This is a genomic window from Ruegeria sp. AL3, from assembly GCF_056536065.1.
Genome location: NZ_JBQFJG010000001.1, coordinates 2965365 through 3077251, shown reverse-complemented (window position 1 = coordinate 3077251; position 111887 = coordinate 2965365). Strand labels below are relative to the sequence as shown.

The following is a 111887-nucleotide window of genomic DNA, read 5'->3' as shown; positions in this document are numbered from 1 at the left end:
GGATTTCGTCGGGCCCTTTGACGGCGCGGGTCTTCTCGGTCAGCTCTTCGCCTTCCATGATGTCGAACCCCTGCGCCTCGAGCGCGCGCAATCCGTGCAGCATGATCTTGTCGACGGCCAGGCGCATGTTGCCGCCGCCGTGTTCTTCGATCAGTACGCGTACTTCGTTCGAGAACACATCTGCGGCCACGTCAACCTTGTCGCCCCGGTCGAAGTAGAACAGGTCAGCGCCCGAGCGCTGCTCGCGCACAAGCGGGTTGAAGGTGCTGAGGAAGGGGGAGTTCTTGTAATCCCAGATCACCATATAGCCATCCGCACACAGCAGAACCGCCCGAAACGGATTGTGGGTGTTCCACAGCTGCATATTCGTGCTGTCGGTGGCATAGCGGATATTCAGCGGGTCAAAAATCAGCAAGCCGCCATAGCCGCGGTCCACAATGGCCTGTGTCAGCCTCTTCCAGCGGTGTTCCCGCATCCGTGCCAGATTGGGAAGTTCCAGCCCCGCAGCGGCCCACTCGTCAAACGCAAGCTGCGTCGGCCCAATCTCGATCCGGTCATTTTCGTTCGGCGTACCATCGCCCAATGTCGTGCCGCGGCTGGGGTCAATCTTGCGCGTGTCTCGATAGTGCTGGTTCATGGCTGGCCTCATTGCTTGTTCCAATTACAATTCATCCGCCACAACCAATCGTCTGAGAAAAATGCGACGGCGAGGTTGTCGTTTTCGACCGACAAGAAAAGTTGCGCATGCTAAGCCTCCAGCATGACTCGTATTCTGCAAAACAAGATTCCGTATGATGTCGAAAGCCCACGCGCTTTGCCGGGTATTCAACCGGCAACCATGGAAAGCTGGCTAGATCAGGATGAGGCTTTTGCCGACCAGATGCGGCGCCGCGAAGAAATTCTGGCTGAGCGGCGCGACGATGTTCTTGCGCTTGATCCTGGGGCCAAACCTGCCGCGCAAGAGTTGCTGGATCTGGTGTTGACACAGACATATCCCACGGCCGGGGCAGAGGCCGCAAGGCCGGATGGCGTATCCGTCGCGATCGATCGGGATTGTCCGCTTGATACGCTGTGCAGGCTGGTACAAGAGGACTTCTGCATCCTTCAGAAACGGGGAAATGAGCATGTTCTGACGGGTGCCATCCTGTGTTTCCCTGCCAGTTGGCGCCTGTCCGAGAAATTCATGCGACCGTTGATTGATATCCACGTGCCCGTGGAAAGCTATGACGCCAATGTCGCGAAACGGGTGCAGAGGCTATTTGACGGTATTCAACCCGGTCGCCCGCTGTGGCGCTTCAACGCCCTGTGGTACGAAGACCCGGAGCTGTTCCAGCCTCGCAGTGCAAGTGAGCCGCGCAAAATACGGGACCGGCGTCAAGCGTCTTATCTGCGAAGCGAGCGGCAGACGCTATTGCGTTTGCCGAAAACCAACGCGGTCGTGTTTTCCATCCACACATACGTTCTGGCCGCAAACGCGATCCCAAAAACGGAAAACCCCGCCTGATGGCGGGGCCTCCTAGGAGGGTCTTCGATAATTCCTTTACATGCCCAAGGCGCCCGCTACATCGGCCAACGCGTTGCTGGCGTTCAGTGCGACAATGGCAAATGTGAATACAAGCACCTGTGTGTTCAGGCGGAAATCTTCGCCCCGGATCAGATTGACTGCGGCCATCGATACGGCAATTGGCGCTGAAATGCTGGCCAGAACTCCGGTCAAGCACCAACTGCTGAGCCGCAGGATGTCGCTTGGCTTGTCATCATCCGCGATGGAAGCGCCTGCGTCCTTCTGGGTGGGCAGGTCTGCCTCGTCGCTTCGGAACGCGATGCTGAGCAATTGTTCGTCCGTCAGTTGAATTGGACGCGCGGCAGGAGTGTGTAAGGCAGTGATGGTGTCATCCTGTTCAGACTGCCGCATCCCGGCAAACTGTCCGGTCAGTGATTGAAAGATCTGCTTCCGATCCCGGCTTGTTCGGCTTGGTGTCAGGGTGTCAAAGGCGCTCATGAAGTGCTCGACAGTAAGAACCGTGTGTGGCGACAACCATTCAACCCGCCGGGTCGAACAGATATCGACCATGCGATACAGAGTGACCACCAGCATCAGTTCCGAAATCTCGGCGTCGTCCAAAAGTGGCGAGACTGGCGTTATTGTCAGTACCAACCTGTTTTGTGGATGTGACACGCGGGGCTTTGTTATGGTTTTCAACCCCGCAGCGCGATCCATGCGCTCGTATCGGTCCTGCTGTCCGGAGGTGCCTGTATCCAGAGTCATCCGCACAAGATACTGGCTCGAGACGATGCTGGCCTCGGTCGCGCTGAGCAGGGCCTTGCGCTCGACCAGATGACCGTAGTCTTCCAGCGTCGTGGCGACGATCGTTCCAAAGCGCTCTATCGCGCCAGTTGCGTCGCCATCAAATTGCAGGCCGCCATGGTAGCTGTGCTTCCGAGCCACTGCCCTGTCCTTTTTTACATTCTGTCAGCCAAAGGTTAGCACCCCTTCTTGCAGAGAATTTGGCAAAAAATGCAAAAAAGTGAAATTTTCCGGCGATTGGTTACGCTTTGGAAACCAAGCAGCCAAAGGCTTTTGTTTGTCACTGTGGCGGAAATGTGGCGAAATTGGGCGCAGTGCGTGTTGTCGGTGCGGCGGGGCTAATTGTCGATTCGGGCAGCCATTATTGCGATGGATTGCTGATAGACAGAGGCTGCATTCCACTGCTGCAAGACGCGAAAATTTGGTTCTCCGGGTTGATAGCCGCGTCCCGGTTTCCACCCTTTCTGGCGAAGGAAATTGGCGGTTGAGGCCAATGCATCCGTCATGTTGTAGAAGTCCACGCGCCGGTCGCCCGTAGCATCGACACCATAGGTCAGGGCGTTGCCTGGCAGGAATTGCGTGTGGCCCAGTTCGCCATGTTTTGCCCCTTTTGTCGACATTGTGATACTGCCCATGTCGACCAGTTTCAGTGCCCCAATTGCGTGGGGAATAAAGAACTCTGACCGGCGACAATCATAGGCCAATGTTGTGATTGCGGAAACAACCTGACTGTCGCCCATGAAATTGCCAAAGCCGGTTTCCATGCCGTGAATGGCGATCAAAACGCCCGCAGGAACACCATATTGCCGCTCAAAGGCGGCATAATAGTTCGGATTGGCGGCTTTGCGTTTGCGCCCCTGTGCGACAATAGTATCGGCGCCTCGGACACGCATGAATTTGTCCAGCGAGTATTTGAAGCTTTTTTGATTGCGGTCTGCGGCGATGGTGCGCGTGGCATATTGTGTCTGGGACAGCGCTTGCAGACCTTTCTTTTTCACCCCCGCCTTGCGTGCCTGTTTGGCAAAATCGGCCTTCCATGCCTCAAATCCAGCGCTGGTGTTGCCACAGGGTGCGGCCAGAACCGGGGACGTCAGGGAAAGGGCAAGAATGGTGGCAAGTCGAAACATGGGCGTAATCCGATGGAATTGAAATCTGCGGTTAGCCTAGCGTGGGCTGCGTCTTGGGCAAAGCGGTTAATAAAGGTCCAGCTCGCCCTTTTTTCTGAGCGTTTCGAACCATTCCTCTGGAGTGGCATTGATGCGGGCGTGTTTCACCATCATCGCATTCATATTTGGCAGATGGGTCGAATCCGGCCAGTCTTTGGGTTGCCACAGATGTGCGCGGATTACACATTTGGGACAGTGTGCAAATGCTGTCGCGACATGGATGAGCAGCGCCAGTTTGGGCGGGTGCCCGTCAATGGCCATGGTTTCAAGCAAACGGGTGTCAGCACAGATACGGGCTGTGCCGCGAATGCGGAGCGTTTCCATCTTGCCCGGAACAAAGAACAGGACGCTGACGCGCGGATCCTTGAGAACATTGTGAAACGTATCCACGCGTTTGTTTCCCGGCCGATCCGGGACTGCGATCAGGGTATCGGACAGCACCTGAACAAAGCCGGGCGGGTCGCCACGGGGTGACACATCAAGATGCCCGTCGGTGTTGGCCGAAGCGATCAGGCAAAATGGCGAGGTCGCAATGAAATCGCGACACATCTGATCGAGAGAGGACACCTCCTTGGCGGTGATCTGCGGCAGCGGATGGCCAGAGATCCTCCTCAGCTCCTGTTCGGATGTCACAAGGTTTGAGAATTTCGAGAAAGGTGAGGTATCGCAAGGCATACTGTCGTCTCCGGTCGGGAGTGTTCTCACCAGTCTGTTGGATCAACGGCGGCGCGTCAAACCGTGTGGGCAGACATGACGAGGGCGCCCGAAGGGGCGCCCTGCGAAATCGTTTCCGTACTCAGCTTAGCAGCTGTAGTACATGCCGTACTCCACCGGGTGCGGCGTGTGCTCGTAGGTTTCCACCTCTTCCATCTTGAGCGCGATGTAGCCGTCAATCTGGTCTTTGGTGAACACATCGCCCTGAAGCAGGAAGTCGTGATCGGATGCCAGAGCCTCCAGAGCCTCACGCAGGCTGCCGCAGACGGTCGGGATGTCGGCCAGTTCCTCGGCGGGCAAGTCGTACAGGTTCTTGTCCATCGCCTCGCCGGGGTTGATCTTGTTCTTGATGCCATCAAGACCAGCCATGAGCAGGGCGGCAAACGCCAGATAGGGGTTGGCGGCCGGATCGGGGAAGCGCGCCTCGACACGTTTGGCTTTGGGGCTTTCAGTCCATGGGATACGCACACAACCCGAACGGTTACGTGCGGAATAGGCCCGCAGAACGGGGGCTTCGAAACCTGGGATCAGACGCTTGTAGCTGTTGGTTGCCGGGTTGGTGAAGGCGTTCAGGGTCTTGGCGTGTTTCAGAATGCCGCCGATGAAGTACAGCGCCTCGTCCGACAGGTCGGCATACTTGTCGCCGGCGAACAGCGGCTTGCCATCTTTCCAGATCGACATGTTCACATGCATGCCGGTGCCGTTGTCACCCGCGATCGGCTTGGGCATGAAAGTGGCCGACTTGCCGTAGGCGTGTGCCACGTTGTGGATGACGTACTTGTATTTTTGCAGCTCGTCGGCCTGCTTGGTCAGGCTGTCGAAGATCAGGCCCAGCTCGTGCTGACAGGATGCAACCTCGTGGTGGTGCTTGTCGACCTTCATGCCCAGACGTTTCATGGTCGACAGCATTTCCGAGCGCAGGTCCTGGGCTTCGTCGATGGGGTTGACCGGGAAGTAACCGCCCTTGACGCCCGGGCGATGGCCCATGTTGCCCATCTCATATTCGGTGTCGGTGTTCCACGACGCATCCGTTGCATCAACTTCGAAGGATACCTTGTTGATGCTGTTGGAAAAACGAACGTCATCGAACAGGAAGAATTCAGCTTCGGGACCCATATAGGCAACGTCACCGATACCGCTGGACTTCAGGTAGGCTTCGGCTTTCTGCGCGGTTCCGCGCGGGTCGCGGCCATAGGCTTCACCGGTGTCGGGCTCAACGATCGAGCAGTGCAGACACAGTGTCTTCTCGGCATAGAACGGGTCGATGTAAGCCGAGGTCGTGTCGGCGATCAGTTTCATGTCCGAGTTTTCGATCGACTTCCAGCCTGCAATGGACGAGCCGTCAAACATGAAGCCTTCTTCCAGGAAGTCTTCGTCGACCAGATCGACGTCCACCGTGACGTGTTGCAGCTTGCCGCGCACGTCGGTGAAGCGGATGTCGACATAGGCGACGTCTTCTTCGCGGATTGTATTGAGAACTGCGTCTACGCTCATTCCCTTTGTCCTTTTGATAGATGTGTCAGTAATCGTGTGAGTTAGAGCGCTTCCGAGCCGGTCTCACCGGTCCGGATGCGAATGGCCTGGTCGACGGGCGAGACGAAAATCTTGCCGTCTCCGATCTTGTCGGTTTTGGCGGCCGACACGATGGCTTCGATCGCGGCGTCGACCTGGTCGTCGTCCAATACGACCTCGACTTTAACCTTGGGCAGAAAATCGACGACATACTCGGCGCCGCGATACAGTTCGGTATGGCCTTTCTGGCGACCGAAGCCTTTGACCTCGATGACGCTGAGGCCCTGGACGCCCACATCCTGCAAGGCCTCTTTTACTTCGTCCAGTTTGAACGGCTTGATGATCGCTTCGATCTTTTTCATCCCGGTTCACCTTGAATGGTTGTCTCAGGGGCAGTGATCACGTCTAAGATCGGGCGGCAATGTGATTGCGATATCGTGCAGGTCGGGATGCTTGGAAAAACGGTTGGGTGCTAATTTTTGAGCGACTTGCACAAAAAGTAATCAAAACTGAATCAGGCGCGGGGTGAAAGGATGGAATTGCTGACAGCGGCACAGATGCGGGCCATTGAGCAGGCCGCCATCAAGTCTGGTGACGTGACCGGTCTGGAACTGATGGAGCGGGCCGGCCAGGGTGTTGTTGACGCGATTTTCGAAGAATGGCCCATGTTGGACAGGCGAGGGGCCAGCCCCTCGCGCTCCCCGGGATATTTAGGGCCAGATGAAGAGGATCCGCTGCGCGCAGTGGTGCTGTGCGGACCGGGCAACAATGGGGGTGACGGGTTTGTCGTGGCGCGGCTTTTGCAGAAGCAGGGGTGGGCGGTTGAGGTGTTCCTGTATGGAGACCCGCAAAAGCTGCCACCGGATGCGCGGGTGAATTATGAGAGATGGCGGGCAAAGAACGAGGTTCGCGTCTTCGCTGTCGACTCCGCCCCGTTGGCGGACGATTTTCTTGGGTTTCCAAAGAGCATTGATCTGGTTGTCGACGGGGCTTTTGGCACGGGTCTCACCCGGCCATTTGACGGGGCGTTTTCCATGTTGGCCAATGCGCCGGTCAGAGACCTGCTGCGAGATCTAGGCGTAAAGGTCGTTTCAATTGACGCGCCAAGCGGCTTGTGCGCCGACAGTGGTCGCATTCTTGGTCAGGCGATAGTTGCAGACATGACGGTGACGTTTCACAGTAAAAAGCTTGGGCATGTTCTGGGCGATGGTCCGGTGACCTGCGGGACGGTCCGAACCAAGTCGATCGGGCTTGAACCACTGGAAGACGGTCAGATCGTTCACACGACCGAGGCTGACAGGGTGAAGCTTTCGAAAGTTTCGGTTGGCCACAAATACTCACACGGTCATGCTTTGATCCTGTCCGGGGGGGCGGGCAAAACAGGGGCCGCGCGTTTGGCGGCGCGGGGGGCTTTGCGGGTTGGAGCGGGGTTGGTGACGCTGGGTGTGCCGCCGTCTGCGCAGATGGAGGTTGCCAGCCAGATCACGGCCCTTATGTTGCAGCGGGTTGATGGGGCTGATGGATTGTCTGAAATACTTGAGGATACGCGCCTGAATGCGCTCTGCCTGGGGCCTGCGCTGGGATTCGAGCGGGCGCGGGCGCTCGTGTCGATTGTCCTAGCTGCACGGCGGGCGACCGTGTTGGATGCGGATGCTTTGTCAGCTTTTGCCGAGGATCCCGGCGCCCTGATCGCGCGATTGCACGACAAATGCGTACTGACACCGCATGGCGGGGAATTTGCACGGGTATTCCCGGACATTGCCGCGCAGATGAACGCGCAACCGGCCAAAGGCCCGGCGTTTTCCAAGGTGGACGCAACGCGTGCTGCTGCAAAACGGGCTGGGTGCGTAGTTCTGTTCAAGGGCCCGGACACGGTGATCGCTGTGCCGGATGGCCGGTGCGTGGTCAACTTGGCCGTATACGAAAGAGCGGCCCCATGGTTGGCGACGGCCGGGTCCGGTGATGTGCTGGCAGGGTTCATCGCAGGTTTGTTGGCGCGAGGTTTGCCACCAATGCGGTCGGCGGAAACTGCGGCGTGGCTGCATGTGGAATGTGCGCGCCAGTTCGGGCCGGGTTTGATCGCGGAAGATTTGCCGGAACAGGTGCCGGAGGTTTTCAGAAAGTTGAATATTTGAGTTTGTTGGGCGTGGAACGGCTCAATTCACGGCGAGTCGGCGGAAATCCGCCGTCAAGGTTCACATCAATGCAGACCGAATGTTTGCCAGATGCATAGCTGGACGTCACAATTTATTTGCACACTGTGCTTTGGATCTTCGAATGGATTCGTAACCGTATGAAATAAAATGAAAAATAACCAATTTTTCGATATGCCATGTTGCGAATTTGCAATGCTTGCGAGGGAGTGAATGCGGGCCACTGGAACGCCCGCATTTCGTAAACAATTGGACAGTACCTGAAACCCGAACCTTTCATGGTGAGTGAAATGACCCTTAACATCAAACCGATATCAATAGCCGCTGTTCTGACTGCGACGACCGCCATCCCGGCTGTGGCGGAAATGAAGTACGAAAACAATAGTGGCGGATATGTACTGTTGTATGGACAGCTGCACCCCGCCTTGATCTCGGTGGATGACGGACAGGATACCGAGACCCGTGTTCTCGACAACGATCTGTCAAACAGCCGTGTTGGCCTGCGTCTTGTGCAGCCATATGGAAGCAACGAATTCCAGTTTTGGTTCGAAACAGGCCTTGGCCTGCCGGGTTCGGCGTCTGCCGATCAATTCGGAACCAACGCAGATGGATGGAATCGCGAAGACATTCGCCATGTGGACTTCTCGTTGAAAGGTGGCTACGGCAAGTTTTCGGCAGGTCAGGGCAGCATGGTCGCCGATGGCGCCGCAGAGGTTGATCTGTCATATGTCGGAACCGCGCTGTATTCGTTTACCAACGATGAAAATGCAGGGTTCTTCTATCGCGACACGACCGGAATGCTGAGCGGTATTACGGTGGGTGACAGTTCCAGCAACTTTGACGGCGCGCGGCGTGGTCGTGTGCGGTATGATACGCCGTCGTTCAATGGGTTCTCCGCCGGATTCGCTTACGGTCAGAACATTTTGTCCAGCAGCGACGACGACGACTATTATGACGTCGGTCTGTTTTACGAAAACACTTTTGCCGGTGGTGTGGAGTTCGCTGCAGCCGTTGCCTATTCGGTAAGAGACCGGGATAACAATTCGGGGGATCGCAAAGATACGATCGGTTCTGCTTCTGTCCTGCTTCCCAGTGGCCTGGGCTTTACGATTGCGGGCGGTACGCGCGACGATGATCAGGCCGGTGCCACGGATCCGAACTATTGGTACGGTAAGATCTCGTACGAAGGCAACTGGGTGTCCTGGGGCAAGACTGGCGTCGGTATCGATTACTATGATGGCTCGGATTTCCAGAGCAACGGTTCTGACACCAAAGCCTGGGGTATCGCGGTCGTGCAGAAAGTCGAACCGATCAACACGGATGTCTATCTGAAATACCGCAACCACGATTTCGATGACGGCACATCCTTTGACAACAACGAGGCATGGGTTCTGGGCGCACGCTGGAAGTTCTGATTGCCCGGCTGGAACAAGCGCGAACGCCCCGGTTTCCAGGGCGTTCTTTTTTGCGGTTTTGGCGATCAAATACCACTGGATTCAGCCTTTGCCCCTTGCACGTGGGCGGCTGGGCAAATAGAAGGCTTCAAATTTGCCCGGCGCGCCCTTTTTGCGCGCCCCGAATCCTATGGGGACTACCAAAATGCAGGTTACCGAGACGCTGAACGAAGGTCTGAAACGTGGCTACAACATCGTTGTGTCAGCAGCCGAGCTGGACGAGAAGGTCAATGAAAAGCTGACCGAGGCGCAGCCGGAAATCGAAATGAAAGGTTTCCGCAAAGGCAAGGTGCCAATGGCGCTGCTGAAAAAGCAGTTTGGCCAGCGCCTGTTGGGCGAGGCGATGCAGGAAACTATCGACGGCGCCATGAACAAGCATTTCGAAGACAGCGGTGATCGCCCCGCGCTTCAGCCCGAGGTCAAGATGACCAATGAGGACTGGAAAGAAGGCGATGACGTGGAAGTCGCCATGTCCTACGAGGCGCTACCAGCGATCCCGGAAGTTGACCTGAAATCGGTCGAGTTGGAAAAGCTGATCGTCAAGGCCGATGACGCCGCCGTCGAAGAGGCGCTAAACAATCTGGCGGAAACCGCTCAGGACTTCAAAGCGCGCCGCAAGGGGTCAAAAGCCAAGGACGGCGACCAGATCGTGTTCGATTTCGTTGGCAAGGTTGACGGCGAAGAATTTGAAGGTGGTTCGGCAGAGGATTACCCGCTGGTTCTGGGCTCGAACAGCTTCATCCCCGGCTTCGAAGATCAACTGATTGGCGTGAAAGCCGAAGAAGTAAAGGACGTCAACGTTACGTTCCCTGAAGAGTACGGCGCTGAGCATCTGGCCGGAAAAGACGCCGTGTTCACCTGTACAATCAAGGAAGTCAAAGAACCGGTTGCTGCGGAAGTGAACGACGAACTGGCCAAAAAATTCGGCGCCGAAGATCTTGAAGCCCTGAAAAGCCAGATCGCAGAGCGCCTGGAAGCTGAATATGCAGGTGCATCTCGCGCCGTGATCAAGCGCGCTTTGCTGGATGCGCTGGACGAGAAGGTGTCGTTCGATCTGCCGCCGTCGCTGGTTGAAGCCGAGGCCAAGCAGATTGCGCATCAACTGTGGCACGAAGAAAACCCAGAAGTCGAAGGCCACGATCATGACCCGATCGAGCCCACGGACGAGCACACCAAGCTGGCCGAGCGCCGCGTGCGCCTGGGCCTGTTGCTGGCTGAACTGGGCCAGAAGGCCGAGGTTGAAGTCACCGACGCTGAGATGACACAGGCAATCATGAACCAGGCACGTCAGTACCCGGGTCAGGAACGTCAGTTCTTTGAGTTCGTTCAGCAGAACGCACAGATGCAACAACAGCTGCGTGCGCCGATCTTTGAAGACAAGGTTGTGGACTACGTTTTGGAGCTGGCTCGGGTCACTGACAAGGAAGTCAGCAAAGACGACCTTAAGAAAGCCGTTGAGGCACTGGAAGAGGAGTAATCCTCTTCCTTCCCTTCATCGGAAGAAGGGACAAAAAAACGGAGCCGCCTGCAATCAGACGGCTCCGCATGGGTGGCTTTTGTATCTATGAGGTGAGGGGGTCAGGCCTCATGAGCAAAAGCACGGGGGGTTTCCAAAAGAGCGGTTTTTTGTTCTGGCGTGAAGGTATCCGTAAGCGCTTCGATCAGCTTGAGGACATCTTTCCGTTCAGCTTCGGTTTTTGCGGCGCTCATCTGTTCCACAAAGTACTTCTCTAGATCGGTGAGTGGTTTGTGATCCTGATTCGCAGGATTCTTGGCTGCGGCTTTCTTCGCGGCAAACAGGGCCAGCGCTTCTTCGTCGTCCATGAAGACGTCATTGTGAATGTCCGCAAATTCACGCAGACCGGCGATACGTTCTTCGGTGCAGTCCAACAAAGCAGCCAATGCGTGAACCTTGCCCATTGGAACCGTCTTGCCGACATAGTCATAAGGCGCGCAATTCGAACGCTTCAGCACCCGATCCATGACCGGATCGATCACAGTGATGATGTCCTGAATACCTGCGTTTTTCGCATATTCCAAAGAACCGATCATCAACTCGCAAGTCGCGTAGGAGACTGAGTTCTTTTCCTTGCCACGCGTGAGGCGTTGGGTGTCTACGCAGAAACGGGTGGATTCCCACATGGTTGCGCTGCGAAGAGGTGCTTCGCCGCAAAGGATCGCCGAGAAGACATCCGACAACATGTGTGGTCCGGTGGTCTGGAGGGCACGCACGGCTGCGACGACATTCCCCTCATCGTCGAGTCCGATTACATATGCCGGGTCCAGTTGATCGAACTCGTCGATTTCTTTTCCGTCTTGAATGTTGACGTCCCATCCCAGGCGCCCACCAAAAACACGTGCTCTCAGCTCGAACATTTCGTCAAGAACTTCGCTGAACATATGTCTGTTCAGGCCATCTACCACGATGATCATTTCTTCCCCCTTCGAGTGGTTGTTCGGTAATTTAGAAGTTACCGGGCCCGGGGAGATTTTCTATTGGGGGTTTCCCGTATTTTGGCGAAATTTGGCGATTTTTTTGTTTAACTTGGGGTAATAAGCCCAATTGCAATCGCGCGGCCAACGGCCTGAGGGGTGGTCAGCGCACTAAGCTTTTCTCGGCTGGAACGCAAGTGCACTTCTACGGTTCGGTGCGAAATGGACAGAATATCGCCGATATCCTGTTGCGATTTCCCCGCTGCAACCCACTGCAATATCTCTGTCTCACGTCTGGAGAGCGTTGGATGATACAGCGCGCTGGTCAATTCGTCTGATGAAACCACGTTGTCATGGATGTGTACTGCCATCGACTGCAAGTCACTGATGACATGCGTATAAAGCTTGCGCCATTCCTCTTTGCTGCAATTGCGCGTTGCGCTCAGCAGGCCGATATCCCCATAGGGGCCGCGCACGGGAATCGTAACGCCTTGGTTCGGCAATCCAAAATCATGGGCATCCCGGAATACACGTTGGAAATCGGGGCTGCGCTCGAGGCGGCTCCAATCCACGGGCGCGATGCTGCGGCGGGCCATGTGGATGGTCGGGTCAATCATGATCAGACCCTGGTTCTGGTAGTGCTTGTTCCAGGCGTCGTCATAGGTCACAAAGCCTGCCACCGTACCGGCAGCCGGGTTCATGCCAGCATATGCAGCATGATCCATATCATGCTTCTCACAGATTTGCCTTAGAAATTCGGTGTATCGAACTTCTGAATCCGGCAGAGTGCTCAGATCGACAATTTCCATGTGGTGCCTACCAGCTGCGGCCCATCTTACAGCCCGATGGTGTCGTCGAGCATGCATATAACACAGAGTGGAACCCGTTTACCTCACCGAGCCAGAACACCATAATTTCCTAAACATGACAAGGCGAGGTACTAATTGTCTGCGCAATTCCAAATAATGAGACACTCAATAGAACATTTTTGTCACTATTCGGCAAAAAGTGCTAATTTCACGCAGCTTTCTGACGCTAATCACCGTCAGTTGGCGGGTTTTAGCCCAGTTTCCACCAGCAATCCGCGCGCTTTGGCTTCGGGGTAAAAGCCCTTGGCATAAAGAAATATCGCCCGATCCTGGTTGCCATCAGACAGAAGCCAGGCACCGCGAAGGTATTTCCCTGCAAATTCAAGGTTGGTGTCCGCGTCCAACAAGCCTTTGGCGTTTCCGGTGTACCCCATGGAACGCGCGGTGGCTGGAAGGATTTGCAGCAGTCCATAATAGGGTCGGTTGACCGCCCAGGGGCGATGCGTGCTTTCACGAATGGCAAGCTTGTGAACAAGCTCTCGCGGAAGCTCGTAATGGTCCGCCCATTTGTTGATCGACGCGCGAAGTTCCGGCGTTTCGTTTGGATAGAGCATAGGGTTGAACTGTGATGTTTCGGCCTTGGAGACTTCTCCTGCACCGCAGGCAACCAACGGGGCTGTCAGTAAGAGTGCCAAGAGATTGCGACGGGTGAACGGGGGCATGAGTTTCTCCGGGGTTTCGAGTGGTAATGATATGGCCTGAGTATTTGGCTGCAAGATTATGGATGGAGTTGGGCTGAAATTTGCTGGTTTGTCTCGTAGACAAGAAAAAAGGCCGCGCTGAAGCACGGCCTTTGTTGTGTTCGAAACCTTGCCGGATCAGGCTTTGGCTTCGTCTTCCTCGGCAGGAGAGGCTTCCGGAGCCAGCTCTTCGTCCTCGGATGCGGCCGAGCCGATGTCGTCGAACAGTTCGGCGATCTCGAATTCAGCGGCTGCTTCTTCTTCGGCGGCCAGTTCTTGGATCGATTTGCCCGAGGCCTGAAGCTCGGCTTCTTCTTCCGAACGCGCCACGTTCATCTTGATTTCAACTTCGACTTCGGGGTGCAGCTTGACTGCAACCGAGTGCAGGCCCAGTTCCTTGATCGGATTGACCAGAACAACCTGCTTTTTGTCGACAGTGAAACCAGCTTCGGTTGCGGCGTCAGCGGCGTCACGCGGGGTGACCGAGCCGTACAGAGCGCCAGCATCCGATGCCGAGCGAATCACGATGAACTGCTGTCCGTCCAGCTTTTCAGCCAGTGCTTCAGCTTCTTTCTTGGTTTCCAGGTTGCGGGCCTCAAGCTGCGCTTTCTGGGCTTCGAACGACGCGATGTTGGCATCGGACGCGCTCAGGGCTTTGCCCTGGGGCAGCAGGAAGTTGCGGGCGTAGCCGGGCTTGACGTCAACGACGTCGCCCATCTGACCCAGTTTCGCAACGCGTTCCAGAAGGATAACTTGCATGTCAGTCTCTCCTTACTTCACGGCGTAGGGCAGCAGGGCGAGGAAGCGGGCGCGCTTGATAGCACGGGCCAGTTCACGCTGCTTTTTCGCCGAAACGGCGGTGATGCGCGAAGGTACGATCTTGCCACGCTCAGAGATGTAGCGCTGCAGCAGACGGGTGTCTTTGTAGTCGATTTTCGGCGCGTTCTCACCCGAGAACGGGCAGACCTTGCGGCGGCGGAAAAATGGTTTTGCGGCCATGGTTTAGTGTCCTTTCCTCAGGCGGTGATCAACGACGCTCGCGGCGGTCGCCACGTTCGTCACGCTTCTGCATCTGAACCGACGGGCCGTCTTCGTGACCGTCAACCTTGATGGTCAGAACGCGCATGACGTCATCATGCAGGCGCATCAGGCGTTCCATTTCCTGCACCGCGCCCGAGGGGGCATCGGTTTTCAGAAAGGCATAGTGGCCCTTGCGGTTCTTGTTGATCTTGTAGGCCATCGTCTTGACGCCCCAGTACTCGCTATCAACCAGCTTGCCGCCGTTGTCAGCCAGAACGGTGCCGAAATGTTCGACGAGGCTTTCCGCCTGCGCGTTGGACAGATCCTGACGCGCGATCATTACATGCTCATACAGTGGCATGTGCACTCCTGTTTATGTCAAGGCGCATTTCATAGGCGGGGCCATCCGGTCCTTCGCGACCCTGCCACGAGAGGCTGCGCGATTCATCTGATTGCGAAGGATGGCCCCGTATACACGTTTGAACCGCAGGAGCAAGCCCCGCCACATATGCCTTTGAGACGCCGCCCAATTTCCTTTGGGCCGCCCAAATGCTGACGCTTTTCGGCTCAAAGTTGTTTTGCATACCGGACGTTACCCGGACCAAACAGAAAATCGACAGTAACCTGATAAAAGGTGAAGTGTTATGACCGCGACCAATACAAACACATACCGGGAAGAGGCGGCAGGCTCGCGCTTTGAGCATTCGGTGCCGGTAATGATTGCCTTCGCGCCAAACTGGAAGGCCCGTTTGATCCTGGCGCGGTTGGTCGGAGCGTTCCTGATCTTTTCGGCGTTTTCGATGTGGCTGATGCCGGGTTCGATCGTGGGTGCAGATGTCTGGCCGATCAAGATGGTGGCATCCATGCTGTTTCTGATCGTCGGTGTCAGTTTGCTGACGATCGAAGTACTTGATCAGCGCCCGGATGCCTATTTCGATCCGATCCGCCGCGAAGTCCGTGTTCTGCAAAAGAACGAAGACGGACGCCCTCAGACGGTGCTGCGCCGCAGCTATGAATCGCTGGGTGGTGCGCGTTTTGAAGAAAACGAAGTCCACTTGTTTGATGTGGATGGGAGCCTTTTGATGAAGCTGCCCCTTGAATCGGCGGATGTCAGCCGAGCGTTGAAAGGGCAACTGAGCAAGAGCGTAACAATTTTCGGCTGAACTTTATTCTGTTCAAAAAGGAACAGATGTTGTGACTCGAAAAAGGTTGTGTGCCGCCGACAGGCGGCACATTTTGTTTGTGAGCAACCCAGACGGTTTGCATTCACAAAAACGCGGAGATTGTTATGAAATCCACCCTTCTTGCTGCTGCACTGGCCGTATCGGCGACCACGGCATTCGCCAGCGCCGAGAAATACGTGCTGGACCCGAGCCACAGCCAGGTTGTCTTCAGCTATGACCACCTGGGCTTTTCAACCACAACCGGCATGTTCTCGGGCTTTGAGGGCGAGATCATGTTCGATCAGGAAAATCCCGCCGCCTCCAGCGTGAGCGTGTCGATGCCGGTATTGGAGATGCTCACCGGTTGGAAGCCACGTGAAGATCACTTCATGACCGAGGATTTCTTTGGTGCGACCGAGGGCGATCTGATCACCTTTACCTCGACGGGTATCGAAGTGACCGGTGAAGACACGGCCAAGATCACCGGCGACCTCACCATGAACGGCGTGACCAAATCCGTTGTTCTGGATGCCAAACTGAACAAGGTTGACACCCACCCGATGGCAAACAAGCCATGGGCCGGTTTCAACGCCACCACGACCCTTGTCCGCAGTGAATTTGATCTGGGCCAGTTCGCACCGTTTGTAAGTGACGAAGTGCAGGTGCAGATCTCGGTCGAAGCGCAAAAAGCCGAATAAGCGCAAGACAACGAACACGAAAACCGCCGGTGATCCTGTCACCGGCGGTATTTTTTGGCATTACTGACTGCGGGACGCGGCGAGTTCCACAGCGACGGTGACGATGAAGCCGAGCGAGTCTTCGGTGGGCTGCGATGCGCCGATGCCGAAATCCAACCTGTTCAGATCAACCGAGCCCGTCATGGTCGCGGTGTCGTCCTGAAGGTCCAGTGAAAACGGGAGTATGATATCGATCGTCTTGTCGCGGATTGTCAGTGGTCCGCGTGCCTCATATCCGCTTTCGGTTTTGAAAATGTCAGCCGTGAACCGGGCCGTCGGAAACTGGGCGTTGTTGAAGAAATCCGCACCCATGGCCTGTTCGGTTACGGTTCCGAGGCTGAGAGACCCTATTGCGATCGTGACCTCGACGGACCCGGCCGGGCCAGGCTCGGCAGGGTCGTCAAAAGCAATTGCGGCTGTCCAGTCGGAAAACGAGCCGGTGACCGGGCTGCCCAATTGGGAAATCGTGATGGACAGGGTGCCGTTCTGAACCTGCCAGTCTGATTGCACCTCGGCCAGTTGGACGTCGGCGTCATCATCGTCGGCCTCACGCGCAAATTCGCCAGAGACCCAGCCGCCGGTGAGGACAAGCGCCCAAACGGCCACCGCGGCGACGGCGGGCACAAGGGAATGATGCTGGTGCGGAGGCTCCGGTGCATCTGACCCACCCGGCAACATCCTGCGCAACGTGCTGTCTTTGTCTATGATGTGATGCTTCAACGCTCCGGCAACATGCAGGACCAGCGCGCCGACGAGCGTCCACATGAACAGCCAATGCAGAACGCCTGTCACCTCGGCCACAATGGTTGATTTCGCTACAAAAGGCAGATTTTGGCCGAAGGGCCAGAGGATTGGAGCAAACCCTTCGGTTGCGGCGTGGTGCACCCAACCGGTCAGTGGCACAAGCATCAGTGACCCATAAAGAAGCCAGTGGACGGTTTCGGCGGCAAAAGCCTCGGGCTTGTTGTCGGCATTCAGCAGGCCGGGCTTGGTTTGCGTGAAGGCCCACACTATCCGAGCCAAAGCAACGAAGAACACGGTGATGCCTACGGTTTTGTGCAATGAAAACATGCGCGCCGCGCGTGCGATTTCGGCCTCGCTTGGGGCTGTGGAGGCATGCAATACAGCATGGGCCAGGTTGTCCGCGATCCAGCCGAGCGGCAGGGCCGTGAAGATCAGCAACGCGGTGAGCCAGTGAAACGTCTTTGCGACACTTCCGTAGCTTGAGAAGGAATTGGTCGAGGCCATGGGTGCAACGCTCCGAGATTCTGTGCTGCGCCCAAGTTAAGGTTATCGGAAGTCGGCACAAGTAAGCGCTTGTGCACAGCCAAGGTGCCAGAATGCAGAACACAGGCAGTGCTTGTGCCAGACGATCAGTCAGTTTACACCCCGCCGCAACCTGACATCATCCATGAGGTTGCAATGACACTCGCGTTCGTTTTTCCGGGGCAGGGCGCCCAGACCATCGGTATGGGCAAAGCACTGGCCGATGCTTATCCGGCGGCGCAGGCCGTCTTCGATGAGGTGGACGAGGCACTGGGAGAGAAGCTGAGCAGATTGATCTGGGAAGGCGACATCGCCGATTTGACGCTGACTCAGAACGCCCAGCCTGCTCTTATGGCGACATCCATGGCGGCAATGCGTGCGCTGGAAGCCGAAGGCGTTTCGGTTGGTCAGGCGGCTTTCGTGGCGGGTCATTCCTTGGGTGAATACTCGGCCCTTGCGGCAGCGGGGGCTCTGTCGGTTGCGGACACCGCGCGCTTGCTGCGCACCCGCGGTCTTGCGATGCAAAGTGCCGTACCGGTGGGCGAGGGCGCAATGGCGGCCATTCTTGGATTGGACCTGGAGGCGGTGCGCGCCGTTGCAGAAGAAGCCGCGCAGGGACAGGTCTGTCAGGCTGCCAATGACAACGATCCAACCCAGGTCGTTGTGTCCGGTTCCAAGGCCGCTGTCGAGCGTGCCGCCGAGATTGCCAAGGAAAAAGGCGCAAAACGTGCTGTTATGTTGCCTGTAAGTGCTCCATTTCACTGTGCGCTGATGCAGCCTGCGGCAGATGTCATGGCGGAAGCGCTTGCTGCCGTCGAGATAAAGGCGCCTTCCGTGCCTTTGGTGGCCAATGTGCGCGCCGAAGCCGTCAGTGATCCGGATCTGATACGTCAGTTGCTGGTGGAACAGGTGACCGGTTCGGTTCGCTGGCGGGAAAGCGTTCAGTTCATGGCCGCGAAGGGCGTGACTGAAACGTGGGAAATCGGTGCTGGCAAAGCGTTGTCCGGCATGATCCGCAAGATCGATCGTGCCATTGCAGGCAAGGCAGTGGGCACACCGGAAGATGTACAAAAGGCCATTCAGGCCGAATCGTAAGCTCAAAAAGCGTCGTGGCCGACGCACCAAGAGGAAAACCGAATGTTTGATTTGACAGGTAAGAATGCGCTGATCACCGGTGCTTCGGGCGGTATCGGAGGCGACATTGCACGTGCGTTGCACGGTGCTGGCGCAGCGGTCGGATTGTCCGGTACACGTGTCGAGCCATTGCAGGCTCTGGCAGACGAACTGGGCGAACGCGCGCATGTGTTGCCTTGCAATCTGAGCGATCCGGAGGCCGTCGAAGCGTTGCCAAAGCAAGCGGCCGAGGCGATGGGATCGGTGGATATCCTGGTGAACAATGCGGGTATCACGCGCGACAACCTGTTCATGCGCATGTCCGATGAGGAATGGCAGAGCGTTATTGACGTGAACATGACCTCGACGATGAAACTGTGCAAAGGTGTGATCCGCGGCATGATGAAGTCACGCTGGGGCCGGATCGTGAATGTCTCGTCCGTGGTTGCCGCGATTGGCAACCCGGGGCAGGCCAACTATGCTGCGTCAAAAGCCGGGATGATAGGGTTTTCCAAGGCTTTGGCTCACGAAGTGGCAACGCGCGGAATTACAGTGAATGCCGTGGCGCCGGGTTTTATCACCACGGCAATGACCGAGAAGTTGACCGAGGAACAGAAAAAGGGTCTGTTGCTCAAGGTTCCGGCGGGTCGCATGGGTGAACCCGAAGAAATTGCAGCGGCTGTACTGTATCTTGCCAGCCCCGAAGCGGGTTATGTTACCGGAAGCACCTTGCATGTGAACGGCGGCATGGCCATGTTGTGATCGCCACAGGGGCAGCGCGAAAGCGTTTGCCTCTTGCGTCGACTATGCTATAGGCGGCGCATCTATGCGGGGCCGGTTGTTCAGGTCGGCCTTCGACTTCCCGGTTCGCCGGGACCCAAACCGCCCGAAACGGGCAAATCAAAGCCAACCCGTGCGGGCAAGGGCAGAATCGGGCAGACCGCCCTGTAAAGGAATGAGGAATAGACATGAGCGACGTCGCAGATCGCGTAAAGAAGATCGTTGTTGAGCACCTGGGTGTTGAAGAAGATAAAGTCGCGGAAAACGCGTCCTTCATCGATGATCTGGGCGCAGACAGCCTGGACACCGTTGAACTCGTCATGGCCTTCGAAGAAGAGTTCGGCATCGAAATCCCCGATGACGCAGCCGAGACCATCCAGACCTTCGGCGACGCCGTAAAGTTCATCAGCGAAGCGTCCTAAGCGTTTCCCTCTGAACAAATGCGGCGCTTCCGGGCAACGGAGGCGCCGTTTTTTTATGCCTGTTCAAAATTCAGGCTTGCGCGGTCATTTTTGGATGCGCACTGTTTCCATTGAGGCAAAATTCAAAGTGGACAGGGCATGATAAGATCCACTCCCATGATAAATACCGCGCGTTTGACGCTGTGTGCCATGCGCCCGGAGGACTTTGACCGGTTCGCCGAGATTTGGAGAGATCCGTGCGTCGTTCAGCATATTGGCGGCTCACCCCGATCGCGCGGAGAAGCATGGGATTCCTTTTTGCGCAATGCCGGGCATTGGCACATGGCCGGGTTTGGACAATGGGGTGTGCTGCAACAATCGGATCGAAAGCTGATCGGACAGGCCGGTTTCTTTTACGGAAACCGCCGGATGGGCGAGGATTTCGACGGGTTTCCCGAGGCGGGTTGGGTTCTGGCGCCCGAGGCGCAGGGGCAGGGCCTGGGGTATGAGGCGGCCAAGGCAGCGCATGACTGGTTTGACCGGGTGATTCCCGGGCCTTTGGTTGCGATGGTGAATGCGTCCAACGCCTCGTCGCAGAAGCTTGCCAAAAAGCTGGGCTATGTATTGATGCGGGAAGGGGTGTATAATGAAACCCCGGTGCATTTGCTTCGGCGCAACGGGCCACCTGCGCTCGCGTAAATCCGCCACTTCGACACTATGCCGCAAAATGGCCAAACTGTGCCGATCCCGGTGATATTGGGAGGGCGTTCCAGGTGTATGCTGCCGGGGATTTTCAGAGCGATTGAGCGGAGGACCGAGCTCATGAGGATATACCCCACTATGGAGTTGCAGAACGGCCGGTGTGTCACGTTAGACAAAGGTCGTTTGGACAACGCTATGATTTGGCACGTAAACCCGGTTGAAACGGCGCGAAGCTGGGCCGAAGCGGGTGCCGAATGGATGCACCTGACTGATTTCGATGCGATAGAGGGCAAAGATACCAACGTCGAATTGATTGAAGAGATTATCCGCGCGGCCGAAATCCCGGTTCAGTTGGCAGGTGGCATGCGGACCCGCGAACAGGTCGAGCGCTGGATCGACAAGGGCGTCGGTCGCGTCGTGATAGGGACGCTGGCAGCGCGCGAGCCGAAGCTGGTTAAGGAATTGGCCACGCTCTACCCGGATCAAATCGTGCTGTCGGTCGATGTCTGGCAAGGTTTTGTAATGACGGATGGCTGGCGCAGCCAAAGCGTATTCACGCCCGAAGCGTTTATCGACGCGTTCGAGGGGGCGCCGTTTGCTGCTATCGTGGTGACCGATATCGACAGCGATATGGAGGACGTCGAAGCTCAACTTGGTTTGATCTCGGGGATCGCCAGTCAGTCGCGCACCCCGGTGATAGCAAGCGGGGTTGTACGTACCGCGGATGACATCTCGCGGCTGGCGTATATTCCCAATATCTCGGGTGCGATCGTGGGGCGTGCATTGTTTCGCAAGACACTTGACCTGACGGATGCTCTGGAAATGGCAAAATCGGCGCATGAGCCGGTGGCACAGTTCCAATAAATACGCTTCGCCCTTTCAACCGGAATCGTGAAAGGGCGGCGCCGATTTCCGTAACCCAAAGCGGTACTGCTTCGGTTACCCGGCGGTGGGAAGCCCGCATGAAATCGCCGTTGCTCTTGCCCCCGGACCCCGGGCCGGGGTAAGAGCGGTTCTCATAACAGGAAGCAGGCAAGAGGCACTTCATGCGCAGAGTCGTTGTAACCGGTCTTGGATTGGTCACTCCTTTGGCCAGCGGGGTCGAGGAAACCTGGTCGCGGCTGCTGGACGGAGAGTCCGGCGCTGGTCCCATTACGCATTTTGATGCGGAAGGCAGTGGTGTCACCACGACCTACGCCTGTGAGGTGCCCCGCGGGGACGGAACCAACGGGACCTTCAACCCCGATGACTGGATGCCGCCGAAAGAGCAGCGCAAGATCGAGGACTTTATCCTGTATTCCATCGCAGCCGCTGAAATGGCGTGCAAGGATGCGAACTGGTTGCCGGAAGATGAGGAGGACCGCCTGCGAACAGGTGTTCTGATCGGTTCTGGCATCGGGGGGTTGGGTTCGATCGCGAATACCGCCAATCTGATCCGCGACAAAGGCCCGCGCCGGGTTTCACCGTTCTTTATTCCGGGTGCTCTGATCAACCTGGCATCAGGTCAGGTGTCGATCCGGCATGGCTTCAAGGGGCCGAACCATTCGGTCGTGACGGCGTGTTCCACCGGTGCCCATGCAATCGGTGACGCCAGCCGTATCATTCGGGCAGGGGACGCAGACGTCATGGTCGCTGGTGGCGGCGAAGGCTGCATCTGCGAGATCGGCATCGCCGGGTTCAACGCATGCAAGGCGTTGTCGACCAAATATGCGGATAATCCAAAGGCGGCCAGCCGCCCCTATGACGTTGACCGCGACGGATTCGTCATGGGCGAAGGTGCGGGCATCGTCATCCTGGAAGAGTATGAACACGCGAAGGCCCGCGGTGCGAAGATTTACGCCGAGGTGCTGGGCTATGGCATGTCGGGCGACGCATATCACATCACGGCACCGTCCGAGGACGGTGACGGGGCAGAACGTTCGATGAAAGCCGCGTTGCGCAGCGCGGGGCTGGAGCCGAAGGACCTGGACTACATCAACGCCCATGGCACCTCGACCATGGCGGATACGATCGAACTGGGTGCGGTCGAACGTCTGCTGGGAGACCACGCCGCGAACGCCACCATGACGTCGACCAAATCGGCAACCGGTCACCTTTTGGGTGCAGCGGGGGCGATCGAGGCAATCTTCTCGATTCTGGCGATCCGCGATCAGGTCGCACCTCCGACGATCAACCTGGACAACCCCGCGGTGGAGACACCGATTGATCTGGCCCCGAACGCCAAGCGTGAGCGCGAGATCAACGTGGCCCTGTCGAACTCGTTCGGGTTTGGCGGCACCAATGCCAGCGTGATCTTCGGAAAGGTCAACTAAATGTGGCGGGCCATTGCTTCGAACGCGCTGACCATTCTGGTGGTCGGCCTGTTTCTGATGGGAGGACTGATCCTTTGGGGTCAGACCCAGTACAAGGCCGAAGGCCCGCTTGAAACCGCAATCTGTCTTCAGGTCAGAAGCGGATCGAACATGACACGTGTCAGTCAGGAACTGGAAGAGCAGGGCGCGATCCGCAGTGCCACGATCTTTCGGATGGCCGCCGATTACACGGATCGGGCGCAGCAGTTGAAAGCCGGCAGCTTTCTTGTGCGGGAAGGCGCGTCGATGGAGCAGATCATCGACAAAATTACCAGCAGCGGTGCCAGCACCTGTGGATCCGAGATTGAGTATCGTATCGGTGTGACGCGTGCTCAGACCCGTGTGCGCGAGTTGAACCCTGCGACCCTGGATTTCGTCGAAATCGCCTCGTTTGATCCGTCGGAAGAAGAGGTGCCTGAGGCCTATACCGAGAAACGCAACGAGGCGGACACCCGTTACCGCGTGTCGCTGGCCGAAGGTGTGACCTCGTGGCAGGTGGTCCAGGCGTTGAAGGCGTTCGACGCATTGACAGGTGAGGTGACCGAGATCCCGGCCGAAGGGATGCTGGCGCCTGACAGTTACGATGTTGTGGCGGGCCAGGACCGTAACGACATTTTGCAGGCGATGCAGGACAAGCAACAATTGCGGATCAACGCCGTTTGGGAAAGCCGTCAGGACGGGTTACCGCTGCAAAGTCCCGAAGAAATGCTGATCCTTGCGTCGATCATCGAAAAGGAAACCGGAGTTCCGGAAGAGCGCGGGCAAGTGGCCAGTGTTTTTGTGAACCGGCTGAAACAGGGGATGCGGTTGCAGACGGACCCGACCGTCATCTATGGCGTCACCAAAGGGCAAGGCACGTTGGGGCGCGGGCTGCGCCGCAGCGAGCTGAACCGACCAACGCCGTGGAACACCTATCAGATAGACGGTTTGCCGCCGACGCCGATTGCCAATCCGGGCTTGGCCAGCCTTGAAGCTGCTGTTGCGCCGGATGACACGGATTTCGTGTTCTTCGTTGCCGATGGCACGGGTGGCCATGCATTTGCCGAAACTTTGCAGGAGCACAATCGCAATGTCGCCAAATGGCGCGAGATTGAGGCAGAGCAGAATTCGGGGAATTGATCTGAACGAAAAATGGTTTCGTTCATCGTGTTGCGCCAACGCCGGTCATTGAACCGGCGTTGGCTTTTTTGTGTTCCGATCTTAGGCCGCCGGACGTTTGCTGCGTGGACGACGCCGTTTGTTTGCTGCGGGTTTTCCTTCCCCGTTGGCGGGCTTGGGTTTGAACCCCCGGCGACGGTTGTTCGGGCGGCGCGCCGGTTTTTCAGGTTGCACGGCTTCGGGCATCGCGCCACTGGCAACTGGAATCTCGATCTTCATCAGCTTTTGAATCTGGCGCAGCAGATCAACTTCTTCCGGTGAACAGAAGGCGATGGTTTCGCCCTCGCGCCCTGCGCGGGCGGTGCGCCCGATACGGTGGACGTAGTTGTCAGGCACCTCGGGCAAGTCGAAGTTGATCACGTAGGCGACGCCCGGGATGTCGATGCCCCGGGCGGCAACGTCGGTGGCGACCAGTATGTTGATTTCGCCCGCGCGAAACGCCTTGATGGCACGATCGCGCTGACCCTGGCTTTTGTTGCCGTGGATGGAAGCGGCGTTGTAGCCATCGGCCACAAGCCCTTTCATCAGCCGTTCCGCGCCATGTTTGGTGCGGGTAAAGACCAGTGTCAGAGCGTCCACATCTTTTGACAGGATTTCACGCAGCTTGGCTGGTTTCCCGGGCTTGGAAACGAAGTGCAGAGACTGCGTAATCTTGTCGGCGGCTTTGCCCGGAGGCGAGACCTGCACCCGCTGCGGGTTGGTCAGGTAAGCACGGCTGAGCTCTTCCATCTGCTTCGGCATGGTGGCCGAAAACAACATGGTTTGGCGTGGGGTGCCCAGTGCCGGAGCGATTTTTCGCAGTGCATGGATAAAGCCCAGGTCAAGCATCTGGTCTGCTTCGTCCAGCACCAGATGGCGTACCGCTCCGAGGTTTACCGCGCCCCGCTCCATCAGATCTATCAGGCGGCCCGGTGTGGCGACCAGAATATCGGTGCCACGGGAAAGGAACATTATCTGCTTGTTGATCGATTGGCCGCCGACGACGGTGGCCACACGCAGCTTGGTGCCTTTCGTCAAGGTGCGGAGGCTGTCGGCGATTTGATTCACAAGTTCCCGGGTGGGCGCCAGGATCAGCGATTTAGCGGTTTTCGGGTCGGGCTTGCCGGGTTGGGCCAGAAGGTGATCGATCAGAGGCAGGCCAAAAGCCAAGGTCTTTCCGGTGCCGGTTTGCGCCAGTCCCAGAATGTCGTGACCATTCAGAGCAAGCGGAATCGCCTGGTTCTGGATCGGGGTGGGTTGAGTGAAATTGGCACGTTTGAGTGCCTCGTTCAGTGCCGGGGCAAGGCCCAGCATATCAAAGTCGAACAATTAACTATCCTTTTGCAGCCCGGAGCGTTTGCCCGCGGACAGGTCATGAAGGGTCGCGCGTTGGCGACCGGCAGGGGTTGTGCGAGACCTCGGGACGAGCAGGCGTATCCTGCGCCATCCGGCCGTCGCGTCAAGAACCCTGCGTGATGGGGAACTGGAATGATGAGTTGGCGCTGTGGGGCGGACGAGGTCCGCTTGGGCTCACGCATCAGCGCTGTGATGTGGGGCACATGAGGGTTCCGCCATGGAATGTCAAGCGCTGGCAAGCCTTCTGGTGGTCTTCTGAGTCGGATAAGGCACTGTTCGCGGCACCAGACTGCCATTGAATTACAGTGTTAAACCAACGGCCCTGTTGATCGCCATTCCAGTATTCACGGCCTGATAGGTTGGAAATGGCATCCTCTCGGCGGTATGAATGTCGCGTCGGATCCAGTTTTGTGCTTCCAACTGGTGAAGGGATGAGGACAACGCCCGATCTGTAATGACCGAAAGACCTGATTTGATGGCCGAGAAACGATGAGGGGTGCTTGCCAACGCCAGAACTGGCACAGTCCAGGATTTTCGCAGAAGTCTGATTTCATCCTCAGAGCGGGCGGTGGTAATTATCTTGCTGGCGATCGTGGCAGCCTCGGTCCCGCATGGCGTTAGTCGAAATTCTGGACGTAGAGGGTGCCCATGGCCGGGATTTCTTTCGATCATTCCAAGTTCAATAAGATGAGCAAGGCTGGCTGCAAAGGCGGTTCGGCTTGCGTCGGTCGCTGCCAGAAGCGGGGCTTGTCGGCCCGGAACTTTGGCGTGCAGCAGCGCAAGAATTTTCAGGGACCAAGCCCGCGACGTCAGCTTGACAAGTGTATCTATGTCCATAAAGTATAGTAAATATATTTTTCAAAAAGGAAAAGCCTTATGTCGCTCGTTTCATTGAAGAACACCATCACACTTGCGATGTCCGTTCGGGATCGACATGCCAGTGCGGAATGGTACGCCGCCAAGCTGGGATTCGAGCTTATCCACCACATTGATGAAGCAGGATGGAGCGAATTGCGAACCAATGTCGACCGAGTCACTTTGGGACTGGGCGAACAGGCCGAAGCCTCTCCGGGGAATTGCGTGCCTGTCTTCGAAGTCGCGGATATCGCGGAGGCGCGTGGAAAGTTGGAACTTGCAGGCGTGGAATTTGACGGTGAAACGGACACGATTGAGGGGATGGTCAGCACGGCAACGTTTTTTGATCCGGATAGGAATGCGCTGATGCTGGCGCAGGATTTGACAGGCCAGAGCTGAGAGTAAGAGGTAAAGAAAAACTCAAAACAGCGACCGCTGCGTGTTGCCTCGGCGTTGCGTAACGCATTGACTTTGCGGACTTAATCCTTTATATCTTGTGATATGCTAGAAGAAGTGGGCAGCGGCCCCGGGGCGACCCGGTGGCCGTTTTTTTGCTTCTCTCGTGCGGAGAAAACTCACGCATGAGGTCACAGGCAAACATGACTTTGATTACCCCGGAAGAGCGGATTTCCCAGACGGCTGAATTGTTGCAGTCGCTTGAGAGGTCCATTCGCGATCTGCGGCAAGCGGCGGAAGAACTGCGCAAACAGATCGGAGCCGGGGAGGATGCAGATCTTGCTGGTTCAGCCAAGCAACTCGGGCAGTTAGAGGGGCTGATCCGAAGTTGTCAGAAAGTGGAGACAAGCTTTGTCGAACAACATCACAGACAAGCCGGAATTGCCCAAGGAGGGTACGCGCTCGATCTTGACCGAGCTCGGTTTGAAGTCGGGTGCAGGCTGGCTCGCCTCCGCGCCTGTTGCGGTGCAGGACAGATTTCTGAGTGAGATCGGGGAGGGAGGGCTGTGTGCCCTCCCTTTCCTGTTCGAATTCTGGGCGATGCCGCATCAGTTGCCACCCGAGGGTGATTGGCGGTCCTGGGTGATCATGGGCGGGCGCGGTGCGGGCAAGACGCGCGCCGGGGCCGAGTGGGTACGGTCGATGGTCGAGGGGTCTTTGCCATTGGATAAGGGCCAGGCCTGTCGGGTGGCTTTGGTTGGTGAGACCTTCGATCAGGTACGCGATGTGATGATCTTTGGCGACAGCGGGATATTGCAATGTTCGCCCCAGGATCGGCGACCCACGTGGAAGGCATCTGAGCGCAAGCTGATCTGGCCCAACGGGGCCGAGGCTCAGGCGTTTTCGGCACATGATCCCGAAGGGCTGCGCGGGCCGCAGTTCGATGCGGCCTGGGTGGATGAGCTGGCCAAGTGGAAGAAAGCGGGCGATACCTGGGACATGCTGCAATTTGCGCTGCGTTTGGGCGAGAGGCCCCGGGTCTGCGTGACCACGACGCCGCGCAATGTGAAGGTGCTGAAGGATCTGCTGGCGTCGCCCTCCACGGTGCAGACCCATGCACCGACCGAGGCGAACAGAGCCAATCTGGCGGCGTCGTTTCTGGAGGAAGTGCGCGCGCGCTATGCCGGCACGCGGCTGGGGCGGCAGGAGCTGGACGGGGTGTTGCTGTCGGATGCGGACGGCGCGCTGTGGACGGGTTCGATGCTTGAGGCGGCGCGCTGCGCACAAGTGCCCGAATTGGATCGCATCGTGGTGGCGCTGGACCCGGCGGTGACGTCCGGGTCAGGCGCGGATGCCTGCGGGATCGTGGTGGTTGGCGCGCAAGTGCAAGGCCCGCCCGAGGCGTGGCGCGCCTATGTGCTGGCTGACCGGACGGTGCAGGGCGTTGGCCCGGCGGGCTGGGCGCAGGCGGCGATTGACGCGATGGATGAGTTCGAGGCCGAGCGGCTGGTGGCCGAGGTCAATCAGGGTGGGCAGTTGGTGGAAGAGGTCGTGCGGCAGGTGGACCCTCTGGTCCCGTTCCGGCCGGTGCGTGCGTCACGTGGCAAGGTCGCGCGGGCAGAGCCTGTGGCGGCCCTGTATGAGCAGGGACGGGTGTCGCATGTTGCCGGGTTGGACGCGCTGGAGGAGCAGATGTGCCAGATGACCGCGAGGGGGTTCGAAGGGCAGGGCTCACCCGACCGGGTCGATGCTCTGGTCTGGGCGTTGCATGAGTTGGTTGTGGGGCCTGCGGGGGGGTATCGGCGGCCCAGGGTGCGGGCGTTGTGAACTTAGCGATCGGGAAGGAATGACGACAACAAAGCTCTAACCAAGCTTTACTATTAACTGTTTGCGGCTGGTTTCTGGAGATTTGACAGTGTAAAGGCTGAGCTATGCAAAAGGTCATAATAACTAGTACCAACAGATTTGATCTAAAAGATATTCTCGCCCCCAACGAAAAGCTACTTTGGTCGGGTGAACCGGGATATGGCCGCAAGTTCTTTCAGGCTGTAGGTGATGAGCGGAAGATCCATGTTTTCCTGTTGATCGCTTCGGTCGTCATGTGGGCTACTATTCCATTCATCGATGCCGATGCCGAGTTTGGCCGCTTTGATGCGTGTTGGATATACGGCGCAATGACGTTCGCTTTCGTTGTCTTTTCGTTTAGCATCGCGAGTCAACGGCACTACGTCCTGTATAACTTGGCCTATTTTGTTACGGACAGCCGGGTAATTGTTTGCCGGCGAGGTAGAAACTGGAGGCTTGGTGTCCGGCTCTATCTCATTTCGTGTGAACATTCAGCGACGTTTCCGTATTCAATAGTCGATAGCCGCCCTTATCCATCACTTGAATTTGGCATTCTTCTTTCGGAACAGCAGGTGCAACCATTCGGGCTTGGACTATCCCATCCCGGCCATCCGATGCTCTTAGGCAGGACATACTATCCTATACTGTTGGACTATGTTCCGGAGGCTGAGAAACTTCTCATAATGATCCGATCTTGCCTGCATGAAGTTGCGGATTCGACAGGAGTGTCATCAGCATAGGACTTGAAATCGTTTCGGCTGCGTAGCCCCATGTCAATGCAGCTACATCTGTCCCGTTGCCCACCCCCCGTACGCCCCATTCCCAAGCCTTAAACTTCTTTCCGTCATAACTCCTTTCAACAAGCCGGGCAGAGCGGCGGCAGAAAGGAGCACAGATGGTATTCGATTTCTTGCGTCGTGGATCGGCTGAAGCGGCGCCCGAGGCAAAAGCAAGCGCGGCTGGGCCGGTGGTGGCGTGGCAGACGGGCGGGCGCGTGGCCTGGAGCCCCAGGGACGCGGTGTCGCTGACGCGGACGGGGTTTTTGGGGAACCCAGTGGGGTTTCGATCCGTCAAGCTGATTGCCGAGGCGGCAGCGGCGCTGCCTTTGGTGTTGCAGGATCAGGCGCAGCGCTTTGATGCGCATCCGATCCTGTCCCTGATGCGCCGTCCGAATGCGGCGCAGGGGCAAGCGGAGTTGATGGAGGCCTTGTTCGGGCAGTTGCTGTTGTCGGGCAATGCCTATGTCGAGGCGGTTCAGGCCGAAGAAGGGCTTCCGGTTGAGCTGCATGTGCTGCGATCCGACAGGATGAGCGTGGTGCCGGGGGCGGATGGATGGCCCAAGGCGTATGACTATGCGGTTGGCGGCAAGAAGCATCGGTTTGCGGCGGAAGCCATCAGCCATATCAAATCGTTTCACCCTCAGGATGATCACTACGGGTTCTCGCCGATGCAGGCGGCGGCGATGGCGATTGATGTGCATAACAGCGCGTCGCGCTGGTCGAAATCGCTGCTGGACAACGCGGCGCGGCCTTCGGGGGCGCTGGTGTGGAAAGGCGATGGCCACGGGGTGATGGCCGAAGATCAGTTCCGGCGTCTGTCAGACGAGATCGAGGCGAACTATCGCGGGGCCCGCAATGCAGGCCGTCCGATGGTTCTGGAAGGGGGGCTGGATTGGAAGCCGATGGGGTTCTCTCCGTCCGATATGGAGTTTCAAAAGACCAAGGAAGCCGCCGCCCGCGAGATCGCGCTGGCCTTCGGTGTCCCGCCAATGCTGCTGGGGATCCAGGGTGACGCGACCTATTCGAACTATCAGGAGGCCAACCGGGCGTTTTATCGCCTGACCGTGCTGCCCCTGGTGACGCGGGTGGCGGCGGCGGTGTCGGACTGGCTGGCGGGCTTTACCGGCGAGGAACTGGTGTTGAAGCCTGACCTGGATCAGGTGCCCGCGCTGTCGGCAGAACGTGATGCGCAATGGGCGCGGGTCAACGGGGCCGATTTTCTGACGGATGCGGAAAAGCGCGCGTTGCTGGGGCTGCCGGAGCGTGCAGATGGGTGAGGGGTATCCCTCGTTCGAGTGCGCGCCAGGTCTGCGTCTGGCCGCGCATGAACGGGTGGCCGAGATCCAGCATGCACATCTGTGTCGGCGTCTGGATCAGATCGAAGAGATGATGGAGCGGCTGGAGCGCCGGCTGTGGCTGACGGTCTATGGCGTGGCGGCGGTGATCCTGGCGCAGGCGTTTCAATCCCTCTTGGTGGTCGCGCCATGAGTTCAATGGGTTACATGGAGAAGTTCATGGATTTAGAGCATAAATTCGCACGGTTCGGCGACGGTTTGTCGGTTACGGATGACGCGGCAATCGAGGGCTATGCCAGCCTGTTTGGGCAGGTCGATCAGGGCAGTGACGTGGTGCAGCGTGGCGCCTATCGCGGCTCGCTTGACAGGCTGGCCAGAGCGGGTCAGCGCGTCAAGATGCTGTGGCAGCATGATCCGGCCCAGCCCATCGGCGTGTGGGACGAAGTGCGCGAGGACGACAAGGGCCTGTGGGTCAAGGGGCGTTTGCTGGAGAGCACGCAGAAGGGCCGCGAGGCGGCAGAATTGATCCGGGCAGGTGCAATGGATGGTCTGTCGATCGGCTACCGCACCAAACGGGCCGTGAAGAATGACAAGGGCCAGCGGGTCCTGACCGAACTGGAGCTGTGGGAGGTGTCATTGGTGACCTTCCCGATGCTGCCCAGTGCGCGGGTGGCGGCGAAGGGAAGGACACCTGAAGCCGAGGAAGCCCTGCGCTGTATTGCCGACGTATTCAACGATGCCCGGCAGGAGCTGGCGCGGACCTAGCGCGCCTCAAAACCACTCAGAACAGGACATGCTGATGAGCAAGACCGAAACCCCGGCCTTGACCGGAGAGGGTGCGCCCCTGGTTCAGGAGGTGAAGCGGGCGATGGCTGGCTTCGTGAATGAATTCAAGGGCCTGAAAGCCGAAGTTAATACAAAACTGCAACAGACAGAAGAGCGACTGACCATGCTGGATCGTAAATCAACAATCGCGGCACGCCCGCATCTTGCCGCTTCGATCGAAGACGGAGCCCCGCATCAGAAGGCATTTGACGCCTATGTGCGGTCCGGCGAAGATGACGGGCTGCGTGGCCTCGAGATTGAGGGCAAGTCCCTGTCAACAGCGGTCAACAGCGACGGTGGCTATCTGGTTGATCCGCAGACTGCCGAGACGATCAAGTCGGTTTTGAACTCGACCGCCTCGATCCGTTCGATTGCATCGGTCGTGAATGTCGAGGCAAATTCGTTCGACGTGCTGATCGATCACACCGATGTAGGTGCGGGCTGGGCTGACGAAAACTCGGCCACAGCGGAGACCGGAACACCGTCGATCGATCGCATCTCGATCCCGCTGCACGAGCTGAGCGCGCTGCCCAAAGCGTCGCAGCGCCTGCTGGATGACAGCGCCTTCGACGTCGAGGGCTGGCTGGCCGGGCGCATTGCCGACAAGTTTGCACGCGCCGAGGCGGCGGCATTCATCAACGGCGATGGCGTCGACAAGCCCAAGGGGTTGATGATCCACCGAGCGGTGCCGAATGATGGCTGGTCGTGGGGCAGCCTTGGCTATGTCGCGACCGGTATTGATGCGGGTATTGATGCGGATGCGATCGTCGATGTGGTTTATGCGCTGGGCGCGCAGTACCGGGTCAACGGGACCTTCGTGATGAATTCGAAGACCGCAGGTGTGATCCGCAAGCTGAAGGACAGCGATGGCCGTTTCTTGTGGTCCGATGGTTTGGCCGCAGGTGAGCCGGCGCGTCTGATGGGGTATCCGGTTCTGATCGCCGAGGACATGCCGGATGTGGCAACCGACAGTTTCTCGATAGCCTTTGGTGACTTCCAGGCTGGTTACACCATTGCCGAACGTCCTGATCTGCGCGTGCTGCGCGACCCGTTCAGCGCCAAGCCACATGTCCTGTTCTATGCGACCAAGCGCGTCGGCGGCGATGTCAGCGATTTTGCTGCGATCAAGCTGGTGAAATTCGGCACCGCTTAACGCGGGCTGAATCCGGGGGGCCCTGGCCCCTCGGACGGCGGGCGCGGGCCGGAGTGAGATCCTCTGCGTTGTCTAGCTGTTCCCCTCCGTCCGAGCAACGTGGGGCGGCGCGTGCCCGCCATTTTCCAAGGATGGGGCCCTGGAGGGGTCCGAGATTGCGGAGTGAGTGGATGATGTTGATCGAAGAGACCGCCATCGCGGATGCGGCGCTGCCGGTGCAACAATTCAAGGCGCATCTGAGGTTGGGCACGGGCTTTGCCGAGGATGATGTGCAGAATGAAGTGTTGAAGGGGTTCCTGCGGGCCGCCATCGCGGCGATCGAGGCGCGTACTGGCACGGTTCTGATCACACGGGATTTCTCGTGGAGTTTGCACAGGTGGCGCGACCCGTCGGGCGAAGTGCTGCCTGTGGCCCCGGTGGTTTCAGTGCAGGCCGTGACGCTGACTGACAAACAAGGAGCTGAAACAGTTGAGGACGCCGCGACCTATCGGCTGGAGCATGATAGTCAGCGGCCCCGGATCCGCCCATTGGGTTTCAGCCTGCCTGCCATCGAAACGGGTGGTTCCGTAAAGATCTCGTTTGTCGCGGGGATGGCGCAGGATTGGGGCGGGTTACCTGCCGATCTTGGGCAAGCCGTGCTGCTGCTGGCGGCGCATTACTATGAATACCGGGATGAAACCTCATTGGGCGCTGGATGTATGCCCTTTGGTGTCACCAGCCTGATCCAGCGCTATCGCGTGGTGCGTTTCGGGGCGGGGGTATCGCAATGAATACGCCGCATCTGAACCGTAAGTTGGTGCTGGAGGCGCCAATGCGAAGTGCTGATGGGGCGGGAGGCTATACCGAAACATGGGCTGCGATGGGGACACTGTGGGCCGAGGTGACGGCGCGCAGTGGCGCGGAACGGCAGATCGCCGGAGCGTCTGTGTCGCGTGTCGGGTACCGCATCGTGGTACGCGGAGCGCCCATGGGATCTTCGATGCGCCCCGCGCCAGATCAGCGGTTTCGCGAGGGAAATCGCTGTTTCGTAATCCGGGCCGTGGCCGAGCATGACCCGCGCGGCAAGTTCCTGACCTGTTTCGCAGATGATGAGGTGGCGGCATGAGCTATGGCGTTTCCGCTGCTTTGCAGGCGGCCGTGTATCAACAGCTTTCAGCGGACGCGGCAGTCAGCAGCCAATCGGGGGGCGCGATCTATGATGCCGTACCCGCAGGAACCGTGCCGCAGACCTATGTGACGCTGGGCTCCGAAGAGGTGCGGGACGCGTCGGACCGAACAGGCGCGGGCGCGATACACCGCTTCACCGTTTCGGTGGTGTCCCAGGAGGCAGGGTTCGGTGCTGCCAAAACACTGGCTGGCGCGGTGTGTGACGCGCTGGAAAACGCGCCACTCAACCTGGGTCGCGGGCGTTTGGTGGGGCTGTGGTTCGAGCGGGCCTCGGCCCGGCGCACCGGGACCGGCGGCACCATCCGCCAGATCGACCTGAAATTCCGCGCCCGCGTGGAAGATGACTAAGCAATCAACGGAGAGAGCACATGGCTGCCCAGAACGGAAAAGACCTGTTGGTCAAAATGGATATGAACGGTACCGGCCTGTTCCAGACCATCGCGGGGCTGCGGGCCACGCGCATAAGTTTCAATGCTGAAAGTGTGGATGTCACCAGTCTGGAAAGCCAGGGTGGATGGCGCGAGCTTTTGTCCGGGGCGGGGGTCAAATCGGCTTCGATCTCTGGCTCGGGCGTGTTCAAGGATGCTGGCACGGATGAACGCGCGCGGCAGTTGTTCTTTGATGGCGAAACTCCAGCCTTTCAGGTCATCATCCCTGATTTCGGGATTGTAGAAGGCCCGTTCCAGGTGACCAGCATCGAGTACGCGGGCTCGCACAACGGTGAGGCGACCTATGAGATGAGCATGGCCAGTGCCGGTGCTCTGACCTTCACGGCGCTTTGATCCGATGGCCAATCCGTGGACAGGCGAGGTGGCGCTGACCATCGATGGCGAGCAGCGGGTGCTCAAACTGACGCTTGGTGCTTTGGCGGAGCTGGAGCAGGAGCTGAATGCTGGGTCGCTGGTTGAGCTGGTGCAGCGGTTTGAGGGCGGTGCGTATTCCAGTGCGGATGTTCTGGCGCTGATCGTTGCCGGTTTGCGGGGCGGTGGCTGCCACATTGCCCGGACCGACCTTATGCATGCCGAGATCGAAGGCGGCCCCATGGCTGCCGCCAGAACCGCAGCCGAATTGTTGGCGCGCGCCTTCATGGTGCCGGAGGGCGCATGAGCGGGTTCGACTGGCCTGTCCTGATGCGGGCCGGATTTCTGGGGCTGCGACTGACGCCGGATCAATTCTGGCGTCTGACCCCGGCAGAGCTGCGGCTGATGCTTGGGCAGGGTTCCGGAGCGCCCGCAATGAACCGGGCGGGGTTGGACGCTTTGCAGGCGGCCTATCCGGACAAGACACAAGGAGAGCGTGATGACAGATCGTGACGGGTTTGATGACCTGCAAGAACGAGGCGAAGCGTTGGGCGATTCCCTCGGCGATGCTGCGACTATGGCGGCGGCGTTTGACAGCCAGATGAAGCGCATCAGCGCCGCATTTGAAGAAACCGGCAAGGATGTCGCCACGCTGGAGCGCGGCATGTCCAGCGGATTGCGCAAGGCCTTCGATGGTGTCGTTCTGGATGGGATGAGCCTTTCCGGTGCGTTGGATATCCTGAAGAACTCTTTGATCCAAACGGCTTATGCGGCTGCGATCAAGCCGGTGACGGACCACTTTGGCGGCATGCTGGCCAACACGGTCGGCGGGTTGGTGAAGGGAATTCTGCCCTTTGCCGATGGCGGAAGCTTCAGCCAGGGCCGGGTGATGCCCTTCGCCAATGGCGGTGTGGTCAGCGGCCCGACCATGTTTCCCATGCGCGGCGGCACCGGGCTGATGGGAGAAGCCGGGCCAGAGGCGATCATGCCGCTTGCGCGCGGGGCCGATGGCAAGCTGGGCGTGCGGACGCAAGGCGCCGGGCGTGCCGTGAATGTGGTGATGAACATTTCGACACCTGACGTGCAGGGGTTCCGCCGCTCTCAGGGGCAGATTGCGGCCCAGATGAGCCGCGCGCTGGGGCGCGGCAATCGCAACAGGTAAATCAGGGAGCAGCTGATGAATTTCCACGAGGTGAGATTTCCCGCCAGCCTGAGCTTTGGCTCGGTCGGGGGGCCGGAACGGCGCACGGACATCGTGACGCTGGCCAATGGTTTTGAAGAGCGCAACACCCCCTGGGCCCATTCGCGTCGCCGATATGATGCGGGGCTGGGGATGCGGTCGCTGGACGATATCGAGACACTGATTTCGTTCTTCGAAGCGCGGCAGGGCCAGATGTTCGGCTTTCGCTGGAAAGACTGGTCGGATTTCAAATCCGGCAAGGCCACGGCGGACATCAATTTCGGAGATCAGGTGATCGCGAAAGGCGACGGAACACGCACCGAATTCCAGTTGATCAAGACCTACCAATCGGGCGGGGTAAGCTATGAGCGCCCCATCGTGAAACCGGTATTGGGGACGGTGCGTCTGGGGCTGGATCAGGATGAGGTCCGCGAGGGCGTGGATTTTGACGTTGATCTGACGACGGGCAGGGTCACGTTTGCGGACCCGCCGCCGGAAGAGGTCGATATCACCGCGGGTTATGAATTTGACGTGCCGGTGCGCTTTGACACCGACAAAATCCAGACCAGCGTTGCCAGTTTTCAGGCCGGCGACGTACCGAACGTTCCAGTGGTCGAGGTGCGCATCTGATGGCTGAAGATATCAAGGGCCTGCACGCGCATCTGCAAAGCGGGTTGACAACGGTCTGCCGCTGTTGGGCGATCAAGCGCACGGACGGTCAGGAATACGGTTTCACCGACCACGACAGGGAGCTGAGTTTTGACGGGTTGACCTTCAAGGCAAGTACCGGCCTGACGGCCGCCGCCATCGAGCAGGCCACGGGCCTGTCCATCGACAACACAGAAGCGATGGGCGCACTGTCTGACGCGGCCATTCGCGACGAGGATATCGAAGCGGGGCGTTTTGACGGGGCCGAAGTGCGCGCCTGGCTGGTCAATTGGGCAGATCTGGATCAGCGCATCCTTCAGTTCCGTGGTTCAATCGGTGAGTTGCGCCGCTCTGGCGGCGCGTTCCATGCGGAATTGCGTGGCCTGACCGACTTGCTGAACCGCCCTTTGGGGCGTGTTTACCAAAAGCCGTGCACGGCTGTGTTGGGGGATCGGGCCTGCCGGTTCAACACCGACACGCCGGGGTATTGGTTCAACGGTGTGATCTCGGGTTTCGATGGCGGCACCCTTTTGCATGTTGCAGCAGGTCAGACCATTGAAGAAGGCTGGTTCGAACGGGGGCGCGTGGACGTTTTGTCCGGTTCTGCCAAGGGGTTGTGGTCTTCGATCAAGAACGACAGGCAGACGGCAACCGGGCGGGAAATCACGCTTTGGTCCGGTTTCGGGGCAAGCTTGGCGATCGGCGACAGCGTGAAACTGCGGGCAGGATGCGACAAGCGCATGGAAACCTGCCAGTTCAAGTTCAACAACTTTCTGAATTTTCAGGGGTTTCCAGATCTTCCAGGCGAAGACTGGGTCATGGCTGTTCCCAAGAAAAGCAATACCAATAGCGGAGGCAGCTTACGGTGACGATACGTAGAGAGGATATTGTGACAGAGGCGCGCAATTGGCTTGGAACGCCTTATGTGCATCAGGCCTCGGTCAAAGGTGCCGGTGCGGATTGTCTGGGCCTGTTGCGCGGCGTTTGGCGCGCCGTGATCGGGCGGGAACCTGAATCTGTTCCGGCCTACAGCATGGACTGGTCCGAACCGCAGGGCGAGGAACGGATGTGGGTGGCTGCCAGGCGGCATCTGGTCGAAAAACCAATAGGCAAGATGGCATCGGGGGATGTTCTGCTGTTTCGGATGCGCGACGCAAGCGTCGCCAAGCATCTGGGCATCGTCAGTACTACGCACCCCGAACCCCGCTTTATTCACGCGTATTCCGGCCACGGCGTGGTGGAAAACGCACTGAGCAGGCCTTGGTGCCGCCGTATCGTTTCCTGTTTCGAATTCCCGATGGAGATGCATTGATGGCCACTATTCTTCTTTCTGCAGCCGGGGCCGCGCTGGGCGGTTCGATCGGGGGCACGGTTGCGGGCCTTTCAACCGCAATTATCGGTCGGGCCGTTGGTGCGACGGTCGGGCGGATCCTTGATCAGAAGTTCTTTAACCAGTCCGTTATGGGCAGTGGCAGTGAAGTCGTCGAAACCGGTCGCATGGATCGGTTTCGGTTGACGGAAACCGGCGAAGGTGCGCCGGTGACCACCGTGTTTGGCCGTATGCGTGTGGGCGGTCAGGTCATTTGGGCTTCGGATTTTCTGGAGACCCAGACAACGACCACAGAGGGTGGCGGCGGCGGGGGCAAGGGGAAACCCAAGACCCCTGAGGTGACTACCGTCACGTACAGTTACTCGATTTCGCTGGCGATTGCGGTTGGCGCCGGTGAGATCGCCGATGTCGCGCGCATTTGGGCGGATGGAGAAGAACAAGATCGATCCGGCCTCAATATGCGGGTTTACCATGGCACGTGGGATCAGTTGCCGGACCCGCTGATCGAGGCGATTGAAGGCGCCGGAACGGTTCCGGCTTATCGCGGAACCGCCTATGTCGTGATCGAGGACTTCCCGCTCGGCGCTTTTGGCAATCGGGTGCCGCAGTTTTCATTTGAAGTTGTGCGCCCCACGCAGCGGGACATGCCCGATCACGACAGTGCATTGCCTCAGATCGTGCGCGGGGTTGCCATGATACCGGGGACCGGGGAATACGCTCTGGCCAGCTCTCAGGTGAATTATTCACAATCTGGCAAGAGCTGGTCTGCCAACGCACATTCCGCGTCCGGCACCTCGGATCTTGTCTCCTCGACCCGAGCGCTGGAAAGCGAGTTGCCCAATTGCGATGCCGCATCTTTGGTGGTGTCGTGGTTCGGCGATGACCTGAGATGCGGACACTGCAAGATCCGGCCAAAGATCGAACAGCGTGAGATCGACAGCAGCGACATGCCCTGGATCGTATCTGATCAGGCCCGAAGCGACGCCGGGCTTGTGGTGCGACAGAACGGCCGCCCGGTCTATGGGGGGACACCGGCCGATGTGGCCGTGGTCGAGGCGATCCGCCATCTGAACCAATCCGGCAAGCGGGTAATGTTTTACCCCTTTATCCTGATGGAGCAATTGACGGGGAACGGGCTGCCTGATCCCTGGTCGGATGCGTCAAGTCAGCCTCACCTGCCATGGCGTGGGCGGATCACCCTGGATGTGGCGCCGGGGCGTCCCGGTTCCGCGGACCAGACGGCATCGGCCGATGCACAGGTCGCCGCGTTCTTCGGAACAGCACGTGCGCAGGATTTTGCGATCAACCAGGATACGAACGGATCGGGCGGCACCGGCGGTGGCTCGGGTGGTCAGGTCAGGCCCAGACCGGGTGGTCGGCCTGACGACAGAGGGGATACCGGTTTAACTTGGGTCTCCGGGGGCGGTACCTTTGGCGGGCTGCTGGGGGACAGCGGCGTCACGGCCAAAGAAATCATCCAATATTCCGGCCCTCAGGAATGGAGCCTGCGGCGTTTCATTCTGCACTATGCCATGCTGTGCAAGGCTGCCGGCGGCGTTTCGTCATTCTGCATCTCGTCGGAGATGCGTGGCCTGACCCAGATCAGGGGGGCTTCGGGCTTTCCGGCCGTTGCGCAGCTTCGCGCCTTGGCGACCGAGGTGCGTCAGATTCTGGGGCCGGACACGAAAATCGGCTATGCAGCGGATTGGAGCGAGTATTTCGGATACCAGCCAAAAGGCACCAGCGACAGGTATTTTCACCTCGACCCTCTTTGGGCGGACGACAACATCGATTTCATCGGCATCGACAACTACATGCCGTTGTCCGATTGGCGTGACGGTGAACACCATCTGGACGCCGAGGCCGGCGCGCCTTCGATTTACGACCTGGGGTACCTTCGCAGCAATATCGAAGGCGGTGAAGGGTATGACTGGTACTACGCCTCTCCGGAAGAGGCGGAAGCGCAGATCAGGACTCCGATCGAAGATCAGGGGCATGACGAGCCGTGGATCTGGAGATACAAGGACCTGCGCAACTGGTGGTCGAATCCGCATCACGAACGGATCGGAGGTGTGCGTCAATCCAATCCGACCGATTGGGTGCCCGCATCGAAACCGATCTGGTTCACCGAGTTGGGGTGTGCGGCAATCGACAAGGGCACGAACCAGCCGAACAAATTCCTGGACCCGAAGTCATCGGAATCGCTGTTGCCCGCGTATTCAAACGGGCTGCGCGACGACTTCATTCAGGTTCAGTATCTGACGGCGATGCTTGGCTATTGGAGCGATCCGAAGGTCAATCCGATCTCGGACATCTACGGCGCGCCGATGCTGGACATGGCAAACGTGTATGTCTGGGCATGGGATACCCGTCCGTTTCCGACCTTTCCGAACCTGAAAAGCCAGTGGGACGATGGCGAGAACTATCCCAGAGGGCACTGGCTGAACGGTCGGTCCGGGTCTCGTACGTTGGCCTCCGTGGTGACCGAAATCTGCCACGGTGCAGGTGTCACGGATATAGACGTCTCTGGTCTGTACGGTGTGGTTCGCGGGTATGTCATCGAAGACGTGACGAACGCCCGTTCCGCCTTGCAGCCGCTGATGCTGCGCTATGGGTTTGATGCGATCGAAAGGGATGGAGTGTTGAAGTTCCAGATGCGCGACGGGTACGGCGCAGTTGCCTTGAACCCCGACCATCTGGCGATCAGCAGCGATCTTGAGGGCACGGTCGAACACCGGCGCGAGGCCGAGGCCGAAATGACCGGGCGCGTTCGTCTGCGCTTTGTTCAGTCGGACGCGGATCATGACGTCGTCGCGGAGGAGGCGGTTTTGCCCGATGATCGCACCCATTCCGTATCGGTGAATGAGATGCCTCTGTCCATGACCCGCACCGAAGGGCGGCAAACGGCCGAACGCTGGTTGAGCGAAGCCAGAGTTTCCCGCGATACGGTTCGGTTTGCGCTTCCGCCGTCTCAAATGCACCTGGGGGCAGGGGATCTGGTTCGTTTGACAGACGCTGAAACCGGGCCGGTGTACCGGATCGACCAATTGGAATCCGCCGACCTGCAACTGGTTGAAGCGGTCCGGATCGAACAGGGCGTGTACAAGGCGTCCGAATTGAATGACGACCCGGCAACGGTCAAACCGTATACGGCGCCGGTCCCCGTGCTGCCGGTTTTTCTGGATCTGCCCTTGATCACGGGCGCCGAGGCCCCTCATGCGCCCTATCTGGCCGTTACCGGGGATCCATGGCCCGGGGCGGCAACGGTCTATTCCTCGTCCAGTGATGATGGCTATCGCCTGAGCGATGTCATTGCCCAGCGGGCAGTGGTCGGCGTGACCGAAACACCGCTGAGGCGCGCCAGTGTCGGTGTCTGGGATGAGGGCCCTGCCTTGAAGGTCAAACTGCTTACGGGTCAGTTGGAATCCCGTCCGCGCAGCTCGGTGATGAATGGCGTCAATCTGGCTGCAATCGGTGACGGAACACCCGGTAACTGGGAGGTTTTTCAGTTCGCTGACGCGGCGCTCGAGGCCCCGGATGTATACGCGTTGTTCGGGCGGCTCAGGGGTCAACTGGGAACAGACGCTTTGATGCCTGATGTCTGGCCGGATGGATCAGTATTCGTGCTGCTGAATGACAGGGTGCAACAGATCAGCCTGCTGCGAAACGAAAGGCGTCTTGCCAAACATTATCGCATTGGGCCTGCGACCCGCGGCTATGATGATCCGTCCTATCAACACCTGATTGCCTCGTTTGCAGGCAACGGATTGCGCCCCTATGCGCCTGTGCACATGCGGGTTCGGTCTGGTACCGCCGGGGATGAGCTTACGTGGATCCGACGTGCCCGAACGGATGCGGATGACTGGTCGGGGCTGGAGATTCCCTTGGGCGAAGAAAGCGAATCCTACCTGGTCCGTGTCATTGCGAGTGGAACCGTTCTGCGCGAAGAACTGACATCCGAACCAAGGTGGACCTATTCGACGGCCATGAAAGCGGCGGATGGTCTGTCCGGGGGCTATGAGGTCGAAGTGGCCCAGGTATCTGCTGTATTCGGACCGGGTGCCTGGTCGCGTCTTGCGGTTGGGCACGCTGCCTGATGCGGCCGGTTCTGCATGGGGATGTCAGTGCTGCGGCGCGCGCCTTGCTGGCCGTGCCGCAGCCGGACAGGGGGTCTTTGTGTGTGCGGATGATCCACGAGGCGGAATTGGCCGACAGGCATTTGGAGCGCACGGGCAAGCTCCACCCGGTTTACAGCAATGGTTCTCTCATGGCCGTTGCACGAAACAGGGCCCTGGCCGATGAACCCGGGTTTGACGATCTGCAATATTGCCAGTGTTTTGAGATGGTTCTGCACCAGCTTGCCAGATTTCAGGCTAGCCGGACGCGCAGCTGACGCATTTGCTGGCGGCCAGATCCAGATTCAGACGCCCATCCGGAATGCGCTCGCCGCAGTCTTCGCAATATCCGAACTCGCCGTCGTCAAGCCGGTCCAACGCTGCCAGAAGCCGGCGTGTTTCCACATCGCGATTGGCCTGCTGTGCCTTGGCCATGGCCTGATTTTGCAGCGCATCCATGCGGCTCAGCCGTCCAACGGCCTGTTGATCCAGTTCGACAACGGCCTGAGCCTGCTGCCCCGACGCTGACATCTGCTGCAATTCCACCAATCGCACGCGAATTCGTGTTTCGAAATGGGTGCGCTCTGACTCATTCATTTTCGTTACATGACCGATCATGGGTTTGCGTTTGGTCTTTTTGCCACTAAATGGCATTCTAGGCGCAGCAAAGGATCAAAGCCATGTTCGAAAAGCGCAGCCATGTGACACCGGTTGATCCGGTCTGGACCCGTATCACATCCGAAGCCCATGCGGCCGTCGAGAAAGAGCCCCTCATGGGGGGGCTCGTGCACGCCTGTATCCTGCATCACCGCAGCCTTGAACGCGCGCTTTCATATCGGGTGGCGGCCAAGCTGTGTTCGAACGAAATGTCGATGATGGTTCTGCGTGAAATCGTGGATGAGGCATATGCCGACGATCCGGGTTTGCTCGAAGCTGCTCGGGCGGACCTTATGGCCGTTTACGAACGTGACCCGGCCTGCCATCGGCTGTTGCAGCCGATCCTGTATTTCAAAGGGTATCAGGCAATGCAGGCATATCGCGTGGCCCATTGGTTGTGGCGCAAGGGGCGCTATGATTTGGCCTATTTCTTCCAGATGCGTTCGTCCGAGATTTTCGGGATCGACATTCACCCGGCAGCCAAAATCGGAAAGGGCATCATGATCGACCATGCCCATTCCATCGTGATTGGCGAGACGGCAGTGGTGGGCGACAACGTATCGATGCTGCACTCGGTGACACTGGGCGGAACGGGCAAGGAAGAAGAAGACCGTCATCCAAAAATCGGAGACGGTGTTCTGATCGGGGCCGGGGCCAAGGTGCTGGGCAACATCACCATTGGGCATTGCAGCCGCATCGCTGCCGGTTCGGTGGTGTTGCAAGAGGTGCCGCCCTGCAAGACCGTCGCCGGTATCCCCGCCAAGATCGTGGGGGAAGCCGGGTGCGACCAGCCTTCGATCTCGATGGATCATATGCTGGGCAAGGATCAGTAGCAGCTCAGCGAGAGCGGTTGGCGCGTTTGTCCAACCGCTTGCGCCGCCGTTCTTCCCGTTTTTGTTTGCGAAGCTCTTGCCGTGTGTCCTGTGCGGCTTTCTGCCGGGCAATCGCGGCCGGATCGTTTGGCTTGAACTTTGAATGCTCACCCGGATAGCCGTTGGGCTTTGCCAAGGCAAAGTCAGGTGACATGGCTGCCGGAAACGCCGAAACAGTCAGGCTGAGAATGAGATTTTTTGAGAGCATCGCGCACCTGCCTTCCGTCTGCTTCCAATGGAAGGAAGTGGGGCGTCTTGATGCATCGGGCAATCGATGCCCCGATCACGCAAGTTCAACTCAGTGAAAACACTTGAGGCTGCCCGCGCTCCGGCTGTCCGGGGCACGGGCATTATTCGGGTCGTCAAGCCAGCATGACCATCGGGTTTTCCAGGTTGTCGACAATAGCCTTGAGCAGTTCTGCCCCCAGCGCGCCGTCGATGACGCGGTGATCGACGGACATGGTAACGGACATTACGGTCGCCACCGTCAGTTCTCCATCATCCCCGACAACGGGCTTTTTCACGCCGGTACCCACCGCCAGAATGCCGGCATGAGGCGGGTTCACGATGGCGTCGAAATTGTCGATGCCGAACATGCCGAGGTTCGAGATGGCGAACGTGCCACCCTGATACTCGTGCGGTGCCAGCTTGCGCTCGCGGGCACGGGCGGCGAGATCCTTCATCTCGGTCGAAAGCGCCGACAGAGATTTCATGTCGGCGTCCTGAAGAACCGGGGTGAACAACCCGCCCTCGATCGCGACCGCTACGGCCACGTCCGACGGCTTGAGTTGCAACACGCGGTCGCCCGCCCAGACGGCGTTGCAGGCTGGAACCTGCTGAAGCGCGTTGGCGACGGCCTTGATGATGAAGTCGTTGACGCTCAGCTTCACGCCACGGCCTTCCAACTGCTTGTTCAACTGGCTGCGGAACTTCAGCAGCGCATCCAGCTTGATGTCGCGGCGCAGGTAGAAATGCGGGATGGTCTGTTTGGCCTCGCCTAGGCGTGCGGCAATGGTTTTGCGCATACCGTCGAGCTTGATTTCCTCGTACGGGCGGCCTTCGTACATCCGCGCGACCATATCCGCCGATGGACCAGACGGAGCTGCAGGGGCAGCTGCGGGCGCGGCGGTGGGAGCTGTGGCAGGAGCTGCTGCCGGAGCCGTGGCAGTTGCGCCTTCGACATCGACCTTGACGATGCGACCGTGCGGGCCGGAACCGGCAATCTGCGTCAGGTCGAGACCTTTTTGTGCAGCAATCCGGCGGGCCAGCGGCGAGGCAAAAATCCGACCACCATCCGCCTTGGCCGGAGCGGCCGGGGCAGGGGCAGGCGCCTCGGGTGCCGCTGGCGCGGCAGCCTCGTTGCCCGCGGCGGCTGGTGCCGCCTCCGGGGCTTTGGCCGGGGTCGCGGCGATGTCATCGGCGCTTTCGCCATCTTCCAGCAAAATCGCGATAGCGGTGTTGACCTTGACCCCTTCGGTGCCTTCGGGGATCAGAATCTTGCCGATGGTGCCTTCGTCAACGGCCTCGAACTCCATCGTGGCCTTGTCGGTTTCGATCTCGGCCAGCAGATCACCGGAGGAGACGGTATCGCCTTCCTTAACCAGCCATTTTGCAAGCGTACCTTCCTCCATCGTCGGGGACAGGGCGGGCATCAGAATTTCTGTAGGCATCTGTCTGTCGCTCCTTACCGGTAGGTCACTTGTTTGACGGCGGCGATCACCTCATCGGTGGTGATCAGGGCCAGCTTTTCGAGATTGGCGGCATAGGGCATCGGCACGTCCTTGCCAGTGCAATTGATGACCGGCGCGTCAAGGTAATCAAACGCCTCCTGCATCACGACCGAGCTGATATAGCTGCCCACCGAACCTTGCGGCCAGCCTTCTTCCACAGTCACCAGACGGTTGGTCTTCATCACCGAGTTTATGATCGCACCGGTATCCATCGGACGGATGGTGCGCAGATCGATGACCTCGGCGCTGATGCCGTCTTCGGCCAGCTTGTCTGCGGCTTCCAGTGCGTATTGCATGCCGATGCCGAAGCTGACGATGGTCACGTCCGAGCCTTCGCGCCAGATGCGCGCCTTGCCCAGCGGCACGGTCAGGTCATCGACCTGCGGCATGTCGAAAGTGCGACCATAGAGGATTTCGTTTTCCAGGAAGATCACCGGGTTGGGGTCGCGGATGGCCGATTTCAGCAGACCTTTGGCGTCGGCTGCCGAATAGGGCATGACGACCTTCAGGCCGGGGATCTGCATGTACCAGGCGGCATAGTCCTGGCTGTGCTGGGCAGCCACGCGCGCGGCGGCGCCGTTGGGGCCGCGGAACACGATCGGACAACCCATCTGACCGCCGGACATGTACAGCGTCTTGGCGGCCGAGTTGATGATCTGGTCGATCGCCTGCATCGCGAAGTTGAACGTCATGAACTCGACGATCGGCTTCAGACCGCCAAAGGCCGAACCCACGGCGATGCCGGCAAAGCCGTGCTCGGTGATCGGTGTGTCGATCACGCGCTTGGGGCCGAATTCGTCCAGCAGACCCTGGGAAATCTTGTATGCGCCCTGATATTCCGCGACTTCCTCGCCCATCAGATAGACGTCTTCGTCGTTGCGCATTTCTTCGGCCATCGCGTCACGCAGAGCTTCGCGAACGGTTTCGGATTTCATCTCGGCATCTGCCGGCCAGTCGGGCGACAGGTCGACCACCGGCGCAGCGGGGGCCGCAGCGGCAGGAGCGGGGGCCTCGACCGCTGCCGGGGCGGCTTCGGTCACCGCTGCGGCTGCCGGTGCAGCCGCGGTCACGGCCGAGGCGTCTTCGCCTTCCTCGACCAGAACCGCAATCGGGGTGTTCACTTTGACCCCTTCACTGCCTTCGGCGATCAGGATCTTGCCGACGATGCCCTCGTCGACAGCTTCAAATTCCATTGTCGCCTTGTCGGTCTCGATTTCGGCCAGGATGTCACCGCTGGATACGGTGTCGCCTTCCTTGACCAGCCATTTGGCCAGCGTGCCCTCTTCCATCGTGGGCGAAAGGGCGGGCATGAGAATTTCGGTTGCCATGTCTTATTCGTCCTCTCAGGCGTAAATGTCGGTCCAGAGCTCTTCAACGGCGGGCTCGGGGCTTTCTTTCGAGAATTCGGCGGCTTGGTTCACGATCTCTTTGATTTCCTTGTCGATCGCCTTCAGGTCATCCTCGGTCGCGTGTTTGCCGGTCAGCAGCAGCTCGCGCACATGTTCGATCGGGTCGCTTTGTTCGCGGACTTTCTGAACCTCTTCGCGGGTGCGGTACTTGGCCGGGTCGGACATCGAGTGGCCGCGATATCGGTAGGTCTTTACCTCAAGAATGTATGGGCCCTTGCCGGCGCGGCAGTGGGCAACGGCCTTTTCACCAGCGGCTTTGACGGCCAGCACATCCATTCCGTTGACGATCTCGCCGGGGATGCCGAAGGCTTCGCCGCGTACATAAATATCGGGTGACGAGGTCGAACGCGCCTGCGCTGTGCCCATGGCGTATTGGTTGTTCTCGATCACGAAAACCACGGGAAGATCCCACAGGGCGGCCATGTTGAACGTCTCATAGACCTGACCCTGGTTTGCGGCACCGTCGCCGAAATAGGTAAAGGTCACGCCGCCGGTTTCCTTGTACTTGTCGGCGAAGGCCAGACCGGCACCCAGCGGAACCTGCGCGCCAACGATGCCATGGCCACCATAGAAATGCTTCTCTTTCGAGAACATGTGCATCGAACCGCCCTTGCCCTTGGACAGGCCGCCTTCGCGCCCGGTCAGTTCGGCCATCACGCCGCCCGGGTCCATGCCACAGGCCAGCATATGGCCGTGGTCCCGATAAGAGGTGATCCGCTTGTCGCCGTCCTGAGCTGCCGCTTCGAGCCCAACAACAACCGCCTCTTGTCCGATGTAAAGGTGGCAGAACCCGCCGATCAGACCCATGCCATAAAGCTGACCCGCCTTTTCTTCGAATCGACGGATCAGAAGCATCTCGCGGTAGTATGTCTTGAGTTCTTCCGCAGAAACATTTGGTTTCTTTGTGGTTTTTCGCGCAGCCATAGTGGCGATCTCCCCCTTTCGGCAAGATAGTTTAGCGTTAAACTATCTCATAAAGCATTTGGAGCTTTCTGGCGAGGGGAAATGTGACGCAGCGTCCGCGCGGGCGTGGCGCAGCCGACGGGCAAAGCGGTGCGACGATGGTCCGACAATATCCGGCGGCCCAAACAGGATCAGCGGATCACGATTTCATCCGCTCGGATCATACCAAGAACAGAACGTGCCTGCTGATCGAGCAGGTCAAGATCTAGATAGGTGTCGGACAGGCGCCGGGTCAGGTTCTCCAATTCGGCGATTTGGGCGTTCAGCTTTTCCAGGTCCTGTGACAGGGCGTCCCGTTCCGCAGCAATTTCGACCCGCCGAAACAGGCCATAGTCACCTTGTACGGCGGCAAAGGTGAAATACACACCAAGCATGAAAGCCACCGAGAAAAAGATGATTGAGCCCAAACCGGGCCGATGGGAACGGGACACTCTGTTTACCGCCGTATGAAAACTAGCCTCAAAAACGTGCCCTTTGCGAGCATCTGAACACACTATGTCACAGGTGATTCGGGTTGTGAATCCCCTGTTTCGATTTTTTCATCAGTAATTTAAGCGCGTCCTGATCCTCGTCAGCGCCAGGATTCCAGCGCCTGATTTCGCGCGACGGTCTGTTCTTTCATGCAGGTCCAGTAGAACATCGGCGCAGCGCTGCCGCCGCCTGACAATTCCTTGTCGCAGGTTGCGTCTCGGACCTTCAGCCAGACGCGTTGTTCGGCCAGAAGAGCATCGCCGTTGCCGCGCGCATCGGCTGCGGGTTTGATCTGTGCCCACAGCCGGTTGAGTTCGCGATCTGCGGCCTCCCATTGTTCCTTGGCGCAGAAATTGGCGTCAAGCTGGGTTTGGCCGCCGCAACTGGATTGAGCGGCGGCAGAGCAGGGCAGCATCATTAGGACAAGAAAATAAATTGGCTTCACGGTAATATCCCCCGTTCAAAAGGGGATAATACCATGGACCATGTCAGGCGATCAAAGGCGGCAAGCAGTGCTTACTGATCCAGCGCTGCGACACCGGGCAGCGTTTTGCCTTCCATCCATTCCAGAAACGCGCCACCCGCGGTTGAGATATAGGTGAAGTCCTTGGCGGCACCCGAGGCGTTCAGGGCTGCGACCGTGTCTCCACCCCCGGCGACCGAGATCAGCTGGCCCGAACGGCTGAGCGCGGCCGCCTTCAAGGCGCCGGCATTGGTGGCGGCGTCGAACGGTTCCAGTTCGAATGCGCCCAGCGGACCGTTCCAGATCAGGGTTTTGCTTTTGTCGAATATCTCGATGATTGCGGCCACGCTTTCGGGGCCAGCATCCAGGATCATGCCATCCTCGGGGCATTGATCCGCGGGCAAAACCTGATGAGGGGCATTGGCTTCAAACTTTTTGGCAACCACGACGTCACGTGGCAGAACGATCTGGCAGCCGGTGCTTTCGGCCTTGGCCAGAATTTCGGCAGCGGTGTCTTTCATCGCAGTTTCGGCCAGCGATTTTCCGACACTGACACCTTGCGCGACGAGGAACGTATTGGCCATGCCGCCACCGATCACCAGATAATCGACCTTGTCGATCAGATTGCCCAGCAGTTCCAGCTTGGTCGAGACCTTGGCCCCGCCCACAACCGCTGTTACCGGGCGTTTGGGCGCGCCCAACGCGCTTTCCAGTGCCTGCAACTCGGCCTGCATCAAACGGCCCGCACAGGCAGGCAGCAGGCGCGCGATGGCCTCGGTCGAGCTGTGGGCCCGATGCGCCGCTGAAAACGCGTCGTTGCAGTACACGTCACCCAGCCTGGCCATACCTGCGGCCAGATCGGCATCGTTCTTGGTTTCCTCCGCGTGAAAACGCGTGTTCTCGAGCAACAGCACCTGGCCGGGCTGCAAGGCACCGGCGGCCAGTTCCGCCTCGGCCCCGACGCAATCGGCAGCAAACAGCACCTTTGCGCCAAAAGCGCTTTCCAATGTCGGGACCAGTTGTTTCAGCGACAGGCTTTCACGCCGTTCGCCACCGGGACGGCCAAAATGAGCCAGAAGGATCGGTTTTCCACCAGCGGCCAGAATATCGCGCACCGAGGGGACGATCCTTTGAATGCGGGTGGCGTCGGTCACAACACCGTCAACCACGGGCACGTTGATATCCACACGCACCAGCACGCGTTTGCCGTTCAGGTCCATATCGTCCAGTGTTTTCCAGCCCATTGTGCGATCCTTGTCATTGGCAAATGATTTAGGCGGTTCTTTTCCTGCAATTTGCCCTCAGGTCAATGCGTCACTTGGCATTCGTACGCGTGCGTCATAGGTATTTGCGCAAGATAAACGACAGGAGGGCCTCATGGCCGAGATCAAGGATCCCGAAAACACGATCATCATCGAGCTGAAAGACGGCAATGTCGTCATCGAGCTGCTGCCGGATGTAGCGCCTTTGCACAGCGCGCGGATGAAAGAACTGGCCCGCAGCGGAGAATACGACAACGTGGCCTTTCACCGAGTGATCGACGGCTTCATGGCCCAAACCGGTGACGTGCAGCACGGCGACATGGAAGATGGGTTCAACCTGCGTATGGCGGGGACCGGCGGTTCGTCGCTGCCGAACGTGCCGGCAGAGTTTTCCAAGCTGCCCCATGATCGCGGTACGCTGGGCGCGGCCCGGTCGCAGAACCCGGATTCGGCCAACTCTCAATTCTTCATCAACTTCAAGGACAACCACTTCCTGAACGGTCAGTACACCGTTTATGGCCGCGTCATCGAAGGCATGGAGCATGTGGACGCAATCGTACGTGGTGAGCCGCCTGCGAACCCCGACCGCATGATCAGCGTCAAGGTGGCCGCAGATGTATAAGCTTGCCGCCGCCTTTGCCCTGCTGGCAAGCCCGGCGCTGGCCAGCGGTTTGCAGATCGAGGTCGAAGGGGAAGGGGCCAATGGCACGATCTCCATCGATCTGTTCGAAGATGTCGCGCCGAAGCACGTGGAACAGATCACGGCATTGGCTGCGGACGGCACGTACGATGGTGTGGTGTTCCACCGCGTGATCGAAGGTTTCATGGCCCAGACCGGCGATGTTCAATACGGCAATTCCACCGCGAACGGCTTTGACATGCGGTATGCCGGGCGTGGCGGGTCAGACCGCCCGGATCTGCCGGCTGAGTTTTCTGATCTGACCTTTGATCGTGGCGTGGTCGGCATGGCCCGATCGCAGAACCCGGATTCGGCCAATTCGCAGTTCTTTATCATGTTCGAACCCGGCCCGTTTCTGGATGGCCAATACACCGTGGTCGGTCAGGTGACCGATGGTATGGACGTTGTGGATGCGATCAAACGGGGGCATTCCCAGACCGGAGCGGTTACGGGACAGCCCGACATGATGAAAAAAGTCACCGTCACCGAATGAACCGAAACAGCCCGGCGTTCCAAAAAGCGCCGGGCTGTTTCTTACGGTCGATTGAACGAAACTCAATCGTCTTGTGACATCGCTTTCCAGATGACCGCACCGATCGCGCCGCCGATCAGCGGGGCCACCCAGAACAGCCACAGCTGTGACAGGGCAGGGCCGTCGGCAAACAGGGCGACGCCTGTGGACCGGGCCGGGTTGACCGAAGTGTTGGTGACCGGAATTGACACCAGGTGGATCAGGGTCAAGGCCAGACCAATTGCGATGGGGGCGAAACCGGCCGGCGCCTTGTCCGAGGTTGCACCCAGGATGATCAGGATGAAGAAAGCGGTCATCACGATCTCGATCACCAGAGCGGACATCAGAGAGTATCCGCCGGGTGAGGCCTCACCATATCCGTTGGACGCAAATCCCCCGACGCCGGCGAAGTCGGGCGCACCGCTGACGATCAGATACAGAACCACTGCGGCGGCTATGGCGCCGATGACCTGAGCGATCCAGTAGGGCAGCAGATCCTTTGCCGGAAACCGCCCGCCGATCATCAGACCAAGGCTGACCGCCGGATTGAAGTGCCCGCCCGAGATATGGCCAACCGTGTAAGCCATTGTCAGAACCGTCAGGCCGAAGGCGAAGGAAACGCCAAGCCACCCAATGCCGACATCTGCAACGCCCGCTGCCAATACGGCACTGCCGCAACCTCCGAGAACCAGCCAGAAGGTGCCGAAGAACTCGGCCAGTAGTTTTGATGACATGAAATTTCCTCCACAATGCAATGAGCTTAAGTGTAATTCATAAATTAACTTTTGTTAAATTGAGCCGAACGGGGAATTTTCCCGGCACCCGCGCACCAGGGGTCGCAAAGCCTTAGTGCCATTGAGAAGGATCCAGGTGAAACAGCTTGGACAGTTGCTTGTAAACCTCCGGGTCCGACCTGCGCAGGGCCTTTGGCCGCTCAAAGAACACTTCAACCGAAACGGCGAAAAACTCCTCGTGCCCTTCCGCGCCATAAGGGTCGATTACGGTTGGCTGCCCGGATTCAACGGCGCGTACATGCGCGTCATAGGCTGTCAGGAATGCGGATTCCCATTCTGAAAAGCTTTGGTCGTCGCTAAGTACGGGCACTCCGTTGGCCGACCCTGTCAGATCGTCGATCTGGTGTGCAAATTCGTGAAACACAACGTTTTGGCCGTCATGATCGTTCATGGCCCCGCGCTGGCTATGCGCCCAGGACAGGATCACCGGGCCGCGGTTCCAGCTTTCCCCTGTGCGCACGATTTCCCTCTCGGTGACGACATAGCCGCTGTGCCGGCTCTGTCTGGATTTGAATGCGCTGGGATAGATCAGGATGGTGGTCAGATTGTCATACCAGAGATCGGTATTCACAACCAGCAGACAGGCTTGCGCGGCGATGGACAGTTGCATGTCTTCGGAAACGTCCAGACCGTCACACCCGATGAATTCAACCTGATCCAGGAACAGGTTGATCTTGCCCTCCAGCTTTGCGCGCAGGCCTTGCGGCAGTTTCCGCAAGATCGGGACCTGAGCGTCGACAAGCTGCCGTTGCTTGTCAGTCAACGGCGCGGCCAACAGGGCGTGGCGCGCCTGTCGTTTGGACCAGAAGTAAAAGGCCAGACCTGCGGCGATCACCGCAGCAAGTGTCAGAAAAATCAACATGGCCCGACCCTAACGTGATCCCGGCGGGATCAAAACAGGTTTCCCGGATTCAGGCTGCGGTGCAAAAAAGAAACGCCTCGGGTCTCCCCGCGACGTTTCCGATCTGACCTGATGGGTCGAATTACTGCTTGACGTCTGCTGCCGGGTTCGATCCGGCTTTGGCGCTGCGGCCCGGATTCAGCGGATCGTCCTGCCGTTGTACGGATCCTTCGAAATGCGCTCCGCTTTCGATGGCGATGGTCTTGTGGATGATGTCGCCTTCGACACGTGCGGTCGATGTCAGACGCACCTTGAGACCACGTACGCGACCCACGATACGTCCGTTGATCACGACGTCATCTGCGGTGACTTCACCTTTGATCGTTGCCGACTCACCAATGGTCAGAAGGTGAGCGCGGATGTCGCCTTCGACTGTGCCTTCCACCTGTATGTCACCAGAGGTTTTGATATTGCCAGTGATGTGCAGATCCGAAGACAAAACCGACGCAGGCGGTTTGGGCTTGGGTGCAGTGGCAGGTTTCGACTCGGTCGGTGCAGGGGCCGCTGGGGTCGCCGGAGCGGCTGGTTTGGCCGCCTCGGGTGCCTTGGATGCGGGCTCGTTGATTTTGCTTTTAGAAAACATTTCTCGCAGCCTTGATGTAAGTCATTGGGTTTACGGGTTTTCCGTTCACGCGCACCTCATAGTGCAGATGCGTGCCGGTCGACCGTCCGGTGCTACCCATATCAGCAATATGATCCCCGCGCGAGACCCTTTGACCAACCTTCACGTTGATCTTGGTGTTATGAGCGTAAAGTGTCTCAATTCCGAATGCGTGCTTGATTTTCACAAGCCGTCCGAAACCGGATTGCCAGCCTGCGTGGGTAACGACGCCGTCTGCGGTCGCAAAGATATCCGTGCCTTGCGGCCCGGCAAAATCGACCCCGTTATGCATCCGGCGACCACCGGTTTTGGGGTCGCGCCGGCTGCCATAGCCGCTGGTAAAACGCACGGCCGAATGTACGGGATTGGCAAAGGGGGCCTTTTCCGCAGCAAGTCGGTAAAGGTTCAGCTGATCCATCTGTTTCAGCAATGTATTCGCGCGGGCTTCCTCGGCGGACAACTCGTCCACCTCACCGCGCGTGCTAAGGGATAAAGGGGTCAGCGGACCGCCCATACCGCTATATCCGCGCCGGACCTCTTCGATGATGCGGTCTGTTGGCATTCCCGCCTGACGGAACATCTTGTCCAGCGGCTCGACCGAGATCACCATGGCCTCTTCCAGCTGTCGGAAAATCTCGTCGCTGCGTTCCTGCATAAGGCGGATTTCCAGCTCAAGATCATCGCGCTGGTCCAGTGCCTCTCGGGCGTCGGCGGCGATCTGATCGCGTTCCTCGGCCGTGCGCGCCAGAGCATCCGTCATGAAGGCCATCTGTACCGGCGCGCTGGAGGCCGTTACGTACATGTCAGCCTTGCTGTTTTCCTGCTTCAGCGCCGCCAGTTCCTTCCGCGCATCTTCCCGCTGTTTCATGGTGGTGCGCAGCGTGGTCTGAATGACTTCGATCCCCGTCTCAAGTTCGCGACGGCGGTTTTCCGAAGCCAGCAGTTCGGACTGCATGGCGGATATCTGTTCCAGCGCGGCATTGAAACGATCCTGAGCGGCGAGCGCTTCCTGCGCACGGGCGTCGCGTTCTGCGGACAGGACATTCAATCGTTCCTGATAGGTTGCCTGGTCGCGTTTCGCCTGTTCCCGGAAGTTGCCCGAACCGATGCTGTCCATCAGCAGAATGGCAGTTGCTACCGCGGTCCATCCGACCATGACGGCAACACCGGCCACCGCGACCACCTGCGTTTCCGAGCTGAGACGGATAAAACGTGTATCTTTGTCAGACTTCAGAAAAACCCGGCGTTCCGGAAAGTACCGTTCAAATGCGGAGTGTATTTTTATTGCCAGACGTGTTCGCACGCGTCCTACCTCTCATCCCCAAGATCGGGACCGGTTGTGGGTGCCGGCCGCTCCTTGGGCCGACTGCATAAAGGGCAGGCAGCGTTCGGGCAAGTTTGTTGATCAGTCCGGCGCCAACTGCGTAGGAATCCCCCCAAAGATCGGCGGGAAATTGCCGAAAACAATCTTGAGGCGTCAGTTTGGGATTCCGCCGGGCGTGGGCAGGTCTTCGGTCAGCGGCCAGTAGAAATCGGGCGGCAACCCGGCCTCGGCCCGTTTTTCCTCGTTGAAGGGTGGTTTGAGGACGCCGTGGAAATACCGGCGTACCAATGCGTGAAACACATCCTTGGGGTCCGTGTTTTCACGGCCGCACAGGAAGTGAAACCACTTGGACCCATAAGCGACATGGCCGACTTCTTCGGCATAGATCACCTCAAGCGCCGCGATGGCCTGTTCAGACTTGGCCTTGCGAAAAATCTCGATCATGCCGGGGGTCACATCCAGACCACGCGCTTCGAGCACCATCGGCACGACCGCAAGCCGTCCCATCAGGTCGTCTGCGGTGTCCTCGGCCGCGCGCCACATTCCCGCATGGGCGGGCAAGGCGCCATAGTGGCTGCCCATCTGTTCCAGGCAATCGCAGACCATCTCGAAATGGCGCGATTCCTCTTCGGCGCATTTTACCCAATCGTCATAAAACCCGATCGGCATCGGCACATGGCCAAAGCGGGCAATGATATCCCAATGCAGATCGACGGCGTTCAGTTCGATATGCGCCACGGCGTGCAAAAGGGCGATGCGGCCCGCCTCGGTGCCCGGTTTGCGCTTTGGCACCTCGCGCGGAGACAGGAGTTCGGGCCGTTCCGGGCGCGCGGGTCGCAATGGGGGAGATGCCGTACCGATCTCGATCGGGGGCGCGTCGCCCTTGCGCGAGGCAAACCACGCTACGGCGTGCTGTTTGGACAGGGCGGTCTTTTCCCGACCTTCCGCCGTTGCAAGAACTTCGGTCGCCATCTGAGTCAGCGATTTGGACACCATTATTCTCCGCCTTGTTGATCCTGTGGCTCTTAAACCGGATGGCGACCGTGGTCGAGGACGTTACAGCGCGCGCACGGCTTCCAGCACCTCGTCCACGTGGCCGGGAACTTTGACCTTGCGCCAAACGCGGGCAATTTTGCCTTCGGGGTCGATGACAAAAGTCGAACGCTCGATCCCCATCGATTTGCGCCCGTACATGTTTTTTTCGACCCACACGCCGTAGTCTTCACAGACGGTCGAGCTCTCATCCGACAACAGCGGTGTGGTCAGCCCATGCTTGGCGACGAATTTGTCATGTTTGGCGACGCTGTCGCGCGAGATGCCGAAAACTTGTGCGCCCGCATCGGCAAAGGCCTGAAGTTGTTCCGAGAAACCGATGGATTCCTTGGTGCAGCCCGGCGTATCATCGCGGGGGTAGAAAAACAGAACCACGGTGCTACCGCGCAACGCCGAAAGCGTCACCTCGCCGCCGCCGTCGCGCGGCAAAGTGAAGTCAGGGGCGATGTCTGAAACGTCGGGCATTGGAAACTCCGCTAAAGGTTTTTAAAGGCTGCCTGATATCATAGGGCAACGCGTGCGGGTTGGAAGGCGTGGATAGCAATTTGAAGCAGCACGAAGACGGTGACGGAGCACGGCCCGTTAAGCCCGCGCGCCGTCGGTCTCGCCGTCGGGCCGCTGGTCTGTGGGCCATGCGCGGCACTTTCGTGCTGGTGTTGCTGGCGCTGTTCACCGGTTTCATGGTTGTCGGGCAAAGAATGCACGCACCCGTCTGGCTGCGGGACAGGGTCGAGGCGCGGCTTGAACAGGCATTGGGCGGGCTGCAAATCCGGTTTGGCGACGTGAGTTTCATCATTCACGAGGGATGGCGACCCCGTCTGCGTCTGACCGATGTGGCCATCAGCGACGCTGAGGGTCGGCAAATTGCGCAGGTGTCCGACATGCGCGCCAGTCTGGCGATGCGCCCCTTGTTGCGGGGGCACGTTCGTCCCAAAAGGATAATTCTAAGGGGTGCGCAGGTCGCCGTGACCCGAGACAAGGACGGGGCGCTGAGCCTTACGGTCGGGTCCGGCAGCGCACCGGTGCAGGAGGCCCCGAACCTGGCACAGCTTATCGAGGCTTCGGATCATGTCTTCCTGTCTCCGGCCCTGTCGGCGCTGACCTCGGTCGAGCTTGATGCGATCACACTGGATTATCGTGATCTTCGGCAGGAGCGGTCCTGGATTCTGGACGGTGGGCATATTCAAGCCAACCGAGCCGGCAACGAAGTGCGCTTGGCAACCGGGTTTTCGGTTCTGGCGGGGCGTGACTATGTCAGTGCCATCGAGGCCAATTATACAAGCGTTCTGGGCACACCTGCCGCACATTTCGGAATCTCGGTCACCGATCTTCCGGCCGAGGACATCGCGGGCCAAACGCCCGCACTTGCCTGGTTGCAGGTTCTGCGGGCCCCGATCTCGGGTGCCTTGCGCGGTGGTGTCGATGAAAACGGCGCGATAGGAACCTTGTACGCCACGCTGAATCTGGGGGCGGGGGCGGTGCAGCCAAACCCGGAAACACGCCCGGTTCCTTTCGAAGCAGCGCGCACCTATTTCACCTATGATCCCGAAGGCCAGATCCTGAATTTCAACGAAGTTTCGGTGGTCTCGGCCTGGGGTGAAGTACAGGCTGACGGAAAGGCGTTTCTGGAAGGTGTGGAAGATGGCGTGCTGGACAGCCTGTCTGCACAGTTGCGGCTGTCCGGTATCAACGTAAACCCGGCAAACCTGTTCCCGCAGCCTATTCAGCTTTCGCGGGCCAGCCTGGATTTCAAGATGGCCCTCAATCCGTTCCAGCTGAATCTGGGTCAGATGACCATAGAAGATCCGGGTCACACGGTGCGTGCCTTTGGTGTCCTGACCGGGCGGCCGGATGGTTGGGCCGTCAAGCTGGATGCCCATTTGGATCAGATGACCTCAGACAAGGTGCTCAGTTACTGGCCCGAACGTCTGGCCCCGAAACCGCGAGAGTGGGTGACCGAAAACCTGTACGAAGGGGTTCTGTCGGATATGGATTTTGCCCTGCGCCTGCTGCCCGGATCCAAACCCGATCTCTATCTGGATTTCGGGTTTGAAAAGGCGAAGGTCCGATTTGTCAAAACCCTGCCGCCGATCGAAAACGCTCAGGGTCAGGCCAGCTTGCTCAATCAACGCTTTACCGTCACTGCGCAGCAGGGCGTTGTGATTGCGGATGACGGCGGTGCTGTTGATGCGTCGGGGACGTCCTTCATCATACCCGATACGGATATCAAGAAATCCGCGCCGGCGATTGCGCGCATTCAGGCCAAAGGCAGCGTGACGGCCGCGTTGTCTTTGTTGGACCGGCCTCCGCTGGAATTGCTCAGCAAGGCGGGGTTACCCGTTGATGTGGCAAAAGGAACGGTGTCGCTTGCGGGAACCCTTTCCCTGCCCTTGAAAAAGGGTCTCAAGTTTGACGAGACCGAGTTCCATTTCGACGGAAGGTTGGCGAACCTGTTCAGTGACCGCTTGGTGCCCGGATTTGACATCAGTGCTGATCTTCTGGCCCTTTCTGGTGATCAGTCCGGCGTTCAGATTCAGGGGCAGGGGCAGTTCGGGGACGTACCGCTGACGGCGCTCTGGCGGCAGCCGATAGACGGCAAGTCTGAACAGCGAAGCACCCTGACCGGTCAGATCGAGCTGTCGCCGCGATTGATGGATGAGATCGGCGCCGGTCTGCCTCCGGGGATGCTGACCGGCAAAGGGATTGCAGATATCACGTTGGGGCTCGGCGCCGGGGTTGCCCCGAAATTGTCCGTCACGTCCGATTTGCAGGGTGTCGCGCTGGCCATACCCGAACTTGGTTGGAGAAAGGGGGCCAATTCGACCGGCTCTCTGACGGCCGAAGCGACTTTGGGGTCGCAGTTGAAGGTGGATAGCCTGCGCATAAATGCAGCGGGTTTGCGTACAACAGCCTCCATCACGTTTCGTGAAAACGGCGAATATGACCGGGTTCGCTTCACCTCTTTTGATCTGGGCGATTGGCTGGCGGTCCCGGCAGAGCTGATCGGGCGCGGAAACGCCATGCCGGATATCCGTGTGCTTGGCGGCGTCCTTGATATGGGCCGCGCGAATTTTGGCGAAAGCGGCGGATCGGGCGGCGGGGGCGGTGCCGGGCCGAAACTGGACGTGACGCTGGATCGCCTTCAGGTTACGGAAACCGTCGCGCTGACCGGGTTCCAGGGTGCCTTTCAGACGACCGGCGGAATACAAGGGAACTTCACCGCGCAGGTCAATGGTGGCGCGCCGGTCAGGGGGCAGGTCAGCCCCAGAGGGAACCGAAGTGCCGTTGACCTGACGTCGCAAGATGCGGGGTCCGTGCTGCGATCCGCCGGAGTACTGACACAGGCGCGGGGCGGAGAAATGACCCTCAAGCTCGAACCTGTGGCCGCAGCCGGCAGCTATGACGTGATACTGAGAATCACCAACACACGGATCACCGACGCCCCGGCCATGGCGGCCTTGCTGAATGCCATCAGTCTTGTGGGCCTGTTGGATGAAATGGCGGGGCAGGGTATCTTTTTTGCAGCAATCGATAGCCGGATGCGTGTCACCCCCACAGACATCAAAGTGCTCAGCGGCAGTGCCGTCGGCCCGTCGATGGGCCTGTCTTTTGATGGCACCATCGACACGGTGAACGGATTGCTGAACCTGCGCGGTGCGATCTCGCCCATATACCTGCTCAACGCAGTTGGCAGCGTGTTTACGCGCAAGGGTGAAGGCGTTTTTGGCTTCAACTACACTCTGACCGGCCCGCTTGCCTCGCCCAAAGTGTCGGTAAATCCGTTGTCCGGTCTCGCACCTCTGTTCCTGCGCGACCTGATGCGCGCCCCGGCCCCCAAAGTTCAGGATGGTCCGAACGCAGTGCCGCAGAAGCCGGATGAACCCAAACGCACATTCGGCTCATCCCCAAGTGACCGCTGACAGGATATGGCCGAATCTGATGCAGGGTTGTAAGGCGCGGGCATGAAACTCAGCGATTTTGATTTCCATCTGCCCGAAGACCTGATCGCCACGCGGCCGGCCAGCCCGCGTTCCTCTGCACGTCTGCTTGTGGCGCAGGGGGATGCAATCACGGACAACCATGTTTTCGACCTGCCCGATTTCCTGCGGCCCGGCGACCGGCTGGTGTTGAATGACACACGGGTTATTCCGGCGCGACTGAACGGCCGGCGTCACCGAGACAGCGCGCAGGGGCCGGTTTCCGCAGGGATCGAGGCCACTTTGCTGGATCCACAGGCCGATGGCACGTGGTCTGCGTTGATCAAGCCGCTCAAGAAGGTGAAGCTTGGGGAAGAGATTGTCTTCTCGGACGATCTCAGCGCCACGCTGGACAGGGTTGCGGATGGCCAGGCGCATCTGCGCTTCAATCTCAGCGGCGAGGATTTCGACGCGGCGCTGGATCAGGCCGGAGCAATGCCTTTGCCGCCCTACATCGCAGCCAAACGTCCGGCTGATGAACGGGACAAGACGGACTATCAGACCATCTGGGCAAATCATTCAGGCGCCGTGGCCGCCCCGACCGCATCGTTGCATTTCGATGAGGCGCTGATGCGGGCGCTGGCAAAACGGGGGGTAAGCTTCACGCATGTGACGCTTCATGTGGGGGCAGGGACTTTTCTTCCGGTCAAGGTTGAGGATGTCACAACACACAAGATGCATGCTGAATGGGGGCAGGTAAGCCCCGGCGCCGCCGCCGAGATACAGGCAACCAAGGTCGCCGGCGGGCGGGTGATCCCGGTAGGGACAACGGCTTTGCGCCTGATCGAAAGTGCGGCAAGGTCAGGAAAGATTGAACCCTGGGAAGGCGAAACGGATATCTTCATCTATCCCGGTTTTGAATTCCATGTCACTGACGCATTGATGACCAATTTTCATCTGCCGAAATCCACGTTGCTCATGCTGGTTTCGGCACTGATGGGACAGGATCGGATGCGCGATGTCTACGCGCATGCCATCGCCCGGAAATACCGGTTCTTTTCCTATGGCGACGCGTCGCTTTTGTTCCCTTGAGAGGCGCGGAAACAGTATCACGGATCGGGAATGTCGTAGACAAGCGCGACGCAGGCGGTCTTTGATCGCAGAACGACATTAAAAACAGGTTGGCATTAGTCGGAGGCCCCAATGATTCAGGTCCTTTCCAGCGCATGGGCGCTGCTGCTCGGCATGGGGTTGCTGATGGTCGGAAACGGCCTTCAGGGCACGATTCTGGGTGTGCGGGGTGAGATCGAAGGCTTTTCGACCTTCGAGATGTCTTTTGTCATGTCGGCTTATTTCCTGGGCTTTCTGGGCGGCTCACGCCTTGCGCCCGAGATGATCCGGCGTGTTGGCCACGTGCGGGTCTTTGCGGCCCTTGCGTCGTTCATTTCAGCCGTGATGATTATGTATCCCATGCTGACAAACCCGATCGCATGGATTCTGGGCCGGGTGGTGATCGGGTTCTGTTTTTCGGGCGTCTATGTCACCGCCGAAAGCTGGCTCAACAATGCGGCCAGCAACGAAAATCGCGGGCAGGCGCTGTCGCTCTATATGATCGTCCAGATGACGGGGATCATCAGTGCGCAGGCGCTTGTTCTTGTTGGTGACCCGGCCGGTTACGAGACTTTTGTGATCGCCTCAATCCTGGTTTCAGTGTCCTTCGCACCGATTTTGCTGTCAATCTCGCCCACACCGGCCTTTGATACCACCAAACCGATGACCCTGAAGAAACTACTGGAAACCTCGCCTCTGGGCTGCGTGGGCATGTTTCTTCTGGGGGGCGTGTTTTCGGCGCAGTTCGGCATGGCGGCGGTGTATGGCGCCCGGGCGGGGTTGTCGCTAGTTGAAATTTCGACCTTCGTTGCAGCATTTTATGTTGGTGCGGTGGTCTTGCAATACCCTTTGGGCTGGTTTTCTGATCGTATGGATCGCCGCTTTCTGATCCTGCTTGTAGCGCTCGCCGGCGCCGGTGGCGCAACGATCGCTATGATGATGGGCGGATCGTTTCCAATTCTGCTTGCTTCGGCTTTCCTGATCGGCGGTATGTCCAACCCGCTTTACTCCTTGCTGATTGCGCATGCGAATGACTTTCTGGATCACGAGGATATGGCGGCCGCATCCGGTGGGCTGGTATTCATCAACGGTCTGGGCGCGATTGCCGGGCCGGTGATCACCGGATGGCTGATGGGGGATGCCGTATTCGGGCCACCGGGCTTTTTTCTCTTTATTGCGGCACTGTTACTCGCAATGGCACTTTACGCCCTGTATCGGACGACGCAGCGGGCATCGATACCCGTGGACGAAACCGGCACAATGTCGACGCTGTATCCAACAGCTTCGCCAGTTGCGTTTGAAGTGGCACAGGAAGTCGCCATCGAAGCCGCCGAGGCCGAACAGGCTGAGCAGGAAGATGCCTAGGACACAGGATTATGTCGCAAGTGTTGCAATATGTTACTGTAACAGTTCTGCAAAACGGCCTTAAATGACGTTACGTCCAGACTACGGGCACAAGACGGAGTTTAAGGCAATGGTAACGCCTGAAGAAGTATTGAGTTTTTGGTTAGATGAGGTGGGTCCAAAGGGCTGGTACAGTGAGGATGAAGCGCTGGATTCAGAAATCCGCGCACGTTTTCAATCAACGTGGGAGGCTGCGGCCGAGGGCAAGTTTTCGCTCTGGCTGACCTATCCCAGCGGGTCACTGGCTTACATAATTTTGACGGACCAATTTCCACGCAACATGTTCCGCGGGCAAGCGCGTGCTTTCGCGACGGACCGAGCGGCCCTGGCGGCTGCCAAATGCGCGGTGGACAGAGGTTGGGACAAGAAGATCGATGAACCGGCCCGGCAGTTCTTTTACCTGCCGATGATGCATTCGGAAAATCTGTGTGATCAGGAACGCTGCGTGCGTCTGATCTGTCAGAACCTAAGCGGCGATACAAGCAATCTGCTGCACGCCCGTGCGCATCGTGAAGTGATCCGCAAGTTCGGTCGTTTCCCTTACCGGAACAAAGCACTGTCGCGCAGCTCAACCCCCCATGAAGTGGCTTACGTCGACATGGGCGGCTATGGCAGCACCGTACGACAACTGCAAGCGATGGCCTGAGATCGCAGATACATGTTGTGCGCCTCGGTTGTTCGCGCGGGGCGCTTCAGGATCCCGGCTCACATCCTTTGAACGCCAGGACGCGTTCGGATGCGATGTCTGCTCCGGTCTGTATGGCTTGGGCGATCAGAACCTCTGGTGTCTCTGCAAGTTCTGTGAATCGCTCCTGGGCAGATTGCAGCTTTTGTTCAACCGCGTTCAGGCGGCGCAATGTTGCCTGGATATTTTGAGCGGTTTGACTGTCCGTAACCTGGTTTTCCCTCATCAGCGTCGCCAAATCGTCACGCAACGCGGAAAGTTCGCCCCGAATGCCCTTCGCCTCATCCCGAAAAGGGGCAAGAACCTGTACGGCCGCTGAGAATTCTGCCGAGACGCTTTCGACTTTCGATGCCAGCTTCCAGCCTAAAAACAAGCAAAGCGCCACAAGTATCAAAGTTGCGTTAAGCAGAGCAAGCGCCAGATCTTTCAGTGTTTTGGCCATGGTAAACCCCTTGAATTCAATGTCTTCACGAATGTCCGAGCGGCGTCGGCAGTTCCGTTCTAGCCATAGCGCGGGCCGGGGTATAGGCTGAAATCCGCACATTCAGGCATGGTTTACCTTGCGTCTCATTTGTCGCGGGAAGGCGTGTTGATGCGTTTCTGGAAATAGTTTAATGGTAAACTAAATTTTCACCACCTGCGCCGAGAGGAACACATGGCTGCACAATCCTATGATCTGATCGTAATCGGAGCTGGCCCCGGTGGCTATGTCGCCGCCATCCGTGCGGCCCAGCTTGGTCTGAAAACCGTCGTGGTCGAGCGCGAGCACCTTGGTGGCATCTGCCTGAACTGGGGGTGCATTCCCACCAAGGCATTGCTGCGGTCCTCCGAAGTGTTCCATCTGATGGAACGCGCCAAGGATTTCGGATTGAAGGCCGACAAGATCGGTTACGATCTGGACGCGGTCGTCAAGAGGTCCCGTGGTGTTGCCGGGCAGCTTTCGGGCGGCATCGGCCATCTGCTGAAAAAGAACAAAGTCGCCGTGGTGATGGGTGAGGCAACAATCCCCGCAAAAGGCAAAGTCAGCGTCAAGACCGACAAGGGCACCGAAGAACTGACGGCCAAGAACATCATTCTTGCAACCGGCGCACGGGCCCGCGAACTGCCCGGTCTCGAGGCTGACGGCGATCTGGTCTGGACGTACAAGCACGCGCTGCAACCGCCCCGGATGCCAAAGAAACTGCTGGTCATCGGCTCCGGCGCGATCGGCATCGAATTTGCAAGTTTCTACAACACGCTGGGGGCCGACACGACGGTGGTCGAGGTGATGGACCGCGTGTTGCCCGTGGAGGATGCGGAAATCAGTGCCTTGGCCAAGAAAGCCTTCATCAAGCAAGGCATGACCATCATGGAAAAAGCCATGGTCAAGCAGTTGGATCGCGGCAAGGGCAAGGTCACCGCTCATATCGAGGTCAAGGGCAAGGTTGAAAAGCACGAGTTCGACACCGTTATCTCGGCTGTCGGGATTGTTGGGAATGTCGAAAACCTCGGGCTCGAGGCACTGGGCGTCAAGATCGACCGCACGCATGTGGTGACGGATGAATATTGCCGCACCGGCGTCGATGGCCTTTATGCGATCGGTGACATCGCGGGCGCGCCCTGGCTTGCACATAAAGCCAGCCACGAAGGTGTCATGGTTGCCGATCTGATCGCGGGCCAGCATGCGCATCCGGTCAAGCCCGAAAGCATCGCCGGATGTACCTATTGTCAGCCGCAGGTGGCCTCGGTGGGATATACCGAAGCCAAGGCCAAAGAGCTGGGTTACGACATCAAAGTCGGTCGCTTCCCCTTCATCGGCAACGGTAAGGCCATTGCTCTGGGCGAACCGGAAGGTCTGATCAAAACCGTGTTCGACGCCAAGACAGGCGAATTGCTGGGGGCCCATATGATCGGCGCGGAAGTCACGGAACTGATTCAGGGCTATGTGGTTGGGCGGCAGCTGGAGACCACCGAAGAAGACCTGATGAACACGGTCTTCCCGCACCCGACTCTGTCAGAAATGATGCATGAAAGCGTGTTGGATGCGTATGGTCGCGTGATCCATATGTAACGTCATACGCGTGTTGCGGTCGGGCAGGGGGCTCTGCCCCCGCCTTGCTGCGCGCGGCTCCCCCGGGATATTTTGTGCCAGATGAACAAGGGATCCTTTATTCATCTGGCGGCAAATATCCCGGAGCGCGAGGCAGAGCCTCGCTGAAATCCGTTACTGGTTCAAAGCATCCAGAATGCGGGCCCACGAACGGATGCCCTTGTGAAAGCTCTTGACGTCGTATTTCTCATTCGGCGAATGGATGGCGTCGTCCTCGTTGGCATAGCCGACCAGCATCGAATCCAGCCCCAGAACGGTATTGAAGTACCCGACGACGGGGATCGAGCCGCCCATGCCGGTAAACACCGCTTCGCGGTCCCACTCGTCCGACAGTGCTTTGCGCGCGGCTTCGAATTCCGGGCGATCGATATTCATGACCGAAGCGGGCGAACCTTCCAGATCGTTGTCCCAGACAACTTTTGCATCCGGGGACAGGCGATCCTCGACATGTTTGCGGATATTGCTGCGCAGCGCGTCGGGGTCCATGTCGCCGACCAGTCGGCACGTGATTTTACAATGCGCTTCCGAAGGGATAACGGTTTTCGAGCCTGCGCCATTGTATCCGCCCCAGAGCCCGTTCACCTCAAGTGTTGGGCGCGCCCATTGCTGTTCGAGCGTCGAATAGGCTTTTTCGCCGTGCGGCTGGGTGTAGCCGACCGAATTCAGATAATCCGCTTCATCGAAGCCGCAATTCTGCCACTGGAGCAGCTGGTCCTGGGGCACTTCATGAACGCCTTCATAGAAACCATCGACCGCGACACGCCCGGTTTCGTCATCATAGAATGAGGCAACGATTTTCGACAGCTCGCGCAGCGGGTTCAGCCCCGGGCCACCGTAATGGCCGGAGTGCAGATCGATGCGGGGCCCGATGATGGTGAACTCGTCCTTCAGCATGCCGCGCAGCTGCGCGGCAATCGACGGAACACCTCGCGATACCATGGATGTATCGCAAACCAGCGCCAGATCCGCTTTGAGTTCGGCCGCGTTTTCTTCGAGGAAGGGGACCAGAGAGGGTGAGCCGGATTCCTCTTCGCCTTCAAAGAAGAAGGTGATGCGGCAGGGCAGGGATCCGTGCACCGCTTTCCAGGCGCGGCAGGCTTCGACGAATGTCATCAACTGACCTTTGTCGTCCGATGCGCCGCGCCCGCGGATAACGGGGCCGTGCTCGGTATCTTCGATGGCGGGGTCGAACGGGTCGCGCGTCCAAAGGTTCAACGGATCGACAGGTTGCACATCATAATGGCCATAAAACAGGATATGGGGTGCATCCGAGTCCTCGCCCACATGGCCTACGACCATCGGGTGCCCCGGAGTTTCCCGTTTTTCTGCTGCAATTCCGATACTGTTGAGGTCGGCAACCAGCCAGTCGGCTGCACGGCTGACGTCGGCCTTGTACGCGGGATCGGTTGAGATCGAAGGGATGCGCAGCAGCTCCATCAGGCGGTCGATCGAGGTTTGCAGATCTTCGTCAATCCGGTTCAGCACGGTGTCTAGCGACATGGGGATCTCCTGCTTGTCAGTGTTCGGGCGAACCCTAGCAGCGTTGACAGCGCCGTCCAGAGCGGTTGATCTGAATTGTTCATGCAATCACGAGCCCGCGAATGACGTTGCGCGGGCTGCGTCGTTTCCACGCGTCCGATAGCCGGAACTCTACTTGCCGTGAGCATTGCAAACTTATATTTGATGCAAATCAAAGTTGGGTTCACCTGTTCGGCTGTAACCAGCTGAATAAAGTAACACAAAGCTGCTGATACAGGTTAAGCTGTGGGATGTGGCAGACTAATTGCCCAAGGGAAACCGGAAACGGGCATTCAAGGAGGGTCCGTTGGACTATACTGCTCAGCTCGATTCAGCGATTGCCAGGCTGCATGACGAAGGACGTTACCGGACCTTTATCGATATCGAACGTCGCAACGGTCATTTTCCGCACGCGGTGCGCACGCGCCCGGACGGCTCGCAGCAGAACATCACCGTATGGTGCGGCAATGACTATCTGGGCATGGGCCAGCACCCTGTTGTTCTGAACGCAATGCACGAGGCGGTCGAAGCCGCAGGTGCCGGGTCGGGCGGTACGCGCAACATCTCGGGGACAACGGTCTATCACAAACGGCTCGAGGCCGAGCTGGCAGATCTGCATGGCAAGGAAGCCGCGCTTTTGTTCACCAGCGCGTATATCGCCAACGACGCCACGCTCAGCACGCTGCCCAAGCTGTTTCCGGGGCTGATCATCTATTCTGACGCGCTGAACCATGCTTCGATGATAGAAGGGGTGCGCCGAAACGGCGGGGCCAAGCGCATCTTCCGTCATAACGACGTGGCGCATCTGCGCGAATTGCTTGAGGCGGACGATCCCGCCGCACCCAAGCTGATCGCCTTTGAATCTGTCTATTCGATGGACGGTGATTTTGGTCCGATCGAAGAAATCTGCGATCTGGCAGATGAGTTCGGCGCGCTGACCTATATCGACGAAGTGCACGCGGTGGGCATGTATGGCCCGCGCGGTGGCGGCGTGACCGAGCGTGACCGGCTGGCACATCGGATCGACATCATTAATGGCACTCTGGCCAAGGCCTATGGCGTCATGGGGGGCTATATCGCCGCCAGCGCAAAGATGTGCGATGCCGTGCGGTCTTATGCGCCGGGCTTTATCTTTACGACATCGTTGCCGCCGGCGGTTGCCGCAGGGGCTGCTGCATCCGTTGCGCACCTGAAGACCGCGTCTGAGCTGCGCGAGCAGCACCAGACTCAGGCGAAGATCCTCAAGCTGCGGCTGAAGGGAATGGGCCTTCCGCTGATCGACCACGGCAGCCATATCGTGCCTGTGATCGTCGGCAATCCGGTGCACACCAAGAAACTCAGCGATATGCTGCTGGACGATTATGGCATTTACGTGCAACCGATCAATTTCCCGACCGTCCCGCGCGGAACCGAGCGTCTGCGTTTTACCCCGTCTCCGGTGCATGGACCCGACGAAATGAACCGTCTGGTGCAGGCGATGGACGAACTTTGGTCACATTGTGCGCTAAATCGCGCCGAACTTGCCGGATAACCTAACGCCAAAGTGTGCAACGAGTTTGCCGCGTGTTAAGCTTACGCTAACAAAACGAGTAGACGAATCATTCTGGGAATGATTCGCCACTTACGCGAAATACGCGACAGGCAGAATGGGGCAGCAGGGATGATTGGGCGCAGATCTCAGCGCGAATCCGAAGAGGACGTAGATGTCAGACCAAAAGGGTTTGACGACTACGAAGTTCGCCTAGGCGACAAGATGCGCGGTGAACGCGCAACGATGGGCAAATCTCTTCTGGATGTTCAGCGCGAGCTGCGGATTAAAGCCAACTATATCGCTGCAATTGAGAACGCTGACCCTGATGCGTTTGATACACCCGGCTTTATCGCCGGGTATGTGCGTTCCTATGCGCGCTATCTGGGTATGAACCCTGATGAGACCTTCGCGTCTTTCTGCAAGGAAAGCGGATTTGAGGTTGCGCATGGCATGTCCGCAGAGGCCTCGGTGGTGCGGAAACCTTCGGGGGCTCTGCCTGCGCGCGGCCCGATGGGGCGGGATCCGTTCATTTCGCCCAATACGCCCTATATTCCGGGCAAGGAGTCTCTGGTCAGCCAGATTGAACCTCGCGCAATCGGCTCGTCGCTGGTTTTGATCGCGGTGATCGGTGGCATCGGCTATGGCGGTTGGTCTGTTTTGAACAAGATTCAGCAAGTTCAGGTCAGCCCGGTTGAACAGGCACCGGTGGTTCTGTCTGATCTGGATCCGCTGGATGCGGCGCGCAGCAACGTGTCAGATCATGTTGCGGAAGTGGCAAGCGCCGAAGCATTGGACCGTCTCTATCGTCCGCAGGCGCTGGATGTTCCGGTGCTGGTTGCGCGGGATGCTCCGATCTCCACGCTTGATCCGCGCGAGGTTGGAACCTTCCGCCCGCCCGAATTGCCGCAGTTCGAAGTGGCTGAACTGCACACGGTCGAAAAACCGGCCTTGCCGCAAGTGGTCGAACAGATCGATACCACGCTAAAGATCGTGGCGGTTGATCCGGCATGGATGCGCGTGACGGCTGCGGATGGCAGCGTCATTTTCGAAGGTACACTGGGAACCGTCGAGCAGGGCAGTGTATTCGAAGTGCCCCTGACGGAAGAACCGCCGACATTGCGTGCGGGCGCGTCGGGATCGGTATATTTCGCGATGAACGGTGAACATTACGGCCCGGCGGGTGCTCCGGGAACGGTCGCCAAGGGTGTCGTTCTGTCGAAAGACGCCGTGTCCGAGGCCTATGCCGTCGCCGATCTGGAGGCGGAACAGAACAGTGCGCTCAAGCAACTGGTGGCGGAACTGCAAACCGAGGCGACAGAAACGCCCGCCGAGTGATCTAGCCATTGCGATAACCCTGTTGCCGAACTATCTACAGTCGCAACTCAGGCAGACGCGGATCCGTCCTTATGTCCCTCAATCACGTGCGCCCATGGCGCGACATCTATCGTCGTAAATCCCGTCAAATCATGGTCGGCAACGTCCCCGTCGGTGGCGATGCACCCATTGCCGTTCAAACCATGACCAACACGCTGACCACCGATGTGGCGGCGACCGTGGCGCAGGTACAGGCGGCGGCCGAGGCTGGCGCTGACATCGTTCGCGTTTCGGTTCCTGATGAGGCGTCGTCCAAGGCATTGAAAGAGATCGTGCGCGAAAGCCCGGTGCCCATCGTTGCGGATATTCATTTCCACTATCGGCGCGGGATCGAGGCCGCCGAAGCAGGCGCTGCCTGTCTGCGCATCAATCCCGGCAATATCGGAGACGAAACCCGTGTAAAAGAAGTCATCCAGGCGGCGCGCGACCACAACTGCTCGATCCGCATCGGCGTGAACGCGGGCAGCCTGGAAAAGCACCTGCTTGAGAAATATGGCGAGCCGTGCCCCGAAGCGATGGTCGAAAGCGGGCTGGAACATATCCGCATCCTACAGGACAATGATTTTCACGAGTTCAAGATCAGCGTAAAGGCCAGCGACGTGTTCCTGTCGGCCGCGGCCTATCAGGGCATTGCCGAGGCGACGGATGCCCCCATCCATCTGGGCATTACCGAGGCCGGAGGGCTGGTCAGCGGCACGATCAAATCGGCCATCGGGCTAGGCAACCTGCTGTGGATGGGGATTGGCGACACGATCCGCGTCAGCCTGTCTGCTGACCCGGTGGAGGAGGTCAAGGTCGGGTTTGAAATCCTCAAATCCCTTGGCCTGCGTCATCGGGGTGTCAATATCATCTCGTGCCCATCCTGCGCGCGACAGGGTTTTGATGTCATCAAAACCGTCGAGGCGCTGGAACATCGCCTTGAACACATCAAGACGCCGATGTCCCTGTCGATCATCGGCTGCGTGGTCAACGGCCCGGGCGAAGCGCTGATGACCGATGTTGGTTTCACCGGCGGCGGTGCAGGGTCCGGCATGGTCTATCTGGCCGGCAAAGCCAGTCACAAAATGTCGAACGACCAGATGATCGATCACATCGTGGAAGAGGTCGAGAAAAAGGCGGCTGAACTGGATGCGGCGGCTGAAGCGGCCGAATAGCCTGTTTCTTCACGACATTTAAAAACCGGGCATCTGTTGTGTAGCGCAATGGATGCCGCCACCCAACTCTCCCAGCACATCCACGTCAAGCGTCACGACTTCACGCCCGGGGTGGTGTTTTGCAAGCGTTTCCGACGCGATCCTGTCTGTTTCCGAGTCTCCGAACCGGGCCGCAATCACACCGCCATTGCAGACGTAGTAATTGGCATAAGAGTCCACGAAATCCAGGTTTTCGACCCGGCGGATATGCGGCTCGGGTATCACGTCCATGTCGATGCCCGCGGCAATGAGACGATCATGGGTGTCCAACGCGGCCATGTGGAAAGGATCATCTTTGTGCGGTTCATCCGGCAAGTTGATGATGCCGCGACCGGGGCCGGTAAACCGGGCCAGACTGTCAATGTGATAGTCGGTGATGTCTTCGCCCCAGACACCTTCGGACCAGATCATGCGTTTGGCCCCAAAGGCCGCCAACAACCGGGCTTCGATCTCGTCCCGGGTGAGGCCGGGATTGCGGTTGTCATTCACCCACGAGCTTTCATGCGCCATAAGTGTCCCATGCCCATCCTGCTCGACGCCACCGGCTTCGCCGATCAGCCCGGTCGGCAACAGGGGCAGACCCAGCCTTTCGGCCACTCTGCCGGCAATTTTCGCATCATGTGCGTGAACCTGTTTTCCTCCCCACCCATTGAACTGGATCTGCTGGACCGCAAGCGCGCCACGGTCGTTGATCGCAAAGACCGGGCCTGCGTCCCGGCACCACAGATCTTCGGTCGGGACATCCCAGATCTCGACCGCCGCAGAAAGTCGTTTGCTGATATCTGCGTGATGTTCCGATCCGGCGAGCATTATGACGAGTTCAAAAGCAGAGATCGTGTTTGCGATTTCCGCAATGGTCCCCTGTACCATTTCCAGAAAAACGGGGTCGGGATAGACGGTTCGGCTGACCGGCCATTGCATGAACGTGCGATGATGCCGGGCGTCTTCGGCCGGCACGTGGAAGCCGGTCGCGGGCTGCGCAATAGACTGGCCAGAGAAACCCGTCATTCCCAAGGCTCCTCCGGCCACCAGAAATTCCCGCCGCTTCATGGCACGTTGCCGACAGATCCGGCCTTAGCCGCGTTCGGCACGTATACCGTTAACGATCTGCTGCATCTGATCGGCTGGCAAATAGCCACGCAGCATCTCTGTGCCCAACACAAACGAAGGTGTGCCCGAGATCTGCATCCGCTGGGCCAGAGCACGGGTGCGCGCAATCTCATCCGTGACGCGATCGCTGTCCATCGCCGCGATGATCTCGTCGCTGTTCAGCCCCAACCCGTCCGAGATGCGGCGTAGGGCAACTTCGCTTGGCTCGCCGGTGAATTCCAGCAGGGCATCATGGACCTGCTTATATGCGCCGTCGCCCGCCACGTGTTTGGTGGCCACGGCAAAACGTGAGGACAGCACAGACGCATCACCCAGGATGGGGAATTCCTTGATCACAAGGCGGATGTTGCCGTCTTCTGCCAGCAGGCTGGTAACTTCGGGAACGGCCCGGCGGCAATAGCCACACCGGTAGTCCATGAACTCGACCAGCGTGATGTCACCATCCGGGTTGCCGCCAACCCAGCTGTACCCGTCATCAAACAGTTCATCCGCATTGGCGGCGACCAGTTCTTTGTCCGCCGCGGCTTCGGCGACGGCATTGCGCTCTTCCAGAATGTTGATGGCTTCGATGATCACTTCGGGGTTTTCCAGCAGGTATTCGCGTACCTGGGCACCAAATTCCGCCTTCTCGGCATCGTTCATCGCGTTCAAGTCCAGCGCCTGCGCCGAGGTCGCCGCCAAGGAAAGCCCCAGAAGGGCGGGTGCAGCATGTCTGAGGATCATTTCCGTTTCCTTTTGTCTTTGTCGAGTCGTTCCGATGCAATCAACACGTCTTGTGCCCTTTGCCAACCCGGTGAGCCTTCGGGCAGACGTGCCACGGCGCGTTTTGCGTGAATTCCGGCATCTTTCAACCGCCCTTGCAGCGCATAACGCTCTGCCGTCACGGTCGACGCCATACCATCATTGCCGACCTGAGCATAGGCAACACCCAGATCCTGCAACAGCCTGGCGTTCCGGTAGTCCCGGGCGCGGGCTTTTTCCAGCACGCTCAGGGCCTGTTTGGTTTGGCCCTGCGCCAGCAACGCCCGCCCGTAGCCAGCCAGGATCAGCGCATCGTTCGGAGCCATTTCAACAGCGTTCCCATACGCTTCAACAGCCGCGCCTATTTGCCTGTTTTCCAGCAGAATTTGCCCTTTCAGGTCATAATAGTAGGGGTCGTTCGGGCGCAGCGCCAGTGCCTCGTCGATGGCACGACGCGCGCGATCCAAATCACGGTTCTGATGATAAGCCGAAGCCTCGCGCATCAGGCGGATGTCCTGAGCGGTTTCTTCTTTGGCGCGCCGTAATGTCCAACTGGGTGAGCGTAAAAAGGCCGACAGTTTGCCTTTGATGCGGGCAAACCAGTAATCGGCATTGGCATTCGGAACGGCCTTGTCGCCGAACTCATCCAGAAACGCTTCGGCGGCGCGCAATCGTTCACGACTGGTGGGATGCGACCGCATGTACGGGTCCTGATTGGCGACGCTCAGCAATTCCTGACCCGCGAATTTTCTGTGCAGCTCGACCATGCCGCTGGGGGAAATCTGAGCCCATCGCAGATAGCTTGCGGCGCTTCGGTCGGCCGAGGCTTCTTCGGCGCGGGTATGGCCCAGAAAGCTGCGGATTGCGGCGCCTTGGGTGCCTGCGGCGATGCCAATGGCGGCTTCACCCCCTCCGGCCGCAGCCGCAAGCAGGGCCAAAGCGGTACCAAGGCCCGCATTGCGCCGCGCCGCCTTCAGGTTTTCGGCACGCCGGGCCAGATGGCCGTTCGCGATATGCGCGGCCTCATGCGCGATCACCGCTTGCAGCATTTCGGGGCTTTCGACCGTAAGGATCAGCCCGTAATTCAAATAGATGGCGTTGTAGTCGATGACGAATGCATTGAACGTGTTGTCATTGACCACAAGGATTTGAACCCGATTGGTGTTCAGACCGGCGGCGCGCAGAACCGGAAAGGCCAGCTCGCGCAGGCCACGCTCGATATCGGGGTCGCGGATCAGGCTTTGCCCATGAGATTGCGTTGCCGCCGCCAGCCAGACACCAACCGACAGGATCAGAGCCGGGATTGACGTCAGCAGGGATACGCGTTCAAAAGCCATGGCTGCAACATGGGAGATGGGCATGAGAAACTCAACCCGGTCCGGGGTCGATCCCTTCATCGTGATGGACGTGATGGAGGCCGCGCGCCGTGCGGAAGAAGCGGGCCGCCATGTGATTCACATGGAAGTCGGCCAGCCTGGAACCGGCGCCCCCAAGGGTGCGACCGAGGCGCTGGCGAAGGCGATGGATCAAAGCCCGTTGGGCTATACGGTGTCTCTGGGTTTGCCTGCGCTGCGAAAGCGTGTCGCGCAGCTTTATGGTGAGTGGTACGATGTGGACCTGAACCCGGGGCGCGTGGTCATCACGCCCGGATCGTCCGGCGGGTTTCTGCTGGCTTTCACGGCATTGTTCGACAGCGGGGATCGCGTCGGAATCGGTGCGCCGGGGTATCCGTCTTATCGCCAGATTCTCAGGGCACTTGGATTGGTGCCGGTCGATCTGCCGACCGCGCCTGAAAACCGTCTGCAACCCGTGGCAGCGGATATTCAGGGAATGGGCCTGAAGGGGCTGATGGTGGCGTCTCCGGCGAATCCTACCGGCACGATGCTGGATCACGCCGCCATGGGGTCGCTGATCGAAGCCGCACACGGGCAGGGGGCATCCTTCATCAGCGACGAAATCTATCATGGTCTGGAATACGAGGCCAAGGCCGTGACCGCGCTGGAACTGACGGATGAGTGCTATGTGATCAACTCGTTTTCCAAGTATTTCTCGATGACCGGTTGGCGCGTGGGCTGGATGGTCGTGCCCGAGGATCAGGTGCGCGTGGTCGAGCGGATAGCCCAGAACATGTTCATCTGCGCGCCGCATGCCAGTCAGGTTGCGGCACTGGCCGCGATGGATTGCGAGGACGAGCTGCAAGCCAATCTGGACGTGTACCGCCGAAACCGCGCCCTGATGCTGGACGGGCTGCCCAAGGCGGGCTTTACGAAAATCGCGCCTCCGGACGGGGCTTTCTATGTCTATGCCGACGTGTCTGACCTGACCGATGACAGCCGCGCATTTGCGGCCGAGATTCTGGACAAGGCCGGGGTCGCGGTCACGCCGGGTCTGGATTTCGATCCGCAGCGCGGCCATACGACGTTGCGTTTTTCCTATGCGCGTTCGACGGCCGACATTCAGGACGGGCTGGAACGGTTGCGCGTTTTCATGACCGAGCAGAAGGTGATCGGGGAACCTGCCTGAGCCGTTCACAAATCAGCCCTTGTGGTATAGGCTGCCCGGCAAACGATCTCGGGAAAACTTGAGGCCATGAGCAGGATCTTCATTTGCATCGCCCTGATCTGGGCGTTGTGCGGCAGTGCCGTCGCGCAGGATTTCAGCGCGCTGGCACGCGTTCAGCCCGACCAGAGCCGAATCACGGATGTGGGGCGAACCGGCGTTCGCGTGGATATCGGCCTGAGCCAGGGGGTGCCGTACCGGATCTTCACCTTGCAGGATCCGTACCGGATGGTTCTGGACTTTAACGAAGTGGACTGGACCGGGCTGAACCGAACGGATTTCCTGCAATCCGTACGCGTCAGCGGCGTGCAATTCGGGGCCTATGTTCCGGGTTGGTCGCGGTTGGTGTTGGAACTGGGCGCTCCGATGGCCGTAGACACTGCCGAGTTGACGGTTGCCGAGGATTCGGGGGCGGCTCTGCTGTCTCTGAACCTCAAGGGCACGGATTTTGATACGTTCAACGCAACCGCAGGTACGCCGCGCAACCCGGGATGGGACTTGCCGGAGCCGGCTGATGTGCCGCAGGCATCGGCGCGCTCGGCAGACAGGCCGTTGCGCGTAATGCTCGATCCGGGGCATGGCGGGATCGATCCGGGTGCCGAAATCGATGGCGTTGATGAAAAAAACCTGATGCTGACCTTTGCCCGCGAACTGCGCGAAGTTCTCTTGCGATCAGAAGGTTATGAGGTGGTCCTGACCCGCGTTGACGACCAGTTCGTCTCGTTGGAGCGCCGGATTGCCCTGGCGCATCGGGCTGGCGCGGATCTGTTCATTTCGTTGCATGCGGATTCCCTGTCGGAAGGTCAGGCCCACGGGGCTGCCGTCTATACCTTGTCTGCCGATGCTTCGGATGTGGCCAGTTCAAAACTGGCCGAGCGGCATGATCGGGGGGATTTGATCTCGGGTATCGATCTGAATGGTGCCGATGATCAGGTGGCCGATGTTCTACTTGATCTGGCGCGCCAGGAAACGATGCCGCGGACCAGGTCACTGGCCAGCGCGATCGCCAATGGGATGGCCCAGCAAGGCGGGCCGATGAACCGCAAACCGCTGCGGACTGCTTCGTTCTCGGTTCTCAAGGCGGCCGATATTCCGTCTGTTTTGGTCGAACTTGGATTTCTGTCCAGCCCCAGAGATCGGGAAAACCTAAGGGATTCGAAGTGGCGGGCGAAAATGGCCTTGGGGATATTTCAGGGGATCGAAGACTGGCGTCAGCAGGATGTGATCCGCAAATCCCTGATTGGCCAGTGACCTTGCGACGCAAAACGGCTAGAATACGCTTGGTGTTTTGACCCTTGGGCGGTGCAACACTATATAGGCACCACCGCGAGAAAAAGGCAGTAACGTGATCCGGTTCATTCTTTCGTTTTTCGGGGCGATCTTCAGTATCGTTACCTTGGGTATTTTCATGGTCGCACTGGTGATCGGTGCGGTGTTCTGGATGTATGGCCGGGACCTGCCCAGCCACGAATCCCTGGCCCAGTACAAGCCCCCGACGATCAGCCGGATCTATTCGGGCGAAGGCCAGTTGATCGACGAATTCGCGCAGGAACGCCGCCTGTTCACGCCGTCCGCGGAAATTCCCGATCTGGTGAAACAGGCGTTTATTTCGGCGGAAGACAAGAATTTCTATACCCATCAGGGGTACGACCCACGCGGCATTGTCGCGGCAGGTGTCGAAGCTGTGCGCACCAAAGGCGGAACCGTGCGGGGTGCGTCGACCATTACGCAGCAGGTGATGAAGAACTTCCTGTTGTCGGGCGACCGCCGGGCAGAACGCAAGATCAAGGAAATCATCCTCGCCACCCGGCTCGAGGATACCCTGGACAAGGAGCAGATCCTTGAGCTCTACCTGAACGAGATCTTTCTGGGTCAGAACTCGTACGGTGTGACGGCCGCCGCACAGACCTATTTCAACAAGACCTTGCAGGAACTTGCCCCGCACGAGGCCGCGATGCTGGCCGCGATGCCCAAGGCGCCGTCGGATTACCACCCGGTCCGGGAAAAGGAACGCCTGCTGGCCCGCCGAAACTATGTGCTGCGCGAGATGTACCAGAACGGTTACATCGATCAGGCGACCTATGAGTCCGAGGTCGAGATGCCGCTGCGCTCGGTTCAGAACGGCGATTTCGAAAGCTTCCGCACCGCATTGCCGCCGCGAGACTACTTCACCGATGAAATCCGACGTCAACTGAGCGAGGACTTTGGTGAAGGTGAGTTCTTTACCGGCGGCTTCACGGTTCGTGCGTCGGTGGACGAGGAAATGCAGGTCGAGGCCGCAAAGGCCCTGCGCACGGCGTTGCAAAAATATGACCGGTCGCGCGGGAAATGGCGTGGCACAGGCGAAGTGATCCCGGAAGAAAAACTGGCGGATGAGGCGCAGTGGCGACAGGCGCTGTCGCTTCTGGAAATTCCGCGTGATGTGGTGCTGCCGACCCGCTGGTATCCCGCCGTGGTTCTGAATGTCTCGGATCAGCAACTTACCGTCGGGATCGAAGACGGCCCTGCGAATGGCACCATTCCGCGGTCCGATATCAAGTGGATGCAGGGTGATTTTGCGGCGAACTTCAAACGCGGTGATGTGATCCTTGTTGTCGAGGGCGAAGAGGGGCAGTGGTCTGCCCGTCAGGTGCCCGAAGTTCAGGGCGCCTTTGTGGCGATGGATGTGAACTCGGGCCGCGTTCTGGCGATGCAGGGCGGGTTTTCTTATCAGGACACCGTTTTCAACCGCGCCACGCAGGCACAGCGCCAGCCGGGATCCAGCTTCAAACCCTTTGTCTATGCCGCTGCGCTGGACAGCGGATACAGCCCCGCAACTATCGTTGTGGACGCACCGATCGAGGTGAACACGCCACAGGGCTTGTGGCGGCCCAAGAACTCGTCGAACAAGTTCTACGGGCCGACGCCTTTGCGCACCGGGATCGAGCAGTCGCGGAACCTGATGACCATCCGTCTGGCGCAGGAAGTTACAATGCCCGTCGTTGCCGGCTATGCGGAGCGGTTCGGTGTCTATGACCGGATGGGCGCGTTTTTGGCCAACTCGCTGGGGGCCGAGGAAACCACGCTCTACAAGATGGTCGCGGCATATGCGATGTTCGCCAACGGCGGCCAGCGTGTGGAGCCGACTCTGGTCGACCGCATTCAGGACCGGTTCGGCAAGACCATCTATCGCCACGATGACCGTCAGTGTCTGGACTGTAACTCGACCTGGCTGGAACCGGATGAATCGCCGACCCTTGTCACAGACCGCGCGCAGGTCATGGATGCGATCACCGCCTATCAGCTGACATCGATGATGAAGGGTGTGGTCGACCGCGGGACGGCATCCAGAGTTGTGAATCTGCCCGTGCCAACAGCAGGCAAGACCGGAACCACCAACGAATCCAAGGATGCGTGGTTCATCGGCTTTACGTCGAACATCGTGGCGGGTTGCTACATCGGCTATGATCGACCGCGCCCGATGGGGCGGGGGGCTTATGGTGGTACCTTGTGCGGCCCGGTGTTCCAAAGCTTCATGGAAAAAGCCGTTGAAAAGTATGGCGGCGGGCCATTCAAGGTTCCAGAAGGTGGTCACTTTATCAAAATCGACCGTTTCAGCGGCGCCCGCCTGCCGGATGACGCCACCGGTGACTATGTCGTGGCCGAATTCTTCCGCGACGGTGTCGATGGGTTCATCGACCGTGTTTATGATGGTGGTTTTGCGATTGGTTCCGACCTGCCCTTGTTCGAGGAAGCGCAGCGCGCAGGTGTGCAGGTTCAAACCTCCACCGGTCAAACCATCACGGTCGGCCCCAAGGCTACGCAAGGCGATCTGAGTACCGGCGGTCTTTACTGATCGGCCACGTCCTGAATAAGGGGCAAAAGCTCCGGGTCGTTTTCGATGGCACCGCCGGATCGCCAGCAGATGGACAAGGCGCATTTGGCGGCTGCCCATTGGGCCAGCCGTTTTTCTGAAACCTTCATAGCTTCGGAATAGAGCGACAGGCAGGTTTCGATCTGCCGGGGATTGCGCACCAAATCGGTCATGCCTTTTGGGTGCCGCAGTGCATTTGCCAGCTCAAAGGCCGGATCACCTGCATATCCTTTGGCATCGAAAACCCGCGGGCCATTGTGGGTTAGAACAATGTTGCCCGGGTGAAGATCCCCGTGCAGGGGCACCGGCGTGAGCTGTCTCGGCAACCAGTTCCGGCTGATGCAATTCCCATCGGTCCGGAAACTCTTTGAATGGGCCTTGTATTCACGCCCAGCCCGTCTTGTGGTGTCTCGCACCTCTTGCTATCACGCAGGCCTGATTGAGCAAGTTGGGACAAGACCATGCGCGCCGAAACCCAGAATATCGTGGCGGAAATCGAAAAGTCGCTGGAGCTGCTGGCGCAGCGAATGGACTATGAGACCGCGCCGCATCGCCTTGAGGAATTCAATGCGCGCGTCGAAGATCCCAACCTGTGGGACAATCCCGAAAAGGCGCAGAAACTGATGCGCGAACGGCAGATGCTGGTCGACGCGATCGAAACCTACGAGTCCATCAAAACCGATCTCAACGACAATATCGAACTGATTGAGCTGGGCGAGATGGAGGAAGACCAAGAAGTCGTTCAGGATGCCGAAGCCGCGATCAAGACGCTAAAAACCAAGGCCGCGAAGAAAGAGCTTGAGGCGTTGCTGGACGGTGAGGCCGACAGCAACGACACCTTCCTCGAAATCAATTCGGGCGCGGGCGGAACCGAAAGCTGTGACTGGGCGTCGATGCTGGCGCGGATGTATGTGCGCTGGGCCGAGAAAAAAGGCTATACGGTCGAGCTTCAGTCCGAAACCCCGGGCGAAGAGGCAGGGATCAAATCCGCTGCGTACAAGATTTCGGGGCACAACGCTTATGGCTGGCTGAAATCCGAAAGCGGCGTGCACCGGCTGGTGCGGATTTCGCCTTTTGACTCGGCGGCCAAGCGGCACACCTCGTTCTGTTCGGTCTGGGTCTATCCCGTGGTCGACGACAATATCGAAATCGAGGTGAACCCCGCCGATATCCGCATCGACACCTACCGGTCATCGGGTGCCGGTGGTCAGCACGTGAACACCACGGACTCGGCTGTTCGGATCACGCACATCCCGACCGGGATTGTTGTAACCAGCTCGGAAAAGTCGCAGCACCAGAACCGCGATATTGCCATGAAAGCCCTGAAATCGCGCCTGTACCAGCAGGAACTGGACCGCCGGAACGCCGACATCAACGCGGCACATGAGGCCAAGGGTGATGCGGGCTGGGGCAACCAGATCCGGTCATATGTTTTGCAGCCCTACCAGATGGTCAAAGACCTGCGGACAAATTACGAGACCTCGGATACCAAGGGTGTTCTGGACGGCGATCTGGACGGCTTCATGGCGGCCACTCTGGCCCTGAACGTGGCGGGCAAGAGCCGCTCCGAGGCCCAGGGCGACAGCTGAGGTGAAGCGTAACAGCCCTTTCCTGAACGTTCTGAAAGGGCATTGGCAGCTTATCCTCATCACGGCCCTGGTGTTTCTGCTTTGGAATACACCGGTTGCGGTTCCACTGAAGATACTGGTCGTCTTTCTGCATGAGTTGTCTCATGCGGTGACGATCTTGATGACGGGCGGCTCGGTCGAGAGCTTTTCGATCTCACCACAACAGGGCGGCGTTGTCGTCGGCCGGGGCGGCAATCGCTTTCTCAGCCTGTCTGCCGGGTATCTTGGTTCCCTCGCGCTGGGCATGGCCCTTTTGATCCTTGCCTTGCGAACACGGGCCGACCGCGCCGTTCTGGCGGGTTTTGGCGGCGTCATGTGTCTGGTGGCGGTGCTGTATATCCGCGACCCGTTCGCCCTTGTTTTCAGCATCGGAACCGGGGCTGCGATGATTGCTGCGGCGTGGTATCTGCGCCCGGATGTAAGCGATCTGGTGCTGCGCGTGATCGGATTGACCAGCATGATCTATGTCCCTTTCGACATCTTCGATGACACGATCCGACGGTCCGGCGCGCGGTCGGATGCATTCATGCTGGCCGAGGAATTCGGTGGCTCTGCCATGTTGTGGGGCGGGATCTGGCTGGTGCTCAGCTGCATCGCGATCGTTCTTTGCCTGCGCTACTGGCTTGGGGCTGACAGCAACCTGCATTTTCGCAGATCAGCGCGCTGACATTACCGTCTGGGACGACGCTGAAAAGATACATTTAGACAGTGGGTTTAAATGATCTGAACTGCCCGCTAGGCTGCCGGAAACGACAATAGATTGGCGCGTCATGGACCTGACCCGGATATCGGCTACAGACCTTTTGAAACAGTTGGCCAACCGGCAGGTTTCAGCCTCGGACGTGATGCAGGCCACGCTGGATCGCATCGCCAAGGTCAATGGTGATGTGAATGCCATCGTCGCATTAAGGGATTCAGATGGTTTGATGGCCGAGGCGAAGGCCTGTGACGACGGCCCGATCACCGGCCCGCTGCACGGTCTTCCAATCGCAGTCAAGGATCTTGTGAACGTGGCGGGTGTCGTCTCGTCGCAAGGATCAACTGTTTTTCAAGACCACGTGCCAGCCAGCGACGATCTGATCGCCGCGCGGATGCGGCAAGCCGGTGCCATCCTGATCGGAAAGACCAATACGCCGGAATTTGGGCTGGGATCGCACACGTTCAATCCGGTCTATGGGGCAACGTGCAACCCTTATGATGCCAATCGTACCTGCGGTGGCTCATCCGGCGGGGCGGCGGTTGCCTTGGCGACGGGCATGGTTGCGCTGGCCGATGGCTCAGACATGATGGGCAGCTTGCGCAACCCTGCTGCCTGGAACAACGTTTATGGCTTTCGGCCAAGCTGGGGCAGGGTGCCTTCCGATCCCGTGGGGGACAGCTTTTTGCACCAGTTGTCGACACTGGGCCCCATGGCGCGCTGCCCCGAAGATCTGGGTGTTCTGCTTGATGTCATCTCGGGTCCGGACCCGCGCTTGCCGCTGGCCGTTGAAAGTGCGCCGGTGTCGCCAGTGACCGCCGCAGAGCTGCAAGGGCTGCGGATCGGGTGGCTTGGCGACTGGGGCGGCGCTTTTCCGACCGATCCCGGTATTCTTGACATCTGCAAAGACGCGATGGGCGTGTTCGAAACGCGTGGCGCGCGGGTTGAGGACATCGCCCCGCCTTTCGATGCCGAAAAACTCTGGACCAGCTGGATCACCTTGCGGTCGTTCAGCGTGGCCGCCGGGCTGGAACCCTTGGCATTGCAAAAGGAAGACTTGAAAGACACGGCACAATGGGAACTGGATCGGGGTCTGGCACTGAGTGCAATGGAGGTGCACCACGCCAGTGTCATCCGCTCGGAATGGTTCCGCTGCGCAGCGAAGCTGTTCGAACAGTTTGACGCGTTGGTTCTGCCGTCTGCTCAGATCTGGCCGTTTTCGGTTGATTTGTCTTACCCGACAGAGATCGCGGGCCGGGCCATGGATACCTATCACCGATGGATGCATGTCACGATACCGGTCAGCCTGATCGGCCTGCCATGCCTTGCTGCGCCCGCGGGGTTTGGCACGCAGGGGCTGCCGATGGGGTTTCAATTGTTCGGGCCCAAAGGATCGGACCGGAAACTGTTGTCAGTCGGAGCGGCTTACCACGCCGAAACCAATTGGCCAAACAAGAGGCCGGCGATGCCATAACGCCGGTCAGGGAGGAGGAAGACAACATGGAAAAACCCTTTGGTGTTCCGGATATGCGACCGGTCGATACCGCCATGCTGCGTACTGCATTGCAGCGCGCCTGGGCCGACTTTCGCCGCGCACCGCTGTTCGGCCTGATTTTTGCGGGGTTTTACGTACTTTCCGGGTGGGCGATGGCGTGGGTGACAATTCAAACCGGAACAACCTTCTGGCTGGTGCTGGCGGCCATCGGGTTTCCGCTGATCGGTCCGTTCGCCGCTGTTGGTCTGTACGAGGTATCGCACAGGCTGGAACAAGGAGAGCCGCTCGATTTTGGCGCGATCTTCGGGGTCGTGATGCAGCAAAGCCGCAGACAATTGCCCTCGATCTGCGCGATCATAGTTGTCGTGTTTCTTTTCTGGTTTTTTCTGGGGCACATGATCTTTGCCCTGTTCATGGGGTTGGCGACGATGACCAACGTGTCGACCTCGCTTGAGGTGTTTCTGACATTGAATGGCCTGACAATGCTGGCCGTCGGCACGGCCGTCGGGGCGGTTTTTGCAACCGTTCTGTACATGATCACCGTTCTGTCGATCCCTCTGCTGCTGGACCGCGAGCTGGATTTTGTAACGGCCATGATCACCAGCTTTACCTACGTGTCAGAGAACTTTCCGGTGATGCTGGCCTGGGGTGCCTTCATCGCGGTGCTGACATTTCTGGCGATGGTGCCCTGGTTTCTGGGGTTGCTGGTGGTTCTGCCGTTGCTGGGACATGCCAGTTGGCATCTTTACCGGCAGATCACGCAGAACGATGAAGAGGAAACACCAACCTGAGACGGAAGGTTACAGGTTCTGAGCCACGTTGTTCGTCGACAAGCGCGCAGCAGCAAAAATGGCCGTCGAGTCGTGCCCAAGGTATTTCAGCACAACGGGTTCGGGCGTTGTCGCATTTGTCGGGCTGATGACCGACCCACGCCAATGAACTGCCGTTCCCGTAGGGTCCGGAGAGATCAGATAGACCCGGCTGTTCTGACCTTCCCGCTGGGAGGTCAGCATATAGACAGTGTCACCGCTTGAGGCTGCTATCCCCTGTATTTCCCGCGCTTTCGGTGTTGCCTCGGGCATTGCCGCGCGCGACACGTAGCCACGGATCAACGTACATTGGGCCAAGGGTCGGGCGTGCAGCAGGGTCATCCGGTGTTCAGCCGAAAGGCTTTCGATTACCGCGTAGAACCCGGGTGAAAACGGGGATTTCTCTATCGCATCCGCACCAGAACCCAAAAACTCTGTCAGGGCCGGAGTTGCGGGGTGTTCTTCGATCTTTTCGATCTCGTCCAGCGGTTTCAGAAGAATGCGGGCATCCGCATCGAAGAACCGGCATATACGGTCCAGCACATCCGGTCTGGGAACGCTTTCACCGGAAAGATATCTGTTGAACTGGGTACGGTTTACGCCAAGTTGGCGGCACAGCGCCGAGACCGAGCGATATCGCTTTGCCAATTGCCGAAGGTTCGCACCAAACATTGCGCGAATCTCGGCTGGACTACGAATATCGTCAGTCATGGGTGTCCACGTCTTGCTAAGTTTCCGGAAGAAACCGACAACGCACCGACGCCGAAGCCCGGTGCATATTCAAAAATCGTACAGAATGACCCCAAGCAACGTATCCCCACGTCGCGTTGCGGCGACAAGGCTAACGTTCTCATGTGTAAAGGCAATAGGCTTTATCGGAAAATGCCTGATCTTTTTCCGGAAAAGCCGACCCTATGGCAATTTTAGCGCATTCAGATCGCCAGAGTTGAATTGCAAATCGCCGGCCACCTTAAAAAGTGTTCCCGCCTTGGCTGCAAGACAAGTGCCAAGGCGGGACAGGTCGGTCAATCGCCGCGCAGCAGGGCCGCCACGCCGGTACGCGCGATTTCCATCAGGCCCAGCGGGCGCATCAGGTCAGCAAAAGCGTCGATCTTGTCGGGCGCACCGGTGATTTCGAAGATGAAAGAGTTCAGGGTGCTGTCAACCACATTGGCGCGGAAGATATCGGCCAGACGCAGGGCTTCGACCCGCTTGTCGCCTTCGCCGACGACTTTGATAATGGCCAGTTCGCGTTCAACCGAAGGACCTTCGACCGTCAGGTCATGCACGTCATGGACAGTCACGATCCGGCCCAGCTGCGCCTTGATCTGTTCGATCACCTGCGGTGTGCCTGTGGTGACAATGGTGATGCGGCTCAGGTGTCCTGTGTGATCTACCTCGGCCACGGTAAGGCTTTCGATGTTATAGCCGCGCCCCGAGAACAGTCCGATCACACGGGCCAGGACACCGGGTTCGTTCTCGACCAGCACGGCAATGGTATGGCGTTCCTGCACGTCCGAGAAGGTAGGTCGTAGGTTGTAGGCCGAATGGCGGGTAGCGCCTTTTTTGATATGTAGGGCAGACATTTATGTCCCTTTCATCATCCTTGACAGGTTGAGCGCAGCGCGGCGCTCAACCAAATCCGTCGAATTTTGTTAAACCAGAACCGAGCCTTTGCTGTCGATCACGCCCTGCGTTTCCGCCTCGCCCAACAGCATCTCGTTATGGGCTTTGCCCGACGGGATCATGGGGAAGCAGTTTTCGTGCTTTTCCACCAGACAGTCAAAGATCACCGGACCGTCATAGTTGATCATTTCCATGATCGCGTCGTCCAGATCGGCGGGGTCGGAACACAGGATACCTTTGGCGCCGAACGCCTCGGCGAGTTTCACGAAATCGGGCAGGGCTTCGGACCAGCTGTGCGAATACCGCTCGCCATGCAGCAGTTCCTGCCACTGGCGGACCATGCCAAGGCGTTCGTTGTTCAGGATGAACTGCTTGACCGGCAGCCGGTACTGAACGGCGGTGCCCATTTCCTGCATGTTCATCAGCCATGATGCTTCACCGGCGACGTTGATCACCAGCGCGTCCGGATGTGCCATCTGCACACCGATGGAGGCGGGGAAGCCATAGCCCATCGTGCCCAACCCGCCCGATGTCATCCAGCGGTTGGGGTCTTCGAACCCAAGGTACTGCGCCGCCCACATCTGATGCTGACCCACCTCGGTGGTGATGTAGCGATCATGCTTTTTCGTCAGTTCTTCAAGCCGTTGCAGAGCGTATTGCGGTTTGATCGACTTTTCGCTGTTGGTGAAGGCCAGGCAGTTGATCTTGCGCCATTCGGCGATCTGCGCCTGCCATTTCTTGACGGCTGCCGCATCCGTCTTGCGCCCGCGTGACTTCCACACCTTCAGAATGTCTTCCAGTACATGCGCCACGTCGCCGACAATCGGGATGTCAACGCGGATGACCTTGTTGATCGAAGACGGATCAATGTCGATATGGGCTTTCTTCGACTTTGGAGAGAACGCGTCGATGCGCCCCGTGATCCGGTCGTCGAACCGTGCACCGATGTTGATCATCAGGTCACAGCCATGCATCGCAAGGTTCGCCTCGTAAAGGCCGTGCATCCCCAGCATACCCAACCAGTTTTCGCCCGATGCCGGATAGGCACCCAGACCCATCAGGGTAGATGTGATCGGAAAGCCGGTGGAATCCACCAGTTCGCGCAGCAACTGGCTGGCTGCGGGGCCAGAGTTGATGACGCCACCACCCGTATAGAAAACCGGCTTCTTGGCTTTTTCAATGGCTGCAACAAGCTCGTTGATTTCCTCCAAATCGCCTTTCAGCACAGGCTGGTAGTGCGAGGTCGAAGGTTTCGGACTGTTGTATTCACCCGTGGCAAACTGAACATCCTTGGGAATGTCGATCAGTACCGGTCCGGGACGGCCCGACTTGGCCACATGGAAAGCCTCGTGCAACGTTTCGGCCAGCGAATTCGTGTCCTTTACCAGCCAGTTATGTTTGGTGCAGGGGCGGGTGATACCAACGGTGTCGGCCTCTTGAAAGGCATCCGATCCGATCATGAAGGTCGGGACTTGCCCGGTCAGAACAACGATGGGGATCGAATCCAGCAACGCATCGGTCAGACCGGTGACTGCATTGGTGGCACCGGGGCCGGACGTGACAAGCGCAACGCCCGGTTTTCCCGTCGATCGGGCATAACCTTCGGCCGCGTGGATCGCGCCCTGTTCGTGACGCACCAGAATGTGGCGAATGTCGTTTTGCAGAAAGATCTCATCATAGATCGGTAGCACGGCGCCACCGGGGTATCCGAATACCGTGTCCACGCCCTGATCCTTGAGGGCCTGAACCACCATCTTTGCGCCGGTCATCTCACGTGTCATCTGCTTTGCTCCGTTCGCGACATGTGTCTTGCGTTCGACAAAAAAAAGCCCCCGATTTTTCGGAGGCGCATGGGTTCGATTATGGTTTACCGTTACCGGCCCATGCGCGTGGTTCCTACGATTACGACTAGCGTTCTCATCGCCAGAGGCTCCTTTTTGCTTGGGGGCGACATTATGGTCGGGGGGAAGGGGCGTCAACAGACAATTGCACCAATTTTCTATCACAGCGGCTGTATTTTGCGACATTTTATTGCGCAGATTGCCGCATGTCGGGAATTTCCGGGAATTCGACGTGAAAATTGGCCGTTTTGTGTGCGGATAAGGCGGTCTGAAAGCGTCAGGCCGATGTCCGAAACGGGCATGATCATTACTTTTTTCTGCGCCACGCTGAACGTGCAGGGGCAAAACCCGGAGGCTTGAAATGTTGCAGGACCTGGTTGATCTTGGCCGCTATCCGATCGATCGTCCGGATTCACCGGCTTATGATCAACTGATCGAGGATTTGAGACGCGAGTTGGAACAGGATGGGTGTGCTGTTCTGCCGGGTTTCGTGCACAAGGCAGGGGTCAAGCTTCTGGTGCAAGAAGCCGAGGGGGTGGCGCCCAAGGCGCACCGGTCCTTCAACAGAACCAACGCCTATTTCACGAAGGACGACCCAAGGCTTGGCATCGCCCATCCGATCCGCCGGTTCTATGATCGTTCGAACGCCTTTGTTCCGGCCGACAATCTTTCGAAATCCGGCCCGCTGCGGCGCATTTACGAGTTCGACGGCTTTCTTCCCTTTGTCCGCGATGCCCTGAATGAACCCGAAGACCGCTTTTTTCGCTACGATGACCCATTGGCGGACGTGATCATCAATGTCGTGGAAGAAGGGCAGGGCTTTCCCTGGCATTTCGACACCAACAACTACACCGTGACGCTGGCCATCCAGAACGGTGAGACGGGCGGCGCGTTCGAGTACGCGCCCAATCTGCGGACGGCGGAAAATGAAAACTTTGATCTGGTAGCCTCGGTTCTCGATGGGAACATGGGGCGGGTTCGCCGGCTGGAACTGCAGCCGGGGGATTTGCAGATCTTCAAGGGCCGGTATTCACTGCACCGGGTTGCTCCGGTCAGCGGCATGTGCCGTCGTTATGTCGGCATATTTTCCTTTGTCGAGGCTGAAGGCATGTGTGGCGGTGTGGAACGGACGCAGCAATTGTATGGCCGCGTTTTGCCGCATCACTACAAGCGCGCGGGGCTGCGAAAGGATCAATTGCTGGATTGAGTGGTCAACCTCGGTACAATGCATCTGTTTCCTGTCCGGAGAGTCAGATGCCCAAGATTTTGCAGCTTACACCATTTGTGTTGTGCTCGTCCCTGAAGGACCAGATCGACTTCTATTGTGATCGCCTTGGGTTCACCTGTGGGTTCACGCAAGACAATTATGCCTTTTTGAAACGTGGTCCTGTTGCGATCCGCCTTTTGGAGTGCCCGCCGCGGGATGACGGCAAGCCATTGGGTGATGAACACTCCTTCTATATCGATGTTGAAGATATTGATGGGCTTTATGACAGCCTGCGTGACCGATTGGCCGATCTGCCCGAAGGCCGTGTCAGGCCGCCGTTCAATCAGCCCTATAATCAGCGTGAATTCCACGTTCTGGACGAAGACGGGACACTGTTTTTTTTCGGAGAAGGTCTTTGACCCGGCGGGTACCGCTCCCGCCCATCGTCAACACGCCTGCGGCGTGTATCCTCTGGTTGGGCCGGGCAGCGCTGCGCGCTGCGGGCGCGTGCAGATCAGAATCCGACGCCGGTCCCTTGCAGTACGCCATGTTCCAAAGCGTAGCGTGTCAGCCCGGCGGTTGAGGATATGCCGAGTTTGCGCTTTATATTCTTGCGGTGCGTTTCGACCGTCCGCACGGAAATATCCAGCGTTTGCGCAACTTCCTTGTTGGATTTGCCCTGCGCCAGTTCAAGCAGAATGGTCTGTTCACGTCCGGTCAGCGCTTCGCGCACGTTGTCGCCCTTGGGCTTGAGCGATCCGCTGGCGCCGGTGCACAGATACCGTTCACCCCGCATCACCGCATCAATGGCCTGCTTGATCTCTTCAGTGGGAACGTCCTTGAGCACGTAACCTTTGGCACCGTGGCTGAGCGCGGTCGAGATATATTCCGGGCTGTCATGCATCGACAGGATCAGGATGCGCGTTTCCGGCAATCGTTCCAGGATGATTTCCGTGGCGCTGAGACCGCCGAGGCCGGGCATGTTCAGATCCATCAGGATCACATCCGGGGCAAGGTCAACAGCCTGATCCACTGCCGCCTGTCCGCTGCCAAGCGTACCGACAACTTGGATCTCATCATAGCTTTCGAGGATGGACTGGATGCCCTCGGCCACCATTGGATGGTCGTCGACGATAAGAACTCGGATGCTTTCGGCGCTCATGTGCCGGCCTTTCGGTTCGGAGTTGCGTCTTCCTGCGGCGGCAGAAGGTGGCTCAGCGGCAGACTGACTTCGATGACAGTGCCGCCACGCGGTCCGCGTGATGACAGAATGCGCAGGGACCCGTCAAGCTGTTCGATGCGTTCTTGCATGTTGCGCAACCCGATCCCGGTGCTGGGGGTGCTGGGATCGGTCCGCATGCCCCGGCCATTGTCCGTGATCCGCATGGTTGCACCTTTCTTGTGCCCGCGCAGGTCTATCGTAACATGCGTGGCTCCAGAGTGGCGCTCGATATTGGTCAGCGCCTCTTGCGCGATGCGATACAGGGCAATCTTGCTGTCCTGATCCAGCCGGTTGCGGAACACCACGGTCGAGAATTCCGTCTCGATCCCGGTGCGGTCCCGGAAATCGTCGGTCAGAGCTTTCAGCGCTGGCCCAAGACCCAGATCGTCCAGCACGCCGGGGCGCAGGTCGCGACTGATGCGGCGGACCTCGGTGATGGCGGTGCCAAGATGGTCAATCCCTTTGTCCAGCGGATCGCGTGCGCCCGCGTCATCGCCGCGCGACAGGCGGCGCCGCGCGTTGTCCAGCGCATAGCGTACACCGACCAGTATCTGGCTGATGCCGTCATGCAGTTCGCGGGCAACGCGGCCACGTTCCTCTTCCTGGGCATCGAAGACGCGCTGGGTCAGCTCCTTCAGCTTGGCGTCTGCAAGTCTGCGCTCGCGGATGTTCAGCAACATGCCGGATGCAAAGACGATGAGAACCGCCGCCACAACGATCGCGCCGATATACATGAAGGTGCGCTGAACGCGGGCCTCGACCTCGGCCCTGGCGTTGGCGACCGTTGCAACGATGTCGTCGATGAAGACTCCGGTTCCCACGACCCAGCGCCAGTCCTGAAGCCCGACGACATAGGCGATCATCTGTGCTTCCTCTCCGGTCGAGGGCTTTTGCCACATGAAGCTGTGCCAACCGGCCCCCTGGCGGGCGAGGCGGATAAACTCGTCAACGATCGGAGTGCCGTCGCTGTCCGTCAGCCCTTCCCAGTTTCGGTTGATGAACTGCGTCTGGCGGGGGCTGACCAGGTTGTTGCCGTCATAATCGTAGACAAAGAAGAACCCATCCTGGCCATAGATCATTGCCGACAGGATTTGGGACACGAGGTTTTTCGCGACCTCATCATCAGGCTCGGCCCGGCCGTAGATATAGGCGAACCCGTTGCGCGCCTGTGTTACGTAGTTGCGCAACTCTTCCTTCTTGGCTTCGACCAGGCTGCGTTCCAGCGCTTCGATCTCACGCTCGGCGGTCGCGCGGGCCTCGTATGCCACAAGCACGGCAATTGCCGCCACGGCCACGACCAGCGGGATTGCCGCAACCAGTGACAATTTCTGCGCATAGGTCAGCGAGACCAGATGTCGGAGTCTTTGCATGGACGAATCGATACGCAAGCGGCGGCGAAAATGCAAAAAGATTGGGCTTTGTTCGGGGAATACAGAGATTATCGTCGGGGAAGACGTGATTTGCGGTCTGATTTCTTGCCGGAAATCGCAAAGAATCCGATTCTCTACGCAGTAGTAGGTATTCCCTTTCAGTTCGGTCACATTAGGCTGACGCGCACTGAATGCGACAGGTCCGGTTCTGCCGGGCCGTGACTATGAAGGGGAGGAACACTCATATGGATCGTCGTTCATTTCTGAAAAAATCCGCGCTGGGCGGTTCGGCTGCTGCTGCAACTGCTCTGGCAGCACCGGCTTATGCGCAGGGACAGCGTACTCTGACCATGGTGACCTCGTGGGGTCGTGGTCTGGCGGGCGTGTTTGACAGCGCGCAGCGTTGTGCCGACAGCATCAACGCCATGTCGGATGGCAGCCTGAATGTTGAAATCAAGGCAGCGGGCGAGCTGGTTGGTGCCTTCGAAGTATTTGACGCGGTGTCGTCGGGTCAGGCGGATATGTATCATGCCGCTGACTATTACTTTGTGGGTCAGCACCCGGGTTATGCGTTCTTCACGGCCGTTCCTTTCGGCATGACGGCGCAGGAACTGGTGAACTGGTACTATCATGACGGCGGTATGGAGCTGCATGACGAGCTGGGCGAAATCTTTGGCCTGAAGTCCTTCCTGGCCGGCAACACCGGTGCGCAGGCAGGTGGCTGGTACTCGAAAGAGATCAACAGCCCCGAAGACTTCAACGGTCTGAAGTTCCGTATGCCGGGTCTGGGCGGCAAGGCGCTGGGTAAACTGGGCGCATCGGTCCAGAACATTCCGGGGTCGGAAGTGTATCAGGCGCTGTCGTCCGGCGCGATCGACGGTACCGAGTGGATCGGTCCATGGGCCGACGAAAAGGCCGGCTTCCAGGAAATCACCAAGACCTACTACACTGCGGGCTTCCACGAGCCGGGCGCAGGTCTGTCGCTGGCAACCAACCGCGACGTGTTCAATGAACTGACCCCGGCACAGCAGAAGATCATCGAGATCGCTGCCGCCGAAGCGCACCAGTGGAACCTGGCACAGTTCCTGGCCAACAACGGCGCAGCGCTGCAGCGTCTGCAGGCGGGTGGCGTCAAGGTCCTGGAATTCCCGGACAGTGTCTGGGACGCGTTTGGTCAGGCCAGCCAGGAAGTTCTGGACGAGAACATGGGCGATGAGCTGTTCAAGAAGATCCACGACAGCGCGATGACGTCGATGGCAGCATCGTCTGCTTGGAACAACCTGTCATCGGGTGTTTACACCGCTCAGCGCGACCGTGTTCGCGGCTAAGCCATTCTGATCCAAGAAAAACCGGTTCCCCCGCGGCGCGGGGGAGCCTTTCCCGTTGCGCTAAGGGGTTTGGGCAAGCAACAATAATCCCATGCACAACTGAGACGACCTGGGGACAACATGCAGGACGAAAACGGTATCTCGTTCTTCGGCGCCCTGTGGAATGGACTGGTCTGGTTCATTCAGAACATTGCCGAAGCCTTCTATAATTTCGGATACGCCATCACGCATCCGCAACTCTGGCTGGACTGGTCCGACAAGGCGTCGATCATGCGCTTTGTCTATTACGGCGGTTCGGTCGAGTTCTTCTTTGTGGTGTTCACGTTCTTTCTGGTTCTGACGGCCATCGGGCTGTACTACCGGAACTTCATGTGGGCCATCGTGCGGGGCCTTGAGGGGTTCGCCAATACCACCGGGCGTTTCTTTGCCTGGGCGGGCCTTTTGATGGTGATCCAGCAGATCGTGATCGTTTTCATGCAGCGGGTATTTACCAGACCCGATATGTCCTTTGGTTTGGGTATCCCGTTCCAGATGGATATCAGTTGGTTCGCGGAAGAACTGAAGCTGTATAATGCGATGGTTGTCTGCCTGTGCTGTACCTACACATTCGTGCAGGGTGGGCATGTGCGCGTTGACCTCATTTATGCCGGCATCAGCCACCGTGCCAAACGGGTGGTTGATATGTGCGGTGCGGTTTTGTTCATGATGCCCATGGCGGTGCTGACCTGGATGTATGGCTGGTACTTCATGTGGCGGCACCTGATCGTGCCGAAGCCTTCGGCCAGTGACACGCTGGACCGGCTGGTGGCCAAGTCCCGCGCCCTGCGCTGGAACGTGGAAACCATCGGGTTCAGCCCCAACGGATTCAACGCCTACTTCCTGTTCAAGATCTTGCTGGTGGCCTTTGCGGCCATGGTGTTCCTGCACGCAATCGCATTCCTGTACCGGTCGTATCTGGAATACGTGGAAGGGCCGGAAAGCACCGGAAAATACCTCGACAAGGACAGCCTTGGTGAGGGTGAAGAAGCCTATGAAGGCGCACATTAGGGACGGAGACCCAGACTATGTTGTTCGGACTTGATGGCGTCGAGATAGGCCTCATTATCGTATTCTTCTGCCTCTTTGGGGGCATCCTTTCCGGCTTCCCGGTGGCCTTTGCCATCGGTGGCGCCGGGGTGATTTCCTTCGGGATCATTGCCGCACTGGACAGCGCAGGGCTGTTGGTCCACCAGGCAATCGACACAGGCTCACAAGCTTATCGGGATATTGTAAATTCCGGGGTAAAACCTGATGTCATATCGGTATTCCGATACCCGGATCTGCCAAGGATAGCCGAGCCGGTCTTTGTCTCTGGCTGGGAAACCGCGCTGGACCGCAACGTGTCGTTCATCGTCAATCGCATGAACGAACGTGTTTTGGCCGGTCAGTCCATCGAGACATTGCTGGCAGTGCTGATGTTCGTTCTGATGGGTATCACGCTGGAGCGTTCAAAAATCGCGAACGACCTGCTGACGACGATGGCGCGCGTCTTTGGACCGCTGCCGGGTGGTCTGGCCGTGTCCATCGTGGTTGTGGGGGCATTTCTTGCGGCCTCTACCGGCATCGTTGGCGCGACCGTGGTGACCATGGGCCTGCTGGCGCTGCCAACCATGTTGCGGAACAATTATTCGCCGGAACTCGCAACGGGTGTGATCGCGGCCTCGGGTACGCTGGGGCAGATTATTCCGCCCTCGATCGTGATCGTTCTGCTTGGCACATTGGCGGGCGATCTGTATTCCACGGCGCAAGAGACACGCGCTGTCGAGGCCGGCTGCACCGATGCGCTGACCTATTTGGGAGAGCCGGCGGTTGTATCGGTCGGAACCTTGTTCCAGGCGGCGCTTTTGCCGGGGATCCTTCTGGCGCTGCTTTATGCGTTGTATGCGTTTGGTTATGCATTGCTGAATCCCCATAAGGCACCTGCCGTGGCGCTGTCAGGCGGGTCGGGTGAGCCGATCACCCGGTCCGAAGGTCTGACTTGGCTGCTGGGGGCACCGGTTGCGCTGATTGTCGGCACCGTGTTGCTGGGCAATGTCGGCCTGATCGGCAGCCAGAACATTTCGGTCTCGGCTTTCTCGGACATCGGACAGGGCGCATCGTTGCGAACCAACGTGTCGGAAGAATGCAAGGTATCGATGATCGATCTTCATGGTCAGGCCGCCTGGGATCAGGCCGTCGCCGAGCAGGACGCCATTGACGCCGCTGGCGGTGCAGCTGAGTCTCAGCGCCTGACAGAAGAAGAACTGGCCGCCGCACAACAGGAAATGATTGCATCAGCCGCACCAATTGGAACGGGTGTCGCGATCACCGTCGTGCTGTTGGGCCTTACTCTGGTTCTGGGTCGTGGCATCGCCCCCTCGCGTACGCCACAGCCGCTTATCGTTGGTGCGATTGGTCTGCTTCTTATGGTGTTGGTCGATATCTTGCTGATTTCGCCCACGACATCTTCGGGGGCGACGTTCCTGTTGCTCGCGTTGCCATTTGCGCTGGCCATGTATGGTTGCAAGGAAGCCGCAGCGCGATGTGCGACCAATGACCTGATCCGCGTGGTCTTCCCGCCACTGGTTCTGATCATCGCTGTTCTGGGGTCGATCCTGGGGGGCGTGACCAACCCGACGCCGGCGGCGGCGCTGGGTGCGGGTGGCGCGATCATGCTGGCGGCCTATCGCAAGCTGCAGGATCAGGGGCGATCGGGCAAGGTGATCATCTGGTCGACCTTTGCCGTGATCATCGCCTTGCTGATGGGGGTGAACTTTGACCTGCGGGTCAATCAGGGCAATGTGACGTTGGAGACCTGGATCGCCTTCATCATCGCGTATGCGGCCTATCTGTACGCCTTGTTCGGGCTGCTGTTCGGGTGCTGGGTGCTGTACTCCAGCGGAGTTCTGACCCCGGTGGTGCGCGAGACGGCCAAGGTGACCTCGATGGTGTTTACCATCCTGATCGGATCCCAATTGCTGAACCTGGTGGTGATCTCGTTCGGAGGGGAGCACTATATCCAGCAATTCCTGAAGAGTTTTGACAACGAGTTCACGGTCTTCCTGATCGTGATGCTGGTTTTGTTCATACTGGGCTTCGTGCTGGATTTCCTCGAGATCATCTACATTGTGATCCCGATCGTTGGGCCGGTGATCTATGGCGGGTCGTTCGACCCGAAATGGGTGACGATCATGGTGGCGGTGAACCTGCAAACATCCTTCCTGACACCCCCGTTCGGGTTCGCGTTGTTCTACTTGCGAGGGGTTGCGCCGAAGGAAGTGACGACTGGCCATATCTATCGCGGGATCATTCCGTTTGTTCTGATCCAGGTGGTAGGGATCGCAATTCTGTGGTTCTTCCCGGCGATTGTCACGATCGTACCGGACCTGATCCCGAACTGATCCGGATCATCAAAATGCAAAAGGGGGCCCGAAGGCCCCCTTTTTCTTGTTTGTTGCTGAGAAGGGGCCAGCCCCTTCTTGCCCTGCTGCCAATTCATCCCCGGGATATTTTCGGCCAGATGAAGAAGCGGATCAGGTGAATTGGATCAGATCCCAGCGGTTGTCATAAGGATCGCACCAGACGGCGACTGTGCCATAGGTTTCGACGCGGGGGGGTTCTTCGAAATGGACCCCATTGGCACGCATCTGTGTGTAGTCGCGTTGGAAATCATCGGTTTGAAGGAAAAAGCCCACACGGCCGCCGGTCTGGTTGCCGATGGCGGCGCGTTGTTCGGGCCCGTCGGCTTTGGCCAGAAGAAGGGCGCCGCCGTCTGAACCCGGCGGTGTGATCAGGACCCAGCGTTTTCCGCCTCCGAGATCGATGTCCTTCAAGAGCTGGAAGCCAAGTCTTTCCGTATAAAACGCAAGTGCGTCATCGTAATCCGGCACCACGAGGGTGACGGCGTGCAGCTTCTGTTTCATCGGATGGTCAGCCCTTGGTGGGGTGGCGGTCGGGAAGCTGGATATTGGCCACTTGCTCGGCAATCGGAGCGGTGGACAGGGGGTGCCGTGAGGAAGCGCAGAAGGTATCAGGATCTGTGATCTTTTGCCATTCGCCCTGAATATAGGCCTCAAGCCCGGAGAATTTTGCCTTGTAGCCCATCTTGGGGCTGCCGGGGACCCAATAGCCCAGGTAGATATAGGGCAGGCCGGCTTCGCGCGCGATCTCGATATGGTCCAGGATCATATAGGTGCCCAGAGAATTCTGAGGCTGGTTCGGATCGTAGAAAGAGTAGACCATGCTCAGCCCATCATCGAGCACGTCGGTCAGGCTGACAGCGATCAGGTCGCCGGTCTCAGGATCTGCATACTCCACCACTCGGCTTCGAATCGGGGTTTCTTCGATCATTGCCGCAAATTCGAACACGTCCATGTCGGCCATGCCGCCATCGGCGTGCCGGGTGTCAAGATAGCGGCGGAACAGCTCATACTGCTCGTCCGTGGCCCATGGCGATGTGGCGCGGCGTTGCAGATATCCATTGCGTTTCACAGCGCGTTTCTGGCTTTTTGTCCGGCGGAAAGCCGAGACGTCGATCCGGGCGGACAGGCAGGCTGCGCAATCTGTGCAGGAAGGGCGGTAGAGCACATTCTGCGACCGGCGAAACCCCTGCTGCGACAGGGAATTGTTCAACTGTTCCGCACCTTCGCCCTGAAGCGCGGTGAACAGCTTACGCTCCATCCTGCCATCGAGATAGGGGCAGGGTTGCGGGGCCGTGACATAGAATTGTGGCGCAATTGGCAGCGTGTGTCGCATGAAGTTCCCAGATAGCCTCGGGAGGGATGATAGCAACCGTTCCCGAGGCCGCCAAGTGTTTCGCGCAACCGCGTGTCAGGCCCGTCGATTGATCATGACCGTGCCCAGAAAACTGTCGGTCAGACCCTGGCCGCGGGCGCTGGTCATCATCATGATCACCGAGATGATCTGGATCACCGCAAACGCCATGCTGACGAAATAGCCGGCAGTGTGGGCGATGGCCTTGCCCATATCCATTCGTTCTCCGAATGCGTCGCGCAATTCGATTCCCATGAACCGCATGCCCAGTGTGGCCGAGCCGTTGGTGATGGTTACTACGCGATAGACAAAGCTGATCACGGCATAGATCACTGCCAGAAAAAACAGACCGAGGCCTGCGCTCAACAGGATCGCCACCGTGCAGAGCAGCGAGATGAAGGCGATATCAAACAACCAAGCGACAAAGCGTTTGCTTGTCACCGAGCGGTAGAAATCAGGTTGGGTATCCGGGTCAGGCAGGTGGTTCATTCGTCAGGTCCGAAAAAATGGGTCAGGGTACCCTGTCCCGGATTGCCGGGACAGGGCAAGGTCAATCAGGCCGGCTTGGCATTTTCGTCGTCTTCATGGTTCTCGCGGGCGCGTTCGTCCATGAACTCGTCGAATTCGGCCTTGTCCTTGGCATCGCGCAAGCGGCGCAGGAACGCCTCGAAGTCCTGCTGTTCGCGTTCAAGGCGGGCCAGTGTATCTGCCTTGTAGGCGTCAAATGCGCTGTTGCCTGATGGTTTCATCGCGCTCATGTGGCTGTGCCAGGATTTGCGGCGGCTGCAGGATTTGCTGAACATGCGTTTGCTCCAGATCATGTAAGCCAGAAGGGCCAGGCCAACCGGCCAGAAGAAGATGAAACCAAGGACCATGGCGGCAATCCAGGCCCCTTTGCCTTTGTCATCCAGCCAGGCCTCGATTCGATAAAGCCATCCCGGATTCGCGGGGACGGCGGGGTCGGACAATGCGGTCATTTGAGCTCTCCAGGGTTGATGTAAACTCTTTTCACATTGATTAGATGGGGTCGTGGGCGGGGGTTGCAAGGGGGTAATGTAAAAAAGATTTACATTCAGCAATTCGGTTGACGGTGAGCGCCATCAGCCGCAGGTTGCGGAAATGGATTTGACAGAACACAAAACGGCACCTGCGCTGGATGAAATTCTTAATTTGGAAAAGCAGGTCTGGATGGCGCTGGTCGAGGGCAACGCATGCGCGGACCGGGCGTTGCTGAGCGCGGATTTTCTTGGGGTCTATCCGACGGGATTTGCCAATCGTGACGATCATGTCGGTCAATTTGCAGACGCACCGACGATGGCCGAGTTCGAACTGAGCGGCGAAAGACTGCGTGTTCTGACACCGGATATCGTCTTGCTGTCCTACAAGGCCGATTACCTGCGCCTGGGTGCGACAACGCGCGAGGCGATGCTGATTTCGTCGTTATGGGAACGCAGAGACGACGTTTGGGTCAACAGTTTCAGTCAGGACACGCCGGTTCAGAACACCTGATAAGAATGCCCCATTGACGATCACGCGCCGCGATGCGCAGTTTGCGCCCATGACAGACGTTTTAGCCATTTCACGACTTCCGCGCGCTTTCGATCCATCCCTGGGGGCCGAAGCGCGGGCCCTGATGCCTGATTTGCCGGCCGAGATGGCGGAATTGGTGGCGGGCACCGCCGGTTCAAGCCCCTATCTGAAAAGTCTGATCGAACAAGAGAAGGGCTGGCTGCCCGAGGCTCTGATGCACCCGGATCAGGCATTTGCTGACGTCATGGCTGCTGCGCGTGATCTGCCGCCGGATCAGTTGAAACCCGGATTGCGGCAGGCCAAGCGGCGAATGGCTCTGCTTACGGCGTTGGCCGATATTGCAGGTGCGTGGCCATTGGAGAAGGTCACGGCGGCCCTGACCGATTTCGGTGCGCTGGCCGCAGATGTTGCCGCCAAGGCCGAGATCGCAACATTGATCCGGCGTAAGAAGCTGCCGGGCATGACCGAGGATGATGTCGAAACCGCAGCCGGCCTGGTCATACTGGCGATGGGAAAGATGGGCGCGCATGAGCTGAACTACAGCTCGGATATCGATCTGATCGTCCTGTTTGATGAAACGCGCTTTGACCCCGATGACTTTTACGAGGCCCGGCAGGGCATGGTTCGGGCCACGCGCAACTTCTGTGCGACGTTGAGCGAGAAGACGGCGGATGGCTATGTGTTCCGAACGGATCTGAGGCTGCGCCCCGATCCGGCCGTGACACCGGTTTGCATGGCGATGGAGGCCGCCGAGCGGTATTACGAAAGCCTCGGTCGTACGTGGGAGCGCGCGGCTTACATCAAGGCGCGCCCCTGCGCCGGGGATCTGGATGCGGGGCAGCGTTTCCTTGACGGCTTGCGCCCCTTTGTCTGGCGCCGCCATCTGGACTTTGCCGCCATTCAGGACGCTCATGACATGCGCCTGCGCATCCGGGAAAACAAAGGGACGGGCGGGTCTTTGTCGATCCCCGGTCACGACATGAAACTGGGGCAGGGCGGTATCCGCGAGATCGAGTTTTTCACGCAAACCCGCCAGTTGATCGCGGGTGGGCGGGACGCTGACCTGCGGGTGCGAGGCACGGTTCCCGGGTTGGCGGCGCTGGCGGCAAAAGGCTGGGTGCCACAGGATGTGGCGGACAAGCTGACAGATCATTACCGCGCGCACCGCGAAGTCGAACATCGCATCCAGATGATTCATGATGCGCAGACCCACAAGGTGCCGAACTCACCCGACGGGATCGAACGCGTCGCCTGCCTGATGGGGATCAGCAGCGCCGAGTTGACGCAGGACCTGAAAAACCGCCTGACCGAAGTGCATGAGCTGACCGAAGGGTTCTTTGCCCCCGGACCTGGTGCGGCGCCCGCCCATGTACAGGATGTGGAGTTCGACAAGAACGTTCTGGCCCGATGGACGACATATCCGGCCCTCAGGTCCCAGCGCGGCGCGCGGATTTTCGAACGTCTGCGCCCCGAATTGCTGTCACGTCTGGCCAAAACCGCCAAGCCCGACGAAGCAATGATGGCTTTGGACGGGTTTCTGGCGGGCCTGCCCGCCGGGGTGCAGCTGTTTTCGCTGTTCGAGGCGAATCCGCAACTGATCGACTTGTTGATCGATATCGTCGGAACCTCGCATGCTCTGGCATCGCACCTGTCCCGCAACGCGTCGGTGTTCGATGCGGTGATCGGGGGCAGTTTCTTTGCGGATTGGCCCGGGCAAGAGGCGTTGCAAGCGGAATTGACGCAGGCTTTGTCGGAAGAAACGGATTATGAAACCCAGCTTGATCTTGCCCGACGCTGGTGCAAGGAATGGCATTTCCGGGTCGGCGTGCATCACCTGCGCGGCCTGATCGACGGGGTGCGGGCAGGTCGGCAATATGCCGATCTTGCGCAGTCGGTCATCGCGGCCATCCTGCCGCATGTCACCGAGAATTTCGCCCGCAAACACGGCGCTGCACCGGGGCGTGGCGCTGCCGTGCTTGGGATGGGGTCGCTGGGGGCAGGCCGGATAAACTCGCAATCCGATCTGGACATGATCGTCATCTACGATCCTTTGGATCAGGACATGTCTGACGGTCCGCGCCCTTTGGCCACGCGCACGTATTATGCGCGGTTCACGCAGGCCCTGATCACGGCATTGTCCGCTCCGATGTCGCAGGGACGCTTGTATGAGGTCGATATGCGATTGCGTCCCTCGGGCAATCAGGGGCCGGTCGCAACCAGTTGGGCCAGCTTTGTCAATTACCAGCGGAACGAAGCCTGGGTGTGGGAGCATCTGGCCCTGACACGCGCGCATGTTGTTGCCGGGGATGCCGGACTGGCCGAGGAAATCGAAGCCTTCCGCACCGAGTTTCTGTCGCACCCGCGAGAGCAGGGGAAGGTTCTGCGCGAAGTGACCGAGATGCGGTCGCGCCTGGCGGCGGCCAAGGCGCCCGCCGGCATCTGGGACGCCAAGAACGGCCCCGGCCGGCTGATGGATATCGAATTGATGGCGGAAACCGGTGCTTTGCTGGCGGGGTCGGCGCAGCGCGATGTCGCGTCGGGTCTGGATGGCGCCGTCGCAGCCGGCTTGCTGGATGTCGCGCAGGCGCAATCTCTGAAAGACTGCTATGACCTATTCTGGTCGGTGCAATGCGCCGCGCGGTTGCTGTCGGGCAAGACGATCGAAGCCGACAAGATCGGCGAAGGCGGTACAGCATTTTTGTGCCGCGCCACCGGGTTCGAACAGGTCGAGGCGTTACAGGCGGCATTGCAGGAATGTTACACGACTGCGGCCGATCTGATCGGCGGCGTGATCAAGGGGGAAGAAGATGGCGCGCAGCAGTGATCCCAACGACCACAAAGGTCTGATCCGCGAAGCCTATCGAATCGACGGCATCACCCTGCCAGAGTGTCGCAGCATTTTTTTGGACTGGGCGCTGAGCCTTCCCGCAGATCGCGACCAGAACACGGCGCTGGCCGAGCTGCACGCGGGCTATGCCGAGCAGAACCCCGATCATCCGATGACACAGGTTCTGACCGAAGGCCTTCAGACGGCAAAGGCCCCAGAACGCCGCGGCGGTTGGCGATCCCGTAACCGCTAGGGCTTTCCCACCGGCGCGTTCAGGACTATGAGGGCGCCATGACCCAATCTGCCGACCGTCCCCGTATCCGCCTGAAACCCAAAGCCAATGCGCGCGGCCTGCGCCATGGTTTCCCCTGGGTCTACGCCAATGACATCGTCACCGACCGCCGTACCCGAAAAATTCCGGCGGGCGCTCTGGCCGTGCTCGAAGATGACAAACGGGCGCCCGTCGCGCTGGTCGCGGTCAACACCGCGTCCAAGATCATGTGCCGGGTGCTGGACCATGACATCGACGCGCAGCTTGACGCGACGTGGTTCGAGAACCGTTTGCAGCGCGCCCTCGATCTGCGAAAAAGCCTGTTTGACGCCCCGTATTATCGCCTGATCCATGCCGAAGCGGATGGCTTCCCCGGCGTCATCATCGACCGCTTTGGCGTGGCCTGCGTCATTCAGCCGAACGCGGCCTGGGCCGAGGCGCACCTGGATGTGCTGACCCAAGCTCTGGTCAAAGTCACTGGCGTGACCACGGTGCTGAAGAACGCCTCGGGCCGTACACGCGGGCTGGAGGGGTTGGACGACGTCAACCAGGTATTGCGCGGAACCGCGCCCGATGCGCCCCTGCCGGTACCGATGAATGGCGCCACCTACATGGCGGATCTGACAGGCGGTCAGAAGACCGGGCTGTTTTACGACCAGCGCCCCAACCACGCCTTTGCCGCGCGCCTGATTCATCCCGATGCGCAGGTGCTGGACGTGTTCAGCCATGTGGGCGGCTTCGGTCTGGCGATGCTTGCAGGCGGTGCGGGGCAGGCATTGTCCGTCGATGGCTCAGCCGCCGCGCTCGACCTGGCGAAAAAAGGGGCCGAGGCGTCGGGCCTTGCTGAAAAGTTCCAGACCCGACAGGGCGACGCGTTCGAGGTTCTGACTCAACTGGGTGAAGAAGGCGCGCGATTTGATGTGGTGATCTGCGATCCGCCCGCGTTTGCACCGTCCAGGCAAGCGCTGGATGCGGGGCTGCGCGCCTATGAACGTATCGCACGACTGGCGGCGCCTCTGGTCAAACCCGGTGGTTATCTGGGGCTGTGTTCGTGTTCGCACGCGGCTGACCTGAGCCGGTTCCGCGATGCGTCCTCCCGTGGGATCGGGCGCGCCGGGCGTCAGGCGCAATTGATCCACACCGGGTTTGCGGGTCCCGATCACCCGCAACTGCCGCAACTGGCGGAAAGCGGCTACCTCAAAGCAGTGTTCTACCGCCTGTGAAGGCCGTTCTCGACACCTGCGTCATCTATCCCACGGTGATGCGCGAGATGCTGCTGGGCGCGGCCCGCCTTGGCCATTTCACTCCGATCTGGTCTGCCCGCATCCTCGAAGAATGGGCCCGCGCCGCGCGCAAGCTGGGCCCGACGGGCGAGGCGCAAGCCCGCGCCGAAATTGCCTTGGCGCAAGCGCAGTGGCCACAGGCCGAACGCGCGCCGGTCCCGGGGCTGGAGCAGCGCCTCTGGCTGCCCGACGCAGCCGATATCCACGTTCTGGCGACGGCCATCACCGCCTCGGCCGACGTCATCGTGACCGTCAACGCCAAGGATTTCCCCAGAAATATTCTGGCAGAGGAGGGGCTCGACCGCCGAGATCCCGACGGCTTGCTGCATGGTCTCTGGCTATCTGACCCTGACGGCCTGGCGACCATCGCCGATCGCGTTCTGAGTGAAGCCATCCGCCTTTCCGGCCACCAATGGACCCTGCGGGCGCTGATGAAAAAGGCCCGCCTTCCACGCCTTGGCAAGGCGCTCACCCAATAAACTGGATCCCACTTCATCTGGCTAAAAATATCCCGGAGAGCGCGAGAGGCTGGCCTCTCGCTGCGTACCCTCAGCCACGCGCCCAACGCTGCTCAAGGGCCTCCAGTGCCGCAATGCGCTCACCTGTTTTCGGGTGGCTCATCAACCATGCCGGGGCAACGCCCGCCCGTTGTTGCGTCAGGTCTTCCAGCTTGTGAAACAAGGATTTCTGCGGCCCGATCCCGATTCCGGCCTTGGTCAGCAAGGCGGCGGCATATTCGTCCGCCTCATACTCATCCTGTCGTGACAGGCGCGAGGCCAGTAATGATGTCAAGGCATTCGCAATCATCGCTCCGATAAACGGAATAAACCGGTTCAGCACCATGATCAGCGCCGTCCGCATCGCGTTTTGGCCTGAAAAATCAATCATCCGTCGCTTTGCGTGACCCAAGGCTACATGTCCCAGCTCATGTGCGATCACGCTGGCCATTTCCTCGGCCGACACCTCTCCGTTGCGGAATTTTCGGTAAAACCCGCGCGTGATGAAAATCCGACCATCCGGAGCAGCCAGCCCGTTCACCGGGTCAATCTCGTAGATATAGACAGGGACCCGATCGATTTCCAAAGCTGCGGCAAGCCGGTCCGTCATACGTTTCAGCACCGGGTCGGCCAGTTCGGTCGATTTTGCGTCCAACTCACGATGGGTGCGCCAGACCGAAATGCGGTACATCACGATGGCATAGCCAATTGCCAGCAGGATCGGGGTCAATCGAAGCATGTCAAAGATATGGTCCGAACATGGGCTTTGCGCAAGTCACACCTGCGGGATGTGCGTCGGGACCCGCATAATCTTTTTTCGTGCGCCGAATTCGGCATAACCTTTTTTCGTGCGCCGAAATCGGCACAACCTTCGATAAGTTGTGATCTTGCGATATGAGCTGTTGATTATTTCAACGATCCCACTTAACCGACAGGGCGCTATCGATGGGGGACCCATGACCGACAAGAACTATGAAGCGCGTCACCTGGAAACACTCGACCGGGATTTGCGGCGCTTTTCACGCCTCGAAATGGCGACCGCACAGGCTGGACGACCCTTTGTGGGCTCAGGGATCGCCCTGGCATTCATTGTCGTCGCAGGCCTTGTGGCCGCTTTCCTGTTCGGGCAGGGCAACAATTCACTTGTCGTCGTGATCGCGGCGATGTTCGGGGCCTATATGGCGCTGAATATCGGGGCCAATGACGTCGCCAACAACATGGGTCCCGCAGTGGGGGCGAATGCGCTGACGATGGGCGGTGCCATCGCGATTGCCGTTGTTTTTGAAAGTGCCGGGGCGCTCATTGCCGGGGGCGATGTCGTGTCGACCATCGCCAAGGGAATCATCGCGCCGGAAAGCATGGGAACAGCCGACGTCTTCATATGGGCGATGATGGCTGCGCTGCTGTCCTCGGCGCTTTGGGTCAATCTGGCGACTTGGATCGGCGCGCCGGTTTCCACCACGCATTCGGTCGTGGGCGGTGTAATGGGGGCAGGGATCGCTGCGGCTGGGTTCGGCGCCGTAAGCTGGGGCACCATGAGCAAGATCGCTGCCAGCTGGGTGATCTCGCCACTTCTGGGGGGCTTGGTCGCAGCCGGTTTCCTGTGGTTCATCAAGGCCAGGATCATCTATCAGGAAGACAAGATCGCCGCGGCCCGCAAATGGGTGCCGATGCTGGTCGGGATCATGGCGGGCGCCTTTGCATCTTATCTGGCGCTCAAGGGTCTCAAGAAAATCATCAAGATTGATCTCGGGACAGCGTTGCTGATTGGTGCGGCGTGTGGCGGGCTGATCTGGGCAGTGATGATCCCGGTGATCCGCCGCCAGTCCGAGGGGCTTGAAAACCGCAACAAGTCGCTGAAAATTCTGTTTGGAATTCCGCTGATCGTGTCTGCGGCACTGCTGAGTTTTGCGCATGGTGCAAATGACGTTGCCAACGCGGTGGGACCGTTGGCCGCGATTGTGCAGGCTTCTGCCTCGGGCGACTTCACTCATGCCGTCAGCATTCCCTATTGGGTCATGGTCATCGGTGCGTTCGGGATATCGTTCGGCCTGTTCCTGTTTGGTCCGAAACTGATCCGTATGGTCGGCAGCCAGATCACCAAGCTCAACCCGATGCGGGCCTATTGCGTTGCCCTGTCGGCCGCAATCACGGTGATCGTTGCAAGCTGGCTGGGCCTGCCTGTCAGTTCCACCCACATCGCGGTTGGCGCTGTCTTCGGTGTCGGGTTCTTTCGGGAATGGGATGCCGAGCGACGGCTGAGACGCGCCAGCCGGGCTTTCCCTGAACGCCCCCGCGTCGCGCCGGAAGAACGCCGCCGCCGCAAGCTGGTTCGTCGGTCGCATTTCCTGACCATCGTTGCTGCGTGGGTTATCACGGTTCCCGCCGCTGCAATGCTGGCAGCGATCCTGTTTCTTGGGATTCAGGTAATTGCCGGGTAAACTCTGGCGCTGACCTCAACGGGTCAGCGCTTTCATGCCCTGTTCCAGCCCGGCCAGGGTCATCGGCACCATGTGGCCTTCGAAGATCTCCTGAATCATGCTGATGGAGTGGGTGTATTCCCAATACTTCTCGGGCACGGGATTGATCCACAGGTTCGACGCCCATTGATCCCGCGCGCGTTGCAGCCAGACCTGCCCGGCCTCTGCGTTCCAATGCTCGTTGGCGCCGCCGGGATAGGCGATTTCATACGGGCTCATCGAGGCGTCGCCGACGAAGATGCATTTGTAGTCGTGCCCATAGGTGCGAAACACTTCATGCGTGGGCGTCTGCTGGTCCCAGCGGCGGCGATTGTCACGCCAGACGCCCTCGTAAAGGCAATTGTGGAAATAAAAATACTCCAGATGCTTGAACTCGGACCGTGCGGCTGAAAACAGCTCTTCCACCACTTTGATATGCGGGTCCATTGATCCGCCAACGTCCAGAAACAGCAGAACCTTGACCGCGTTGTGACGTTCGGGTCGGGTTTTGACATCCAAATAGCCGTGCTCGGCCGTAGCGCGAATGGTGCCGTCCAGATCCAGTTCTTCCGCAGCACCTTCGCGCGCCCAGCGGCGCAGGCGTTTCAGGGCAACCTTGATGTTGCGGGTGCCCAGTTCAACCGTGTCGTCCAGGTTTCTGAAATCGCGCTTGTCCCAAACCTTGACCGCGCGCTGGTGGCGGCTTTCCTTTTGGCCGATGCGCACGCCTTCGGGATTGTAGCCATAGGCCCCGAAAGGAGAGGTCCCGGCCGTGCCGATCCACTTGTTGCCGCCCTGATGGCGGCCTTGTTGTTCCTTGAGACGCTCGCGCAGCGTTTCCATCAGCTTGTCGAAACCGCCAAGCGCCTCGATCTCGGCTTTTTCTTCATCAGACAGGTGCTTTTCGGCCATTTTGGCCAGCCAGTCGCCGGGGATGTCAACGGCTTCCAGAACCTGATCGAAGCTGATCTCGTTCAGTCCTTCGAAACTGGCGGCAAAGGCGCGGTCGAACTTGTCGATGTTGCGTTCGTCCTTCACCATCGACACGCGCGCGAGATAGTAGAACGCCTCGATATCATAGGTGGCCAGACCCTTTTTCATGCCTTCCAGAAAAGTCAGATACTCCCGCAGCGATACCGGGATGCCAGCTTTGCGAAGGTTTTCGAAAAAGGGCAGGAACATCGTGTCAGGCCACCAAACGCACCAGAATCAACGAGATCACCAGACCCACCAGCGCAAAGGCAATGCCGTATCCGGCGGCATATTGCGCCATGTCGGCCCGATTACCGCTGCGCTTTTTCGCGGTCAGGGCGCCCAAGGTTGCACCCAGTGCCGCCATTCCCAGAACTACCAACATATGCGCGTCATCCGTCTTTCGTGCCATCCGTATGTCTTCGACCGTTGTCCCGCGACAACGACTGGGCCACCAGATCCGAACCAAACCCGTACCGCGCCCATCCCAGGCTGTCCAGCCTGACGGCACGTGCCTGCTGTATCTGCCCCGCCTGTTTCAGCGCTTCTGATTTCAGCAACAGCAACGTGGCCAGCAAAGACGCATTTTCTGCCCGTGTCATGACATCGATGGCCCTGTTCAGCTCGGGCAGAACACTGGGTCCCTTTTCCTGTGCCAGCGCGAATGCCGCGGTTTGCGTGGTAACATAGGCCTGATGCACCTCTGTGCCGGGCGTGGCCTTCAGAAATTGCTGCGCAATCTGAAACTGGCGTTGGGCTTCGATGGGGTCCCGGAATTGTTCCATCCGGCCCATCAGGTAATGGGGATAGGCGCGGCGGTGATCCGTCCATCCCTGCTGCTGACCGATCCGTGCCGCCTTTCGGGCAGCGCGCAGCTGTCTGGGCGACCCCGCGCCCGGTCCCAGTGATTTCTGGATCGCGTCAATCCATTCGCGCGGTGTATCCGTAAAGGGTTGAACGGGCACCCTGTCCCCGCGCGGGTTCATCCGGCTCAGAACCCCCGGGATGACCGCGGCAACCTGATCGCGGGTCATGCCGGTGCGCAGTTCCGGCGCATAGGCAGCCCGCAGGATCAACATGTCGAACCCGGTCAGAACCGTATGGATATTGTCGTCGTTGAACACCGAATCCGGCAGGTGATACAGATCGTTCAGCGGACCAAGCGCTTGCGCCAGTTCTTCATGCAGGCAATCACGTATTTCCTGCGGACTGACGTCGTATGGGATGAAAATCCCAAGCCGTTCGCGTTTGTGCAGTTCTGTCCAGCTGCTTTTGATCTTTCGGCGGTCACGGCGATATTCTTCAAGGCTGGAGGAGTTGGGGACGACGAAACAGGCCGCGTTGGGCAGAATGCGCAGAATGTCTTTCTGGCTGACGGCTTCGATGGTGATATTCGCCTGGCCTTCGTCGATCTGTCGGATGTTGATTCCGGCTTCACGCCTCAGGCGGTTGAGCAACCGGGTCAGATCTTGCTGCATGCTTGCGGTCGGCGATCCGGCCAGGCGGACTGTGACCGGGGTCTCAAATCGCGTGAAAACGGGCAGGGCGGCGCCGCTTTCCAGTTCAAAATGCAGGGACAAGAAATCCGAGGCGATGTTCTTGTTCGATCGAGCAGGCGGCGAAGGACGTGCCGTTGAAAAAGACTTGGCAGGCGGCAGGCTTGCTTCGATGGGCGCGACCTGATCGGGCAGCTCGATCGTTTCAACCGTCGCGCAGCCGGCAACAACCAGTGCCAGAAAAAGGGCACTCAATCGCTTCATGAGCGGGCGTACTTGATGAACGGTGTCAGTGTGCCGATGCGATCATACAGTTTCCGCGCAGTGTGGTTAAAATCCTGGGTCAGCCAATAGACCGACGGCGCGCCCTGACGATCGGCCTCGTCATAGACCGCTTGGATCAAGGCCCGGCCAACGCCTGCCCCTCGTGCCTCGGGTCGCGCGAACAGGTCTTGCAGGTAGCAGACCTTTTCCACCTTCCAGGCGTGGCGATGAAACAGATAATGTGTTAACCCGACCAAGGCGCCATTCTGCTCGGCAACGAAACAGGAAAAATCCTGCGGGTCGTCGCCCAGCAGTCTGGAAAAGGTTGTTTCGTATACATCATCGGGCAGGGCGGTTTCATAAAATGCCAGATAGTCCCGCCACATGTCGGCCCATTGGCTTTTGTCCTCGGCACGCAGGGTGCGGATTGTCAGTGCGTTCGCCACGCGAGTCATCCAATTCTGTGGGCGGCGAAGCTCTGTTTCGCCAGATGGGCCGATGCTGGCATCCGGGCCGCCGCAAGGCAAGCCATGATCACCGTCTGGTCACCGTCCGGCTATCGTTTGCCGCGTGCCATAAAGGCCAGACGTTCGAACAGATGCACGTCCTGTTCATTCTTCAGCAACGCGCCATGCAGTTTCGGAAGCGCATCTGTGCCGCCGCGTTTGAGGTCTTCGGCGCTCAGGTCCTCGGCCAGCAGCAGCTTCAGCCAATCCAGCACTTCCGATGTTGACGGCTTTTTCTTGAGCCCCTGCGTCTCGCGGATTTCATAGAACTGGGTCAGGGCGGTGGTCAGCAGCGCATCCTTGATGCCGGGGTGATGAACCTCGACGATGCGGCGCATCGTGGCCTCGTCCGGGAAGCGGATGTAGTGGAAGAAGCAGCGGCGCAGAAACGCGTCCGGCAATTCCTTTTCATTGTTCGAGGTGATGATGACGATCGGGCGGTTTTTGGCCCGGATGGTTTCCCCTGTCTCGTAGACATGGAACTCCATCTTGTCGAGTTCCTGCAAAAGGTCGTTTGGAAACTCGATATCCGCCTTGTCGATCTCATCGATCAGCAGAACGACCTTTTCGTCGGCCTCGAAGGCCTGCCACAGCTTGCCCTTGCGGATATAGTTCGACACGTCATGCACGCGTTCCTCACCCAACTGGCTGTCCCGCAGGCGGCTGACCGCGTCATATTCATACAGGCCCTGCTGCGCGCGGGTGGTGGATTTCACGTTCCATTCAATCATCCTCAGCCCCAGCGCGCCGGCCACCTGTTTGGCAAGTTCTGTCTTGCCGGTGCCGGGTTCGCCCTTGACCAGCAATGGGCGTTCAAGTGTGACGGCGGCGTTCACGGCAATCGTCAGATCGTCAGTGGCGACATATTCGGCTGTACCTTGAAAGCGTGCGGTCATGGGCGTCTCGTGTGGTTTTTCGTGATCCGTGGGCAGGTTGTGTTGTCCGGGTTACAGACGGTCAATGATTTTGACAACCCGCGTCCCTGCGTCGGTTGAGGCGATTTTTGCAGGAACTCCAAGCCCTTTTGGTTGATTCGTGCGCGCGAATGTACCCTGCCAATTGACACCTGCCTCAAAAAGGCCTGCTAAATTTCATAGAAAAACAGGGTTTTGTTGTTGTTTGTCTCATATTTAGACAAAACAGCACGAGGGCGGGCTGAAGCAACGTTTGTGTAGTGACAATCCCACGCCCGTCGGCTAAACGCTGCGCAGAAGGGGGTGCCAAATGTCAGGTGAAACATCCGCGACCGACGTTTCTGGCCATACCGAGGGAGCAAATATGAAACAGGAAGTTTTTCTGCCGGAGGATTACCGTCCGGCCGAAGATGAACCTTTCATGAATGAACGTCAGCTTGAATATTTCCGCCGCAAGCTGTTGGATTGGAAGAATGAGCTTTTGGCGGGCAGCCGCGATACGATCGAAGGGCTGCAGGACAACACCCGAAACATTCCGGATGTCGCAGACCGCGCGAGCGAGGAGACCGATCGCGCTCTGGAGCTGCGGACTCGCGACCGCCAGCGCAAGCTGGTTGCCAAGATCGACGCAGCCCTGCGCCGGATCGAAGAAGGTGAATACGGCTACTGCGAAAAGACCGGCGATCCGATTTCGCTGAAACGCCTGGATGCACGTCCGATTGCGACCATGACGCTGGAGGCGCAAGAGCGCCACGAGCGCCGCGAAAAGGTCCACCGCGACGATTGATCGCCGGGTGAAACTGGAAAATTTCGAACGCCGGGGCCTGTGGCTCTGGCGTTTTTGCGTTATGCGGGGGGCATGAAGATCAATCGGTTGAATTTCTGTGTAATTGGTGGCGGCATCGGCGGTCTGGCGGCTGCGTTGGCGCTGCGGCAACACGGGGCGCAGGTCACCCTGCTAGAGCAAGCCCCGGCATTGACCGAGGTTGGCGCCGGTCTGCAGATCAGTGAAAACGGGTTGTGCGTGTTGCGCGCGCTTGGGGTGGCGGATCTGTCTGCGGGCCAGAAGTCGCACGGTACGATCTTGCGCGATTACCGCAAAGGCCGCGTTGTCAGCCGGCTGCCCGGTCCTTCGGCTGGCCCGACCTATTACTTTCACCGCGCCGATCTGTTGAATCTGCTGCATTCTGCGGCCCGCAAGGCCGGCGTGGATGTCCGTCTGGGGGCCAAGGTTTCCAACGTGCACAAACACCCCAACGAAGCCGAAATTCTGTTGGCGAGCGGCGAACGGCTGCGCGCCGAATGCGTCATCGCGGCCGACGGTGGCCGAAGCGCGATTCGCCCGGCTCTGAACGGGCCCGAGACACCCGAGTTCACGCACCAGGTCGCCTGGCGCGCCACCATTCCCTGGCGACCGGATTCAGGCGTGGTGACGGCATCCCTGACCATGGGGCCGGGTCGGCATGTCGTAACCTATCCTTTGCGCGATCAAAGCATGATGAACATCGTTGCGGTCGAGGAACGCTCGGACTGGAGGGAAGAGGGATGGAAGCTGAACGGCGATCCGGATGAATTGCGTGCACGTTTTTCAGGGTTCGGCGGTCCGGTAGGTGAGATTCTGTCAAAGGTCTCGGATGTGAATCTGTGGGCCCTGTTCCTGCGCCCGGTCGCAGAAGAATGGCAGAACGGTCGTTTGGCATTGCTGGGGGACGCGGCGCATCCGACCTTGCCGTTCATGGCACAAGGCGCCTGCCTGGCGCTGGAAGATGCCTGGGTGCTCGCACGATCTTTCGACGAACATTCGGGTGTCGCCAGTGCGCTTGCCGCCTACGAGAAAACGCGCCGACCAAGGGCAGAAAGCGTGGTTGCCGCTGCCGGGTCGAACGCACGCAATTTCCACCTGTCAGGCCCCGCCCGTTTGGCGGCCCAATGTGCGCTTATGGCCATCGGACGGAAACTGTCACGTCGCTACGAATGGATATACAGCTACGACGTCACGGCCTGAACCGCTAAATATCAAGATCGACCCAGACAGGCACGTGATCCGAGGGTTTTTCATGCCCGCGCACGGCGGCATCAATCTGGCAATCCCGCATTAGATCTGCCGCTTGCGGGGTCAGCAGAAAGTGATCGATCCGAATTCCGTCGTTCCGGTTCCAGGCCCCGGCCTGGTAGTCCCAGAATGAATAGTGCCCCGCGCTTTGGGTGGTGGCCCGGAACGCTTCGGTGAAGCCCAGACTCAGGATCTTGCGAAACGCGGTGCGGCTTTCGGGGCGGAACAATGCGTCTTCGCGCCATGCTTCGGGGCGTTTGGCGTCCTCCACCTGCGGGATGATGTTGTAATCCCCCGCTATCAACGCAGGTTCTTCGGTTGCCA

General features: G+C 58.9%; 115 protein-coding genes (2 of these 115 cut by a window edge). 63 read left to right on the top strand and 52 right to left on the bottom strand.

What is annotated here, in order from left to right; genetic code table 11:
* Nucleotides 1-637: the 5' end (the start) of a dimethylsulfonioproprionate lyase DddP gene (dddP, locus tag ACR3E6_RS15580; protein WP_171723038.1), read on the bottom strand. 707 nt of this gene lie to the left of the window's left edge; only the first 637 of its 1344 coding nucleotides appear in the window; the start codon lies at nucleotides 635-637; its stop codon lies off the left edge, out of view.
* 123 nt (nucleotides 638-760) lie between these two features.
* Between dddP and ACR3E6_RS15575 the strand changes: the two genes are divergently transcribed.
* Nucleotides 761-1504, top strand: a complete 744-nt coding sequence (locus ACR3E6_RS15575) for a heme-dependent oxidative N-demethylase family protein (RefSeq protein ID WP_209832735.1) — start codon at nucleotides 761-763, stop codon at nucleotides 1502-1504.
* A gap of 36 nt (nucleotides 1505-1540) precedes the next feature.
* Here ACR3E6_RS15575 and ACR3E6_RS15570 read toward each other — a convergent pair whose 3' ends face one another.
* From ACR3E6_RS15570 to ACR3E6_RS15550, 5 genes are all read right to left on the bottom strand, one after another.
* Nucleotides 1541-2449 carry a hypothetical protein gene (locus tag ACR3E6_RS15570; protein WP_480487930.1) on the bottom strand — a complete coding sequence of 303 codons (909 nt, stop codon included), beginning with the start codon at nucleotides 2447-2449 and terminating at the stop codon, nucleotides 1541-1543.
* Between the two features lie 197 nt (nucleotides 2450-2646).
* Complete coding sequence (locus tag ACR3E6_RS15565) at nucleotides 2647-3435, bottom strand: lytic murein transglycosylase (protein ID WP_171631486.1); 789 nt, start codon at nucleotides 3433-3435, stop codon at nucleotides 2647-2649.
* 66 nt (nucleotides 3436-3501) lie between these two features.
* Nucleotides 3502-4149 carry an MSMEG_1061 family FMN-dependent PPOX-type flavoprotein gene (locus ACR3E6_RS15560; protein WP_171723041.1) on the bottom strand — a complete coding sequence of 216 codons (648 nt, stop codon included), beginning with the start codon at nucleotides 4147-4149 and terminating at the stop codon, nucleotides 3502-3504.
* 126 nt (nucleotides 4150-4275) lie between these two features.
* A complete protein-coding gene (gene glnA / locus ACR3E6_RS15555) occupies nucleotides 4276-5682 on the bottom strand; it encodes a type I glutamate--ammonia ligase (RefSeq protein WP_171631589.1) in 1407 nt (468 codons plus the stop codon).
* A gap of 41 nt (nucleotides 5683-5723) precedes the next feature.
* Nucleotides 5724-6062 (bottom strand): P-II family nitrogen regulator, encoded by a 339-nt coding sequence (locus tag ACR3E6_RS15550; protein WP_152458342.1) that lies wholly within the window; start codon nucleotides 6060-6062, stop codon nucleotides 5724-5726.
* Between the two features lie 171 nt (nucleotides 6063-6233).
* Between ACR3E6_RS15550 and ACR3E6_RS15545 the strand changes: the two genes are divergently transcribed.
* The 3 genes from ACR3E6_RS15545 (at nucleotide 6234) to tig (ending at nucleotide 10784) form a co-directional block, all read left to right on the top strand.
* The gene (locus ACR3E6_RS15545; RefSeq protein ID WP_480487927.1) at nucleotides 6234-7835 is read left to right on the top strand and encodes an NAD(P)H-hydrate dehydratase; all 1602 of its coding nucleotides are present in this window, start codon (nucleotides 6234-6236) and stop codon (nucleotides 7833-7835) included.
* Between the two features lie 308 nt (nucleotides 7836-8143).
* Entirely contained in the window at nucleotides 8144-9268 is a 1125-nt protein-coding gene (locus ACR3E6_RS15540) for a porin (RefSeq protein WP_171631603.1), read from the top strand.
* A gap of 184 nt (nucleotides 9269-9452) precedes the next feature.
* Nucleotides 9453-10784 carry a trigger factor gene (tig, locus tag ACR3E6_RS15535; protein ID WP_480487925.1) on the top strand — a complete coding sequence of 444 codons (1332 nt, stop codon included), beginning with the start codon at nucleotides 9453-9455 and terminating at the stop codon, nucleotides 10782-10784.
* A 101-nt stretch (nucleotides 10785-10885) separates the two neighbouring features.
* On the opposite strand, the gene ACR3E6_RS15530 is transcribed toward tig, so the two are convergent.
* The 6 genes from ACR3E6_RS15530 to rpsF form a co-directional block, all read right to left on the bottom strand.
* Nucleotides 10886-11740 carry an acyl-homoserine-lactone synthase gene (locus ACR3E6_RS15530; protein WP_171631612.1) on the bottom strand — a complete coding sequence of 285 codons (855 nt, stop codon included), beginning with the start codon at nucleotides 11738-11740 and terminating at the stop codon, nucleotides 10886-10888.
* 107 nt (nucleotides 11741-11847) lie between these two features.
* Entirely contained in the window at nucleotides 11848-12549 is a 702-nt protein-coding gene (locus ACR3E6_RS15525) for an autoinducer binding domain-containing protein (RefSeq protein WP_171631615.1), read from the bottom strand.
* A gap of 236 nt (nucleotides 12550-12785) precedes the next feature.
* On the bottom strand, nucleotides 12786-13271 hold the full coding sequence (locus ACR3E6_RS15520; RefSeq protein ID WP_171723044.1) for a lytic transglycosylase domain-containing protein: 486 nt from the start codon (nucleotides 13269-13271) through the stop codon (nucleotides 12786-12788).
* 156 nt (nucleotides 13272-13427) lie between these two features.
* Nucleotides 13428-14048 (bottom strand): 50S ribosomal protein L9, encoded by a 621-nt coding sequence (gene rplI / locus ACR3E6_RS15515; RefSeq protein WP_480487922.1) that lies wholly within the window; start codon nucleotides 14046-14048, stop codon nucleotides 13428-13430.
* 12 nt (nucleotides 14049-14060) lie between these two features.
* On the bottom strand, nucleotides 14061-14288 hold the full coding sequence (gene rpsR, locus ACR3E6_RS15510; RefSeq protein ID WP_005608650.1) for a 30S ribosomal protein S18: 228 nt from the start codon (nucleotides 14286-14288) through the stop codon (nucleotides 14061-14063).
* A gap of 28 nt (nucleotides 14289-14316) precedes the next feature.
* The gene (gene rpsF / locus ACR3E6_RS15505) at nucleotides 14317-14670 is read right to left on the bottom strand and encodes a 30S ribosomal protein S6 (protein ID WP_152458335.1); all 354 of its coding nucleotides are present in this window, start codon (nucleotides 14668-14670) and stop codon (nucleotides 14317-14319) included.
* A 283-nt stretch (nucleotides 14671-14953) separates the two neighbouring features.
* Here rpsF and ACR3E6_RS15500 point away from each other — a divergent pair, with 283 nt between their 5' ends.
* Both ACR3E6_RS15500 and ACR3E6_RS15495 read left to right on the top strand, forming a co-directional pair.
* A complete protein-coding gene (locus ACR3E6_RS15500) occupies nucleotides 14954-15472 on the top strand; it encodes a hypothetical protein (protein ID WP_171167615.1) in 519 nt (172 codons plus the stop codon).
* 125 nt (nucleotides 15473-15597) lie between these two features.
* Nucleotides 15598-16170, top strand: a complete 573-nt coding sequence (locus ACR3E6_RS15495; protein ID WP_171631627.1) for a YceI family protein — start codon at nucleotides 15598-15600, stop codon at nucleotides 16168-16170.
* 60 nt (nucleotides 16171-16230) lie between these two features.
* Here the strand turns inward: ACR3E6_RS15495 and ACR3E6_RS15490 are convergent, their stop codons facing one another.
* Nucleotides 16231-17457 carry a cytochrome b/b6 domain-containing protein gene (locus tag ACR3E6_RS15490; protein WP_480487919.1) on the bottom strand — a complete coding sequence of 409 codons (1227 nt, stop codon included), beginning with the start codon at nucleotides 17455-17457 and terminating at the stop codon, nucleotides 16231-16233.
* A gap of 174 nt (nucleotides 17458-17631) precedes the next feature.
* Here ACR3E6_RS15490 and fabD point away from each other — a divergent pair, with 174 nt between their 5' ends.
* The 7 genes from fabD to mltG all read left to right on the top strand — a co-directional run bounded on the left by fabD (nucleotide 17632) and on the right by mltG (nucleotide 23941).
* Nucleotides 17632-18570 carry an ACP S-malonyltransferase gene (gene fabD, locus ACR3E6_RS15485; protein ID WP_480487917.1) on the top strand — a complete coding sequence of 313 codons (939 nt, stop codon included), beginning with the start codon at nucleotides 17632-17634 and terminating at the stop codon, nucleotides 18568-18570.
* Between the two features lie 42 nt (nucleotides 18571-18612).
* Nucleotides 18613-19350, top strand: a complete 738-nt coding sequence (fabG, locus tag ACR3E6_RS15480; RefSeq protein ID WP_152458330.1) for a 3-oxoacyl-[acyl-carrier-protein] reductase — start codon at nucleotides 18613-18615, stop codon at nucleotides 19348-19350.
* A gap of 206 nt (nucleotides 19351-19556) precedes the next feature.
* Nucleotides 19557-19790, top strand: coding sequence for an acyl carrier protein (locus ACR3E6_RS15475; RefSeq protein WP_008756330.1), 234 nt, complete (start codon nucleotides 19557-19559; stop codon nucleotides 19788-19790).
* Between the two features lie 138 nt (nucleotides 19791-19928).
* A complete protein-coding gene (locus ACR3E6_RS15470) occupies nucleotides 19929-20468 on the top strand; it encodes a GNAT family N-acetyltransferase (protein WP_171631641.1) in 540 nt (179 codons plus the stop codon).
* 123 nt (nucleotides 20469-20591) lie between these two features.
* The gene (locus tag ACR3E6_RS15465) at nucleotides 20592-21335 is read left to right on the top strand and encodes a 1-(5-phosphoribosyl)-5-[(5-phosphoribosylamino)methylideneamino]imidazole-4-carboxamide isomerase (RefSeq protein ID WP_171631644.1); all 744 of its coding nucleotides are present in this window, start codon (nucleotides 20592-20594) and stop codon (nucleotides 21333-21335) included.
* Between the two features lie 182 nt (nucleotides 21336-21517).
* Nucleotides 21518-22783 carry a beta-ketoacyl-ACP synthase II gene (gene fabF, locus ACR3E6_RS15460; RefSeq protein ID WP_171631648.1) on the top strand — a complete coding sequence of 422 codons (1266 nt, stop codon included), beginning with the start codon at nucleotides 21518-21520 and terminating at the stop codon, nucleotides 22781-22783.
* Complete coding sequence (mltG, locus tag ACR3E6_RS15455; protein WP_480487915.1) at nucleotides 22784-23941, top strand: endolytic transglycosylase MltG; 1158 nt, start codon at nucleotides 22784-22786, stop codon at nucleotides 23939-23941.
* Nucleotides 23942-24022: 81 nt separating this feature from the next.
* Here mltG and ACR3E6_RS15450 read toward each other — a convergent pair whose 3' ends face one another.
* Nucleotides 24023-25288, bottom strand: a complete 1266-nt coding sequence (locus ACR3E6_RS15450; RefSeq protein ID WP_480487913.1) for a DEAD/DEAH box helicase — start codon at nucleotides 25286-25288, stop codon at nucleotides 24023-24025.
* A 327-nt stretch (nucleotides 25289-25615) separates the two neighbouring features.
* Entirely contained in the window at nucleotides 25616-25987 is a 372-nt protein-coding gene (locus ACR3E6_RS15445) for a winged helix-turn-helix transcriptional regulator (RefSeq protein WP_348539713.1), read from the bottom strand.
* A gap of 204 nt (nucleotides 25988-26191) precedes the next feature.
* Between ACR3E6_RS15445 and ACR3E6_RS15440 the strand changes: the two genes are divergently transcribed.
* Together ACR3E6_RS15440 and ACR3E6_RS15435 are read left to right on the top strand one after the other, a co-directional pair.
* Nucleotides 26192-26569 carry a VOC family protein gene (locus ACR3E6_RS15440; RefSeq protein ID WP_480487911.1) on the top strand — a complete coding sequence of 126 codons (378 nt, stop codon included), beginning with the start codon at nucleotides 26192-26194 and terminating at the stop codon, nucleotides 26567-26569.
* A 465-nt stretch (nucleotides 26570-27034) separates the two neighbouring features.
* Nucleotides 27035-28393: a DNA-packaging protein gene (locus ACR3E6_RS15435; protein ID WP_480488159.1), complete on the top strand. Its 1359-nt coding sequence runs from the start codon at nucleotides 27035-27037 to the stop codon at nucleotides 28391-28393.
* A gap of 173 nt (nucleotides 28394-28566) precedes the next feature.
* On the opposite strand, the gene ACR3E6_RS15430 is transcribed toward ACR3E6_RS15435, so the two are convergent.
* Complete coding sequence (locus ACR3E6_RS15430; protein WP_210092510.1) at nucleotides 28567-28902, bottom strand: hypothetical protein; 336 nt, start codon at nucleotides 28900-28902, stop codon at nucleotides 28567-28569.
* A gap of 404 nt (nucleotides 28903-29306) precedes the next feature.
* Between ACR3E6_RS15430 and ACR3E6_RS15425 the strand changes: the two genes are divergently transcribed.
* The 16 genes from ACR3E6_RS15425 (at nucleotide 29307) to ACR3E6_RS15350 (ending at nucleotide 41981) form a co-directional block, all read left to right on the top strand.
* Nucleotides 29307-30467 (top strand): phage portal protein, encoded by a 1161-nt coding sequence (locus tag ACR3E6_RS15425; protein ID WP_480487909.1) that lies wholly within the window; start codon nucleotides 29307-29309, stop codon nucleotides 30465-30467.
* Entirely contained in the window at nucleotides 30460-30678 is a 219-nt protein-coding gene (locus ACR3E6_RS15420; protein WP_152458319.1) for a GTA head formation protein, RCAP_rcc01685 family, read from the top strand. Before ACR3E6_RS15425 ends, ACR3E6_RS15420 begins: the two co-directional genes overlap by 8 nt.
* Nucleotides 30675-31250, top strand: coding sequence for an HK97 family phage prohead protease (locus ACR3E6_RS15415; protein WP_480487907.1), 576 nt, complete (start codon nucleotides 30675-30677; stop codon nucleotides 31248-31250). Before ACR3E6_RS15420 ends, ACR3E6_RS15415 begins: the two co-directional genes overlap by 4 nt.
* Before the next feature lie 34 nt (nucleotides 31251-31284).
* Nucleotides 31285-32463 (top strand): phage major capsid protein, encoded by a 1179-nt coding sequence (locus tag ACR3E6_RS15410; protein ID WP_480487905.1) that lies wholly within the window; start codon nucleotides 31285-31287, stop codon nucleotides 32461-32463.
* Between the two features lie 170 nt (nucleotides 32464-32633).
* Nucleotides 32634-33233, top strand: coding sequence for a head-tail connector protein (locus tag ACR3E6_RS15405; RefSeq protein WP_480487903.1), 600 nt, complete (start codon nucleotides 32634-32636; stop codon nucleotides 33231-33233).
* Nucleotides 33230-33568, top strand: coding sequence for a phage head closure protein (locus ACR3E6_RS15400; RefSeq protein ID WP_480487901.1), 339 nt, complete (start codon nucleotides 33230-33232; stop codon nucleotides 33566-33568). The genes ACR3E6_RS15405 and ACR3E6_RS15400 overlap by 4 nt, the downstream gene beginning before the upstream one ends.
* Nucleotides 33565-33978 carry a DUF3168 domain-containing protein gene (locus tag ACR3E6_RS15395; protein ID WP_210092505.1) on the top strand — a complete coding sequence of 138 codons (414 nt, stop codon included), beginning with the start codon at nucleotides 33565-33567 and terminating at the stop codon, nucleotides 33976-33978. The genes ACR3E6_RS15400 and ACR3E6_RS15395 overlap by 4 nt, the downstream gene beginning before the upstream one ends.
* 20 nt (nucleotides 33979-33998) lie before the next feature.
* Entirely contained in the window at nucleotides 33999-34412 is a 414-nt protein-coding gene (locus ACR3E6_RS15390; protein ID WP_170343937.1) for a phage major tail protein, TP901-1 family, read from the top strand.
* Nucleotides 34413-34416: 4 nt separating this feature from the next.
* On the top strand, nucleotides 34417-34737 hold the full coding sequence (locus tag ACR3E6_RS15385; RefSeq protein ID WP_171723061.1) for a gene transfer agent family protein: 321 nt from the start codon (nucleotides 34417-34419) through the stop codon (nucleotides 34735-34737).
* The gene (locus tag ACR3E6_RS15380) at nucleotides 34734-34943 is read left to right on the top strand and encodes a rcc01693 family protein (protein WP_209832770.1); all 210 of its coding nucleotides are present in this window, start codon (nucleotides 34734-34736) and stop codon (nucleotides 34941-34943) included. Before ACR3E6_RS15385 ends, ACR3E6_RS15380 begins: the two co-directional genes overlap by 4 nt.
* Nucleotides 34930-35592: a phage tail tape measure protein gene (locus tag ACR3E6_RS15375; protein WP_171723063.1), complete on the top strand. Its 663-nt coding sequence runs from the start codon at nucleotides 34930-34932 to the stop codon at nucleotides 35590-35592. Before ACR3E6_RS15380 ends, ACR3E6_RS15375 begins: the two co-directional genes overlap by 14 nt.
* Before the next feature lie 15 nt (nucleotides 35593-35607).
* Nucleotides 35608-36240, top strand: a complete 633-nt coding sequence (locus ACR3E6_RS15370; RefSeq protein WP_480487898.1) for a phage distal tail protein, Rcc01695 family — start codon at nucleotides 35608-35610, stop codon at nucleotides 36238-36240.
* A complete protein-coding gene (locus ACR3E6_RS15365) occupies nucleotides 36240-37127 on the top strand; it encodes a DUF2163 domain-containing protein (RefSeq protein ID WP_480487896.1) in 888 nt (295 codons plus the stop codon). Before ACR3E6_RS15370 ends, ACR3E6_RS15365 begins: the two co-directional genes overlap by 1 nt.
* Complete coding sequence (locus ACR3E6_RS15360; RefSeq protein WP_210092500.1) at nucleotides 37124-37570, top strand: NlpC/P60 family protein; 447 nt, start codon at nucleotides 37124-37126, stop codon at nucleotides 37568-37570. The genes ACR3E6_RS15365 and ACR3E6_RS15360 overlap by 4 nt, the downstream gene beginning before the upstream one ends.
* On the top strand, nucleotides 37570-41685 hold the full coding sequence (locus ACR3E6_RS15355; protein WP_480487894.1) for a baseplate multidomain protein megatron: 4116 nt from the start codon (nucleotides 37570-37572) through the stop codon (nucleotides 41683-41685). Before ACR3E6_RS15360 ends, ACR3E6_RS15355 begins: the two co-directional genes overlap by 1 nt.
* Nucleotides 41685-41981, top strand: a complete 297-nt coding sequence (locus tag ACR3E6_RS15350; protein ID WP_480487893.1) for a DUF7742 family protein — start codon at nucleotides 41685-41687, stop codon at nucleotides 41979-41981. Before ACR3E6_RS15355 ends, ACR3E6_RS15350 begins: the two co-directional genes overlap by 1 nt.
* Here the strand turns inward: ACR3E6_RS15350 and ACR3E6_RS15345 are convergent.
* Nucleotides 41962-42300: a TraR/DksA family transcriptional regulator gene (locus tag ACR3E6_RS15345; protein WP_171631697.1), complete on the bottom strand. Its 339-nt coding sequence runs from the start codon at nucleotides 42298-42300 to the stop codon at nucleotides 41962-41964. The genes ACR3E6_RS15350 and ACR3E6_RS15345 overlap by 20 nt on opposite strands.
* An 83-nt stretch (nucleotides 42301-42383) precedes the next feature.
* Here ACR3E6_RS15345 and cysE point away from each other — a divergent pair, with 83 nt between their 5' ends.
* Nucleotides 42384-43193, top strand: coding sequence for a serine O-acetyltransferase (cysE, locus tag ACR3E6_RS15340; protein ID WP_152458304.1), 810 nt, complete (start codon nucleotides 42384-42386; stop codon nucleotides 43191-43193).
* Nucleotides 43194-43197: 4 nt separating this feature from the next.
* Here cysE and ACR3E6_RS15335 read toward each other — a convergent pair whose 3' ends face one another.
* From ACR3E6_RS15335 to ACR3E6_RS15305, 7 genes are all read right to left on the bottom strand, one after another.
* On the bottom strand, nucleotides 43198-43440 hold the full coding sequence (locus ACR3E6_RS15335; protein WP_171723067.1) for a hypothetical protein: 243 nt from the start codon (nucleotides 43438-43440) through the stop codon (nucleotides 43198-43200).
* Nucleotides 43441-43594: 154 nt separating this feature from the next.
* Nucleotides 43595-44902, bottom strand: coding sequence for a pyruvate dehydrogenase complex dihydrolipoamide acetyltransferase (locus ACR3E6_RS15330; RefSeq protein WP_171631704.1), 1308 nt, complete (start codon nucleotides 44900-44902; stop codon nucleotides 43595-43597).
* Between the two features lie 14 nt (nucleotides 44903-44916).
* Entirely contained in the window at nucleotides 44917-46290 is a 1374-nt protein-coding gene (locus ACR3E6_RS15325; RefSeq protein ID WP_171631707.1) for a pyruvate dehydrogenase complex E1 component subunit beta, read from the bottom strand.
* Nucleotides 46291-46305: 15 nt separating this feature from the next.
* Nucleotides 46306-47295, bottom strand: coding sequence for a pyruvate dehydrogenase (acetyl-transferring) E1 component subunit alpha (gene pdhA, locus ACR3E6_RS15320; protein WP_171328037.1), 990 nt, complete (start codon nucleotides 47293-47295; stop codon nucleotides 46306-46308).
* A 170-nt stretch (nucleotides 47296-47465) separates the two neighbouring features.
* Nucleotides 47466-47765, bottom strand: a complete 300-nt coding sequence (locus ACR3E6_RS15315) for an FtsB family cell division protein (protein WP_171115419.1) — start codon at nucleotides 47763-47765, stop codon at nucleotides 47466-47468.
* A 140-nt stretch (nucleotides 47766-47905) separates the two neighbouring features.
* Nucleotides 47906-48250, bottom strand: a complete 345-nt coding sequence (locus ACR3E6_RS15310; RefSeq protein WP_171723069.1) for a lysozyme inhibitor LprI family protein — start codon at nucleotides 48248-48250, stop codon at nucleotides 47906-47908.
* Nucleotides 48251-48321: 71 nt separating this feature from the next.
* Complete coding sequence (locus ACR3E6_RS15305) at nucleotides 48322-49512, bottom strand: phosphoglycerate kinase (protein ID WP_480487889.1); 1191 nt, start codon at nucleotides 49510-49512, stop codon at nucleotides 48322-48324.
* A gap of 133 nt (nucleotides 49513-49645) precedes the next feature.
* On the opposite strand from ACR3E6_RS15305, the gene ACR3E6_RS15300 reads away from it, so the two are divergent.
* Nucleotides 49646-50152, top strand: a complete 507-nt coding sequence (locus ACR3E6_RS15300; protein WP_152458298.1) for a peptidylprolyl isomerase — start codon at nucleotides 49646-49648, stop codon at nucleotides 50150-50152.
* Nucleotides 50145-50702: a peptidylprolyl isomerase gene (locus tag ACR3E6_RS15295; RefSeq protein WP_171723071.1), complete on the top strand. Its 558-nt coding sequence runs from the start codon at nucleotides 50145-50147 to the stop codon at nucleotides 50700-50702. The genes ACR3E6_RS15300 and ACR3E6_RS15295 overlap by 8 nt, the downstream gene beginning before the upstream one ends.
* 62 nt (nucleotides 50703-50764) lie before the next feature.
* Here the strand turns inward: ACR3E6_RS15295 and aqpZ are convergent, their stop codons facing one another.
* The 6 genes from aqpZ to ACR3E6_RS15265 form a co-directional block, all read right to left on the bottom strand.
* On the bottom strand, nucleotides 50765-51454 hold the full coding sequence (gene aqpZ, locus ACR3E6_RS15290; protein WP_171167669.1) for an aquaporin Z: 690 nt from the start codon (nucleotides 51452-51454) through the stop codon (nucleotides 50765-50767).
* A 112-nt stretch (nucleotides 51455-51566) separates the two neighbouring features.
* On the bottom strand, nucleotides 51567-52376 hold the full coding sequence (locus tag ACR3E6_RS15285; RefSeq protein ID WP_171631725.1) for a M90 family metallopeptidase: 810 nt from the start codon (nucleotides 52374-52376) through the stop codon (nucleotides 51567-51569).
* A gap of 121 nt (nucleotides 52377-52497) precedes the next feature.
* Complete coding sequence (locus ACR3E6_RS15280) at nucleotides 52498-52998, bottom strand: bactofilin family protein (protein ID WP_117868644.1); 501 nt, start codon at nucleotides 52996-52998, stop codon at nucleotides 52498-52500.
* Nucleotides 52988-54319, bottom strand: a complete 1332-nt coding sequence (locus ACR3E6_RS15275) for a DUF5930 domain-containing protein (protein WP_209832794.1) — start codon at nucleotides 54317-54319, stop codon at nucleotides 52988-52990. The genes ACR3E6_RS15280 and ACR3E6_RS15275 overlap by 11 nt, the downstream gene beginning before the upstream one ends.
* Before the next feature lie 174 nt (nucleotides 54320-54493).
* Complete coding sequence (locus tag ACR3E6_RS15270; RefSeq protein WP_171631731.1) at nucleotides 54494-55336, bottom strand: ferritin-like domain-containing protein; 843 nt, start codon at nucleotides 55334-55336, stop codon at nucleotides 54494-54496.
* A gap of 60 nt (nucleotides 55337-55396) precedes the next feature.
* A complete protein-coding gene (locus ACR3E6_RS15265) occupies nucleotides 55397-55858 on the bottom strand; it encodes a peroxiredoxin (RefSeq protein WP_171723075.1) in 462 nt (153 codons plus the stop codon).
* Nucleotides 55859-55938: 80 nt separating this feature from the next.
* On the opposite strand from ACR3E6_RS15265, the gene ACR3E6_RS15260 reads away from it, so the two are divergent.
* From ACR3E6_RS15260 to ACR3E6_RS15245, 4 genes are all read left to right on the top strand, one after another.
* Nucleotides 55939-59313 carry a YhdP family protein gene (locus tag ACR3E6_RS15260; protein WP_480487886.1) on the top strand — a complete coding sequence of 1125 codons (3375 nt, stop codon included), beginning with the start codon at nucleotides 55939-55941 and terminating at the stop codon, nucleotides 59311-59313.
* Nucleotides 59314-59355: 42 nt separating this feature from the next.
* Entirely contained in the window at nucleotides 59356-60402 is a 1047-nt protein-coding gene (gene queA, locus ACR3E6_RS15255) for a tRNA preQ1(34) S-adenosylmethionine ribosyltransferase-isomerase QueA (protein ID WP_171723077.1), read from the top strand.
* A 111-nt stretch (nucleotides 60403-60513) separates the two neighbouring features.
* Nucleotides 60514-61785 carry an MFS transporter gene (locus tag ACR3E6_RS15250; protein WP_171631739.1) on the top strand — a complete coding sequence of 424 codons (1272 nt, stop codon included), beginning with the start codon at nucleotides 60514-60516 and terminating at the stop codon, nucleotides 61783-61785.
* A gap of 109 nt (nucleotides 61786-61894) precedes the next feature.
* Nucleotides 61895-62470 carry a DUF924 family protein gene (locus tag ACR3E6_RS15245; RefSeq protein ID WP_171631742.1) on the top strand — a complete coding sequence of 192 codons (576 nt, stop codon included), beginning with the start codon at nucleotides 61895-61897 and terminating at the stop codon, nucleotides 62468-62470.
* Between the two features lie 46 nt (nucleotides 62471-62516).
* Here the strand turns inward: ACR3E6_RS15245 and ACR3E6_RS15240 are convergent, their stop codons facing one another.
* A complete protein-coding gene (locus tag ACR3E6_RS15240) occupies nucleotides 62517-62951 on the bottom strand; it encodes a hypothetical protein (protein ID WP_480487883.1) in 435 nt (144 codons plus the stop codon).
* Between the two features lie 213 nt (nucleotides 62952-63164).
* Here ACR3E6_RS15240 and lpdA point away from each other — a divergent pair, with 213 nt between their 5' ends.
* Nucleotides 63165-64559, top strand: coding sequence for a dihydrolipoyl dehydrogenase (gene lpdA, locus ACR3E6_RS15235; RefSeq protein WP_171723078.1), 1395 nt, complete (start codon nucleotides 63165-63167; stop codon nucleotides 64557-64559).
* 153 nt (nucleotides 64560-64712) lie between these two features.
* On the opposite strand, the gene ACR3E6_RS15230 is transcribed toward lpdA, so the two are convergent.
* Complete coding sequence (locus ACR3E6_RS15230; RefSeq protein ID WP_480487881.1) at nucleotides 64713-66098, bottom strand: dipeptidase; 1386 nt, start codon at nucleotides 66096-66098, stop codon at nucleotides 64713-64715.
* 325 nt (nucleotides 66099-66423) lie between these two features.
* Here ACR3E6_RS15230 and hemA point away from each other — a divergent pair, with 325 nt between their 5' ends.
* The 3 genes from hemA to ispG all read left to right on the top strand — a co-directional run bounded on the left by hemA (nucleotide 66424) and on the right by ispG (nucleotide 70175).
* Complete coding sequence (gene hemA, locus ACR3E6_RS15225; protein ID WP_152458284.1) at nucleotides 66424-67647, top strand: 5-aminolevulinate synthase; 1224 nt, start codon at nucleotides 66424-66426, stop codon at nucleotides 67645-67647.
* Nucleotides 67648-67776: 129 nt separating this feature from the next.
* Nucleotides 67777-68982 carry a helix-turn-helix domain-containing protein gene (locus ACR3E6_RS15220; RefSeq protein WP_171723080.1) on the top strand — a complete coding sequence of 402 codons (1206 nt, stop codon included), beginning with the start codon at nucleotides 67777-67779 and terminating at the stop codon, nucleotides 68980-68982.
* 71 nt (nucleotides 68983-69053) lie between these two features.
* On the top strand, nucleotides 69054-70175 hold the full coding sequence (gene ispG, locus ACR3E6_RS15215; RefSeq protein WP_171723081.1) for a flavodoxin-dependent (E)-4-hydroxy-3-methylbut-2-enyl-diphosphate synthase: 1122 nt from the start codon (nucleotides 69054-69056) through the stop codon (nucleotides 70173-70175).
* 18 nt (nucleotides 70176-70193) lie between these two features.
* Here ispG and ACR3E6_RS15210 read toward each other — a convergent pair whose 3' ends face one another.
* From ACR3E6_RS15210 to ACR3E6_RS15200, 3 genes are read right to left on the bottom strand one after another with little or no spacing between them, the layout of a single operon-like run.
* A complete protein-coding gene (locus tag ACR3E6_RS15210) occupies nucleotides 70194-71264 on the bottom strand; it encodes an agmatine deiminase family protein (protein WP_480487878.1) in 1071 nt (356 codons plus the stop codon).
* A 24-nt stretch (nucleotides 71265-71288) separates the two neighbouring features.
* A complete protein-coding gene (locus ACR3E6_RS15205) occupies nucleotides 71289-72047 on the bottom strand; it encodes a DsbA family protein (protein ID WP_480487876.1) in 759 nt (252 codons plus the stop codon).
* Complete coding sequence (locus tag ACR3E6_RS15200) at nucleotides 72044-73426, bottom strand: M48 family metalloprotease (protein WP_480487874.1); 1383 nt, start codon at nucleotides 73424-73426, stop codon at nucleotides 72044-72046. The genes ACR3E6_RS15205 and ACR3E6_RS15200 overlap by 4 nt, the downstream gene beginning before the upstream one ends.
* Between ACR3E6_RS15200 and ACR3E6_RS15195 the strand changes: the two genes are divergently transcribed.
* The 3 genes from ACR3E6_RS15195 to ACR3E6_RS15185 all read left to right on the top strand — a co-directional run bounded on the left by ACR3E6_RS15195 (nucleotide 73425) and on the right by ACR3E6_RS15185 (nucleotide 78459).
* Complete coding sequence (locus ACR3E6_RS15195) at nucleotides 73425-74588, top strand: pyridoxal phosphate-dependent aminotransferase (protein ID WP_480487872.1); 1164 nt, start codon at nucleotides 73425-73427, stop codon at nucleotides 74586-74588. The two genes, ACR3E6_RS15200 and ACR3E6_RS15195, sit on opposite strands and share 2 nt — an antisense overlap.
* A gap of 66 nt (nucleotides 74589-74654) precedes the next feature.
* Nucleotides 74655-75875, top strand: coding sequence for an N-acetylmuramoyl-L-alanine amidase (locus tag ACR3E6_RS15190; RefSeq protein WP_480487870.1), 1221 nt, complete (start codon nucleotides 74655-74657; stop codon nucleotides 75873-75875).
* Nucleotides 75876-75969: 94 nt separating this feature from the next.
* Nucleotides 75970-78459 carry a penicillin-binding protein 1A gene (locus tag ACR3E6_RS15185; RefSeq protein WP_209832811.1) on the top strand — a complete coding sequence of 830 codons (2490 nt, stop codon included), beginning with the start codon at nucleotides 75970-75972 and terminating at the stop codon, nucleotides 78457-78459.
* Here the strand turns inward: ACR3E6_RS15185 and ACR3E6_RS15180 are convergent.
* Nucleotides 78453-78893: an aminoglycoside phosphotransferase family protein gene (locus ACR3E6_RS15180; protein WP_480487868.1), complete on the bottom strand. Its 441-nt coding sequence runs from the start codon at nucleotides 78891-78893 to the stop codon at nucleotides 78453-78455. The genes ACR3E6_RS15185 and ACR3E6_RS15180 overlap by 7 nt on opposite strands.
* A 45-nt stretch (nucleotides 78894-78938) precedes the next feature.
* On the opposite strand from ACR3E6_RS15180, the gene prfB reads away from it, so the two are divergent.
* The 4 genes from prfB to ACR3E6_RS15160 all read left to right on the top strand — a co-directional run bounded on the left by prfB (nucleotide 78939) and on the right by ACR3E6_RS15160 (nucleotide 83088).
* Complete coding sequence (gene prfB / locus ACR3E6_RS15175; RefSeq protein WP_480487866.1) at nucleotides 78939-80066, top strand: peptide chain release factor 2; 1128 nt, start codon at nucleotides 78939-78941, stop codon at nucleotides 80064-80066.
* 1 nt (nucleotide 80067) lies between these two features.
* The gene (locus ACR3E6_RS15170; protein ID WP_480487864.1) at nucleotides 80068-80772 is read left to right on the top strand and encodes a M50 family metallopeptidase; all 705 of its coding nucleotides are present in this window, start codon (nucleotides 80068-80070) and stop codon (nucleotides 80770-80772) included.
* A 103-nt stretch (nucleotides 80773-80875) separates the two neighbouring features.
* Complete coding sequence (locus tag ACR3E6_RS15165; RefSeq protein WP_480487862.1) at nucleotides 80876-82276, top strand: amidase; 1401 nt, start codon at nucleotides 80876-80878, stop codon at nucleotides 82274-82276.
* A gap of 26 nt (nucleotides 82277-82302) precedes the next feature.
* Nucleotides 82303-83088 carry a DUF2189 domain-containing protein gene (locus ACR3E6_RS15160; RefSeq protein WP_171723087.1) on the top strand — a complete coding sequence of 262 codons (786 nt, stop codon included), beginning with the start codon at nucleotides 82303-82305 and terminating at the stop codon, nucleotides 83086-83088.
* 9 nt (nucleotides 83089-83097) lie between these two features.
* Here ACR3E6_RS15160 and ACR3E6_RS15155 read toward each other — a convergent pair whose 3' ends face one another.
* The 3 genes from ACR3E6_RS15155 to ACR3E6_RS15145 all read right to left on the bottom strand — a co-directional run bounded on the left by ACR3E6_RS15155 (nucleotide 83098) and on the right by ACR3E6_RS15145 (nucleotide 86513).
* Nucleotides 83098-83817, bottom strand: a complete 720-nt coding sequence (locus tag ACR3E6_RS15155) for a helix-turn-helix domain-containing protein (RefSeq protein WP_480487860.1) — start codon at nucleotides 83815-83817, stop codon at nucleotides 83098-83100.
* 314 nt (nucleotides 83818-84131) lie between these two features.
* Nucleotides 84132-84692 (bottom strand): acetolactate synthase small subunit, encoded by a 561-nt coding sequence (gene ilvN / locus ACR3E6_RS15150; RefSeq protein WP_171631799.1) that lies wholly within the window; start codon nucleotides 84690-84692, stop codon nucleotides 84132-84134.
* A gap of 69 nt (nucleotides 84693-84761) precedes the next feature.
* Entirely contained in the window at nucleotides 84762-86513 is a 1752-nt protein-coding gene (locus tag ACR3E6_RS15145) for an acetolactate synthase 3 large subunit (RefSeq protein ID WP_171631802.1), read from the bottom strand.
* A gap of 69 nt (nucleotides 86514-86582) precedes the next feature.
* Here ACR3E6_RS15145 and ACR3E6_RS15140 point away from each other — a divergent pair, with 69 nt between their 5' ends.
* From ACR3E6_RS15140 to ACR3E6_RS15130, 3 genes are read left to right on the top strand one after another with little or no spacing between them, the layout of a single operon-like run.
* Entirely contained in the window at nucleotides 86583-86933 is a 351-nt protein-coding gene (locus ACR3E6_RS15140) for a hypothetical protein (protein ID WP_480487858.1), read from the top strand.
* A 1-nt stretch (nucleotide 86934) separates the two neighbouring features.
* A complete protein-coding gene (locus ACR3E6_RS15135) occupies nucleotides 86935-87780 on the top strand; it encodes a HalD/BesD family halogenase (RefSeq protein WP_480487856.1) in 846 nt (281 codons plus the stop codon).
* A 47-nt stretch (nucleotides 87781-87827) separates the two neighbouring features.
* Nucleotides 87828-88199 carry a bleomycin resistance protein gene (locus tag ACR3E6_RS15130; RefSeq protein ID WP_480487854.1) on the top strand — a complete coding sequence of 124 codons (372 nt, stop codon included), beginning with the start codon at nucleotides 87828-87830 and terminating at the stop codon, nucleotides 88197-88199.
* A gap of 95 nt (nucleotides 88200-88294) precedes the next feature.
* Here the strand turns inward: ACR3E6_RS15130 and ACR3E6_RS15125 are convergent, their stop codons facing one another.
* Both ACR3E6_RS15125 and ACR3E6_RS15120 read right to left on the bottom strand, forming a co-directional pair.
* Nucleotides 88295-88942: a response regulator transcription factor gene (locus tag ACR3E6_RS15125; protein WP_171631808.1), complete on the bottom strand. Its 648-nt coding sequence runs from the start codon at nucleotides 88940-88942 to the stop codon at nucleotides 88295-88297.
* Nucleotides 88939-90372 (bottom strand): cache domain-containing protein, encoded by a 1434-nt coding sequence (locus ACR3E6_RS15120; RefSeq protein ID WP_152458267.1) that lies wholly within the window; start codon nucleotides 90370-90372, stop codon nucleotides 88939-88941. Before ACR3E6_RS15120 ends, ACR3E6_RS15125 begins: the two co-directional genes overlap by 4 nt.
* 245 nt (nucleotides 90373-90617) lie before the next feature.
* On the opposite strand from ACR3E6_RS15120, the gene ACR3E6_RS15115 reads away from it, so the two are divergent.
* The 3 genes from ACR3E6_RS15115 to ACR3E6_RS15105 all read left to right on the top strand — a co-directional run bounded on the left by ACR3E6_RS15115 (nucleotide 90618) and on the right by ACR3E6_RS15105 (nucleotide 95119).
* Nucleotides 90618-91700 carry a TRAP transporter substrate-binding protein gene (locus tag ACR3E6_RS15115; RefSeq protein ID WP_117868673.1) on the top strand — a complete coding sequence of 361 codons (1083 nt, stop codon included), beginning with the start codon at nucleotides 90618-90620 and terminating at the stop codon, nucleotides 91698-91700.
* 120 nt (nucleotides 91701-91820) lie between these two features.
* A complete protein-coding gene (locus ACR3E6_RS15110) occupies nucleotides 91821-92747 on the top strand; it encodes a TRAP transporter small permease subunit (protein ID WP_152458266.1) in 927 nt (308 codons plus the stop codon).
* Nucleotides 92748-92764: 17 nt separating this feature from the next.
* Complete coding sequence (locus ACR3E6_RS15105; protein ID WP_480487851.1) at nucleotides 92765-95119, top strand: TRAP transporter large permease; 2355 nt, start codon at nucleotides 92765-92767, stop codon at nucleotides 95117-95119.
* Nucleotides 95120-95251: 132 nt separating this feature from the next.
* Here ACR3E6_RS15105 and ACR3E6_RS15100 read toward each other — a convergent pair whose 3' ends face one another.
* From ACR3E6_RS15100 to ACR3E6_RS15085, 4 genes are all read right to left on the bottom strand, one after another.
* Complete coding sequence (locus tag ACR3E6_RS15100) at nucleotides 95252-95641, bottom strand: VOC family protein (RefSeq protein ID WP_171723091.1); 390 nt, start codon at nucleotides 95639-95641, stop codon at nucleotides 95252-95254.
* A gap of 7 nt (nucleotides 95642-95648) precedes the next feature.
* Nucleotides 95649-96473 carry an arginyltransferase gene (locus ACR3E6_RS15095; protein ID WP_210092481.1) on the bottom strand — a complete coding sequence of 275 codons (825 nt, stop codon included), beginning with the start codon at nucleotides 96471-96473 and terminating at the stop codon, nucleotides 95649-95651.
* A gap of 75 nt (nucleotides 96474-96548) precedes the next feature.
* Nucleotides 96549-96980, bottom strand: a complete 432-nt coding sequence (locus ACR3E6_RS15090) for an RDD family protein (protein ID WP_171723093.1) — start codon at nucleotides 96978-96980, stop codon at nucleotides 96549-96551.
* Between the two features lie 65 nt (nucleotides 96981-97045).
* Complete coding sequence (locus tag ACR3E6_RS15085; RefSeq protein WP_171631824.1) at nucleotides 97046-97468, bottom strand: DUF2852 domain-containing protein; 423 nt, start codon at nucleotides 97466-97468, stop codon at nucleotides 97046-97048.
* A 142-nt stretch (nucleotides 97469-97610) separates the two neighbouring features.
* Here ACR3E6_RS15085 and ACR3E6_RS15080 point away from each other — a divergent pair, with 142 nt between their 5' ends.
* Genes ACR3E6_RS15080 through ACR3E6_RS15060 form a run of 5 tightly spaced genes read left to right on the top strand, consistent with a single transcriptional unit; the run spans nucleotide 97611 to nucleotide 102881 of the window.
* A complete protein-coding gene (locus ACR3E6_RS15080; RefSeq protein WP_480487847.1) occupies nucleotides 97611-98000 on the top strand; it encodes a DUF4440 domain-containing protein in 390 nt (129 codons plus the stop codon).
* 49 nt (nucleotides 98001-98049) lie between these two features.
* Nucleotides 98050-100845, top strand: a complete 2796-nt coding sequence (locus tag ACR3E6_RS15075) for a [protein-PII] uridylyltransferase family protein (protein ID WP_480487845.1) — start codon at nucleotides 98050-98052, stop codon at nucleotides 100843-100845.
* Complete coding sequence (locus ACR3E6_RS15070; protein WP_171631831.1) at nucleotides 100829-101101, top strand: hypothetical protein; 273 nt, start codon at nucleotides 100829-100831, stop codon at nucleotides 101099-101101. The genes ACR3E6_RS15075 and ACR3E6_RS15070 overlap by 17 nt, the downstream gene beginning before the upstream one ends.
* Nucleotides 101102-101139: 38 nt before the next feature.
* Nucleotides 101140-102342: an RSP_2647 family RNA methyltransferase gene (locus ACR3E6_RS15065; RefSeq protein ID WP_480487843.1), complete on the top strand. Its 1203-nt coding sequence runs from the start codon at nucleotides 101140-101142 to the stop codon at nucleotides 102340-102342.
* Entirely contained in the window at nucleotides 102339-102881 is a 543-nt protein-coding gene (locus tag ACR3E6_RS15060; protein WP_171167719.1) for an RSP_2648 family PIN domain-containing protein, read from the top strand. Before ACR3E6_RS15065 ends, ACR3E6_RS15060 begins: the two co-directional genes overlap by 4 nt.
* Before the next feature lie 70 nt (nucleotides 102882-102951).
* On the opposite strand, the gene ACR3E6_RS15055 is transcribed toward ACR3E6_RS15060, so the two are convergent.
* Complete coding sequence (locus ACR3E6_RS15055; RefSeq protein ID WP_152458255.1) at nucleotides 102952-103638, bottom strand: M48 family metallopeptidase; 687 nt, start codon at nucleotides 103636-103638, stop codon at nucleotides 102952-102954.
* 217 nt (nucleotides 103639-103855) lie between these two features.
* Between ACR3E6_RS15055 and ACR3E6_RS15050 the strand changes: the two genes are divergently transcribed.
* A complete protein-coding gene (locus tag ACR3E6_RS15050; protein ID WP_171631841.1) occupies nucleotides 103856-105340 on the top strand; it encodes an inorganic phosphate transporter in 1485 nt (494 codons plus the stop codon).
* Nucleotides 105341-105355: 15 nt separating this feature from the next.
* Here the strand turns inward: ACR3E6_RS15050 and ACR3E6_RS15045 are convergent, their stop codons facing one another.
* From ACR3E6_RS15045 to ACR3E6_RS15025, 5 genes are all read right to left on the bottom strand, one after another.
* Nucleotides 105356-106540: a vWA domain-containing protein gene (locus ACR3E6_RS15045; protein WP_480487841.1), complete on the bottom strand. Its 1185-nt coding sequence runs from the start codon at nucleotides 106538-106540 to the stop codon at nucleotides 105356-105358.
* Between the two features lie 4 nt (nucleotides 106541-106544).
* On the bottom strand, nucleotides 106545-106742 hold the full coding sequence (locus ACR3E6_RS15040) for a hypothetical protein (RefSeq protein WP_171630689.1): 198 nt from the start codon (nucleotides 106740-106742) through the stop codon (nucleotides 106545-106547).
* Nucleotides 106723-108090, bottom strand: a complete 1368-nt coding sequence (locus ACR3E6_RS15035; RefSeq protein ID WP_480487839.1) for a DUF2927 domain-containing protein — start codon at nucleotides 108088-108090, stop codon at nucleotides 106723-106725. Before ACR3E6_RS15035 ends, ACR3E6_RS15040 begins: the two co-directional genes overlap by 20 nt.
* Nucleotides 108087-108545 (bottom strand): GNAT family N-acetyltransferase, encoded by a 459-nt coding sequence (locus ACR3E6_RS15030; RefSeq protein ID WP_171631848.1) that lies wholly within the window; start codon nucleotides 108543-108545, stop codon nucleotides 108087-108089. The genes ACR3E6_RS15035 and ACR3E6_RS15030 overlap by 4 nt, the downstream gene beginning before the upstream one ends.
* 101 nt (nucleotides 108546-108646) lie before the next feature.
* Nucleotides 108647-109492 carry an AAA family ATPase gene (locus ACR3E6_RS15025; protein WP_171723102.1) on the bottom strand — a complete coding sequence of 282 codons (846 nt, stop codon included), beginning with the start codon at nucleotides 109490-109492 and terminating at the stop codon, nucleotides 108647-108649.
* A gap of 382 nt (nucleotides 109493-109874) precedes the next feature.
* Between ACR3E6_RS15025 and dksA the strand changes: the two genes are divergently transcribed.
* Both dksA and ACR3E6_RS15015 read left to right on the top strand, forming a co-directional pair.
* Nucleotides 109875-110297 carry an RNA polymerase-binding protein DksA gene (gene dksA, locus ACR3E6_RS15020; RefSeq protein ID WP_171167736.1) on the top strand — a complete coding sequence of 141 codons (423 nt, stop codon included), beginning with the start codon at nucleotides 109875-109877 and terminating at the stop codon, nucleotides 110295-110297.
* Between the two features lie 39 nt (nucleotides 110298-110336).
* Complete coding sequence (locus tag ACR3E6_RS15015) at nucleotides 110337-111515, top strand: FAD-dependent monooxygenase (protein ID WP_480487837.1); 1179 nt, start codon at nucleotides 110337-110339, stop codon at nucleotides 111513-111515.
* Nucleotides 111516-111519: 4 nt separating this feature from the next.
* On the opposite strand, the gene xth is transcribed toward ACR3E6_RS15015, so the two are convergent.
* A protein-coding gene (gene xth / locus ACR3E6_RS15010; protein ID WP_480487835.1) for an exodeoxyribonuclease III crosses the window boundary here: on the bottom strand, nucleotides 111520-111887 show its final stretch. 412 nt of this gene lie beyond the right edge of the window; the window shows 368 of its 780 coding nt (coding positions 413-780); the start codon falls outside the window, past its right edge; it ends in the stop codon at nucleotides 111520-111522.

Coding starts and splice junctions, on each gene's coding strand:
- lpdA (WP_171723078.1), top strand. CDS start 63,165: ATGGCTGCACAATCCTATGATCTGATCGTAATCGGAGCTGGCCCCGGT.
- ACR3E6_RS15080 (WP_480487847.1), top strand. CDS start 97,611: ATGGATTTGACAGAACACAAAACGGCACCTGCGCTGGATGAAATTCTT.
- ACR3E6_RS15270 (WP_171631731.1), bottom strand. CDS start 55,336: ATGGTGTCCAAATCGCTGACTCAGATGGCGACCGAAGTTCTTGCAACG.
- ACR3E6_RS15065 (WP_480487843.1), top strand. CDS start 101,140: ATGACCCAATCTGCCGACCGTCCCCGTATCCGCCTGAAACCCAAAGCC.
- ACR3E6_RS15495 (WP_171631627.1), top strand. CDS start 15,598: ATGAAATCCACCCTTCTTGCTGCTGCACTGGCCGTATCGGCGACCACG.
- ACR3E6_RS15200 (WP_480487874.1), bottom strand. CDS start 73,426: ATGCCCATCTCCCATGTTGCAGCCATGGCTTTTGAACGCGTATCCCTG.
- glnA (WP_171631589.1), bottom strand. CDS start 5,682: ATGAGCGTAGACGCAGTTCTCAATACAATCCGCGAAGAAGACGTCGCC.
- ACR3E6_RS15240 (WP_480487883.1), bottom strand. CDS start 62,951: ATGGCCAAAACACTGAAAGATCTGGCGCTTGCTCTGCTTAACGCAACT.
- ACR3E6_RS15165 (WP_480487862.1), top strand. CDS start 80,876: ATGGACCTGACCCGGATATCGGCTACAGACCTTTTGAAACAGTTGGCC.
- pdhA (WP_171328037.1), bottom strand. CDS start 47,295: ATGGCTGCGCGAAAAACCACAAAGAAACCAAATGTTTCTGCGGAAGAA.
- ACR3E6_RS15305 (WP_480487889.1), bottom strand. CDS start 49,512: ATGGGCTGGAAAACACTGGACGATATGGACCTGAACGGCAAACGCGTG.
- ACR3E6_RS15265 (WP_171723075.1), bottom strand. CDS start 55,858: ATGCCCGACGTTTCAGACATCGCCCCTGACTTCACTTTGCCGCGCGAC.
- ACR3E6_RS15390 (WP_170343937.1), top strand. CDS start 33,999: ATGGCTGCCCAGAACGGAAAAGACCTGTTGGTCAAAATGGATATGAAC.
- ACR3E6_RS15285 (WP_171631725.1), bottom strand. CDS start 52,376: ATGTTGATTTTTCTGACACTTGCTGCGGTGATCGCCGCAGGTCTGGCC.
- ACR3E6_RS15155 (WP_480487860.1), bottom strand. CDS start 83,817: ATGACTGACGATATTCGTAGTCCAGCCGAGATTCGCGCAATGTTTGGT.
- ACR3E6_RS15220 (WP_171723080.1), top strand. CDS start 67,777: ATGATTGGGCGCAGATCTCAGCGCGAATCCGAAGAGGACGTAGATGTC.
- ACR3E6_RS15470 (WP_171631641.1), top strand. CDS start 19,929: ATGATAAGATCCACTCCCATGATAAATACCGCGCGTTTGACGCTGTGT.
- ACR3E6_RS15115 (WP_117868673.1), top strand. CDS start 90,618: ATGGATCGTCGTTCATTTCTGAAAAAATCCGCGCTGGGCGGTTCGGCT.
- ACR3E6_RS15105 (WP_480487851.1), top strand. CDS start 92,765: ATGTTGTTCGGACTTGATGGCGTCGAGATAGGCCTCATTATCGTATTC.
- ACR3E6_RS15475 (WP_008756330.1), top strand. CDS start 19,557: ATGAGCGACGTCGCAGATCGCGTAAAGAAGATCGTTGTTGAGCACCTG.
- ACR3E6_RS15375 (WP_171723063.1), top strand. CDS start 34,930: ATGACAGATCGTGACGGGTTTGATGACCTGCAAGAACGAGGCGAAGCG.
- ACR3E6_RS15030 (WP_171631848.1), bottom strand. CDS start 108,545: ATGACTCGCGTGGCGAACGCACTGACAATCCGCACCCTGCGTGCCGAG.
- ispG (WP_171723081.1), top strand. CDS start 69,054: ATGTCCCTCAATCACGTGCGCCCATGGCGCGACATCTATCGTCGTAAA.
- ACR3E6_RS15565 (WP_171631486.1), bottom strand. CDS start 3,435: ATGTTTCGACTTGCCACCATTCTTGCCCTTTCCCTGACGTCCCCGGTT.
- ACR3E6_RS15575 (WP_209832735.1), top strand. CDS start 761: ATGACTCGTATTCTGCAAAACAAGATTCCGTATGATGTCGAAAGCCCA.
- ACR3E6_RS15330 (WP_171631704.1), bottom strand. CDS start 44,902: ATGCCTACAGAAATTCTGATGCCCGCCCTGTCCCCGACGATGGAGGAA.
- ACR3E6_RS15055 (WP_152458255.1), bottom strand. CDS start 103,638: ATGCTTCGATTGACCCCGATCCTGCTGGCAATTGGCTATGCCATCGTG.
- tig (WP_480487925.1), top strand. CDS start 9,453: ATGCAGGTTACCGAGACGCTGAACGAAGGTCTGAAACGTGGCTACAAC.
- ACR3E6_RS15145 (WP_171631802.1), bottom strand. CDS start 86,513: ATGACACGTGAGATGACCGGCGCAAAGATGGTGGTTCAGGCCCTCAAG.
- ACR3E6_RS15085 (WP_171631824.1), bottom strand. CDS start 97,468: ATGACCGCATTGTCCGACCCCGCCGTCCCCGCGAATCCGGGATGGCTT.
- rpsF (WP_152458335.1), bottom strand. CDS start 14,670: ATGCCACTGTATGAGCATGTAATGATCGCGCGTCAGGATCTGTCCAAC.
- fabF (WP_171631648.1), top strand. CDS start 21,518: ATGCGCAGAGTCGTTGTAACCGGTCTTGGATTGGTCACTCCTTTGGCC.
- ACR3E6_RS15550 (WP_152458342.1), bottom strand. CDS start 6,062: ATGAAAAAGATCGAAGCGATCATCAAGCCGTTCAAACTGGACGAAGTA.
- queA (WP_171723077.1), top strand. CDS start 59,356: ATGAAACTCAGCGATTTTGATTTCCATCTGCCCGAAGACCTGATCGCC.
- prfB (WP_480487866.1), top strand. CDS start 78,939: ATGCGCGCCGAAACCCAGAATATCGTGGCGGAAATCGAAAAGTCGCTG.
- ACR3E6_RS15090 (WP_171723093.1), bottom strand. CDS start 96,980: ATGAACCACCTGCCTGACCCGGATACCCAACCTGATTTCTACCGCTCG.
- mltG (WP_480487915.1), top strand. CDS start 22,784: ATGTGGCGGGCCATTGCTTCGAACGCGCTGACCATTCTGGTGGTCGGC.
- ACR3E6_RS15430 (WP_210092510.1), bottom strand. CDS start 28,902: ATGTTCACACGAAATGAGATAGAGCCGGACACCAAGCCTCCAGTTTCT.
- ACR3E6_RS15135 (WP_480487856.1), top strand. CDS start 86,935: ATGTTGCAGGACCTGGTTGATCTTGGCCGCTATCCGATCGATCGTCCG.
- ACR3E6_RS15425 (WP_480487909.1), top strand. CDS start 29,307: ATGGTATTCGATTTCTTGCGTCGTGGATCGGCTGAAGCGGCGCCCGAG.
- ACR3E6_RS15035 (WP_480487839.1), bottom strand. CDS start 108,090: ATGAAGCGATTGAGTGCCCTTTTTCTGGCACTGGTTGTTGCCGGCTGC.
- ilvN (WP_171631799.1), bottom strand. CDS start 84,692: ATGTCTGCCCTACATATCAAAAAAGGCGCTACCCGCCATTCGGCCTAC.
- ACR3E6_RS15140 (WP_480487858.1), top strand. CDS start 86,583: ATGGGTTCGATTATGGTTTACCGTTACCGGCCCATGCGCGTGGTTCCT.
- ACR3E6_RS15540 (WP_171631603.1), top strand. CDS start 8,144: ATGACCCTTAACATCAAACCGATATCAATAGCCGCTGTTCTGACTGCG.
- ACR3E6_RS15195 (WP_480487872.1), top strand. CDS start 73,425: ATGAGAAACTCAACCCGGTCCGGGGTCGATCCCTTCATCGTGATGGAC.
- fabD (WP_480487917.1), top strand. CDS start 17,632: ATGACACTCGCGTTCGTTTTTCCGGGGCAGGGCGCCCAGACCATCGGT.
- ACR3E6_RS15325 (WP_171631707.1), bottom strand. CDS start 46,290: ATGGCAACCGAAATTCTCATGCCCGCCCTTTCGCCCACGATGGAAGAG.
- ACR3E6_RS15560 (WP_171723041.1), bottom strand. CDS start 4,149: ATGCCTTGCGATACCTCACCTTTCTCGAAATTCTCAAACCTTGTGACA.
- ACR3E6_RS15045 (WP_480487841.1), bottom strand. CDS start 106,540: ATGTTCCTGCCCTTTTTCGAAAACCTTCGCAAAGCTGGCATCCCGGTA.
- ACR3E6_RS15040 (WP_171630689.1), bottom strand. CDS start 106,742: ATGGCACGAAAGACGGATGACGCGCATATGTTGGTAGTTCTGGGAATG.
- ACR3E6_RS15365 (WP_480487896.1), top strand. CDS start 36,240: ATGGCTGAAGATATCAAGGGCCTGCACGCGCATCTGCAAAGCGGGTTG.
- ACR3E6_RS15160 (WP_171723087.1), top strand. CDS start 82,303: ATGGAAAAACCCTTTGGTGTTCCGGATATGCGACCGGTCGATACCGCC.
- ACR3E6_RS15125 (WP_171631808.1), bottom strand. CDS start 88,942: ATGAGCGCCGAAAGCATCCGAGTTCTTATCGTCGACGACCATCCAATG.
- ACR3E6_RS15095 (WP_210092481.1), bottom strand. CDS start 96,473: ATGCGACACACGCTGCCAATTGCGCCACAATTCTATGTCACGGCCCCG.
- ACR3E6_RS15190 (WP_480487870.1), top strand. CDS start 74,655: ATGAGCAGGATCTTCATTTGCATCGCCCTGATCTGGGCGTTGTGCGGC.
- ACR3E6_RS15380 (WP_209832770.1), top strand. CDS start 34,734: ATGAGCGGGTTCGACTGGCCTGTCCTGATGCGGGCCGGATTTCTGGGG.
- ACR3E6_RS15120 (WP_152458267.1), bottom strand. CDS start 90,372: ATGCAAAGACTCCGACATCTGGTCTCGCTGACCTATGCGCAGAAATTG.
- ACR3E6_RS15465 (WP_171631644.1), top strand. CDS start 20,592: ATGAGGATATACCCCACTATGGAGTTGCAGAACGGCCGGTGTGTCACG.
- cysE (WP_152458304.1), top strand. CDS start 42,384: ATGTTCGAAAAGCGCAGCCATGTGACACCGGTTGATCCGGTCTGGACC.
- ACR3E6_RS15245 (WP_171631742.1), top strand. CDS start 61,895: ATGGTAACGCCTGAAGAAGTATTGAGTTTTTGGTTAGATGAGGTGGGT.
- ACR3E6_RS15205 (WP_480487876.1), bottom strand. CDS start 72,047: ATGATCCTCAGACATGCTGCACCCGCCCTTCTGGGGCTTTCCTTGGCG.
- ACR3E6_RS15295 (WP_171723071.1), top strand. CDS start 50,145: ATGTATAAGCTTGCCGCCGCCTTTGCCCTGCTGGCAAGCCCGGCGCTG.
- ACR3E6_RS15070 (WP_171631831.1), top strand. CDS start 100,829: ATGGCGCGCAGCAGTGATCCCAACGACCACAAAGGTCTGATCCGCGAA.
- ACR3E6_RS15050 (WP_171631841.1), top strand. CDS start 103,856: ATGACCGACAAGAACTATGAAGCGCGTCACCTGGAAACACTCGACCGG.
- ACR3E6_RS15445 (WP_348539713.1), bottom strand. CDS start 25,987: ATGATCGAAAGAAATCCCGGCCATGGGCACCCTCTACGTCCAGAATTT.
- ACR3E6_RS15075 (WP_480487845.1), top strand. CDS start 98,050: ATGACAGACGTTTTAGCCATTTCACGACTTCCGCGCGCTTTCGATCCA.
- ACR3E6_RS15545 (WP_480487927.1), top strand. CDS start 6,234: ATGGAATTGCTGACAGCGGCACAGATGCGGGCCATTGAGCAGGCCGCC.
- ACR3E6_RS15420 (WP_152458319.1), top strand. CDS start 30,460: ATGGGTGAGGGGTATCCCTCGTTCGAGTGCGCGCCAGGTCTGCGTCTG.
- ACR3E6_RS15530 (WP_171631612.1), bottom strand. CDS start 11,740: ATGATCATCGTGGTAGATGGCCTGAACAGACATATGTTCAGCGAAGTT.
- ACR3E6_RS15230 (WP_480487881.1), bottom strand. CDS start 66,098: ATGTCGCTAGACACCGTGCTGAACCGGATTGACGAAGATCTGCAAACC.
- ACR3E6_RS15280 (WP_117868644.1), bottom strand. CDS start 52,998: ATGTTTTCTAAAAGCAAAATCAACGAGCCCGCATCCAAGGCACCCGAG.
- ACR3E6_RS15335 (WP_171723067.1), bottom strand. CDS start 43,440: ATGCTCTCAAAAAATCTCATTCTCAGCCTGACTGTTTCGGCGTTTCCG.
- ACR3E6_RS15355 (WP_480487894.1), top strand. CDS start 37,570: ATGGCCACTATTCTTCTTTCTGCAGCCGGGGCCGCGCTGGGCGGTTCG.
- ACR3E6_RS15385 (WP_171723061.1), top strand. CDS start 34,417: ATGGCCAATCCGTGGACAGGCGAGGTGGCGCTGACCATCGATGGCGAG.
- aqpZ (WP_171167669.1), bottom strand. CDS start 51,454: ATGTCATCAAAACTACTGGCCGAGTTCTTCGGCACCTTCTGGCTGGTT.
- rpsR (WP_005608650.1), bottom strand. CDS start 14,288: ATGGCCGCAAAACCATTTTTCCGCCGCCGCAAGGTCTGCCCGTTCTCG.
- ACR3E6_RS15350 (WP_480487893.1), top strand. CDS start 41,685: ATGCGGCCGGTTCTGCATGGGGATGTCAGTGCTGCGGCGCGCGCCTTG.
- ACR3E6_RS15400 (WP_480487901.1), top strand. CDS start 33,230: ATGAATACGCCGCATCTGAACCGTAAGTTGGTGCTGGAGGCGCCAATG.
- ACR3E6_RS15405 (WP_480487903.1), top strand. CDS start 32,634: ATGATGTTGATCGAAGAGACCGCCATCGCGGATGCGGCGCTGCCGGTG.
- ACR3E6_RS15415 (WP_480487907.1), top strand. CDS start 30,675: ATGAGTTCAATGGGTTACATGGAGAAGTTCATGGATTTAGAGCATAAA.
- dksA (WP_171167736.1), top strand. CDS start 109,875: ATGAAACAGGAAGTTTTTCTGCCGGAGGATTACCGTCCGGCCGAAGAT.
- ACR3E6_RS15110 (WP_152458266.1), top strand. CDS start 91,821: ATGCAGGACGAAAACGGTATCTCGTTCTTCGGCGCCCTGTGGAATGGA.
- rplI (WP_480487922.1), bottom strand. CDS start 14,048: ATGCAAGTTATCCTTCTGGAACGCGTTGCGAAACTGGGTCAGATGGGC.
- ACR3E6_RS15500 (WP_171167615.1), top strand. CDS start 14,954: ATGACCGCGACCAATACAAACACATACCGGGAAGAGGCGGCAGGCTCG.
- ACR3E6_RS15100 (WP_171723091.1), bottom strand. CDS start 95,641: ATGAAACAGAAGCTGCACGCCGTCACCCTCGTGGTGCCGGATTACGAT.
- ACR3E6_RS15210 (WP_480487878.1), bottom strand. CDS start 71,264: ATGAAGCGGCGGGAATTTCTGGTGGCCGGAGGAGCCTTGGGAATGACG.
- ACR3E6_RS15345 (WP_171631697.1), bottom strand. CDS start 42,300: ATGAATGAGTCAGAGCGCACCCATTTCGAAACACGAATTCGCGTGCGA.
- ACR3E6_RS15410 (WP_480487905.1), top strand. CDS start 31,285: ATGAGCAAGACCGAAACCCCGGCCTTGACCGGAGAGGGTGCGCCCCTG.
- ACR3E6_RS15025 (WP_171723102.1), bottom strand. CDS start 109,492: ATGACCGCACGCTTTCAAGGTACAGCCGAATATGTCGCCACTGACGAT.
- ACR3E6_RS15130 (WP_480487854.1), top strand. CDS start 87,828: ATGCCCAAGATTTTGCAGCTTACACCATTTGTGTTGTGCTCGTCCCTG.
- ACR3E6_RS15525 (WP_171631615.1), bottom strand. CDS start 12,549: ATGGAAATTGTCGATCTGAGCACTCTGCCGGATTCAGAAGTTCGATAC.
- ACR3E6_RS15250 (WP_171631739.1), top strand. CDS start 60,514: ATGATTCAGGTCCTTTCCAGCGCATGGGCGCTGCTGCTCGGCATGGGG.
- ACR3E6_RS15395 (WP_210092505.1), top strand. CDS start 33,565: ATGAGCTATGGCGTTTCCGCTGCTTTGCAGGCGGCCGTGTATCAACAG.
- ACR3E6_RS15490 (WP_480487919.1), bottom strand. CDS start 17,457: ATGGCCTCGACCAATTCCTTCTCAAGCTACGGAAGTGTCGCAAAGACG.
- ACR3E6_RS15440 (WP_480487911.1), top strand. CDS start 26,192: ATGTCGCTCGTTTCATTGAAGAACACCATCACACTTGCGATGTCCGTT.
- ACR3E6_RS15520 (WP_171723044.1), bottom strand. CDS start 13,271: ATGCCCCCGTTCACCCGTCGCAATCTCTTGGCACTCTTACTGACAGCC.
- ACR3E6_RS15370 (WP_480487898.1), top strand. CDS start 35,608: ATGAATTTCCACGAGGTGAGATTTCCCGCCAGCCTGAGCTTTGGCTCG.
- ACR3E6_RS15300 (WP_152458298.1), top strand. CDS start 49,646: ATGGCCGAGATCAAGGATCCCGAAAACACGATCATCATCGAGCTGAAA.
- fabG (WP_152458330.1), top strand. CDS start 18,613: ATGTTTGATTTGACAGGTAAGAATGCGCTGATCACCGGTGCTTCGGGC.